This is a genomic window from Geodermatophilus sp. URMC 60 (genome assembly GCF_053502585.1).
The window spans coordinates 4,616,924-4,732,266 of sequence record NZ_CP199958.1; the positions used below are offsets into that span (position 1 = coordinate 4,616,924).

At 73.8% G+C, this 115,343-nt stretch carries 101 protein-coding genes and 2 pseudogenes (1 of these 103 cut by a window edge); 42 read left to right on the forward strand and 61 right to left on the reverse strand.

Annotated features, from left to right (window positions below; translation table 11 throughout):
• Positions 1-19 precede the first annotated feature (19 nt).
• The gene (locus ACWIX3_RS21770) at positions 20-2,236 is read left to right on the forward strand and encodes a DUF3427 domain-containing protein (protein ID WP_448609432.1); all 2,217 of its coding nucleotides are present in this window, start codon (positions 20-22) and stop codon (positions 2,234-2,236) included.
• A 154-nt stretch (positions 2,237-2,390) separates the two neighbouring features.
• Here ACWIX3_RS21770 and ACWIX3_RS21775 read toward each other — a convergent pair whose 3' ends face one another.
• The 6 genes from ACWIX3_RS21775 to ACWIX3_RS21800 all read right to left on the reverse strand — a co-directional run bounded on the left by ACWIX3_RS21775 (position 2,391) and on the right by ACWIX3_RS21800 (position 16,383).
• Positions 2,391-4,247: an AAA family ATPase gene (locus ACWIX3_RS21775; RefSeq protein WP_448609433.1), complete on the reverse strand. Its 1,857-nt coding sequence runs from the start codon at positions 4,245-4,247 to the stop codon at positions 2,391-2,393.
• Between the two features lie 137 nt (positions 4,248-4,384).
• Positions 4,385-7,744, reverse strand: a complete 3,360-nt coding sequence (locus tag ACWIX3_RS21780; protein WP_448609434.1) for a DEAD/DEAH box helicase — start codon at positions 7,742-7,744, stop codon at positions 4,385-4,387.
• Between the two features lie 320 nt (positions 7,745-8,064).
• Positions 8,065-10,275 (reverse strand): GmrSD restriction endonuclease domain-containing protein, encoded by a 2,211-nt coding sequence (locus tag ACWIX3_RS21785; RefSeq protein ID WP_448609435.1) that lies wholly within the window; start codon positions 10,273-10,275, stop codon positions 8,065-8,067.
• A gap of 33 nt (positions 10,276-10,308) precedes the next feature.
• Entirely contained in the window at positions 10,309-13,725 is a 3,417-nt protein-coding gene (locus tag ACWIX3_RS21790; protein WP_448609436.1) for a DEAD/DEAH box helicase family protein, read from the reverse strand.
• A gap of 34 nt (positions 13,726-13,759) precedes the next feature.
• Positions 13,760-14,920 carry a hypothetical protein gene (locus ACWIX3_RS21795; protein WP_448609437.1) on the reverse strand — a complete coding sequence of 387 codons (1,161 nt, stop codon included), beginning with the start codon at positions 14,918-14,920 and terminating at the stop codon, positions 13,760-13,762.
• On the reverse strand, positions 14,917-16,383 hold the full coding sequence (locus tag ACWIX3_RS21800; RefSeq protein ID WP_448609438.1) for a type I restriction-modification system subunit M: 1,467 nt from the start codon (positions 16,381-16,383) through the stop codon (positions 14,917-14,919). The genes ACWIX3_RS21795 and ACWIX3_RS21800 overlap by 4 nt, the downstream gene beginning before the upstream one ends.
• A gap of 214 nt (positions 16,384-16,597) precedes the next feature.
• Between ACWIX3_RS21800 and ACWIX3_RS21805 the strand changes: the two genes are divergently transcribed.
• Complete coding sequence (locus tag ACWIX3_RS21805; protein WP_448609439.1) at positions 16,598-17,227, forward strand: antibiotic biosynthesis monooxygenase; 630 nt, start codon at positions 16,598-16,600, stop codon at positions 17,225-17,227.
• Between the two features lie 192 nt (positions 17,228-17,419).
• Here ACWIX3_RS21805 and ACWIX3_RS21810 read toward each other — a convergent pair whose 3' ends face one another.
• Complete coding sequence (locus tag ACWIX3_RS21810; protein WP_448609440.1) at positions 17,420-18,682, reverse strand: hypothetical protein; 1,263 nt, start codon at positions 18,680-18,682, stop codon at positions 17,420-17,422.
• 616 nt (positions 18,683-19,298) lie between these two features.
• Between ACWIX3_RS21810 and ACWIX3_RS21815 the strand changes: the two genes are divergently transcribed.
• The 4 genes from ACWIX3_RS21815 (at position 19,299) to ACWIX3_RS21830 (ending at position 23,579) form a co-directional block, all read left to right on the forward strand.
• A complete protein-coding gene (locus tag ACWIX3_RS21815) occupies positions 19,299-19,922 on the forward strand; it encodes a hypothetical protein (RefSeq protein WP_448609441.1) in 624 nt (207 codons plus the stop codon).
• A 274-nt stretch (positions 19,923-20,196) separates the two neighbouring features.
• The gene (locus ACWIX3_RS21820) at positions 20,197-21,441 is read left to right on the forward strand and encodes a polyhydroxyalkanoate depolymerase (protein WP_448609442.1); all 1,245 of its coding nucleotides are present in this window, start codon (positions 20,197-20,199) and stop codon (positions 21,439-21,441) included.
• Between the two features lie 109 nt (positions 21,442-21,550).
• Positions 21,551-23,095, forward strand: a complete 1,545-nt coding sequence (locus ACWIX3_RS21825; RefSeq protein WP_448609443.1) for an acyl-CoA synthetase — start codon at positions 21,551-21,553, stop codon at positions 23,093-23,095.
• A gap of 76 nt (positions 23,096-23,171) precedes the next feature.
• Entirely contained in the window at positions 23,172-23,579 is a 408-nt protein-coding gene (locus tag ACWIX3_RS21830) for a hypothetical protein (protein WP_448609444.1), read from the forward strand.
• Positions 23,580-23,756: 177 nt separating this feature from the next.
• On the opposite strand, the gene ACWIX3_RS21835 is transcribed toward ACWIX3_RS21830, so the two are convergent.
• Positions 23,757-25,925, reverse strand: coding sequence for a putative bifunctional diguanylate cyclase/phosphodiesterase (locus ACWIX3_RS21835; protein WP_448609445.1), 2,169 nt, complete (start codon positions 25,923-25,925; stop codon positions 23,757-23,759).
• Positions 25,922-26,728: an SAM-dependent methyltransferase gene (locus ACWIX3_RS21840; protein WP_448609446.1), complete on the reverse strand. Its 807-nt coding sequence runs from the start codon at positions 26,726-26,728 to the stop codon at positions 25,922-25,924. Before ACWIX3_RS21840 ends, ACWIX3_RS21835 begins: the two co-directional genes overlap by 4 nt.
• A 290-nt stretch (positions 26,729-27,018) precedes the next feature.
• Between ACWIX3_RS21840 and ACWIX3_RS21845 the strand changes: the two genes are divergently transcribed.
• The gene (locus tag ACWIX3_RS21845; protein WP_448609447.1) at positions 27,019-27,276 is read left to right on the forward strand and encodes a type II toxin-antitoxin system Phd/YefM family antitoxin; all 258 of its coding nucleotides are present in this window, start codon (positions 27,019-27,021) and stop codon (positions 27,274-27,276) included.
• Positions 27,273-27,698, forward strand: a complete 426-nt coding sequence (locus ACWIX3_RS21850) for a type II toxin-antitoxin system VapC family toxin (RefSeq protein WP_448609448.1) — start codon at positions 27,273-27,275, stop codon at positions 27,696-27,698. The genes ACWIX3_RS21845 and ACWIX3_RS21850 overlap by 4 nt, the downstream gene beginning before the upstream one ends.
• 92 nt (positions 27,699-27,790) lie before the next feature.
• On the opposite strand, the gene ACWIX3_RS21855 is transcribed toward ACWIX3_RS21850, so the two are convergent.
• The gene (locus tag ACWIX3_RS21855) at positions 27,791-28,216 is read right to left on the reverse strand and encodes a nuclear transport factor 2 family protein (RefSeq protein ID WP_448609449.1); all 426 of its coding nucleotides are present in this window, start codon (positions 28,214-28,216) and stop codon (positions 27,791-27,793) included.
• A gap of 234 nt (positions 28,217-28,450) precedes the next feature.
• On the opposite strand from ACWIX3_RS21855, the gene ACWIX3_RS21860 reads away from it, so the two are divergent.
• The 3 genes from ACWIX3_RS21860 (at position 28,451) to ACWIX3_RS21870 (ending at position 31,010) form a co-directional block, all read left to right on the forward strand.
• Positions 28,451-29,794, forward strand: a complete 1,344-nt coding sequence (locus ACWIX3_RS21860; RefSeq protein ID WP_448609450.1) for an ABC1 kinase family protein — start codon at positions 28,451-28,453, stop codon at positions 29,792-29,794.
• Between the two features lie 77 nt (positions 29,795-29,871).
• Entirely contained in the window at positions 29,872-30,705 is an 834-nt protein-coding gene (locus ACWIX3_RS21865; protein WP_448609451.1) for a hypothetical protein, read from the forward strand.
• 8 nt (positions 30,706-30,713) lie between these two features.
• Positions 30,714-31,010 carry a hypothetical protein gene (locus tag ACWIX3_RS21870; protein ID WP_448609452.1) on the forward strand — a complete coding sequence of 99 codons (297 nt, stop codon included), beginning with the start codon at positions 30,714-30,716 and terminating at the stop codon, positions 31,008-31,010.
• 6 nt (positions 31,011-31,016) lie between these two features.
• Here the strand turns inward: ACWIX3_RS21870 and ACWIX3_RS21875 are convergent, their stop codons facing one another.
• Entirely contained in the window at positions 31,017-31,463 is a 447-nt protein-coding gene (locus ACWIX3_RS21875; RefSeq protein ID WP_448609453.1) for a hypothetical protein, read from the reverse strand.
• Between the two features lie 162 nt (positions 31,464-31,625).
• Positions 31,626-33,029, reverse strand: coding sequence for a DUF4407 domain-containing protein (locus ACWIX3_RS21880; RefSeq protein ID WP_448609454.1), 1,404 nt, complete (start codon positions 33,027-33,029; stop codon positions 31,626-31,628).
• Positions 33,030-33,269: 240 nt separating this feature from the next.
• On the opposite strand from ACWIX3_RS21880, the gene ACWIX3_RS21885 reads away from it, so the two are divergent.
• Complete coding sequence (locus ACWIX3_RS21885; protein WP_448609455.1) at positions 33,270-34,388, forward strand: hypothetical protein; 1,119 nt, start codon at positions 33,270-33,272, stop codon at positions 34,386-34,388.
• Between the two features lie 3 nt (positions 34,389-34,391).
• On the opposite strand, the gene ACWIX3_RS21890 is transcribed toward ACWIX3_RS21885, so the two are convergent.
• Positions 34,392-34,772 carry a hypothetical protein gene (locus ACWIX3_RS21890; RefSeq protein ID WP_448609456.1) on the reverse strand — a complete coding sequence of 127 codons (381 nt, stop codon included), beginning with the start codon at positions 34,770-34,772 and terminating at the stop codon, positions 34,392-34,394.
• A gap of 106 nt (positions 34,773-34,878) precedes the next feature.
• Between ACWIX3_RS21890 and ACWIX3_RS21895 the strand changes: the two genes are divergently transcribed.
• Positions 34,879-35,661: an alpha/beta fold hydrolase gene (locus ACWIX3_RS21895; RefSeq protein WP_448609457.1), complete on the forward strand. Its 783-nt coding sequence runs from the start codon at positions 34,879-34,881 to the stop codon at positions 35,659-35,661.
• Between the two features lie 42 nt (positions 35,662-35,703).
• Here ACWIX3_RS21895 and ACWIX3_RS21900 read toward each other — a convergent pair whose 3' ends face one another.
• Positions 35,704-36,381, reverse strand: coding sequence for a TIGR03086 family metal-binding protein (locus tag ACWIX3_RS21900; RefSeq protein ID WP_448609458.1), 678 nt, complete (start codon positions 36,379-36,381; stop codon positions 35,704-35,706).
• 80 nt (positions 36,382-36,461) lie between these two features.
• Here ACWIX3_RS21900 and ACWIX3_RS21905 point away from each other — a divergent pair, with 80 nt between their 5' ends.
• The 3 genes and pseudogenes from ACWIX3_RS21905 (at position 36,462) to ACWIX3_RS21915 (ending at position 38,381) form a co-directional block, all read left to right on the forward strand.
• Positions 36,462-37,553, forward strand: coding sequence for a transglycosylase domain-containing protein (locus tag ACWIX3_RS21905; protein WP_448609459.1), 1,092 nt, complete (start codon positions 36,462-36,464; stop codon positions 37,551-37,553).
• A gap of 341 nt (positions 37,554-37,894) precedes the next feature.
• A pseudogene (locus ACWIX3_RS21910) lies at positions 37,895-38,167 on the forward strand (maleylpyruvate isomerase family mycothiol-dependent enzyme); the annotation flags it as partial.
• A gap of 34 nt (positions 38,168-38,201) precedes the next feature.
• A complete protein-coding gene (locus tag ACWIX3_RS21915; protein ID WP_448612516.1) occupies positions 38,202-38,381 on the forward strand; it encodes a hypothetical protein in 180 nt (59 codons plus the stop codon).
• 6 nt (positions 38,382-38,387) lie between these two features.
• Here ACWIX3_RS21915 and ACWIX3_RS21920 read toward each other — a convergent pair whose 3' ends face one another.
• The 7 genes and pseudogenes from ACWIX3_RS21920 to ACWIX3_RS21950 form a co-directional block, all read right to left on the reverse strand.
• Positions 38,388-39,392, reverse strand: coding sequence for a hypothetical protein (locus ACWIX3_RS21920; protein WP_448609460.1), 1,005 nt, complete (start codon positions 39,390-39,392; stop codon positions 38,388-38,390).
• A 3-nt stretch (positions 39,393-39,395) separates the two neighbouring features.
• Entirely contained in the window at positions 39,396-40,448 is a 1,053-nt protein-coding gene (locus tag ACWIX3_RS21925) for a hypothetical protein (protein ID WP_448609461.1), read from the reverse strand.
• Positions 40,445-41,869 (reverse strand): annotated as a pseudogene (locus tag ACWIX3_RS21930) (UGSC family (seleno)protein). The gene ACWIX3_RS21925 and the pseudogene ACWIX3_RS21930 overlap by 4 nt, the downstream one beginning before the upstream one ends.
• Positions 41,866-42,963, reverse strand: a complete 1,098-nt coding sequence (locus ACWIX3_RS21935; RefSeq protein ID WP_448609462.1) for an acyl-CoA dehydrogenase family protein — start codon at positions 42,961-42,963, stop codon at positions 41,866-41,868. Before ACWIX3_RS21935 ends, ACWIX3_RS21930 begins: the two are co-directional and overlap by 4 nt.
• A complete protein-coding gene (locus tag ACWIX3_RS21940; protein WP_448609463.1) occupies positions 42,960-44,114 on the reverse strand; it encodes an acyl-CoA dehydrogenase family protein in 1,155 nt (384 codons plus the stop codon). Before ACWIX3_RS21940 ends, ACWIX3_RS21935 begins: the two co-directional genes overlap by 4 nt.
• Before the next feature lie 63 nt (positions 44,115-44,177).
• A complete protein-coding gene (locus ACWIX3_RS21945) occupies positions 44,178-44,915 on the reverse strand; it encodes an enoyl-CoA hydratase/isomerase family protein (RefSeq protein WP_448609464.1) in 738 nt (245 codons plus the stop codon).
• 51 nt (positions 44,916-44,966) lie between these two features.
• Positions 44,967-47,111: an acetate--CoA ligase family protein gene (locus ACWIX3_RS21950; RefSeq protein WP_448609465.1), complete on the reverse strand. Its 2,145-nt coding sequence runs from the start codon at positions 47,109-47,111 to the stop codon at positions 44,967-44,969.
• Positions 47,112-47,207: 96 nt separating this feature from the next.
• Here ACWIX3_RS21950 and ACWIX3_RS21955 point away from each other — a divergent pair, with 96 nt between their 5' ends.
• On the forward strand, positions 47,208-47,858 hold the full coding sequence (locus ACWIX3_RS21955) for a TetR/AcrR family transcriptional regulator (protein ID WP_448609466.1): 651 nt from the start codon (positions 47,208-47,210) through the stop codon (positions 47,856-47,858).
• A gap of 88 nt (positions 47,859-47,946) precedes the next feature.
• Complete coding sequence (locus ACWIX3_RS21960) at positions 47,947-49,263, forward strand: citrate synthase (RefSeq protein ID WP_448609467.1); 1,317 nt, start codon at positions 47,947-47,949, stop codon at positions 49,261-49,263.
• Between the two features lie 91 nt (positions 49,264-49,354).
• Here ACWIX3_RS21960 and ACWIX3_RS21965 read toward each other — a convergent pair whose 3' ends face one another.
• The 4 genes from ACWIX3_RS21965 to ACWIX3_RS21980 form a co-directional block, all read right to left on the reverse strand.
• Complete coding sequence (locus ACWIX3_RS21965) at positions 49,355-50,131, reverse strand: fumarylacetoacetate hydrolase family protein (RefSeq protein ID WP_448609468.1); 777 nt, start codon at positions 50,129-50,131, stop codon at positions 49,355-49,357.
• A complete protein-coding gene (locus ACWIX3_RS21970; RefSeq protein ID WP_448609469.1) occupies positions 50,131-50,919 on the reverse strand; it encodes an SDR family oxidoreductase in 789 nt (262 codons plus the stop codon). The genes ACWIX3_RS21965 and ACWIX3_RS21970 overlap by 1 nt, the downstream gene beginning before the upstream one ends.
• A gap of 42 nt (positions 50,920-50,961) precedes the next feature.
• Positions 50,962-51,816: a fumarylacetoacetate hydrolase family protein gene (locus tag ACWIX3_RS21975; RefSeq protein ID WP_448609470.1), complete on the reverse strand. Its 855-nt coding sequence runs from the start codon at positions 51,814-51,816 to the stop codon at positions 50,962-50,964.
• A 64-nt stretch (positions 51,817-51,880) separates the two neighbouring features.
• Entirely contained in the window at positions 51,881-52,768 is an 888-nt protein-coding gene (locus tag ACWIX3_RS21980; RefSeq protein WP_448609471.1) for a dihydrodipicolinate synthase family protein, read from the reverse strand.
• 141 nt (positions 52,769-52,909) lie between these two features.
• Between ACWIX3_RS21980 and lhgO the strand changes: the two genes are divergently transcribed.
• Together lhgO and ACWIX3_RS21990 are read left to right on the forward strand one after the other, a co-directional pair.
• Positions 52,910-54,121: an L-2-hydroxyglutarate oxidase gene (gene lhgO, locus ACWIX3_RS21985; RefSeq protein WP_448609472.1), complete on the forward strand. Its 1,212-nt coding sequence runs from the start codon at positions 52,910-52,912 to the stop codon at positions 54,119-54,121.
• 10 nt (positions 54,122-54,131) lie between these two features.
• On the forward strand, positions 54,132-55,358 hold the full coding sequence (locus ACWIX3_RS21990) for an MFS transporter (protein ID WP_448609473.1): 1,227 nt from the start codon (positions 54,132-54,134) through the stop codon (positions 55,356-55,358).
• Positions 55,359-55,408: 50 nt separating this feature from the next.
• On the opposite strand, the gene ACWIX3_RS21995 is transcribed toward ACWIX3_RS21990, so the two are convergent.
• The 12 genes from ACWIX3_RS21995 to ACWIX3_RS22050 all read right to left on the reverse strand — a co-directional run bounded on the left by ACWIX3_RS21995 (position 55,409) and on the right by ACWIX3_RS22050 (position 68,063).
• A complete protein-coding gene (locus ACWIX3_RS21995) occupies positions 55,409-55,780 on the reverse strand; it encodes a DoxX family protein (RefSeq protein ID WP_448609474.1) in 372 nt (123 codons plus the stop codon).
• Between the two features lie 51 nt (positions 55,781-55,831).
• Positions 55,832-56,707: a sigma-70 family RNA polymerase sigma factor gene (locus ACWIX3_RS22000; RefSeq protein WP_448609475.1), complete on the reverse strand. Its 876-nt coding sequence runs from the start codon at positions 56,705-56,707 to the stop codon at positions 55,832-55,834.
• A gap of 300 nt (positions 56,708-57,007) precedes the next feature.
• Entirely contained in the window at positions 57,008-57,703 is a 696-nt protein-coding gene (locus ACWIX3_RS22005; RefSeq protein ID WP_448609476.1) for an MBL fold metallo-hydrolase, read from the reverse strand.
• Between the two features lie 74 nt (positions 57,704-57,777).
• Positions 57,778-58,215 (reverse strand): hypothetical protein, encoded by a 438-nt coding sequence (locus ACWIX3_RS22010; protein ID WP_448609477.1) that lies wholly within the window; start codon positions 58,213-58,215, stop codon positions 57,778-57,780.
• A 79-nt stretch (positions 58,216-58,294) separates the two neighbouring features.
• Positions 58,295-59,176 (reverse strand): DUF1932 domain-containing protein, encoded by an 882-nt coding sequence (locus tag ACWIX3_RS22015; protein WP_448609478.1) that lies wholly within the window; start codon positions 59,174-59,176, stop codon positions 58,295-58,297.
• Positions 59,173-59,856 (reverse strand): RraA family protein, encoded by a 684-nt coding sequence (locus ACWIX3_RS22020; protein WP_448609479.1) that lies wholly within the window; start codon positions 59,854-59,856, stop codon positions 59,173-59,175. The genes ACWIX3_RS22015 and ACWIX3_RS22020 overlap by 4 nt, the downstream gene beginning before the upstream one ends.
• Positions 59,853-61,187 (reverse strand): MFS transporter, encoded by a 1,335-nt coding sequence (locus tag ACWIX3_RS22025; RefSeq protein ID WP_448609480.1) that lies wholly within the window; start codon positions 61,185-61,187, stop codon positions 59,853-59,855. Before ACWIX3_RS22025 ends, ACWIX3_RS22020 begins: the two co-directional genes overlap by 4 nt.
• Entirely contained in the window at positions 61,180-63,378 is a 2,199-nt protein-coding gene (locus ACWIX3_RS22030; protein WP_448609481.1) for an Ldh family oxidoreductase, read from the reverse strand. The genes ACWIX3_RS22025 and ACWIX3_RS22030 overlap by 8 nt, the downstream gene beginning before the upstream one ends.
• Positions 63,375-64,226, reverse strand: a complete 852-nt coding sequence (locus ACWIX3_RS22035; RefSeq protein ID WP_448609482.1) for a DUF6282 family protein — start codon at positions 64,224-64,226, stop codon at positions 63,375-63,377. Before ACWIX3_RS22035 ends, ACWIX3_RS22030 begins: the two co-directional genes overlap by 4 nt.
• The gene (locus ACWIX3_RS22040; RefSeq protein ID WP_448609483.1) at positions 64,223-66,475 is read right to left on the reverse strand and encodes a TRAP transporter permease; all 2,253 of its coding nucleotides are present in this window, start codon (positions 66,473-66,475) and stop codon (positions 64,223-64,225) included. The genes ACWIX3_RS22035 and ACWIX3_RS22040 overlap by 4 nt, the downstream gene beginning before the upstream one ends.
• On the reverse strand, positions 66,472-67,032 hold the full coding sequence (locus ACWIX3_RS22045) for a hypothetical protein (protein ID WP_448609484.1): 561 nt from the start codon (positions 67,030-67,032) through the stop codon (positions 66,472-66,474). The genes ACWIX3_RS22040 and ACWIX3_RS22045 overlap by 4 nt, the downstream gene beginning before the upstream one ends.
• 29 nt (positions 67,033-67,061) lie before the next feature.
• Entirely contained in the window at positions 67,062-68,063 is a 1,002-nt protein-coding gene (locus ACWIX3_RS22050) for a TAXI family TRAP transporter solute-binding subunit (RefSeq protein WP_448609485.1), read from the reverse strand.
• Between the two features lie 169 nt (positions 68,064-68,232).
• Between ACWIX3_RS22050 and ACWIX3_RS22055 the strand changes: the two genes are divergently transcribed.
• Genes ACWIX3_RS22055 through ACWIX3_RS22065 form a run of 3 tightly spaced genes read left to right on the forward strand, consistent with a single transcriptional unit; the run spans position 68,233 to position 71,079 of the window.
• Positions 68,233-68,994, forward strand: coding sequence for a GntR family transcriptional regulator (locus ACWIX3_RS22055; protein WP_448609486.1), 762 nt, complete (start codon positions 68,233-68,235; stop codon positions 68,992-68,994).
• A 38-nt stretch (positions 68,995-69,032) separates the two neighbouring features.
• Positions 69,033-69,791: an SDR family NAD(P)-dependent oxidoreductase gene (locus ACWIX3_RS22060; protein ID WP_448609487.1), complete on the forward strand. Its 759-nt coding sequence runs from the start codon at positions 69,033-69,035 to the stop codon at positions 69,789-69,791.
• A gap of 16 nt (positions 69,792-69,807) precedes the next feature.
• A complete protein-coding gene (locus ACWIX3_RS22065; RefSeq protein ID WP_448609488.1) occupies positions 69,808-71,079 on the forward strand; it encodes an MFS transporter in 1,272 nt (423 codons plus the stop codon).
• Here ACWIX3_RS22065 and ACWIX3_RS22070 read toward each other — a convergent pair.
• A complete protein-coding gene (locus tag ACWIX3_RS22070) occupies positions 71,051-72,265 on the reverse strand; it encodes a CaiB/BaiF CoA transferase family protein (protein ID WP_448609489.1) in 1,215 nt (404 codons plus the stop codon). The two genes, ACWIX3_RS22065 and ACWIX3_RS22070, sit on opposite strands and share 29 nt — an antisense overlap.
• A gap of 251 nt (positions 72,266-72,516) precedes the next feature.
• On the opposite strand from ACWIX3_RS22070, the gene ACWIX3_RS22075 reads away from it, so the two are divergent.
• Positions 72,517-72,651, forward strand: coding sequence for a hypothetical protein (locus ACWIX3_RS22075; RefSeq protein WP_448609490.1), 135 nt, complete (start codon positions 72,517-72,519; stop codon positions 72,649-72,651).
• A 26-nt stretch (positions 72,652-72,677) separates the two neighbouring features.
• Positions 72,678-74,555 carry a S9 family peptidase gene (locus ACWIX3_RS22080; protein ID WP_448609491.1) on the forward strand — a complete coding sequence of 626 codons (1,878 nt, stop codon included), beginning with the start codon at positions 72,678-72,680 and terminating at the stop codon, positions 74,553-74,555.
• A gap of 6 nt (positions 74,556-74,561) precedes the next feature.
• Here the strand turns inward: ACWIX3_RS22080 and ACWIX3_RS22085 are convergent, their stop codons facing one another.
• Both ACWIX3_RS22085 and ACWIX3_RS22090 read right to left on the reverse strand, forming a co-directional pair.
• Entirely contained in the window at positions 74,562-76,019 is a 1,458-nt protein-coding gene (locus ACWIX3_RS22085; protein WP_448609492.1) for an AAA family ATPase, read from the reverse strand.
• A 138-nt stretch (positions 76,020-76,157) separates the two neighbouring features.
• On the reverse strand, positions 76,158-77,237 hold the full coding sequence (locus ACWIX3_RS22090; protein ID WP_448609493.1) for a DUF3048 domain-containing protein: 1,080 nt from the start codon (positions 77,235-77,237) through the stop codon (positions 76,158-76,160).
• Positions 77,238-77,326: 89 nt separating this feature from the next.
• Here ACWIX3_RS22090 and ACWIX3_RS22095 point away from each other — a divergent pair, with 89 nt between their 5' ends.
• The 3 genes from ACWIX3_RS22095 to ACWIX3_RS22105 all read left to right on the forward strand — a co-directional run bounded on the left by ACWIX3_RS22095 (position 77,327) and on the right by ACWIX3_RS22105 (position 79,237).
• Complete coding sequence (locus ACWIX3_RS22095) at positions 77,327-77,749, forward strand: DUF1810 domain-containing protein (RefSeq protein WP_448609494.1); 423 nt, start codon at positions 77,327-77,329, stop codon at positions 77,747-77,749.
• A gap of 37 nt (positions 77,750-77,786) precedes the next feature.
• On the forward strand, positions 77,787-78,824 hold the full coding sequence (locus ACWIX3_RS22100; RefSeq protein ID WP_448609495.1) for a glutathione S-transferase family protein: 1,038 nt from the start codon (positions 77,787-77,789) through the stop codon (positions 78,822-78,824).
• 140 nt (positions 78,825-78,964) lie between these two features.
• A complete protein-coding gene (locus ACWIX3_RS22105; RefSeq protein ID WP_448609496.1) occupies positions 78,965-79,237 on the forward strand; it encodes a hypothetical protein in 273 nt (90 codons plus the stop codon).
• A gap of 44 nt (positions 79,238-79,281) precedes the next feature.
• Here ACWIX3_RS22105 and ACWIX3_RS22110 read toward each other — a convergent pair whose 3' ends face one another.
• The gene (locus ACWIX3_RS22110) at positions 79,282-79,896 is read right to left on the reverse strand and encodes an excalibur calcium-binding domain-containing protein (RefSeq protein ID WP_448609497.1); all 615 of its coding nucleotides are present in this window, start codon (positions 79,894-79,896) and stop codon (positions 79,282-79,284) included.
• Between the two features lie 252 nt (positions 79,897-80,148).
• Between ACWIX3_RS22110 and ACWIX3_RS22115 the strand changes: the two genes are divergently transcribed.
• From ACWIX3_RS22115 to sbnA, 3 genes are all read left to right on the forward strand, one after another.
• Complete coding sequence (locus ACWIX3_RS22115; protein WP_448609498.1) at positions 80,149-80,580, forward strand: hypothetical protein; 432 nt, start codon at positions 80,149-80,151, stop codon at positions 80,578-80,580.
• A gap of 388 nt (positions 80,581-80,968) precedes the next feature.
• Positions 80,969-81,736, forward strand: a complete 768-nt coding sequence (locus ACWIX3_RS22120) for a DUF6308 family protein (RefSeq protein ID WP_448609499.1) — start codon at positions 80,969-80,971, stop codon at positions 81,734-81,736.
• A gap of 314 nt (positions 81,737-82,050) precedes the next feature.
• Entirely contained in the window at positions 82,051-83,085 is a 1,035-nt protein-coding gene (gene sbnA / locus ACWIX3_RS22125) for a 2,3-diaminopropionate biosynthesis protein SbnA (RefSeq protein WP_448609500.1), read from the forward strand.
• Positions 83,086-83,157: 72 nt separating this feature from the next.
• Here the strand turns inward: sbnA and ACWIX3_RS22130 are convergent, their stop codons facing one another.
• Positions 83,158-83,898, reverse strand: a complete 741-nt coding sequence (locus ACWIX3_RS22130) for an alanyl-tRNA editing protein (protein WP_448609501.1) — start codon at positions 83,896-83,898, stop codon at positions 83,158-83,160.
• 93 nt (positions 83,899-83,991) lie between these two features.
• Complete coding sequence (locus tag ACWIX3_RS22135) at positions 83,992-85,329, reverse strand: hypothetical protein (protein WP_448609502.1); 1,338 nt, start codon at positions 85,327-85,329, stop codon at positions 83,992-83,994.
• A 213-nt stretch (positions 85,330-85,542) separates the two neighbouring features.
• On the opposite strand from ACWIX3_RS22135, the gene ACWIX3_RS22140 reads away from it, so the two are divergent.
• Positions 85,543-86,166: a hypothetical protein gene (locus tag ACWIX3_RS22140; protein ID WP_448609503.1), complete on the forward strand. Its 624-nt coding sequence runs from the start codon at positions 85,543-85,545 to the stop codon at positions 86,164-86,166.
• Positions 86,167-86,223: 57 nt separating this feature from the next.
• Complete coding sequence (locus ACWIX3_RS22145) at positions 86,224-86,844, forward strand: hypothetical protein (protein ID WP_448609504.1); 621 nt, start codon at positions 86,224-86,226, stop codon at positions 86,842-86,844.
• Positions 86,845-87,049: 205 nt separating this feature from the next.
• Here the strand turns inward: ACWIX3_RS22145 and ACWIX3_RS22150 are convergent, their stop codons facing one another.
• The 5 genes from ACWIX3_RS22150 to ACWIX3_RS22170 form a co-directional block, all read right to left on the reverse strand.
• Complete coding sequence (locus ACWIX3_RS22150) at positions 87,050-88,138, reverse strand: acyl-CoA dehydrogenase family protein (RefSeq protein WP_448609505.1); 1,089 nt, start codon at positions 88,136-88,138, stop codon at positions 87,050-87,052.
• Positions 88,139-88,286: 148 nt separating this feature from the next.
• Positions 88,287-89,453 carry an acyl-CoA dehydrogenase family protein gene (locus ACWIX3_RS22155; RefSeq protein ID WP_448609506.1) on the reverse strand — a complete coding sequence of 389 codons (1,167 nt, stop codon included), beginning with the start codon at positions 89,451-89,453 and terminating at the stop codon, positions 88,287-88,289.
• A 90-nt stretch (positions 89,454-89,543) separates the two neighbouring features.
• On the reverse strand, positions 89,544-89,897 hold the full coding sequence (locus tag ACWIX3_RS22160) for a hypothetical protein (protein ID WP_448609507.1): 354 nt from the start codon (positions 89,895-89,897) through the stop codon (positions 89,544-89,546).
• Between the two features lie 59 nt (positions 89,898-89,956).
• Positions 89,957-92,230 carry a SpoIIE family protein phosphatase gene (locus ACWIX3_RS22165; RefSeq protein WP_448609508.1) on the reverse strand — a complete coding sequence of 758 codons (2,274 nt, stop codon included), beginning with the start codon at positions 92,228-92,230 and terminating at the stop codon, positions 89,957-89,959.
• Positions 92,231-92,237: 7 nt separating this feature from the next.
• On the reverse strand, positions 92,238-93,032 hold the full coding sequence (locus ACWIX3_RS22170; protein WP_448609509.1) for an alpha/beta fold hydrolase: 795 nt from the start codon (positions 93,030-93,032) through the stop codon (positions 92,238-92,240).
• Positions 93,033-93,187: 155 nt separating this feature from the next.
• Between ACWIX3_RS22170 and ACWIX3_RS22175 the strand changes: the two genes are divergently transcribed.
• Positions 93,188-93,910 carry a hemerythrin domain-containing protein gene (locus tag ACWIX3_RS22175; RefSeq protein ID WP_448609510.1) on the forward strand — a complete coding sequence of 241 codons (723 nt, stop codon included), beginning with the start codon at positions 93,188-93,190 and terminating at the stop codon, positions 93,908-93,910.
• Positions 93,911-93,976: 66 nt separating this feature from the next.
• Here ACWIX3_RS22175 and ACWIX3_RS22180 read toward each other — a convergent pair whose 3' ends face one another.
• Positions 93,977-94,144 carry a hypothetical protein gene (locus ACWIX3_RS22180; protein ID WP_448609511.1) on the reverse strand — a complete coding sequence of 56 codons (168 nt, stop codon included), beginning with the start codon at positions 94,142-94,144 and terminating at the stop codon, positions 93,977-93,979.
• 178 nt (positions 94,145-94,322) lie between these two features.
• Here ACWIX3_RS22180 and ACWIX3_RS22185 point away from each other — a divergent pair, with 178 nt between their 5' ends.
• Both ACWIX3_RS22185 and ACWIX3_RS22190 read left to right on the forward strand, forming a co-directional pair.
• Complete coding sequence (locus tag ACWIX3_RS22185; protein WP_448609512.1) at positions 94,323-95,012, forward strand: alpha/beta fold hydrolase; 690 nt, start codon at positions 94,323-94,325, stop codon at positions 95,010-95,012.
• Positions 95,013-95,130: 118 nt separating this feature from the next.
• A complete protein-coding gene (locus tag ACWIX3_RS22190) occupies positions 95,131-97,443 on the forward strand; it encodes a HelD family protein (protein WP_448609513.1) in 2,313 nt (770 codons plus the stop codon).
• Between the two features lie 96 nt (positions 97,444-97,539).
• Here the strand turns inward: ACWIX3_RS22190 and ACWIX3_RS22195 are convergent, their stop codons facing one another.
• The 4 genes from ACWIX3_RS22195 to ACWIX3_RS22210 form a co-directional block, all read right to left on the reverse strand.
• Positions 97,540-97,737: a hypothetical protein gene (locus ACWIX3_RS22195; protein WP_448609514.1), complete on the reverse strand. Its 198-nt coding sequence runs from the start codon at positions 97,735-97,737 to the stop codon at positions 97,540-97,542.
• A gap of 100 nt (positions 97,738-97,837) precedes the next feature.
• On the reverse strand, positions 97,838-99,073 hold the full coding sequence (locus ACWIX3_RS22200; RefSeq protein ID WP_448609515.1) for a cytochrome P450: 1,236 nt from the start codon (positions 99,071-99,073) through the stop codon (positions 97,838-97,840).
• Positions 99,074-99,267: 194 nt separating this feature from the next.
• Complete coding sequence (locus ACWIX3_RS22205) at positions 99,268-100,890, reverse strand: SIR2 family protein (RefSeq protein WP_448609516.1); 1,623 nt, start codon at positions 100,888-100,890, stop codon at positions 99,268-99,270.
• A 74-nt stretch (positions 100,891-100,964) separates the two neighbouring features.
• The gene (locus ACWIX3_RS22210) at positions 100,965-101,591 is read right to left on the reverse strand and encodes a hypothetical protein (RefSeq protein WP_448609517.1); all 627 of its coding nucleotides are present in this window, start codon (positions 101,589-101,591) and stop codon (positions 100,965-100,967) included.
• Positions 101,592-102,140: 549 nt separating this feature from the next.
• On the opposite strand from ACWIX3_RS22210, the gene ACWIX3_RS22215 reads away from it, so the two are divergent.
• Positions 102,141-102,977 carry a DUF1206 domain-containing protein gene (locus ACWIX3_RS22215; protein WP_448609518.1) on the forward strand — a complete coding sequence of 279 codons (837 nt, stop codon included), beginning with the start codon at positions 102,141-102,143 and terminating at the stop codon, positions 102,975-102,977.
• The gene (locus ACWIX3_RS22220; RefSeq protein ID WP_448609519.1) at positions 102,977-103,918 is read left to right on the forward strand and encodes a DUF1206 domain-containing protein; all 942 of its coding nucleotides are present in this window, start codon (positions 102,977-102,979) and stop codon (positions 103,916-103,918) included. Before ACWIX3_RS22215 ends, ACWIX3_RS22220 begins: the two co-directional genes overlap by 1 nt.
• A gap of 53 nt (positions 103,919-103,971) precedes the next feature.
• Here the strand turns inward: ACWIX3_RS22220 and fabG are convergent, their stop codons facing one another.
• Together fabG and ACWIX3_RS22230 are read right to left on the reverse strand one after the other, a co-directional pair.
• Positions 103,972-104,739, reverse strand: a complete 768-nt coding sequence (fabG, locus tag ACWIX3_RS22225) for a 3-oxoacyl-ACP reductase FabG (RefSeq protein ID WP_448609520.1) — start codon at positions 104,737-104,739, stop codon at positions 103,972-103,974.
• 54 nt (positions 104,740-104,793) lie between these two features.
• A complete protein-coding gene (locus ACWIX3_RS22230; protein WP_448609521.1) occupies positions 104,794-106,005 on the reverse strand; it encodes an acetyl-CoA C-acetyltransferase in 1,212 nt (403 codons plus the stop codon).
• Positions 106,006-106,125: 120 nt separating this feature from the next.
• Between ACWIX3_RS22230 and ACWIX3_RS22235 the strand changes: the two genes are divergently transcribed.
• Positions 106,126-107,280 (forward strand): MFS transporter, encoded by a 1,155-nt coding sequence (locus tag ACWIX3_RS22235; RefSeq protein ID WP_448609522.1) that lies wholly within the window; start codon positions 106,126-106,128, stop codon positions 107,278-107,280.
• 387 nt (positions 107,281-107,667) lie between these two features.
• Positions 107,668-108,396 carry an ANTAR domain-containing protein gene (locus ACWIX3_RS22240; protein WP_448609523.1) on the forward strand — a complete coding sequence of 243 codons (729 nt, stop codon included), beginning with the start codon at positions 107,668-107,670 and terminating at the stop codon, positions 108,394-108,396.
• A gap of 302 nt (positions 108,397-108,698) precedes the next feature.
• Here ACWIX3_RS22240 and ACWIX3_RS22245 read toward each other — a convergent pair whose 3' ends face one another.
• The 6 genes from ACWIX3_RS22245 to ACWIX3_RS22270 form a co-directional block, all read right to left on the reverse strand.
• Positions 108,699-109,946, reverse strand: coding sequence for an ABC transporter substrate-binding protein (locus ACWIX3_RS22245; protein WP_448609524.1), 1,248 nt, complete (start codon positions 109,944-109,946; stop codon positions 108,699-108,701).
• Entirely contained in the window at positions 109,943-111,193 is a 1,251-nt protein-coding gene (locus ACWIX3_RS22250; RefSeq protein ID WP_448609525.1) for a branched-chain amino acid ABC transporter permease, read from the reverse strand. The genes ACWIX3_RS22245 and ACWIX3_RS22250 overlap by 4 nt, the downstream gene beginning before the upstream one ends.
• Entirely contained in the window at positions 111,186-112,076 is an 891-nt protein-coding gene (locus tag ACWIX3_RS22255) for a branched-chain amino acid ABC transporter permease (protein WP_448609526.1), read from the reverse strand. The genes ACWIX3_RS22250 and ACWIX3_RS22255 overlap by 8 nt, the downstream gene beginning before the upstream one ends.
• A complete protein-coding gene (locus ACWIX3_RS22260; protein WP_448609527.1) occupies positions 112,073-112,939 on the reverse strand; it encodes an ABC transporter ATP-binding protein in 867 nt (288 codons plus the stop codon). The genes ACWIX3_RS22255 and ACWIX3_RS22260 overlap by 4 nt, the downstream gene beginning before the upstream one ends.
• Positions 112,927-113,715 carry an ABC transporter ATP-binding protein gene (locus tag ACWIX3_RS22265; protein WP_448609528.1) on the reverse strand — a complete coding sequence of 263 codons (789 nt, stop codon included), beginning with the start codon at positions 113,713-113,715 and terminating at the stop codon, positions 112,927-112,929. The genes ACWIX3_RS22260 and ACWIX3_RS22265 overlap by 13 nt, the downstream gene beginning before the upstream one ends.
• Before the next feature lie 386 nt (positions 113,716-114,101).
• On the reverse strand, positions 114,102-114,467 hold the full coding sequence (locus ACWIX3_RS22270) for an STAS domain-containing protein (protein ID WP_448609529.1): 366 nt from the start codon (positions 114,465-114,467) through the stop codon (positions 114,102-114,104).
• Positions 114,468-114,703: 236 nt separating this feature from the next.
• On the opposite strand from ACWIX3_RS22270, the gene ACWIX3_RS22275 reads away from it, so the two are divergent.
• A complete protein-coding gene (locus tag ACWIX3_RS22275) occupies positions 114,704-114,997 on the forward strand; it encodes a hypothetical protein (protein ID WP_448609530.1) in 294 nt (97 codons plus the stop codon).
• Positions 114,998-115,180: 183 nt separating this feature from the next.
• Positions 115,181-115,343 carry the beginning of a hypothetical protein gene (locus tag ACWIX3_RS22280; RefSeq protein WP_448609531.1) on the forward strand. The gene runs 200 nt beyond the window's last position, so only the first 163 of its 363 coding nucleotides appear in the window; the start codon lies at positions 115,181-115,183; the stop codon falls past the right edge of the window.

The following is a 115,343-nucleotide window of genomic DNA, read 5'->3' on the forward strand; positions in this document are numbered from 1 at the left end:
GGCGACCGCCTCCGCGGCATTGGCTGCGGAGCGCGGCGGTCCGTCCGACCTCCCCATCGAGATCACTACGCTCGATGTCCGTCCCTTCGGCTACCAGCGGGAGATCCTCGAGGCGCTCGACGCCGAGCGGACCGTTCACAACCGGTGGCGCAACCTCGTCGTGATGGCGACCGGCACCGGCAAGACGGTGGTCTCTGCGCTGGACTACCGACGCCTGCGCGAGAGCGGCATGGTCGACCGGCTTCTGTTCGTCGCCCACCGCGAGGAGCTGCTGACCCAGAGCCTGTCGACGTTCCGGCACGTGCTGCGTCAGGGCGACTTCGGCGAGCTGTTCGTCGGCGGTCAGCGGCCCCGCGAGTGGCGACACGTGTTCGGTTCGGTCCAGTCGCTCAACCAGCTCGACCTCGACGACCTCGACCCCACGCACTTCGACGTCGTCATCGTCGACGAGTTCCACCACGCCGAGGCCGCCACGTACCGGCGACTGCTCGAGCACCTGAAGCCGACCGTCCTGCTCGGTCTGACGGCGACGCCGGAGCGGGCTGACGGCGCCGACGTGCGCACCTGGTTCGACGGACGCACCGCCGTCGAGCTGCGGCTGTGGGAGGCGCTCGACCAGGGCCTGCTCGCGCCGTTCCAGTACTTCGGCATCCACGACGACGTGGCGCTGAACCAGCTGCGGTGGCAGCGCGGCCGCGGATACGACACCGCCGAACTGACCAACGTCTACACCGGCGACGACCACCGCGTCCGGCTCGTCTTGCAGGCGGTGAAGGACAAGGTCGAGGACCCCGGCCGGATGCGGGCACTCGGCTTCTGCGTGAGCGTCCAGCACGCGCAGTACATGGCCGACCAATTCAGCAAGGCCGGCATCCCGAGCCGCGCAGTGACGTCGACGTCGACTCGCGAGGAGCCGGCCGCAGCACTGGCCGCGCTGCGCGACCGGACGGTCAACGTCCTGTTCGCCGTCGACCTGTTCAACGAGGGCCTCGACATCCCGACCGTCGACACGGTGCTGTTCCTCCGGCCAACGGAGAGCGCGACCGTGTTCCTCCAGCAGCTGGGTCGCGGCCTGCGCCTTGCCGAGGACAAGGCCTGCCTGACGGTCCTCGACTTCATCGGCGCACAGCACAAGGAGTTCCGTTTCGACCTGCGCTTCCGCGCGCTGACCGGCAGCTCGCGACGAGGTCTGCAGCGCGACGTCGAGCAGGGCTTCCCGACCCTGCCGGCCGGGTGCCACATCCAGCTCGACCGCGTGGCACAGCGGATCGTCCTCGACAACATCAAGCAGTCGCTGAGCGTGTCGTGGAAGGGGCTGGTCAGCGAGGCCAAGCGCGAACAGTCGCCGTCGCTGGCCGGCTTCCTCGCGGAGACCGGCGTCGAACTCGAGGACCTCTACCGCGGCAACGGCCGCAGCTGGCTGGACCTGCAGCGTGCCGCCGGCTGGGTCGACGACGCGCCGGGGCCGGACGACGCAGCCCTAGGTGCCGCGCTCGGCCGGATGCTGCATGTCGACGACCTCGAGCGGCTGCGGTTCTTCCAGTCAGCCGCGCGGCCTGACACCGCAGCGCAGACCAGCGCTCGACTCCGGCGGCTGGCCGCGATGCTGCACTTCTCGCTGTTCGGCTCTCGCACGCCGTTCAGCAGCGTCGAGGAGTCGCTCGCTCGACTCCTGGCTAATCGGGGCCGCGCTCAAGAGCTCGTCGAGCTGAGCGACGTCCTGCACGAGCGGATCCACCGGGTGGCTCGCCCGCTGAGCGAGGCCGGCGACCGTCCGCTGCACATCCATGCCCGCTACAGCCGCGACGAGGCGCTGGCGGCCTTCGGACTCGAGGACCTCAACGGCACGTGGGGCTCCGGTGTGCGCTGGATGCCGGGCGACAAGGCGGACGTCTTCTTCGTGACCCTGCAGAAGACGGAGGCGCACTTCTCCCCCACCACGATGTACGCCGACCACGCCATCACGCCGACGCTGTTCCAGTGGGAGTCGCAGAACGCGACGGCCGAGCGGTCACAGACTGGGCAGCGCTACATCAACCACCGGGAGATGGGCACGTCGGTGCACCTGTTCGTTCGCGAGTCCAAGACGGCGGACGGGACACTCGGCACGCCGCCCTACCTATACGCCGGGCCGATGTCCTACGTGTCCCACACCGGCGAGCGCCCCATGCGGATCCTCTGGCAACTCGATCACGCCCTGCCGGCCGACGTTTTCCACGCTGCAAAGGTGGCATGAAAGCAAGCCGACGTTGAAGGCTCCATGCGAATGGAGGGTTGAGCCTCAACTCCGACGGAAACGCTCCACCAATCATGCATGCCATCCGGTGCCATTGAATGACGCCTCAGCCACCTCCCTGTTCGAGGGCCGCCTGCTCGACGGCGTCGAGAGCTCAGTCGAGTCGATCCGCGGGAGCACGACGGAGCTCATCAGGGAGTCCCTTCGAGTGCACCACCGCAAGCGACCGATTGGCTCTCGTCAGGCTCGTGTACAGAAGCCCGTGCCTCCCCAGGTTCTTGGGAAACTCGGCCGGCTCGGCTACGACGACACCGTCGAACTCCAAACCGCGAGCGTCATTCGCTGAAAGCACCCGCACTGTGAACTCCCCATCGGAGTACTCATCGCTGCCTGACGCGCGTGCCTTCCATCCGTGTCTCACGAATGCCTCGCGCAGCGGATCGGGCATCACGCCGATGACCGCTACCGTGCCGCCCCGGTGTTCGCGTGCGAGCTTGGCCCCTGCCGTGACCAGCGCGGTGGGCATCTCGTCCGGACCTACCTTCCAGGTGATGGGACGGCGTCCTTCGTCTTGCACCGCCACCCCATGCCGCTCGTGTCTCGGCAAGAGCTGGCCAGCGAACTTGTGGATCGCCGTCGTCGATCGGAAAACGCTCCGGTAGTCCTCGATGTGCGTGTCCGCGGGCAGATCGAGGAAGTCCAGACTCTGCTGCCAGGACATGCTGCTGTGATCCGAGCGACGCTGGTTCATGTCGCCGACGAGCGTCCAGCCGGCGTCCGGACGCACCAGTAGGCACAGGATGCGCCATTCGATCGGACGCACATCCTGGGCCTCGTCAACGACGACGTGCCCTGGCGACTCGAAGCGGTGCAATCCAGAGGCAAGCGCGCAGTAGGCCACCAGTGGCGACAGTCGTTGACTGCGCAGAGCCGTGCTCCAGTCCGGTAGCGCGCGCAGATAGGCGATCCAGTCCGGCGGCGCGAAGCCCGCCTTGGCTTTCAGCTCCTGATAGATAACGCGCGCGGCCTCCGACCTCGACTCCGTCTCGCGAAGTCGACCTCGCCGACGCAGCATGTCCACTGCCGAATCGACCAAGGTGCAGAGTTCTCGATCGAAGTCCTGGTAGGTCTCGTCGTCCGCCTCACCGTGCTGATCGCCCAAGTCCGGAAGGATCTTGCGGAAGAGCTCGTCGAGACTGCGCACGATGACCCTGCCATCCGGCACGAGGTCACGAACCGCTCGCGTCGTGTGCTTCACGTAGTTGTTGGTAGGACCGAGCAGGAGCACCTTGCCCGCGACCGGGGCGCCCTCCCGAGCTGGGTGTACCAGGTAGGCGGCGCGGTGGACCGCAACGATGGTCTTCCCAGCGCCGGGGTGCCCCTGTATCACGAGCGGTGCTGTCGCATCCCACTTGACCAGAGCGTGCTGGCGAGGCTGAAGCGTCGCCAACACCTGGTGGAGCTCCGCCCGCCGAGGAGAGGTCAGAGCTCTGAGCAGGGCCTCCTTGTGGCGCAAGGTTGTAGCGTCAGCGACTAGAGGACTGATCGTCCGTGGAACCTCGCGGACCGGCCCTCGGGCTGGGACCGCTCGCCGAGCCGGCTCAGTGCCTACCGGCTTCTGATGTGGAGGACTTTCCGGGTGCCCGTGGGCAACGGGAACATCCGGAGACGGGCGGCGCGTCGGCGGCCGTGGCACCACCAACGCTGTCTTCCGATCGAAAGCCGTCGCACCAGTTCCCGAGTCTCGGCGCTCGTCGTCGTACCCCACAATGTCGTCCCCGCGCGGCGTGAAAGCCCGCGTGATCTGTACGTCGCCGAGTAGATCCGCACCGGGGCCGTGGCCGTAGAAGGCGTCCGCAGCGGGCGCGGCCCAGCTGATCACCACGAAGTCGCGTTCCCGGGCGTACCACTGCCCGATGTAGACGTCGTCCGTCTTCAGGAGTGCGTCTGGTGCAGTCAGTCCGATCCGTCCGACGAATGGTTGAGGAATCGGGCGTTCGAGCTGCGGCATCCCCTTCCTTCCTCTGGCGGGTTCAGAGACCCGCGGCTTAGCCGACCGAACCGCTCTTCTGGCCTTGTCGGTCAAGGTCTGCACATACCGCTTGTTCCGCGCCCGCTCGTCAGCGAGGACCGCTGGGTCCTGAGGGCTCACTCGCTCACCTCGAGAACACAGACAGCCAGCGGAGACACCGTCACGTCCGGCGCACCCGTCTTGTCGAGATCGCTCAACGTCTGGCGGTGAGCCTCCTCGCGGCGAGCCAACTGGCTGTCGAAGAGCTTCACGCCTCGACTCTTGCCGCGCTCGAGAGCTGTCCGTCGACGCGCCCGGATCGAGGCCCGCGCCCGCTCGTGCTGGTCCTCGAGAAGGACTCGTCGAGACTCGATGAGCGCAGAGATCTCGCTTCGCCGCCGCTCGTTCTCGCGGAGCATTCGATCGTCCATCAGCTCTTGGAGGAAGTCGACGCATCTCATGAGCGACGTTGGGACCGGTTGCTGCCCCTCCTGCAGCTCACCAGTGGCCAGTCGAGCTAGGAGGACATCCACGTACTCGTCGCCTACGAGCCGACCATCCGCCCGCACGGCCGTTCCCCAGATTTCCTGGCCAGCGCGCGGCGCCTCCCACCGCGCGACCGCCAGCTGCACGACGAAGGTTCCCAGTTCTAGTTCCCCGCGGGCAGCCACGCGAACGACTGCAAAGCGAGCACGACGATGCTCAGGCACATTGGCAGCAGCCAGGACGAGAGGATGCCGCGCCGACAGCAGGTCCATCGTCTGGCTCGTCCGCGCGGTCTCCTGGTCGAGCACGAGGTGCAGTTCCTCCTGATTTCGAAGAGCGCGTTCGTAAGGGCTCGCCTCGTCGCGACTCAGCCGTTCATCGATCACGAGGCGGTGGAGTCGGTCGGCCATGTCGCGGTTGCCCCGAAGGCGTAGGCCCGCGCCCCCGTCAGCAACCACAGGAGGGGGTGCCTGACACAGAGAAGCCCAGTCCTCGAGTACGCGTTGGAGTTCGGCAGAACCGACATACCGGCCCGAAGCAACGAGGTTCCGTTCCAAGCCGGCTACATCGTCGGTCGACGCCCCTAGCAGGAACGGTGTAGCCGTCGCGAGATCTTCGAGACTGCTGCGCTGCTCCTCGATCGCGGCCAGCGCATGGTCCGCCTTGGCCGCTCGCTGCTCGTCGCTGAGATCGAAGTCGAAGACGACATCCTGGAGTGCTCTCAAATGATCCGTCACGATCGGTTCCAGCGCCCCGATGCTGCCCTCGAAGACGCCGATCCGAGAGAGGAGCCGCTGCTTGATGCGGTCGTCCAGAGCCGCAGGGCACCAGACGTTGAGGATCGAAATCCTCTCCTCCGCCTGCCCGATTCGATCGATGCGCCCGATGCGCTGCTCGACCTCCATGGGGTTCCATGGCATGTCGTAGTTCACGATCACCGAGCAGAACTCAAAGTCCAAGCCCTCACTCGCCACCTTGTTGGCCAGCACGAGGTCGTACCGGCCAGCACGGAAGTCCGCCATGACCTGGTTTCTGCGGTCGCGGTCGACGCCTCCGTGGAGAACTGCCACCCGGCAGCGGTCCCGGAGGCGTGCTTCGAGGTAAGCGAGCGTCGGACGAGAGAAGGTGAAGAGCAACGCTCGACGTCCCGAGTTGATGACCTCCAGTAGCCCCGGAACGACGGCGTCGAACTTGCTGTCGACCTCACCGAGCGCATCCGCCGCCTTCAGGAGCTCAGCGTGCGGCCGGAGCATCGGGGGCTTCGTCGTTGCCAGGGGCCCGGTGATCGAGTCCTCATCCGCGACCTCGTCCTCGACACTCCAGCGCAGAACCGCGTCCCTCGCAGCAGGCAGACAAGCGGAAGCCAGGCGTAGAGGCATCTGCATCGCGAACCCTGCCGGCTGGCCAGCCGCCGCAGCACGGTTGCGGCACCAGGTGACGTACTCGTCGTAGAACCGTGACTCTGCTGGGGCCCACGCGACTCGCGTGTCCATGGCTTGCCGCAGTGCCTTCTTCTCGTCCACCTCCACCCGTCGAGTGCGGGTGAAGACGGAGGAGAGGACGTTGAGCTCCGAGAGGTAGCGCCGCGCCTGCACAATCTCTCGCACACTCAGGTCGTCACGTTCCACGATCTCGCGCAGTGAGGCGAACTCCCTTCGCCTGACTAGAGGGCGTCCCATAGAGAGGGAGCGCATCCCATCCAGTGCTCGCAGACGAGTCGCACCATCGACACCTGGTGCCGCAAGGAGCCCACCCACGCGGTTCAGGACGACGTTGGGCTCCAACTGCAGCTCCAAGGACCCGGCGTCTCCGAAGTCTCCTGGAGCTAACAGTTCCAGCAGGTTGTACAGGTCCTCGTTCCGCAGATTGATGGGGGTTGCCGTCAGCAGGACGAGCGCCTCAGCCCAGTCACTCAGCAACGCGCCAGCCTGGTGGGACGCCGTACTGGCGTTCCTCATGTTGTGCGCCTCGTCGACGATGGCGAGGCTCAATGGCCCCGCCAGATCGGCCAGCTCCTCCATCGATTCCCACATGCGAAAGCGTTCGAGGCTGACGATGTAGGAGAACCGGCGCGGTAAGCGGTTCTCGCGCGCCCGCTGTTCGAAATCGCTGGCCGCTGCTCCTGAAAGTTCGGTCAGGTGGAACCCAAAGCGGTCCTCCATCTCGCGTCGCCACTTCGCGACGAGCGATGCCGGACAGACGACGAGCACCCGATCGGCAGACTTGCGCGCCTCGAGCTCCGTCCACACGAGGCCCGCCTCGATCGTCTTACCAAGACCCACCTCGTCCGCGATGAGGATGCGGGACTTGCCCGACTCGAGCATGCGGATGACCGGACGAAACTGGTACGCGCGGAAGATGGTCCGCGTCGCACGGAATGAAAAGAGTGTGTCGGTGAAAGCGCCGGCGAGTTTCTCGCGCGTCAGCGTCGCACTGAGCCGACGTGCCGTGTCGGGAGACTGCGTGATCCAGTCGCGGACCGTGTCACTGGATTGCAGCCCCGTCAGCATGTCCTCGCCGAAGGTGACCTGCCGTCCGTCCACCCGGAGTTCGTAGATCCATCGGCCAGCAGCGAACCGGCGGGCTCGTACGGGATGGTCGCGGCCCGTGTTCACGACCACGACGTCGTCGTTGATCGCGAACCGCGGGGCGGGCACATCCGTCCCGATCGGCCACAGGTGGTCGAGCCACGCCTCCGCATCTCTCAGAGCGTGGTCGTTCGGGAGGGCCTCGACGTCAACGCGCTGGCTCGTGCCAGCCGGCGCGCCACGCGAGACGACCAGACCCCGAGTCTTGGTGGGCCCCGAGAACCAGTACAGCCCCTCGGGGAGTTCGACTTCGGGCTGGCCCAGGTGGCGAACCTCCCCGAAGAGTTCGCGATGATCCAAGCGAGGCGGCCCGAGGAAGAGTGTGTCCATACCGGGAACGACGGCGGCTAGATCCGCCGCGTCTTGAGCTTCGGGGTGGTACCCGACACTCGTTCTGACCTGCTCCGCCGTGTAGCCGAACATGCTTCTTCTCCCCCGCTGCGGACTGCCAACAGCGAATCACGATCAGCGACCAGAATCACTGATTTCAGGTAAGACTCATTCCGATGGGTAGGTCCGCCAGGGACGCGCCATTTCTCTGCCGTGAGCGCTCTAGACGGCGCGAGGCCAGTCGGAGCACCCGCAGCGATCCGCCCTCGGCTCGCTGCGGCTGACGCGACTCGGCATTCGGAAGACTGCAGACTGACCGCCGACAGAATCTCAAAGTCTCGACGCCGTCGTCCGCAGAAAGTCCAATTGGGCCCTCTCGCTATTGGTCTGCAGTCGAGGGACCCACCGGTGGGTTACTCCGTATTGGTCGTCGCCTCGGCCCGCGCCTCGCGTAGCTCATCCCGTAGCTCGTCGATGAGGACGCTGCCTCGGGAGGGCACCCTCCAACACTCCCAGCCGTCGTGACTTCCCCCGTCGGTCACCGTGGCGCAGGCTCCGGACGGAGTAGCACTGATCTGTCCACCGGTGTGGTGAAGCTGTCCATCAGCCAGGACGACGCACCGGTGCTCCTCGCCGGCCCGCGGACGAGTCCAGACCAGCTCGTCCCCGACCGACAGCTTGTCGGCCGCGACCAGGTCCGCGATTGAGACGTCGGAAAGCCCTCTGGATGCGCCGTCGGTTGCGAGGACATCCGAAACTTCATCCAACGACTCGCTTGATCCCCCGCTGGGACGCGGCCACGCGGCGATCGCGATGTCCGCCAGCCAGTGCCCGCGGGTCATGATGCGCGATTCGTCCCAGACGGCTGCCCAAGCGTCATCGGTCAGCCCTTGGTCGGCGTCGGGTGGGGCAGTAAGCACCGACGACAACGTCAGCCTCAGCAGGCTGTGCTTCTGGATCTCTGCACGCTTCGACGCCCACGCGCGGTTGCTCACCGCGGGATTCAGCTTCGCTGTCAGCAGCGTGAGGTTGCCCAGCCGGTGCACGGCCTCCTCACGTGCTGCCTCGGCCTTGGGGGTGGCCTCGTCGAGCGCCCAGTGCTCCTGCCACTTCTGCGGCAGGAGGTGCTCCACCGTCAGTCCCCCTTCGGAGGCCCGCCGGACGGCGTCGCTCTCGGACATGCCGGTGGTGAGCTTGTTGTCGAGTCCTACGAGGAGCGCTCGGAGCCGACCGCGGATGACGCGCTGGTACAAGCCGGGAGCCAGCAGGTCGCGCCGGAACCACTCATCGCCGGGCCAGACCCGGCTGGGTGCAGTTTCCTTGGCCAATTTCGCTTCGACCGCGACGCCCGCCTCCTCGGGCGGAGCGGACTGAAGATCGCTCAGGACGCTCCGCATCAGGTTGTTGTAGTCCTTCGACGTCATGCCGCAGATCGCTCTGCGCATGAGGAAGGAGTCGATCGCGGCAGCAGCGCGTTCACGCTCGGAGGCCGGGATGTCCGCACGGCCGTGCAGATACAGCAACACCGGCCAGGGCGTGTTGGTGTTCGTGGCCTGCATGCTGTCCACCAGCCGACCGGTGGCCGTGTCGGTGTGCAATTCGAGCAGCCGCAGATAGGTGGTACCGAACCTGCCCAGTTCCTCGATGACGTCGCCTGCGTTCGCCTCAGAGAACTGCAGCCACTTCTTGAAGTCGGCGAACAGGTGCTCGACGGAGACTTCAGAGCCGGAGCGCATCGTCAGCCAATGTGCGATGAACACATCGACTCGCGCTCGCGTGATGCGGCCCGAGGTCACGTCGTCCCGCCACGGCGAGGAGTCAAACACCAGCCAGTGCTTCATCAGCAGGTCGTCGGCGCGCGCTTGCTCACCCTGCTGATCAACCGTCTGGAACAGCAGGTTCTTGATCAGATCGGCAGGGTTCAGCCTGGTGCCTCGATGGTTCAACGCCTCGAAGATCACCTGCGCGTCGTCGCGAGCGTGCAGAGCGATGTGCACGAGTTGGACACGCTCCTCCAGCGCGAACTGCAGCGCGTCCAGCCGGTCCCCGGAGTTGATGCCCTCCGCAGCCCACGCTCCGATGGTCCGCTCGAACCAGATGCGCGCCTGGACGAGTCGGTGGTCGCCCAGGACGGTCTCTCCAGGCGCTCCTCGTTGCACCGCCCACGCGAAGCCGGCCTGGTCCTGCGGTAGGGGAACGAGTTTCTGCCGGTCCGACGGATGCTTCTCGTGCACCGCCTTCTCGGGGTTCTCCAACATCCCGTCCAGCCGGCCGGCGGTGGCGTCGTAGCCGCGAGCCAGCGCAACGGCGCGCGCTGCGGCCAGGAGAACCTGCAGCGTGGTGAGTCGCTGCTGACCGTCGATCACGTGCATCGACGGCAACCGCTGCGGCTGACGCCACCGGTCTTGCGTGACTATCGCACCGAGGAAATAGGTCCGCGGGTCCTGCTGCGCAGCGCCTTGGGCAAGTTCGACCTCCACCTCCTCGGCGGCCTGTCGGACGTCAGCCCACAATGGCTCCCAGTTCTCCTCCTGCTTCCACACGTATGGCCGCTGGAAGTGCGGGATGACGAACACCTGGTTGTTGGCCAGGATCTTGCCGAGCTGGACGTCAGCTGCCTGCACTGAGTTCTCCTCCGCGTCGAGGTAGACGATCGGTCACGCGACAGTGGCGTCGACGAGAGCGCGACGACGGACATCGGCGAGGACGGCGACGATCCCGTCTACCTGCTCGTCGCTGAACAGCGACTGGGGCCCCTGTGGGGCGTCGTCACTGAACGGTGACTCGAACAGCCGTCCCGGCTCCATCACGCCGTTCGCCGTGAGGTGATCGATGATCAACTGGATGAACCGCAGCTGGTTAGCGGTGTAGTCAGCGCCGCGCGTGAACTCGGCGAATGCGGCCACTGCCGCCTCCCGGTCCAGCCCCACCAGCGACCGCACGAACAGGCCGAGTCCTTCGGCCTCGGCGCGCGCCCGGTCGAGGTCCTCGCGGGTGCCGGCGCCCGATGCCAAAAGCATCTCCTCCAGCGCGGTCAGGTCGGCGTCCGTGAGTTGGAGGTTGCGCCGCAGCCGCTGCAGCGCGAGGTGATCCTCGTGCTCGTACAGGTAGGCCCGTGCCTTCTCACGGAAGCGCTCCAGGTTCGTCCCGGGGGTCGAGAAGGGCAGCTCCACCTCGACCACTGAGCCCTTCTCGTCGGCGAAGTCGGTGTAGACGACGGCCCGACGAGCCCGCGGTACGAAGCGCACGAGCCCGCGCACCCGCCGCCGAGCGGTCTCCAACATCGGCAGTGTGACGTCGACCCACCACTCGTCGTCGGCCAGCTCGGCGAGCAGCTGCTCGACCGCCTTCACCGACGGGATGGCGGTCTGCGAGAGCAGTGCGGCCGCGATCTCCTGGACTTGCTGCCGTGTCCGCTCGAAGGCCAACCTATCCTCGTCGAGCTTGGCCAGCTGAGCTCGCAGAAGCATGAGGTCGAAGCGCTTGGCTCCCTCGTCGTCCCGATTGCGGGACGACGGAAGCCCAGCCAGGTGCCGCCCGATCTCATCGGCCTTCCGCGGGCCGAGGCGCCGCCAGGCCGACCAGTCGGAGTAGGTCTCCACCCACTGGCGGGCCGGGCGCACGAGCACGTTGTGAACGTTCATGCCGAGGACGACGTCGTGCATCGCCCACGCCAGGTCGACGCGCAACCCGCGATCGGTCTGCTCGCCCTGCCCCACCTCGGGCAGATCGGCATCGGGACCGAGGCGGGCATCGAGCCCGGCGACCAGGCCCAGTCGCGCTTCGAACAACCGCTGGGTCAACGACTTCTGCACTGACCCGGTGGTCCCGGGCAGCCCGGCACCGAAGTACTCCAGGTTGCCGCAGACGTCGAGCACGAGAAACTCGGTCTTCGGGTCGCCCGGACCGTAGAGGTCCGGGCGCAGACGGGTGCCACGGCCGATCATCTGCCAGAACTTGCTCGACGAGCGGACGAGCTTGAAGAAGACCAGGTTCACGATCTCGGGTACGTCGACCCCGGTGTCGAGCATGTCAACTGAGATGGCCACGTGCGGTTCGTTCCCCGAGACGGCGAACTGGTCGATCAGGTGCGCGGCGGTGGTGGCCGCGTGGGTGATGACCGCCGCGTAGCCGCCGCCGTAGCCGGGGTACTGGACGTTAAACCGTTGCTTGATGAACTCGGCGTGGTCCTGGTTCTTGGCAAAAATGATCGTCTTGCCCAGCCGGTCGCCGCCGGCCACCTTGAGGCCGCGCTCCATGAGGGTGCCGAGCACCTTGTCGACAGTGTCGGCATTAAAGAGAAACCGGTTGAGCTCCTCGGGGTCGACCGCGTCCGGTGCCGTGCCGTCGTCGCTGCCCCAGTCGAGGGCGTCCCATTCGTCCTTCTCGTCCTCGGAGAGGTCGGCGTACCGGATGCCGGAGCGTACGAAGGTCGTCGGCGCGGACAGGGCGCGCGGCGGCACCAAGTAGCCGTCGGCAATCGCTTCGTCCAACGGATAGGCGTCGGTGGGAACACCGTCCTCGAGGTCGAACAGCGAGTAGGTGTTGCGGTCGATCTCGTCCTTTGGGGTGGCGGTAAGCCCGACCAGCAGTGCGTCGAACCAGCTGAACAGGGCCCGATACTTCTGGTAGACCGACCGGTGGGCCTCGTCGATGACGACGAGGTCGAAGTGGCCGGGGCCGAACAGCCGCCGCCCACCGTCCGTGGCGTTGACCAGATTGAGCATGGTCGGGTACGTCGACACGAAGACCCGGCCGTCGGCGGACTTCTCCTCGAGCAGGTTCACCGTGGCCACGTTCGGCAGGTGTGCCCGGAAGGCGTTGGCTGCCTGCTTCACCAGCACCTGCCGGTCGGCGAGGAACAGCACCCGCTTGACCCAGCCGGCGCGCATCAACTGGTCGACCAGCGCGATCACGGTGCGGGTCTTGCCGGAACCGGTGGCCATCACCAGGAGTGCAGCCCGCTGCTTGGCGGTAAACGCCTCACCGACCGAGCGGATGGCCCGCTGCTGGTAGGGGCGCTCGACGATGGTGTCGCTGATCGCGGTGTCGGCGAGCGGCTGCCGGGTGGTGCCCCGCTGCACCATCAGGTGAAGCTCGTCGGCGGTACGAAAGCCCTCGACCCGGCGGGGCGGGTAGCCGGAGACGTCGTCCCACAGCCAGGTCTCGTAGCCGTTGGTCCAATAGATGACCGGACGCCGCCCGTGCATCTGCTGCAGGCTGTCGGCGTAGAGCTTGGCCTGGTGCTGGCCGGTGTTGGGATCGGTGCTGGTGCGCTTGGCCTCGACGACGGCGAGCGGGAGTCCGTCAGCGGCCCAGAGCACGTAGTCGGCACGCCCATTGCCCGAGCCGATGGGCATACCGGTAAGCGGGTACTCGCGGTCGCGGGCTTCGGTGAGCTGCCAGCCGGCCTCGCGGAGCAGCTCGTCGATGAGCGCGGTTCGGGTGGTCGCCTCGTCGTAGTCGTGGGTGTCGGCGAGGGTGTGCTGGGCTTGGGCAGCAGCGATCTGCTGGCGGAGCTGCTCAATCTCGGCGGCCTGGGCGGCCGCAAGGTCGTCGCGCTCGCGCAGCTGACGAGCGTGCTCCTCGTCCTGCTGCTGGAACTTCTCCGCCAGCTTCTGGACGTCGGCGCGGCTGAGCGGGGCGGCTTGCTGGGCGAGCGCGGGGTCGAACCGGGCGGCGACCGGCACCCCGCCGGGCGCACGGGAGTACCGCTGCGCGGTCCAGACGACGACGTGGAACAGCTCGCGGACGGCGTCGAGCGCGGCCTGCGGCGGGATCGGCCGCTGGTCGTGTACGGCGGTGTTGCCGAGCTTGCGGATGAGAGTGAGCTTGTTCGTGATGCCCAGCGGAACCTTGCGGGCGAACGCGGGGTCGGCGATCCGCGCGGCGAGATCGTCGCGGTAGGGCGTCTGCAACCCGTCGACGGCATATATGTGGCCCACGAGCTGCTCGACGGCCCGGCGCGCGTAGAAGCAGGCCGAGCGTGGATCTGCGGCGAGGTAGGACTCAGCCCGTACGCAGTCTGCGGCGACGGCGGGCCATTCAGCACGCAGAAATCCGAAGTTGCTCACTTGCACCCGTTCCGCTTTCCTTTGAGGAAGCTAGCTAAAGCCTACCCGAAAACGCTCGCGTTTGCAGAGATGAACGCAAGCTTTTGGCCACTCGCAATTCTTCCGAGGCCGACGCGATAAGCTCGTTGATTCTCGCGGCCGCGGCCGCGAAGTCCGCCATTTCCTCGTCCGAAGGCACCGGTATCGGCGCCAGCCGAAGGTCTCCCAGGTTGATGCCCTTCACGGCTGCACCCTTCGTTCGCCTGTCCATCCACCGACCCATGGCATGCGACGAGAGCGCCGCGGCCACATACTCCCTCGCCAAGGTAGGGATGCGCAGGCGCGCGGAGTCCTGGGTAATATTGGCTCCATCAAGGGAGGCGGGGACGACACCGAGGCGACCAACGTGCCCACGAATGGAAATGACTAGGTCACCAGTCGCGATGCGCGAACGACCGTATGCCTGCGCAATTTCCGGCGTCGTGTGTCGGATGGTGTTAACGTTAATCTTTCCTGACTTGATGTCGGCGACGCGCACGTAGGGCACGCCACCAGGAGTATCGGGACCCGGTTTCAGGATGCCATAAGTGATCGGGGCATCCGCCGTGACCCAGTCAGCCAATACCCGCTCTGGCAGTTGTCGAGAGTTCTTCACTGGATCGCCGAAGCGGGACGTAAAGAGCGCCCCAGTCAGCGCAGTGAAACCACTCAGCGACCGCGTTCGCAATGCGACGATTTTGTCCGCCTGACTTAGCAGTGCACTGATGCGCCGCTGCTCCTCGAGTGAAGGAAGGTGGACCGGTAAGTCTAAGAACAGCTCCGCTGGCAGCGAACGGCGCCGCGCCGTCGTAGCCCGCAACTTCGACCGGTAAAAGGCGAGCGCCCCAGGTGACCTCAGGTAGCGCGACAGGTAGTCCCGGTCCACACGTCCCTCGTCCTGCACGTCCCAGATTCCGTAAGCCGGGCTGACCACGGCCTCGTCGTACCGGGACTGGAAGTCCAGCACACCTTCATCGATCGGAAAGCCAACGACCAGCTGTCCCCGGTCGACCACCTTGTAAGTCGACGTGTCCTCACTGGCGACGCGCTTCTTGAATTTAGACGACTGGTCGACCAGGCCCGCGTGCATGGTCATCGAGAGAATCGGCAACTTCTGGCTTCCAGCTCGGCGCGTCTTCGCGCTCGCGATGATCTGGCCGAGTGGCACAAGGGTCACGAGAGCATGTCCTTCAGTTCCGCAAGGCCCTGCTGGATCTCCTTCTCCATCTGCTCCAACTCGGCGATGATCTCCAGCGGGTCGCGGTGCTCCACCTCCTCGTGCACGACCTCCCTATATCGATTCAGAGAGAGGTCGTAGCCCTGGGCAACGATGTCGGACTTGGGCACGCAGAAGCTCTGCTCGGTCCGCTCCCGCCGCAACTCCTCGCCGTCCCGTTGCGCCCACCGGGCCAGCACGTCGGGTAGATCGTTCGCCTCCGTCGGCGCGCGCTTGTCGTCGAGCGTGAAGCCGTCGGCGCGCACGTCGTAGAACCACACGTTCTCCGTGCCACCGGAGTCGGTGCGGGTGAAGAACAGGATCGCCGTCGACACGCCGGCATACGGGCGGAAGACCCCGCTCGGCAGCTTCACCACCGCGTCGAGCTTCTGCTCCTCGACCAGCGCCTTCCGCAGCGCCTTGTGTGCCGTCGACGACCCGAAGAGCACGCCGTCCGGCACGATGACCGCCGCCCGGCCACCGGGCTGCAGCAGTCGGAGGAACAGCGCGAGGAACAGCAGCTCGGTCTTGCGGGTCTTGACCACCCGCTGCAGGTCCTTGGATACCGACTCGGCGTCCAGGCTGCCGGCGAAGGGGGGGTTGGCCAGGATCAGGGAGTACTTGCCCTCGTCGCCTGACGCCCCCTCGGAGAGGGAGTCGCGGTAGCGGATGTCGGGCTGCTCCACCCCGTGCAGCAGCATGTTCATGCTGCCGATGCGCAGCATGGTCGAGTCGAAGTCATAGCCGTGGAACATGCCGTGGTGGAAGTGTCGCGATTGCTGCGCGTCGTGCAGCGCACCGGGATGCTGGCGACGCAGGTGCTCCCCCGCGGCGACGAGGAAGCCAGCCGTGCCGCAGGCGGGGTCGCAAATGGTGTCGGTGGGGGCTGGCGCGGTCATCGCGACCATGAGCTCGATGATGTGTCGCGGCGTGCGGAACTGGCCGTTGTGCCCGGAGGTGGCGATCTTGCTGAGCATGTACTCGTAGAGGTCGCCATTGGTGTCGCGGTCGTCCATCGGCAGCTCATCGAGCATGTCGACCACTCGCGCAAGCAGCGCCGGCGTCGGGATGGTGAACCGGGCGTCGCGCATGTGGTGGGCGTAGGTGGAGTCGTCACCACCGAGTCGCTGCAGGAACGGGAAGACGCCCTGGGTGACCAGGGCGTGCATGACGCCGGGCTCCTCGTTCTTCAGGTGGCTCCAGCGCAGGTTCTGCTCGTCGGGCCCGAAGACCGGGTTCTCGATGGGCTTCCCGGTGAGCCGGGCCTTGTTCTCGGCGCGGGTGTGCAGGTCGTCGAGGCGGCGGATGAACAAGAGGTAGGTGATCTGCTCGATGACCTCCAACGGGTTGGAGATGCCGCCGGACCAGAACGCATCCCAGACCCGATCGACCGTCGACTTGACCCGCCCCTGCAATACCGTCACGCCTTGTACCGTAACTGTCTCGTCGAGTGACCGGTCCAGCACGACACGACCCCTGGGCCACCGAACCGGGGACTCGAGCGGCGCTCACGGGCGCCCGCTGACTGGCCGGCACAGAGGAGTGCGGGACTTCCGGCAGCGTCGTCCGCCGTCCCGGGGCGAGGACTCTCGCCCGTGCGGCAACACCACGGCCGCACGGCACGAGAGGAGCCGGCAGATGTACGCCCGTTCCACCACCCTGATGGTCTTCCCCGCGTCGATGGACGAGGCCATCGCCTACATGGGCGACGAGGTCTGGCCCGCGATGCGCGACATGGACGGATGCATCGGGCTGTCCATGATGTGCGACCGCGAGAGCGGCCAGTACATCGCCACCTCGGCCTGGGAGGACAAGCAGGCCATGCAGGCCAGCGACGAGCACGTCCACCCCATGCGCGAGGCGATGGTCGACCGCTTCGGGGCCGGCGTCGCCGAGCCGGAGGTCCGCGAGTGGGAGATCGCCGTCCTGCATCGCGATCACCAGGCCCCCGACGGCGCCTGTTGCCGGATCACCTGGGTCCGCACCGACCCGAGCCGGGTCGACGAGCTGCTCAACGTGTACCGCACCAGGCTGATGCCGCGTCTCCAGGACATGCGCGGCTTCTGCAGCCTCAGCATGCTGGTCGACCGCGACAGCGGCCGCGCCGTCGGCACGACGGTGTTCGAGAGCCGCGCCGCCCTCGAGGGGTCCCGGGAGCAGGCCCGCATGCTGCGGGAGGAGAGCGTCAATGTCATGGGCGTCGACATCCTCGACGTCGCGGAGATGGAGCTGGTCTTCGGCCACCTGCGGGTGCCCGAGACCGTCTGACCTGCAGGCCCTCGCACGACATCCCCCACCGAGGGATGTCGTGCCGCTCCGCTGCTCCCAGCCGCGATGTGCCACCTTGTAGCCGTCAAGGTCGCCTCCTCTGCCGGCCCCAGGGACAGCGGACGCCTCCGACCCGAATCGGCGGGTGCGAGCCCCCGGTAGCAGAAGCGTCAACCGGACAGACGACGTCGCTTACTCGGCCCCCTGCGCGGGCTCCTCGCCGTTCCCGCGCCAGCGCGCCGCGCGGCCGGCGATCCCGCTGGAGAGCTTGCCCGTGACAGACTTCGCCCGGCCGAAGGTCTCGTTCCCCAGGCGCCAGGACGCGTCGACGCCCTCCGCTCCCGTCTCCAGCACCTTGTCCCGGAACTCCGTGGCGGCCGACGTCCAGGCCCGCGCCTCCACCGACTGCCGCCCGTCCGACTCGAGCCCCAACCGCCCGTGGAAGTCGGTGACGGCGATCGCGACGTGCTCCCTCGCCCGCACGATGGTCGGCGACTGGAGGGGGTTCAGCAGCACCTTGGCGTTGGCCGTGCCCGCTGCCGCATCCATGCGGGCCAGCAGACCCTCGGTGGTCTGCGTGATGGTGTCGAGGCGCTTCTGCCGGACAGCCTTCAGCCCGAGGCGGTGCCCGTCGAGATCCTCGGGCGCCACGTCCAGCACCCGGTCGAGTTCGAGCACGGCGATCGCGTCCTGGAGCTGGAAGCAGCGAGCCAGGACGGCGAGCCAGTCCTGGGTCTTGGCCTCGGCCTTCTTGGCCGTCTCGGCGATGTCGCCAACGCTTGTGTGGCGCTCCAGCTTCTCGGCGAGCGCGTCGAGCTGGCGCAGTGCGTACGCCTGGGTGCGCGCGATCGTCGCCGACGACCCCTGCACCTTCGACCACGTGACCTCGTTGACCCGGCCGCCGTGCTCGCGCAGGGTCGTCGCCTCGTCGATGTCGAAGCCGACGCCGATCATGTCCGCGAGGACGGCGTCCTCCTGTGCGCGGAGCACGTCGTCGAGCTTGGCGTCGATCGTGGCGAGATAGTCGGTGATCTCGTCCATGGTCTGCTGCATCGCTAGCTGCGCCATGAGCACCGGCGCACCGGACAGAACCGCCGGGTTCTTGGATAGCTGAGACAGGGGCTCCTTCGCCAACTCGACGAACGCGCCGATCCGGCCGTTGTCCTTGCCGGCCTTCACCACACCGGTGCTCACTCCGGACGTCGAACTCTTCGTCAGGCCCTTGACCAGGTGCGCGGAGTCCTTGGTCAGCTCCACCCAGCGACCCGCCATGGTCGCGATCTCGGGATACACCTGTGCGACCTCGGCGCCAACCTTGAAGACGGCTCCGAGACGAGGCAGTCCGAGATCCTTCGATGCCAGTCGCTCAGCGGCGAGGAAGAGATCGACGGCAGTCGGATTCCCGATGACCGCCAGGCCGTCGCCGTCACTGATCAGCTGGATGTCGGCATCCACCGTGGGCTCCTCGAACGCGGGTAGGGGAACGCCCTGCGAAGGAGGCAGACGAGTCGGGCTCCTCACAGGCGCCGGCCAGGCACTCACTGGCGGCTTGCGCGCGTTGCGATGCATCCTGACCGAGCGGAACGCCACTGTGACGCAACCTGCGCGGAGCAGTCCTCCGGACCGGGCGCATGTGCCTCACAAGCCCCGAGCGCCGCTGCTGTGTCGACTCGCACGGGGAGATGGCGGCGGTCAGACGCGAGGTGAGCCGAGGCCTGCAGCGGCAGGGTGCTCTGCCCCTTCATCCGCTCGGCCAGCACAGCCGGGTCCGCGCCTCGAGGGGTGCATACGAGTTCCAGGCCGGCCGCTCCGCCCGCTTGGACAAGGACGCCGGTCGGCCTCGCTGACGACTCGTCCAGTGAGGCAGTGTGTGGCGCATCTGTCGCCGTCCGTCGCGCCTCCTACCGGGGCAAAGCCCAGCGGATGGAGGGACGGGATGCGGGTGCCCGTGGTCCTGCGATCCGCCGTCCCCCGCTCGAGCACCTCACCGAGGCCATTGCCTCGCAAGCCGGAGGCCGAGAGGGTGACCCGCGAGGCGATGCCGCCGGGGCGCCGCCCGAACGGAGGTGGCATGTACGCCCGATCCACCAGCATCCGCGGCAACCTCAGCAACCTCGACGCCGGCATCGCCTATGTGCGCGACGAGGTGATGCCGACGGTTCAGAAGACGGACGGCTGCGTCGGCCTGTCGATGCTCACCGACCGCGAGAGCGGCCGCTGCATCGTCGCGACCTCCTGGGTCGACGAGCAGGCCATGCGCGCCACCGCCGCGGAGGACCGCACCGTCCAGCACCGCCTCATGCACACCCTCGGCGGCGAGCACGCCGACGTCCAGGAGTGGGAGATCGCGGTCCTCCACCGGGAGCGCCCGGCCGGGGACGGCGCCGGCGCGCAGGTCACCTGGGCCCGCATCGCACCCAACCACCTCGACGACCTGCTCGACGCCTACCGGCAGAACCTCCTGCCCAAGCTCCAGGAGCTCCCCGGCTTCTGCAGCGTCAGCATGCTCGTCGACCGGCGCCTCGGCCGGACCGTCAGCGTCACCAGCTTCGAGAACCGCGATGCTGCAGGGCTGGTGCGCAAGCACGCCAGGACGCTCCGCAACCAGTTCGCGCAGGCCATGGGCGCCAAGATCGTGGACATCGCCGAGATGGACCTCGTCCTCGCCCACCTGCACGTCCCCGAGGCCGTGTAACAGCCCGCACGACGCAGAACGCCCCGGCGACCGTGGTCGCCGGGGCGCTCCTGCGAGGGGGGTCGGACCCCGGCCGCACCGGCGCCGAGCGACGCCCGGGATCGCACTGTGGCTGGTGTGACCACCGCTGCGCCCGGGACGACTGTGCCGCGACACGTGCCCGCCACGTCGCCGCGCCGGGGCCCCGACGCGCCACCGTCGTTCACAGGGGTTAACGTTCCGGACCGGTGACCTAGGTCACTTGACGAACTGCACCCCAGCGACAGGCAGGCCGATGCTCTACAGCGCTTACGAGATGAACCGCCGGATGGGGGCGCCCGTCGTCGCGGCGTCCGAGTGGACCGCCCGCGCGCTGCAGGGCCTTCCGGCCCCGCTGGGCCGGACCCCGGCCGTCCGTCACATGGTGGCTGCCTGCGACATCCTCGCCAACGCGCGTCCCACCCACCGCCGCCCCGCCTTCGGCATCACCACCGTGCCGGTCGGCGACCGCGAGGCGGACGTCTTCGAGCGCCCGGCGCTGAAGACGCCCTTCGGCACCCTGCTGCACTTCGCCAAGCCCTCGGTGACCGCCCAGCCCCGCGTGCTCGTCGTCGGCCCGATGTCCGGCCACTTCACCACGCTCATCCGGCCGACGATCAAGACGCTGCTGTCCGACCACGACGTCTACGTCATCGACTGGCACAACGCCCGAGACATCCCCGCCTCGCACGGGCCCTTCGGGCTCGACGAGTACATCGACCACGTCATGCAGGCGCTGCGCCACCTCGGCCCCGGCACCCACATGCTGGCCGTCTGCCAGCCCGCGCCGCTGGTGCTCGCCGCCGTCGCCCTGCTCGCGGAGACCAACGACCCGGCCGAGCCCGCGAGCGTCACGCTCATGGCCGGCCCGATCGACACCCGCATCAACCCCAACCGGGTCAACACGTCGGCTGCCGACAAGCCGCTCTCCTGGTTCGAGCGCCGGGTCGTCGACACCGTGCCGAGCCGCTACCCGGGCGCGGGACGGCGGGTCTACCCCGGCGTCGTCCAGCTGACCGCCTTCATGTCGATGAACCCGAGGCGGCACCTCACCGCGCACGCGCGGATGTACCGCGACCTGGTCACCGGCAACGCCGCCGCGGCCGCCACCACCCGCGCCTTCTACGACGAGTACGGCGCGGTCATGGACGTCCCCGCCGAGTTCTACCTGGAGACCGTCGGGCGCGTCTTCCAGCAGCACGAGCTCCCCCGCGGCCGCTTCACCTGGCGCGGCAAGCGCGTCGACCCCGGCGCCATCCGGAACGCCGCGCTGCTCACCGTCGAGGGCGCGAACGACGACATCTGCTCCCCCGGCCAGACCGAGGCGGCCCACCGGCTGTGCACCGGCATCCCCGAGGAGCGCAAGCGGCACCACTTGCAGGAGAAGGTCGGCCACTACGGCGTCTTCAGCGGGTCGCGCTGGGAGGCCGAGGTCTACCCCGTCGTCCGGGAGTTCATCGCCTCCGCCCGGGACCGCGAGCCGGCGACCTCCCTGGTCTGACGCACCGGGGCGGGCGGCCCAGGAGCCGAGAGCCCTGGGCCGTCCGCCCCTGGCGACGCGGGCTCCTCGGGAGCCACGATCCGGACCCCCACCGGATCGGGAGGTCGCCGTGTACCTCACCCAGGGGCTGCACCGCTCCGTCCAGCAACGCCCGGACGAGATCGCCACCGTCTGCGCCGGCCGCACCCGGACCCACGCCGAGTCCGTCGGCCGCATCGCCCGGCTCGCCGCCGCCCTCCACGAGCTCGGGATCCGGGACGGCGAGCGCGCGGCCATCCTGTCCCTGAACTCCGACCGCTACTCCGAGTTCCTCGCCGCGACGCTCTGGGCCGGCGGCGTTGTCGTCCCGGTCAACATCCGGTGGAGCGTCCCCGAGATTGCCGACTCGCTCGCCGAGGTCGACGCCCGGGTCCTCGTCGTGGACGACACCTTCGCCGGCTGCGTCGACGGCATCCGGGCGGGCCACCCGTGGCTCCGGCACGTCGTCCACGCGGGTGACGGCCATCCTCCCGACGGCATGCTCGCCTTCGAGGAGCTGGTGGAGACGCACGACCCGGTCGAGGACGCCCGCCGCGGGGGCGACCGGCCCGCCGGCGTCTTCTACACCGGCGGCACCACCGGCCGGTCCAAGGGCGTGGTGCTCAGCCACGACAACCTGCTGACGTCGGCCTTGGGCACGCTGGCCACCGTGCACGTTCCGCCCGGCCGGGTGCTCCTGCACGCCGCGCCGATGTTCCACCTCGCCGCCTTCTCCGGCTGGGTCGGCAGCGGCGTGGTCGGCCGCACGCAGGTGGCGATCCCGGTCTTCGACCCCGTTGCCGTGCTGACCGCCGTCCAGGAGCACGGCGTGACCGACGTGCTCCTGGTCCCCACGATGATCCAGCTGGTGGTCGACTCCCCCCGGGTCGACGAGTTCGACCTGACCAGCGTCCGCCTGGTGATGTACGGGGCCTCGCCCATGTCCGACGCCCTGCTCGGCCGGACCATGAAGGCGCTGCCCAACGCGCGCTTCCTGCAGGCCTACGGCATGACCGAGCTCGCCCCCGTGGCGACCCTCCTCACGCCCGACGACCACGAGGACCCGAGGCACCGGCGCTCCGTCGGCCGAGCCGCGCCGCACGCCGAGGTGCGCGTCGTCGGCCCGGACGACGTCGAGCTCCCCCGCGGCGAGGTCGGCGAGGTCGTCGTCCGCGGCGGCCAGGTGATGCTCGGCTACTGGAACCGGCCGGAGCCGACCGCCGAGGCGCTGCGCGGCGGCTGGATGCACACCGGCGACGCCGGCCGGATGGACGACGAGGGCTACCTGTACCTCACCGACCGCCTCAAGGACATGATCATCTCCGGCGGGGAGAACGTGTACTCGGTCGAGGTGGAGAACGTCCTCGCCCAGCACCCGGCGGTGGCCACCTGCGCGGTCATCGGCGTCCCCGACGACACCTGGGGCGAGCGGGTGCACGCCGTCGTCGTCCCGGCCGCCGGCGCCGCCGTGACCCTCGAGGAGCTGCGCGCCTTCTGCGCCGACCGGATCGCCGGCTACAAGGTGCCGAGGTCGATGGACGTCGTCGACGCGCTGCCGGTCTCCGCGGCCGGCAAGGTGCTCAAGCGCGAGCTGCGGAAGCCCTACTGGGCCGGGCAGGAGCGCGCCGTCCACTGATCCCAGTCGTAGCCGCACACTGCGGCATCACTCCACGCGGCTACCCGGTGACGCACCCGTCTCCTACTCTCGGGCCGTGTCCGTCGCCGAAGCACTCGACCGTCTGCGCGCCGCCGCGGACGACGGGCGGCTCGACGATGTGGCACGTCGGTACGGCGTCGCGCTGATCACCGTCTTCGGCAGCGCCGTTCGCACCCCCGAGCGGGCCCGCGACCTCGACGTCGCGGTGTCCCTCCCCGCTGGAACGCACGGGCTGCTGGGGCTGGTCGGGGAACTCGCCGACCTGACCGCCAGCGACGACGTCGACGTGCTGGTTCTCGACGATGCCTCCCCGACAGCGCGGTTCTCCGGACTGGTCGGCGCGCGACCGCTGTACGAGGCATCACCCGGCCTGTTCGCCCGGACCCAGATGGCCGCGGCCCTCGAGTTCTACGAGACAGCCTGGCTGCGCGACCTCGACCTGCAGCGCATGGCGGGTTCGTGACGCCCCGCCCCGTCGACGCCGCCTCGGTGCAGGCGAAGCTCCTGTCGCTCGACGAACTGCTGGGCGCGCTGCGCCTGGTCGGGGAGGTCGACGGCCGCCGACTGGGACAGGAGGTACTGCTTCGCCTGGCGGTGGAACGAGCCCTGCGCCGGGACGTCCGGTTCCCCAGCCGGCTCCTCAGACGGGGCCGAGGCGCCGACCGAGGTCGGCCGGATCGACGGGGCGACCGAGGTAGGTGCCCTGCCCGGCGTCGCAGTCCAGCTCCTGCAGGACGGTGACCTGGGCCTGCGTCTCCACGCCCTCGGCGGTGACCGTGAGGCCGAGCAGGTGGGCCAGCGACACGATCGACCCGACGAGCTGGACGTCGACGGGGTCGACCGCGTCGTCGGAGCGCAGTCCGCGGAGGAAGGAACCGTCGAGCTTGAGCTCGTCGAGCGGCAGCCGCCGCAGGTAGGCGAGGTTGGAGTAACCGGTGCCGAAGTCGTCGATGGCCAGGCGCACGCCCATCCCGGCGAGCGCGTCGAGGGTGTGACCGGTGAGCGGGTCGGTGCCGATGACGGCGCTCTCGGTGATCTCGAGCTGGAGCTGCTGCGGGTGCAGCCCGCTGTCGGAGAGGGCGGCGCGGACGTCGTCGACCAGGTGCTCGTCCCGGAGCTGCCGGCTGGCGAGGTTGACGCTGACGAACGGCCCGCTCCGACTGGCCCCGAACCAGGAGAACGCCTGCCGGCAGGCAGCCCGGAGCACGTGCCGGCCGAGGGGGACGATCATCCCCGACTCCTCCGCCAGGCCGACGAAGCTCTCGGGGCCGAGGAGCCCCATGCGCGGGTGCTCCCACCGGACCAGCGCCTCCACCCCGTGCAACCGGCCGTCGGCAAGGCGCCGCAGGGGCTGGTAGTGGACCAGGAGGTCCTCCCCCGCCAGCGCCGCGGGCAGCGCGGAGGAGAGCCGGTACCGGGTGATCTCCCGGGCGTCGCGCTCCGGCTCGAACAGCGCCCACTGGCTCCTGCCGTCGGCCTTGGCCCAGTAGAGCGTCATGTCGGCGGCACGCAGCAGCTCCGCCGGGTCGATGTCGGCGATCGACCGCTCCACCACACCGACGCTGGCGGTGATCTCGACCCGGCGACCGCCCAGCTGCACCGGCTGCGCCACCGCGGCGAGGACCTCCTCGGCGAGCGCGACCAGCTGCGCGCTGTCCGACGTCCCCGGGACGAGGACGACGAACTCGTCCCCGCCGAGCCGGGCGACCGACAACCCGCGGTCGCGCACCACGGACACGAGGCGTTGGGCGACCGCCACGAGCAGCTGGTCGCCGACCTCGTGCCCCAGGGTGTCGTTGACCGCCTTGAAACCGTCGAGGTCGAGGTAGCACAGCCCCGCCCGGGCACCCGGCGCCGCCCGGGCGAAGACTGCGTCCAGGTGGGCGAGGAACGTCCTGCGGTTGGGCAGCCCGGTCAGCGCGTCGTGCTGGGCCTCGAACTCGAGCCGGCGGCGCAGGTGGCGCAGCGCGGTGACGTCGTGGATCAGGGCCAGCTGGTACCGCGGCCGGCCGTCCCCGTCGCGGAGCAGCGACACCGTGAGGTCGGTCCACACCGACTCGCCGTCGGACTTGAGGAACTGCTTCTCCAGCCGGAAGGAGTCCCGTTCCCCGCGGGTCAGCTCCTCGTAGAGCCGCCACACCTGCTCGACGTCGGCAGGGTGCATGAACTCCTGCACGGAACGGCGGCGGAACTCCTCGACCGGGTAGCCCAGCAGCCGCACCAGGGCCGGGTTGACCTCCAGGATCCGGCCCTGCAGGTCGCCGATCCCGATCCCGATCGAGGCTCCCTCGAAGACCGCGCGGAAGCGCTCCTGGCTGACGTGCAGCGCCTCCCGCGCCTGCTCCCGAGCCGCCGCGGCCGCGGCCAGGATCTGCTCCTGCTCGCACAGCGCCCGCTCCTGCAGCGCCGCGCTGAAGCCCTCGGCGACCGCCGCCACGAGCGCGTGCCACCGGCGGTCGGGATGGGCACCCTCGCGGAACGGCGCCGCCCCGCCGTCCTGCTCGCCGTCCAGGAGCACGCACAGGGTCTGGGTGAGGGACTGCGGGTTGGTGAAGTGGGCGTCGACCAGGGCGGCCCCCACCTGCCTGCCGACCGCCCCCTGGCGGGCCGGCGGCCCGTCGAGCGCGGCGAGGAGCCGGTGCAGCAGCCCCCGCAGCAGCCCCTCCAGCTCGTCGGGCTGCAGCGGTACGTAGCTGGTCCCGGCGACGGCGTCGGCCCACCGCGCGGCGAGGGCACCCACGGGGTCCGGGGGGACGGCGGCGCCCACCTGGTCCCCGTCGTCCCGGGAGCCCGCCACCGCCGTGCTCACGTGCGACAGCCGACCCCGGCGAAGCCGGTGGTCCGCTCCGGGTGCCGGGCCGCCGCCTCCGGGTCGTCCGGCCGCCAGAGCGGCAACCACACCAGCCCGGGGTCGACGAGCTCGAAGCCGTCGAAGAACCGCGCGATCTCCCCGCGGCTGCGCATCGTCATCGGCGTCGGGGTGCGGCTGTAGAGCTCGCGGTGGGAGGCGGCCGCCTCCGGACGCCCGTCGGCGCTGGCGTGGGACAGGACGAGGTGGCTGCCCGGTGCCAGCTGGTCCCGGATCCGGGCCAGCGCCCCGAAGGGGTCGTCCTCGTCGCCCACGAAGTGCAGGACGGCCACCACGAGCACCGCGATCGGCTGGTCCAGGTCGAGCGTCGCCCGGACCGTCGGGTCCTCCAGGATGGTCTCCGGCGCGCGCAGGTCGGCGTGGACCACGGCGGTGTGCTCGTCGCCGGCGAGGAGCGCGTGGCTGTGGGCCACCGCCACCGGATCGCTGTCGACGTACACGACGCGGGCTCCCGGACGGGCCTGCTGGGCGGCCTCGTGCACGTTGCCCACGGTGGGGATGCCGGAGCCGATGTCGAGGAACTGGGTGATGCCCCGTCCCGCCAGGTAGTGCACCGCCCGGCGCAGGAACGCACGGTTGGCCTGCATGATCACGGGGAGTTCCGGCCACAGGGAGATGGCCTCCCGCGCCATGCGCCGGTCGACCTCCAGGTTGTGCGAACCCCCGAGGTAGTAGTCGTACACCCGGGCCGCACTCGGGCGACTCAGGTCGACCTCGGGCGGGACCCAGCTCGGACGGTGCATGTTCCGCACTCCTCCTCCAGTGACCACTGGCTCGCATCCAGCGGCCCCGACGGACGACGGCCTCGATTTCACCCGCATCTGTACCGGAGACAACGCTGTTCCGGTGCCCGATCGTGCCGGTGTCGGGCGACACGCCGGAGTGGCCTCCCCCATCGGACGCTGGGCCCGTCCGGTGGCCGCCCTGCGACGGATCGGTCGCCGACACCCAGCCGGGCAGCGGGCACGGCCAGGCGGCGGTCACGGGATGTGGCTAGAATTCCTCACACGATGTGGCCACAAAGGGGGTCCGAGTGAGCTCGGTCGGCATCCGCGAGCTGCGCGACGGGCTGAGCCGGTACCTGGCCGAGGTGCGCGCCGGGCGCACCCTCACCGTCACCGACCACGGCCGCCCGGTAGCCCGGATCGTCCCGGTCGACGAGTCGAGCCCGCTGGAGCGGCTGATCGCCGAGGGCCTCGTACAGCCGGCCCGCCGCCGCGAGCGGTCGGCGCCGCAGCCCGTCGAGGCCTCCGGGACGGTCAGCGACCTGGTCGCCGAGCAGCGCAGGTGATCGCCTACTTCGACACGTCGGCAGTGGTGCCGCTGCTCGTCGAGGAGCCGGGGACCGACGTCTCCCTCCGGGTCTTCCTCCAGGCCGAGAGCGTGGCGACCGTCCGGATGACGTTCGCCGAGACCTCCGCGGCGCTCGCCCGCGCGTCCCGGCTCCGTCGCCTGACGACCGACGCGCACGACAGGGCACTGGCCGGACTCGAGTCGGTCTGGGCCCAGATGGACGTCCTCGACGTGGACGACGACCTCGTCCGCGCGGCAGGGGCGCTGGCGCGCGAGCACGCCCTCCGCGGCCACGACGCCGTGCACTGCGCCGCGGCCCTGCGGGTCGTCAGCGCGACGACCGTCGCACTGGCCGGTGACCGGGACCTGCTCACGGCCTGGCAGCGGGAGGGTCTGCAGGTCCTCGACACGCAGTCCTGACCCGGCACCACTGCCGAGCGGGGACTCGTCAGCCGGTCGACTCCTGCGAATCGGGCGAGGACGGGTCCGACACCGGCTCCCGGCGAGCAGGTCTACGTCGCGCGGGGACCGTCCGGGGGCACGTTCTCCCAGAGCTCGTCGAACGCGATGCTGTCGAAGAAGGCGGTGCCGTCGATGACCTTGCCGTCGCGCAAGGTCATGAACCAGGCGTAGGTGTTGCGGTAGGTCGTCCCCGCCGTGGTGGTCCCTTCGCCGTCCCACATGACGATGACCGCGTCCCCGTCGGCGTAGATGCCGCGGATGTCGACCGGCCGGAACGGCGTGTCCGCTCCGAACCGCGCACCGAAGGGGTGCAGGACCTCGTCGCCGAACTGCTCGGCACTGCCGTACGTCCCCGAGACCCGCGACCGGCCGACGATCTCCCAGGTCATGCCGTCAGCGAAAATGCTGGCGACGTACCCCTCACCGCGTGACCACGCTCCGAAGGCGTCGGCCACGATCTCCCGGTTCGTCTTCACCCGTCAGGACCTCCTCGGACGGTGGCGCGCCACCCTCGGCGGCAGCCCGCACGGCCCCACCGTCGATGCCCGCGCAATCCTCGCCCGTCCGCACCCCGTGCGGGCCCGCCCCGACCACGCCGAGGGACCGGGCCGACAGTCGAATCGGTCCGGTGCCTCCCCGCCCCGCGCGCCCTCATGGGCCGGCAGAGCGCGCCGTCCACCGACGGCGCTGGTCGGCGCTACCGTCCGCCGGTGACCTCCGAGGACGGCGGGCCGCCGCGGGGCCGCCTGGCCCGGACGGCGCGGCTGGCCGCGCTGCCCGCGGCGTACGCCGGCCGCACCGCCCTCGGGATCGGCAAGCGGATCGGCGGCCGCCCGGCCGAGGTGGTCGCCGCGCAGGTCCAGCAGCGCACCGCCGAGCAGCTGTTCGCCGTCCTCGGGCAGCTCAAGGGCGGCGCGATGAAGGTCGGCCAGGCGATGTCGGCGATGGAGGCCGCGCTGCCCGAGCACCTGGTCGGCCCCTACCGCGAGGCATTGGTCCGGCTGCAGGAGGCGGCGCCGGCCATGCCGGCCGGCCTCGTGCACGGCCAGCTGGAGGCGTCCTTCGGACCCGACTGGCGGCGGCTGTTCGAGGGCTTCGACGACCGGCCGGTCGCGGCGGCCAGCGTGGGGCAGGTGCACCGCGCCACCTGGTCCGACGGCACCCCGGTCGCCGTGAAGGTCCAGTACCCGGGCGCCGGGGAGGCGCTCGTCGCCGACCTGCGGGTGCTGCAGAAGGCGGCACCGCTGATGCAGGCCGCCATGCCCGGCCTCGACGCCCGGCAGCTGCTCGCCGAGCTGCGCGACCGGCTCGTCGAGGAGGTCGACTACGTCCGGGAGGCCGACGCCCAGACGGCTTTCGCCGACGCCTACCGCGGTGACCCGGACGTCGCCGTCCCGGACGTGCTGGCCGTCGAGGGCCGGGTCCTGGTCACCCGCTGGGTCGACGGCACTCCGCTGTCGCGGGTCATCGCCGGCGGCACCCAGGACGACCGGGACCGCGCCGGCCGGCTGCTGGTCCGCCTGCTCGCGTCCGCTCCTGGGCGCGCCCGCCGGCTGCACGGCGACCCGCACCCGGGCAACTTCCGGCTGCTGCCCGACGGCCGGCTCGCCGTCCTGGACTTCGGGGCGACCGAGGCCCTGCCGCACGGCTGGCCGGCCCGGCTCGGCCCGCTGCTCGCCGCCGGGCGGGACGGCGACGCCGCGGCGCTGCACCGCATCGCCGCCTCCGCGGGACTGCTGCGGCCGGACCAGGTCAGCGGGGAGGCCCTGCTGGCGCTGCTCGACCCCTACCTGCAGCCGCTGCGCAGCCCCACGTACCGGTTCACCCGGACCTGGATGCAGGAGCAGACCCGGCTCGCCTCCGACCCGTTCAGCACCGCCGCCCGGACCCAGCGCCGGCTGACCATCCCGCCGCGCCACCTGCTGCTCCAGCGCGTGGCCGCCGGGCTGGCCGGCGTCCTCTGCTCACTGGGCGCCACCGTGGCCGTCGACGCCGAGCTCCGGCGGTGGCTGCCCGGCTACGACCCCTCCCGGGACGCGGGCACCCGGTCCTGACCGGACCGTCGAATCGGTCACGCAGGAGGACGGCGCCGTCACTCAACTGTCAGACCCTCGTGGACGATGTAACGGAGATGACCAGGACCGATTGCGTCGACATCACGCTCTGCACGAACGGCGTGCTGACGTACGACGAGATCGGCGGGCACCTGCGCCCTGCGGGCACCGGATCCGTCGAGATCGACCTGACCAGGCTCAAGTTCATCGACCCGGCGGGTCTGGTGAGCCTGGCTGTCATCGCCGAACGGGCGAGGCTCCTGCACCGCCCCGTCCGCTTCCGCAAGCCCGAGGGCGGCGACGTCGCCAACTACCTCACCCGGATGCGGCTCGGGGAGCAGCTCGCCGGACTCGACGTGGTGCACGACCTGCCCCAGGTGCGGGAGCGCCGGCTCGGCCACCGCCTGGTTGAGCTGCGCCGCTTCGACGGGGAGGCCGGGCTGGACACCGTCGCCGCCGCCCTGGTGCAGACCTACGTCGACGACCACCCCGAGCTCATCCAGCCGCTGTACGCGGCGCTCGACGAGATGGCCAGGAACGTGCTGGAGCACAGCACCCGGTCGCACGGCTACGTGGCGCTGCAGCGGTACGACAACCGGAGGGACATCTCGTTCGCCGTCGGTGACAGCGGCATCGGCCTGCGGAAGCGGCTCGCCGCCGCGTTCCCGGTGCCCGACGACCGGACGGCGATCGTGCGCGCCGCGCAGGTGCACGTCACCTCCATCGGCCGCCCGGGTCGCGGGCGCGGCATCAGCCGGGTCATCGGCATCACCGGCGAGCACCGCGGGAGTGTGACGCTGATCAGCGGAGCGGCCAGCGGCACCTTCCGACGCGGCCAGCCGGAGCCGGAGCTGACCGATCTGCCCGCGTCCTATCCCGGTACGCTCGCCCACGTGCGCCTGAGCCTGTGAGGAGGTCGATGACCGTGCCTGCTGTCCTCCCACCGATCGAGGTCCCCCAGCTGAGCGGCGGCCGCGAGCGCGCCCGTGCTCTGGTCGACGGCCTCGCCGACCGCATGGCCGGCGCGACCATCGTGGTCGACTTCCGCCGCATGGTCGCCGGGACGCCGTCCTTCGCCGACGAGCTCGTCACCCGCGTGCTGGTCGACGGTGGCGCCGCGGCGCTGCGCGCGGAGCACGTCACCCGTGAGTTCGGCGAGTACCTCCTCGAGGCCGCCCGGGACCACGGCGTCGCGGAGCGCCTGCAGACCGGCTGACGGCACTCAGTCGGCGGCGCGGACGGCCTCGCCCGTGACCCGCATCGCCGTCGCCCACGCCTCGGCCTCCGCCGAGGCGGTGCCGGAGTCGTCGCCCTGGAACCAGGGCAGTGCGGCCGCCTCCCACGCCAACGCGGTCTCCCGTGCGGCGGACGACGACACGCGGTGCACCAGCATCTGGTACCTCGCCCGGGCGGCCGAGAGCTGCTGCTCCGTGCTCCGCAGGGGCAGCAGCTGGCTCCGGTCCCGCACCAGCGCCGCCCGGTAGTCGGCCATCGCGGCCTGCAGCTCGATCAGGGTGTCGCGCTGGAACTCGCGCGAGGCGCGCTCCCGCTGCTCCTGCCGCGCCCGCGCCGCGGCGCGGGCCCTGAGGGACTCGGCGGTGGCCTGGGCGGCGACCGTGAGCAGCCCGCCGACCACCACGCCGATGAAGCCCCAGACGGCTGTGCTCACTGCGCTCCCCCTCGCCTACCCACGGTGAAGGCTAGGGCCGGGGTACGACAACCACCCGGCCCCGCACGAGCGGCCGGCCCCTCCGCCGCCCGACACCGAGGGCGTCAGGGGGCGGAGGGGCCGGCCGCGTCCAGGGGCTCGCCGCGAGGACGAGGCTCGTGCTCAGATCCCGGCGGGCACGCGGTCCGTCGGACGCCGGCGGGCGCCGAGCACGGTGCGGGCCAGGCGCATCGGGCCGGTGTCCCAGGGCCGCAGCGTCTCCGCCGACGGAACCGGCGCCTCGGCCGCCATGGCAGCCTGCTCCGCGGCCCGCACCGCAGCGGCCCGCTCGGCCCGGGCAACAGCCTCGGCGGCCTCCCGGCGGGCGACGATGGCGGCCTTCTGCCGGTCGATCCGCTCCTTCTCCGCCATCACGAGCATCTCCTCGCGCGCGGCGGCGACCGTCAGCCGCGACTCCTTCTGCATCTCCTCGACCTGGACGTCCCCCGAGTCGCGCAGCGCCGCGAGCTTGTCGTACGCCGACGGCGGGCCGAAATTCAGCAGCAGCTTCATCAGCACCGGCAGGATCTCGATGCTCATGAACAGCAGCGACAGCATCACCTGCGCGGCAGCCAGGGTGGCGTTGCGGTCACCCAGCCGGTCCAGCGCCTCCAGCCGCGCGAGGATCCCGTCGGAGTCCTCGACCGTCGCGTCGAACGCCGTCTGCAGCCGGGTCTGCTCCGCGGTCAACCGCTCCAGCTCCGCCCGGTCGGACTCCAGCGACGCCGACGCCAGCTCCGCAGCCCGCCCCTCGGCCGCCGAGGCGGCGTCCGTCGCCGCGTCCAGGGCGGACCGCGCCGAGGCCACCACCGCGGTCTGCGCGTCCGCGGCCGCCCGCGCCTCGACGTACGCCTGGCCCGTGCCGGCGTCCCCGGTGCCGCAGGTGCCGTCCAGCTCGCACTGCGCCTTCGCCTCGAGCTCCCGCTGGGTCGCCAGCGCCGCGTCGTAGGCCTGCTGGGCCGCCGTCGCGTCGCCGTGCACGGCCGCCAGCTGCGGGTCGGCGACGCCACCGGAGGCCACGATCGACTCCTGCAGCGCCACCTCCTCCCGCAACGCCGACAGCCCGGCAAAGCGCGCGTCGGTCTCCAGCGACTCCCGGTAGGCGTCGGCCGCCTCGGCCTGCATCGCCTTGACCTCGGTGTCGATCTCCGAGGAGAACACCTGCAGCGTCAACGGGGTCGCGATCACCGCGCCCAGGATCAGCGCCAGCCCCACCCGGGGGACGGCGAGCACCAGGTTCCGCTTCAGCGAGGCGTCGTGCGCCATCCCGACCAGCAGCATCCGGTCGAGGTTGACCACGACCGCGCCCCAGCCCAGGCCCACCAGCAGCGCCAGCGGCCACCACACACCCAACGCCATCGCCACGGCGAACGCCATCGAGACGACCGCCAGTCCACCGGTGCTCAGCAGGACGCCGCCCAGCGCCACGAACCGCGGCCGCGCACCGGGCGCGGCCTCCAGCACATCGGGGCGGGCGCCTCCCAGCACCGCCAGTCCGTTCCCCAGTCGTCCCTGCCATTCCGCCATACCGAGCCACTCCCGCGACGACGGGGGTAGAGATCAGTCCGTCGTCTCCCCCGCGCTATCGGCAGGGGACGGGCAAGGGGGCACACCGCGAGTCACAGCCGCCCCAGGAGGCATCAGCCCCGGACCGTGATCACCACCACGAGCCGGACCTGGGACGGCGCACCGCCCCTCGCCACCCGCTCGAGTTGCCGACCCCCCGCACCCACCGCAGGCTCGGCGTCTGCCCATCCCGGAGCCGCCATGCCCCCCGTCCGCCGCACCGCCGCGGTCCTCGCCGTCGTCCTGGCGGCCGCCGCGTGCACGAGCGACGGCGACGCGGGCCCGTCCCCGCGCACCGGGCCGGACGGCCGCCCCGCCCTGCTCGGCACCGTCGACCTCGACGCGGCCGTCGGCGGCGACGCCCGCCTCCTCGACCTCGCCGCCGATCCCGGCGGCGACCCGGTCGCGCTGCTCGGGGACGGCGGCACGCGGGCCTGGCTGGTCGAGGTCTCGCTCGGCGAGGACGGCCCGACGGCGACTCCGCTGCTGGAGCTGCCCGCTGTCGGCGACGACGCCGAGCTCGGCGTGCTGGCCGACGGCTCGTTCCTCGTCGCCAGCACGAGCCCGACCACCGGGTACCAGCTGCTCACCGTCCCGCCCGACGGTCGGGCCACGGTCACGGCCCTCGGCCTGCGTCCCGACCGGGCGGCCACCGCCCTCTCCGTCGACGGCAGCACCTTCTACGCCGCGCTCGCGCTCCCCGCGCCCGGCCCGGCGCAGCTGCTCGCCGTCGACCTGGCCGCCGGAGTGGTCACGATGACCGCGCCGGTCGTTCCCGGGGGCACGGTCGCCGCGCTCGGTCCCCGCCCGGACGGCGGCCTCGCCGTGCTGGTCGAGAGCGAGGAGGGACGGGCCGTGCTCACCACGTACGACGCCGACCTGCGGCCGGTGGGCGAGCCGGTCGACCTCGCGCCCGACGCCCCGGTCGGCGCGCCGGCCGACGTCGACGTGACCGCCGACGGCACCGTGGTCGCCACCGTGCACGTCAGCGACGGGCGGGAGCTCGGCCGGCTGGTCACCGTGGTGGACGGCGCGGTCGCCACCTCGGTGGAGCTGGACGGGGTCGGCGACTCCGCACTCGACCTCGTCGTCTCCCCCGACGGCGGCTCCGCGTGGGTGCCGCAGGCCGACCTCTCCTACCCCGCCGAGCTGGTCACCGTCGACCTGGCCAGCGGCGAGCGGGTCGCCACGGTGGCGCTGTGCGCCGGGGCGGCGGTGCTGGGCGACGTGGCCCCGCTCGGCGGGGACGCCGGGCTGGTCGCCACCGGCTCCTGCGTGGACGGCGACGGCCCGCAGGCCACCGCCTTCCTGGTCGGCTGAGGATCAGCCCTTCATCGAGCGGACGACCAGCGCGGCCGCGCCGTAGGCCAGCGAGCTGGCGACCGCCCGCAGCGTGGTCGCCCGGCCGGCCTGGGCCGCGGCCGCCAGCGCGGTCAGCGCGTCGATGGCGTTCATGCCGGCCACCACCGCCAGCCCGCGGTCGACCTCGTCGTCGGTGCGCGCGGTCAGCGCCAGGACCGAGATCGCCAGCGCCCGGCTACCGAACAGCCGCTGCAGCTGCAGGCCGGCCGCGGTGACCGGCACGCCGTAGGTCCCGGCGACCACCCTCGGCGCGACGACGCTGGTCAGCCCGAAGACCGCCCCCGTGGCGCCCAGCGCCCTCGCCAGCTGCTGCTTCGACATCCCCGCGACCGTCGACGCCATGACGAACCCCTCCCGAGCGGACCCGGACGGCTCGGCTCACCGTCTGCCGGGAGTCAACCAGCAACGCCGCCCCGTCGCAGCGGACGCCGGCGGCTACCGTCCCGACATGGCTGCCGACCCCGGCCAGGGTCCACACCGGCCTCCCGACGTCGAGCTCGCCCACCGCTCCACCGCCTGGGGCGTGATGCGCAGCCGCACGGTGGGCACGGTGCGCGACGGCGTCCCCGAGGTGGTCGTCGTCCCCGGCCTGGCCGTGGCGGACTACCTCCAGCCGGCGCTGCGCCAGCTCGGGACCTGGACCCGCGCGCACCTGGTCGAGCTGCCCGGCTTCTCCGGCAGCGGCGAACCGCCGCACCCGCTGGACGTCGCCCAGTTCACCGACGCCGTGGTGCAGTGGCTCGACGCCAGCGGCCTCGGCGGCGTGGTGCTCGCCGGGCACTCCAGCGGCACGCAGGTGGCGGCGCGGGTCGCGGTCCGCCGTCCACGGGACGTGCGGGCACTGGTCCTGGCCAGCCCCACGATCGACCCGCGCTACCGCAGCCTGCGCCGGGTGCTGCTGGCCTGGCGCCGCAACCACGCCCTGGAGCCGCCGAGCCTCGACGCGCAGCACGCCTCGGAGCGGCAGCGGGCCGGGCTGCGCCGGGTCCGGCACGCGCTGTCGGCGCACCTCGCCGACGCCCTCGAGGACGTCGTCCCGCAGGTGCCGGTGCCGGTGCTCGTGCTGCGCGGCGACCAGGACCGCCTGTGCACCGAGGAGTGGGCGCGCGAGCTCGCCGCGCTGGCCCCGGACGGCCGGTTCTGCGCCGTGCCCGGCGCGCACAGCTTCGTGTGGACGGCGCCGGATGCCTGGTCCGCCCCGATCGAGGACCTCGCGCGCCGGCCGGAGTGACCCGGCCGGGCCCTGCTCGCGGCCGGGACTCAGCGGTCGGGCTCAGCTGTCGGGTCGGCGCCAGGCGGGGTCGCGGCCGGTGAGGCCGAGCAGCCGGTCCAACGGCGGGGCGTCGTCGGGCACGGGCACCGGCGGGCCGAACAGCCCAGGCGTAGGCCCCTCGGCGGCGGCCTGTGCGGCGAACCCCGTGCACGCCGCCACCGACGCCGGGTCGGCCGCGTACTCCTGCCCGGTGGCGACGGCGAGGTCCCAGCCGTGCACCAGCACCTCGTCGAGCGCCACGATCCCGGCGACCGGCGCGGGCATCACCACGCCGCCGGCCTCCGCGGTCCCCTCCCACGCCGAGGGCTGCCGCCACGCGGCGACCAGCGCGTCGAGCTGTGCGGGGATCCGGGTGCGCCAGTCGGGCGGCAGGTCCTCCGGCGACGCCGATGCCTGGCCGGGCACCGGCGTCTTCTCGGCGGCCATCCGGAACGCGGTGGTCAGGCCCGCCAGGTGCGCGAGCAGTCCGGCCACGGACGTGCCGGCGCACGGGGTCGGGTCGCCGAGCTGGTCGTCGCGGATGCCGGCCACTACCCGGGCCACCTCGGCCGCCTGCGGGCCGAGGTCGAGCTGCGTCGTCTCCATGGAGGGCAGACCGGTCGGCGTCCCGGAAGTCACCGGCGTGTCGGCGGGTGTCGCGCCGCCGGCTCCCGGGACGACGTCGTCGTCTTCGCGCACCTCACAGGCTGAGCTCCCCGGTCCTCACACTGCGCCGCCGTACCATGACGGCTCGCGTCCACGAGGGAGAACACCGTCCCATGCCGCACGGCTCATCGGATCGCTGGCCCACCCTCCGCTTCCGCCGGGTCCGCGGGACCACGAGCGCCGACCGGCCCGCGGACGACTGGTCCGGCTACGACGGCGGCTCGGCGCCGGTCCCTCCGCGCCGCTCGCCGTGGGACGACGTCGACCGGTACGGCCCCCCGCCGGCGGAGCGTCCCGGACGACGGTCGCGCGGTCGGGACCACCGCGACGACGAGCCGCGCCCCGCCCGAGGGCGGTGGGACCGCGACGACCGCCCGGACCGGCCCCGCTCCCGCACACGCCGGCAGCTCGTCCGGCCGCTGACGGGGTTGCTCGTCGTCGTCCTCGTCGTCCAGCTCCTCGTGATGGTCTCCCTGCGCTGGATCGACCCGCCGACGACGGCGTTCATGGCGGCCAACCCGGATGACGTCGTGCAGGAGTCGGTGCCGGTCGAGTACGTGTCGCGCAACTTCCTCGCCGCGGTCATCGCGCACGAGGACGCCAAGCTCCCCTACCGCGCCGGCGCCTTCACCTGGGACGAGATGTGGGCCCGCGGGTACGCGCACCTCTCCGGCGAGGAGGACCCGTCGGGCTCGACCATCCCGCAGCAGGTCGCCAAGAACCTCTTCCTCAACCAGGAGATGAGCGCCTGGCGCAAGGCGGTCGAGGCCGGGCTGTCCGCGGAGCTGGCGCTGGTGGTCGACGACCGGCGGATGCTCGAGCTCTACGTCAACTACGCCCAGTTCGGTCCGGCGCTCTACGGCGTCTGCGCGGCCAGCTGGTACTACTTCGACCGCCCGCCGCAGGACCTCCCGGTCGAGCAGGCCGTGCAGCTGGTCGGGCTGCTGCCCTCGCCCGGGCACGTGCAGCGGGCGCCCGGCGGCGGCCTGGACTTCGACGTCGCCGACGGCCAGGGCTGGCTCTCCCGCTCGCACGTCATCAACGCGCAGAACCGGGTGCCCCGGCACATCGAGCGCCTCGGGTTCCGGCCGGTCGAGGACGCCGGGGTGACCGGCCTGGCGAGCGACCAGGCCCCCTCCGGCGACGACTGCTCGACCCGGCCGCGGGCGGTCGCCGACCTGATCGCCGCGGAGGGCACTGCCTGACGCAGCCTCTGCCCCTGCTCACAGTGCGAAGCAGGGGCCGAGGAGGCGGAGGCCTCACACCTCCTCCGCAGACCCTCCGCCCTTGCTCACAGTGCGAAGCAGGGGCCGAGGAGCCGAGCCCGACAACTGCTCCCCGGGACCTCTGCCGCTGCTCACAGGAGTAAGCAGGGGCCGAGGTTGCCGGAAGAGACATCTCGCGGCTCGGCCACAGCGCTCGGCGTCCGGGCGTCCGACCGAGCTGCCCGGCAGACCCAGGCCGTGCCGGGACGGCGACACTGGAGCGACGTCAGCGCCTACCGTCTGCCGACGCGATCCCGGACCACGGGGCACGCATGGACGTCATGGCACTGGCGCGCGCCGAGCGCGAGGACCTGCTCGACCTCCTCCTCACGCTCACCCCCGACCAGTGGCGGGCGCCGTCGCTGTGCGCGGGCTGGACCGTCCAGGACGTCGTCGCGCACGTGCTCGGCTACGAGGAGCTGGGCCCGCGGCAGCTGACCGCCGGGCTCGGCGGCGCGATCGCCCTCACCGACGGGCTGATCCACCACCAGGACATCCGGCGCCCGCTCGGCCTCCTCCGCGAGTTGCCGGCGGAACGCGTGGTGCCCAGCACTGCGCACGGCCCTGTTCGCCCCCACGCTGCGGGGCGTGCTGCGCGTCCGCGACGTCCGCCTGGTCGCCACCGACGTCGACTGGACCTTCGGGCGTGGCCCCGAGGTGCGGGGCACGGCCGAGGCGCTGCTCATGGCGGTCGCCGGGCGGCGCTCCGTCGCCGACGAGCTCACCGGGCCCGGGCGCGAGCGGCTCGCGCGACGGCTCGCGGCCTGAGCGGCGTCAGAGCGGACGGACGGCGGCGGTGACCGAACGGGTGCCACCCATCCACGTCGGCAGCACCGCCGCCTTCGCCCCGGGCCCGCCGGTGACCACGATCCGGACGTCGTCGGCCGAGGCCGCCACCCGCAGGTCGCCGGCCCCGTAGGCGGACGACACCCCGGCCACCCGCGCGGCCGCCGCGGCGAGCACCGCGTTGCCCTCCGCGAACAGGAACCCCGACACCTCGCCCGGGCCCCATCCGTGGCCGTGCAGGAACCCGGCCAGCTCCGGCGGCAAAAGCAGGAAGTGCTCGCCGTCGCGGAAACGGCCCGGGTCGCCGGCGGCGAGCGCGACCCCGGCCAGGGCCGCGGCGGCCGGTGCGAGGACCTCGGCCGGCGTGCGGTAACCCGAGGCCGGCAGCACCTCGAGCAGCCCGCTCGCGCCGACCACGGTCACCGCGTCGCCGTCCGCCGGAGGCGGGAAGGGCCCCGGGAGCGACGCGGTGCAGCACGTGTACTTCCCCGGCCAGCCGATCGTCGCCATGTCGGTCAGCCCGGCCCGCGCACCGCCGATCCCGGCCAGCGCCAGCGTCACCGCCCGCCCGACGCAGGCGTTGGCCCGCGATCCCGGCCCCAGCCCGCCGGCCGGCGTCAGCCCGAGGGACGACGCGACCTCCCCGTGCACCAGCACCGCCACCGTGGGCGACCCCGTCGTCGTCGCGATGCCCAGCAGGTTGAACCGCGGCTCCAGCGCCGCCCGCACGGCGGCCACCACCACCGGCAGCTCGGCCGGCCGGCACCCGGCCAGCACCGCGTACCAGGCCACCGCCCGCACGGTCAGCTCGCCGAACAGCGGCGGCACCTGCCCGAGGACGGCATCGGGCTCGGCGACGCCGTCCACCATCGCCGCGAGCCGGGCGGCGGTGGGCGGCAGCACCGGCAGGCCGTCCCCGTGCCCGGCGGCGAGCAGATCCGCGGACACCGACGCCGGGTCGGCGTCGGGACCGGACAGCGGCAGGTCAGGCACGGTTCACGGACGGGAGGGCACGGCGCGCGACACCGCCGCCGTCGCCCCGAACGACGGGATCCACGCCGAGTGCTTGCCCGCTCCCCCGGCGACCAGCACGTGCAGCATCTCCGGACCGGTGCTGATCGGGTAGGCGCCGCCGTCGGGCTCGACCCCCCAGTCGGCGAACTGCCGGCGGTTCTCCTCGGAGAACTGCGACACCGGGATGCGCGCCTGCTCCCACAACCGGTCGCGGATCGAGTCGACCGTCCACCCGTCGCGGTGCAGCGTCGCCGCGTGCTCCGGCCCGAGCACCAGGAAGTGCGGACCCTTCACGTACACGTTGTTCGCACCGGCGGCGGCCATCGTCCCGGCGATCGTCATCAGCAGCCCCGCGCCCGTCGTCGATCCGTGGTCGTTCACGTTGTGCGGCCCCTCGCACGCCGCCACCGTCACCACCGACTCCCCCGGCGCGAAGCCGCGGCGCACCGAGAACGGCTCGAACGGGCTCTCCTCCTCGTTCTCGCCGAAGCACCACGTGTACTTCGCCGGCGTGCCCTGCGTCGACCGGTCCATCACGCCCGGCCGCGCACCGCCGACGTGCGTCGTGACCAGCTGCACGGCCCGCCCGATGACGGCGTTGGCCCGTGTCCCCTGCCCGAAGCAGTTCCCGCCGCTGTTGATCCCCAGCTCCCCGCGCACGGGGCCGTTCACGACCACCAGCGGCGCGCACGGGTGCGTCGTCGCGAGCACGCCGTGCAGGTTGTACTCGGGTGCCTGCAGGGCGCGGACGGCGGCGAGCACCACCGGCAGGTCCGCCGGTCGGCAGCCGGCCATCACCGCGTTGGCAGCGAGGCTCTCCCGGGTCGGCACCAGCCCGGATGGCGGCAGCGGCCCCAGCTCCAGGTCGATGCCCTCGAGCGCGGCGAGGACGGCCGCCACCCGGGCCGGGGTCGGCGCCACCAGCGGCAGCCCGTCACCCCAACCGCGGCGGAACGCCTCCTCCTGCCAGCTCTCCTCGGTCACCCCGGGCAGGTCCAGCACACCCGCGCTGCTGTGCGACGTCGGTGAGCTCACGCACTCCCCCTCGCCTCGTCGGCCATCCGCAGCAGGTCGGCCGACGCGGACTCGATCCGCCCGTCCAGCTCCTCGTCGTTGAGCCCGCCCACCGGGTGCGGCACCACGAGGAACCGCGGCTGCACCCGCCGCGCCTGGGCCTGCGCCTGCACCAGCGGCAGGAAGGTCTCGGTCACCACCAGCGGTGCCACGACACCGCGCCTCTCCAGTTCCACCGAGTCGTGGAGACTCCACGACGAGCACGAGCCCTAGTCGCCGACCGCCACCAGCACCATCTTGAAGCGCTGCGACAGCCAGTCGATCTGGTCGGCCTCCGCCGGCACCGAGGCGTTCTCCTTGGCCGCGAAGCCCAGCTCCGGCAGCTCCCAGTGCGCCCGGAGCAGCTCGCCCAGACCGCGCAGCAGCTCGGTGGCGTTCGGCTTGGAGTTGGTGAACAGCGCGACGTCGGTCCACGTCGCCGTGCTCTGGGCAGGGGCGGCGTGCGCGGCGTCGTCCTCCGGCAGCACGCCGTACGTCGGGTCGACGACGCGCAGCGACCCCGCCGCGGCCGACGGGGCCACCACCGCCGCCACCGCCGCTTCGCCGGCTGCCCGACCGTCGGCCTCGGCCGCGGCCAGCGACTGCTCCGCCCCGGCCCGCGCGTCGCCGGCCACGAGAACGCCGTCCGCCGGCAGCAACCGGCCCTCCGCGTCGGCGGCCAGCCCGGACACCAGGCCCTCCGGACCGCGGCGGTTCACGAACGGGAACACCCCCGCGACCGCGAGTTCGCGCTCCCCGTCGGCGGTGCGGACGACGAGCCCCGACAGCACGCCCTCGCCGCGCAGGGCGGTCACGGTGGCGCCGGGGACCACCTCGACCCGCTCGTCGGCCGCCAGTCGCGCCGCCCGCGCGGCCGACCACCGCGGCGCCCCCGGCACCAGCACGGTGACCGCCGACGCGGAGCCGGCCAGCTCCAGCGCCTCCTCCGCCGTCCACTCGTCGTCGCCGACCACCGCGACCGCGCGGCCGCGGAACAGCGGGCCGTCGCAGCCCGCGCACGTGGAGATCCCGCGGCCGACCAGCGCCTCCTCCCCCGGCAGCCCGAGCCGCCCGGCGGACAGCCCGGCCGCGACGACGACCGCACCGGCGGTCACCTCGCCGTCCGTCGTCTCCAGCCGCACCGGCGCGCCGGGGTGCACCCGGGTGACCTCGGTGCAGGAGATCCGCACGCCGGCGCCCTCGGCCGCCGCGGTCAGCGCCGCCGTGAGCTCGGGACCGGTGCCGCCCGGGTGGTCGTGCAGCGTCGTCAGGTTGACCAGCTGCCCGCCGGGGCTCATCCGCTCACAGGCGACGACGCGCAGCCCGCGCTCGGCGGCGACCCGCGCGGCGACGAGGCCCGCGGTGCCGGCCCCGACGACGGCGACGTCCCAGTCGGTGCTCATGCGACCCTGCTCTCGGGCGAGCTCACGAGCTCGCTCCCCAGCCCGGTCGAGATCCGCGGCCACAGCTCGTCGGCGCCCTCGGCGGCCAGCTGCCGGCCCAGCTCCCGGCTCCAGTACCGCTCGCTGCCGAACTCGTCGCGCCACGACCACAGCCGGCGGGAGAGCTGGCCGAGTTCGTACTCCTTGGTCATCCCGATGGCGCCGTGCGCCTGGTGGGACGCGCGCGCCGCGATGGTCGCCGCCGCGCCGGCGGCCGCCTTCGCCGCCGCGACGTCGAGGAACGACGGGTCGGGCCGGGCGTTCAGCGCGGCCACCTCGACGGCGAGCCGGGCCAGCTCGGCCTCCTCGGCGATCGTCACCAGGTGCGCCTGGACCGCCTGGAAGCGGGCGACCGGCCGGCCGAACTGCTGCCGTTCGCCGGTGTAGCGGACGGTCAGCTCGACCACCCGCGCCAGCGCGCCGGCGATCTGCGCGGAGCGGGCCAGCGCGCCGCGCAGCCGCAGCGCCGCGGCATCCACCCCGGGCGGGGCCGGAGCCACCGCGTCGTCGGGCAGCTCGACGTCGTCCCACACGAGGGTGTCGCGCGGCTCGGCGGCGAGATCGCGGCCGGGCGTGACGCTCGCCGCGGCGGTGGGCGCCGAGACGACGAACCGCTGCCCGCCGTCCTCGGCGAACGCGACCACCCGGGCGCTGCGCCCGCCCCACGGCACGCGCGACAGCCGCGCGGAGAACCGGCGACCGCTGAGCCGGACGGTGTCCTCGGGCCGGCCGACCGCCACCGACAGCGGGCCCTCCGGCAGCTCCAGCCCGGCCGCGGCCAGCGCCCAGCCGCCGAGCAGCCCGGCCTCGGCCAGCGGCACCGGGGCGGCGAACCGGCCGGCGACGCTCAGCAACGCGCAGGCGTCGGCGACGTCCCCGCCGGAGCCACCGGCCTCCTCGGGCACCGACACCGCGGGGAAGCCCGACTCGGTGAGCGCCGTCCAGAGCCCCTCGCTCCACCCGGTCGCCTCCGCGGCGACGACGTCGTCGGGCGTGCACAGGTCGCGGAAGAGGTCGGTCGCGACCTCGGTCAGCATCGTGCGGTCGTCGCTCATGCGGCCACCCCCTTGGCGGCGACGGAACGGAGGATCTCGGTGGTGCCGCCGCGCAGCGTGTACGACGGCGAGGTCAGCACCGCCTCGGCGAGCAGCGACCGGAACAGCGAGCCCGACCCCTGGTCCAGCTCGGTCTCGGCGACGTCCCGCAGCGCCTCGACGAGGTCCTGCTCGAAGCGGGTGCCGACCTCCTTGACCAGCGCCGCCTCGACCGCCGGTGCCTCCCCGGCGTCGAGCGAGCGGGCGACCGACAGCGACAGGTGCCGGATCGCCCGGGCCCGGGCCGCCAGCCGGCCGAGGACGACGGCCTCCTCGTCGGAGACGGCCGTCACGTCACGGCTCACGCCGGCGCGCTCGCGCAGCCACTCGCGCAGCACCGGGAAGGTCGACAGCCAGCGGTCGGGGCCGCTGCGCTCGTAGGCCAGCTCGCTGGTCACCTGCCGCCAGCCGGAGCCCAGCTCGCCGAGCACCATGTCGTCGGGCACGAAGACGTCCTCCAGCGCCACCTCGTCGAAGTGGTGGCTGCCGTCGAGGTACGGGATCGGCGAGACGGTGACCCCGGGCGCGGACAGGTCGACGATCAGCTGGGAGAGGCCGGCGTGCTTGCGGCCCTCCTCGACGGGCGAGGTCCGGCAGAGCACGGCGAAGAAGTGGTTGTTGTGGGCCTCGCTGGTCCACACCTTGGTGCCGGTGACCGTCCAGCCGCCGTCGGTCCGGGTGGCGCGGGTGCGCACCGAGGCGAGGTCGGAGCCCGAGTCGGGTTCGCTCATGCCGAGCGAGAAGTACAGCTCGCCGGCCGCGATGCCGGGCAGGAACCGCTGTTGCTGCTCCTCGGTGCCGAAGCGCAGCAGGGCCGGCGCGGTCTGCCGGTCGGCGACGAAGTGCGCGCCGATGGGCGCGCCGGCGGCGAGCAGTTCCTCGGCGACGAGGAACCGGTCGACGGCGCTGCGCCCGTGCCCGCCGTACCGGGGCGGGATCGCCATGCCGACCCAGCCGCGCTTCGCCAGCGTGCGGGAGAACTCCGGGTCGTGGCGGCCGGCGAAGCCGAGCGCCGGCCGGGAACCGGCGGGCAGCTCGGCGGCGAGGAACGCGCGCACCTCGGCGCGCAGGGCCTCCTCGGCCGGGGTGAGCGCGGTCGGCGCGAACTGCACGGTGTCCTCCTCGGGCGGAGCCCCGCCGGGCCGGCGACGGCGCCGGCCCGGCGGGGGTTCGGGTCAGGCGGTCTCGCGCCGTCGCTGCGACCACATCTGGGTGGCGCGCTCGAAGTGCAGCGCGGCCTCCCAGCCGATCCCGGGCGGGCCGGCCTCGGTGCGGAACGAGCGGACCGCCTCGCGGGCCAGCTCCGGGTCCTTGGCCGCGCGGCCGGCGAGCTCCAGGGCGAGGTCCTCGACCTGGTCGTCGGGAACGGCCTTCCACGCCAGGCCGATCTCGGCGGCGCGCACACCGTCGATCTCCTCGCTGAACAGCCCCATAGCGGCGGTGGCCTCGCGGCCCGCCGTCCGGCTGCTGATCGTGAAGTAGCCGCCGCCCGGGTGCAGGCCGATGCGCAGGAAGCCGGCGAGCAGCCGGGCGCTCTCGGAGACGATGCGCAGGTCGGTGGACAGCGCCAGGTTGATGCCGGCGCCGACCGCGGCGCCGCGCACCGCGGCGATGGTGGGCACCTGCAGGGTGCCCACCCGCCGGAAGGCGGTGTAGACGGCGCCGAGCTCCTTGTAGGTCTTGTCCTCGGCCTGGTCGCTGCCCGGCGTCCAGCGCCGGCGGTCGGCGCCGGAGCAGAAGGTGCCGCCCGCGCCCCGGACGACGGCCGCGCCGATCGCGGGGTCGGCGTCCACCTCGTCGCACAGCTCCGAGAGCTGCAGCCCCATCTCCGGGGTGAGCCCGTTCCTGACCTCGGGCGAGTCGACCGTGAACACGGCGACGCCGCCGTGCCGCTCCAACTGGATCTGTCCCACGGGGGGTGTCCTACCTCTCTGCTGGGGGTGGTCTGCGGAGCCAGAGCTTGCCTACTCGCCCACCGGCTCCCGCGAACCGGTGGTGCGCACCAGGACGTCGACGGCGGTGGCACCCCGGCCGCGCGGCGCCACGATGAGCGGGTTCACCTCGAACTCGGCCAGCCGGTCGCCGGCGGCCACCGCGGCCTGCGACAGCCGCACCACCGCGTCGACCGCGGCCGGCACGTCGGCGGGCTCGGCGCCGCGGAAGCCGGCCAGCAGCGGCCAGGCCCGCAGGCTGCGCAGCATCGCCCACGCCTCCTCCGGCGAGACCGGGGCCAGCGCGGACGCGAGGTCGCGGTACAGCTCGGTGGTCACCCCGCCGAGCCCGACGGTCACCACCGGCGGGAACCCGTCGCGCCCGGCGGTCACGGCGAGGATCAGCTCGGTGCCCGGCGGCACGAGCTCCTGCACGTGCACGCCCTCGACGACGGGGACGTGGTGGCGGCGTGCCGAGTCCAGCAGCTCCGTGAAGACGGCCTCCGCCTCGTCGGGGCCGACGCCCACCCGCACCCCGCCGACCTCGCTCTTGTGCGCCAGGTCCGCGGCGGCGAGCTTGAGCACGCCCGGGCCGGGCAGCGCCGCGACCGCCTCCCGCGCCGCCTCCGGCGTGGTCGCCAGCGTGGACGACGGCTGCGCGATGCCGATCGTCCGCAGCAGCGCGGCGCCGTCCACCACCGGGGCCGCGAGCAGCGCGCGCACCTCCGCGGCCGGGACCTCGGGCACCGGCGGCAGCGGCGGAGGGGTACCGCGGTGTCGCGGCGGTGCCAGCCGCGCGGCGACCCGGGTCAGGTCGCCGACCGAGCCGAACACCGGGACGCCGGCCTCGCGGAACACCCGGCGGCCCTCGACGGTCAGCTCCTGCCCGGCGATCCAGCCGACCAGCAGCGGGCAGGACAGCTTGGCGGCGGTTACCACGAGGTCCTCGGCCAACCGGGCGCCGTCATCGCCGACGACCATGGTCACGAGGACGGCGACGACGTCCACCGCGTCGTCCTCGGCGATGATCCGGCAGACGTCGCCGAAGGCGTGCGCGCCCCGGTTGAACAGCTGCGCGGTGACGTCCACCGGGTTGGCGAGCGCGCCGAAGGGCGGGATCAGCGGGCGCAGCCGAGCCTGGGTCGCCGCCGACAGCTCGGGCAGCTGCAGGCCGACGTCCTCGCTCTGGTCGGCGGCCAGGCTGCCGGCCCCGCCGGAGGTGGTGACGACGGCGACCCGCGACCCCTCCGCCGGCTTGCCGGCGGCCAGCACCGCGGCGACGGCGAGCAGCTCGTCGATGTCGTCGACCAGCACCACGCCGTACCGCCGCGAGGTGAGCACGAAGGCGACGTCGTCGCCGAGCATCGAGCCGGTGTGGCTGGCCACCGCGCGACGCCCGGCGCTGGAGCGCCCCGAGCGCAGCACGACCAGGTGCTTGCCGGCCTCGTGCGCGCGGCGGGCCAGCTCGGCGTAGGCCGCGCCGTCGCCGGTGGCCTCGACGTAGAGCATCAGCACCCGCACCGTCGGGTCGGCCAGCAGGTGCAGCGAGACCTCGGTCAGGTCGAGGTCGGCCTGGTTGCCGGTGCTGAACCACGCTGCCAGACCCAGCCCCATGTCGGTGGCGAGGTCGAGCACCGAGCCGCCGACCGCACCGCTCTGCCCGACGTAGGCGACGCCGCTGCCGGAGGTCAGCGGCCGGTCGGCGGCGGCGGTGAAGGTGGCCACCACGCCGGTGGGCGCGTAGAGGAAGCCCTGGCAGTTCGGCCCGAGGACGCGGACGCCGGTCTCCCGCGCCACCGCGGCCAGCCGCTGCTGCAGCGCCACCCCCTCGGGGCCGACCTCGGCGAACCCGGAGGCGTAGACGACCGCCGCCTTCGCGCCGACCGAGGCGGACTGCCGGATCGCGTCCTCGACCCGGTCGGCGGCGACCAGCACGAGCACCAGGTCGACCGGGCCCGGGACGTCGGCCAGCGTCGGGTAGCAGCGCCGGCCCACGAGCTCGGAGTAGTTCGGGTTGACCGGGTGGATCTCGCCCTCGTAGCCGTGCTCGACCAGGTAGCGCAGCGGCCGGGACATGTTGTTCTCCGACCGGCCCGAGATGCCGAGCAGCGCGATCCCCCGCGGTCGCAGCAGCGCCTGCAGGCCGTCGTCCTGCGGGTGCGGCGTCGGCACGGCCATCGGGCGGCACGCCTCCTCGGGGGGACGACAGCGGGACTGTCCAGCAGCTAAGTTGACATCGACGTCAATGTCAACGATGACGGTAGGAGGTGGTCCGTGGACCCCGGGACGACTGCCCCGCCGACCCTGCCGACGACCGAGCGCGGCCGCCGGATGCGGGCCCGGCTGCTGGCCGCCGCCCGCGAGGTGTTCGAGCGCGACGGGTTCCTCGAGGCCCGGGTCACCGACATCTCCGCGGCGGCCGGCGTCGCGCACGGCAGCTTCTACACGTACTTCGGCTCCAAGACCGCCGTCTTCCGGGCGCTGATGGCCGAGACGATGGACGACCTCTACGCCTCGATGGGCACCGGCCGCGAGCCCGGTCCGCCGGACGGCTCACCGGAGGAGGTCGCGGTGCACCGCATCGACCGGGCCAACCGCCGGTTCGTCGACACCTACCGGCAGAACACCGCGCTGATGGCGCTGTTCGAGCAGGTGACCACGTTCGACCCCGAGGTCCGGGCGCTGCGCCAGGCCGCCCGGGAGCGCAACGTCGGCCGCGTCCGGCACAGCATCGAGCAACTGCAGCGCGACGGCCTGGTCGCTGCCGACCTCGACGCCGAGTACAGCGCGCACGCGCTCGTGGCGATGGTCAACGGGCTGGTGCACTACTGGCTGGTGCTCGACGGCGAGTTCGAGCGCGAGCGCCTGGTGGCCGCGCTGACGCGGCTGTGGGCGCAGGCCCTCGGTCTGCCCGTGCGCGGCTGACGCTGCGGGGCCGCCCGGCCCGCGTGGTGACGACGGCCGTGCGGCGCGATCGAGGAGTGCCGCTCAGAGGGTCTACCGTGCTTCCTCCATGAGCGAGACTGCGAGCGCAGCGGCGGTCGGCAACCCCGACGTGTCCCTGCGCTATCCCGGTGGAGAACTGCCCCTGCGCGTGGTCGCGGCCACGGAGGGCGCCGATGGCCTGGACACCGGCAAGCTGCTGGCCACGACCGGACAGGTGGCGCTGGACATCGGCTTCGTCAACACCGCGGCGTGCACCTCGGCGATCACCTACATCGACGGTGACGCCGGGATCCTGCGCTACCGCGGCTATCCGATCGACCAGCTGGCCGAGCAGGCGAGCTTCGTGGAGGTCAGCTATCTGCTGATCTACGGCGAGCTGCCCACCGCCGACCAGCTGGCCGACTTCGACTCCCGGCTGCGCCGGCACACCCTGCTGCACGAGGACCTCAAGCAGTTCTTCCGGGGGTTTCCGCGCGATGCCCACCCGATGCCGGTGCTGTCCTCGGCGGTGAGCGCGCTGTCGACGTTCTACCAGGACTCGCTGGATCCCTTCGACGCCCGGCAGGTGGAGATCTCCACGCTGCGGCTGCTGGCCAAGCTGCCCACGATCGCGGCCTACGCGTACAAGAAGTCCGCCGGGCAGCCGTTTCTGTATCCGGACAACTCGCTGGGGTTGACCGAGAACTTCCTGCGGATGACCTTCGGGTTTCCCGCCGAGCCCTACGAGGTCGATCCCGACATGGCCGCGGCGCTGGACATGCTGTTCGTGCTGCACGCCGATCACGAGCAGAACTGCTCGACCTCCACGGTGCGCCTGGTCGGGTCCAGCCAGGCCAATCTGTTCGCCTCGGTGTCGGCCGGGATCAACGCGTTGTTCGGTCCGCTGCACGGCGGGGCCAACCAGTCGGTGCTGGAGATGCTGGAGTCCATCCAGCGCGAGGGCGGGGACATTCCGGCGTTCGTGGCGCGGGTGAAGAACCGGGAGCCCGGGGTCAAGCTGATGGGCTTCGGGCACCGGGTGTACAAGAACTACGATCCCCGCGCGGCGATCGTGAAGAAGACGGCCGACCAGGTGCTGGCCAAGCTCGGTGGCAACAACGAGCTGCTGGACCTGGCTCGGCAGCTGGAGGAGATCGCGCTGTCGGATGACTACTTCGTCGAGCGCAAGCTCTATCCGAACGTGGACTTCTACACCGGGTTGATCTATCGGGCGATGGGCTTTCCGACGCCGATGTTCACCGTGCTGTTCGCGCTGGGCCGGCTGCCCGGCTGGATCGCCCAGTGGCGGGAGATGATCAACGATCCGGCCACCAAGATCGGCCGCCCCCGGCAGGTCTACACCGGCGCCACCGAACGCGCCTTCGTCCCCCTCGACCAACGCTGACAGAACACCCCCGTCCACCCCGCGCTTCGCGAGCTCAGCGCGGGGTGGGCGGGGGTCCTTCCACTGCACCGGCCGGCCTGGGTCGGACGGCTCAGCCGCCGACGATCCGCGTCGACAGCGAGCCGATGCCCTCGATGCTCACGGTGACCTCGTCGCCGGCCTGCAGCGGCCCGACGCCGGCCGGGGTGCCGGTCAGCACGACGTCCCCGGGCAGCAGCGTCATCGTCTGGCTGACCCACGACACGCACGCGGCGACGTCGAGCAGCATGTCCGCGGTGGTGCCGTCCTGCTTCACGTCCCCGTTGACCGTGGTCCGCAGGGACAGCGCCGACGGGTCGACGTCGGTCTCCACCCACGGGCCGAGCGGGCAGGACCGGTCGAAGCCCTTGGCGCGGGTCCACTGCTTCTCGGCGCGCTGCAGGTCCCGCAGCGTCAGGTCGTTGGCGACCGTGTAGCCGAGCACGACGTCGGCCACCCGCTCGGCCGGGACCCGCGTGCACTCCTGCCCGATGACGACCGCCAGCTCGCCCTCGAAGTGGAGGTTCTGGGTGTCCGGCGGGTAGGGCACCTCGGCGTCCGGGCCGACGACCGACGTCGAGAACTTGGCGAACACGACCGGGATCTCCGGCACCTCGTTGCCCAGCTCCTTGGCGTGCTCGGCGTAGTTGCGGCCGAGGCAGAGCACCTTGCTCGGCTCGACGGGGGCGAGGAGCCGCACGTCCGACAGCGGGGTCCGCTCCCCGGTCGTCCGGACCCCGTCGAAGGGCGAGCCGTCGAGCCGGACGACGACGGCCTGATCCCCCTCCCCCTCGACCAGGCCGTACGACGCGGGGCCACCGGCGGCCGGGGTGTAGCGGGCGATGCGCATCAGATGGCCCGGACCATGCCGCCGTCGACCAGGAAGTTCTGGCCGGTCGTGTAGGTGTTGGCGCCGGAGGCGAGGAAGGTGACGACCTTCGCGAACTCCGCGGCGGTGCCGTAGCGCCCCAGCGGGATCCCCTTCTCCGACTGGGCGCGCACCTCCTCCACGGGGATCCCGGCCTGCTTCGCCCGGTTGGCGTCGAGGGTGGCGACGCGGTCGGTGGCGATCCGGCCGGGGCCGACGGTGTTGATCAGCACGCCCTCGGGCGCGAACTCGACCGCGAGCGACTTCGCCAGCCCCAGCAGGGCCACCCGGTAGGTGTTCGACAGCAGCAGGTTCTCGATCGGCTGCTTGATCGACGACGACGCGATCGTGACGATCCGTCCCCACCTCTGCTCGCGCATGTGCGGCAGCACCGCCCGGAACAGCCGCACCGTGCTCATCAGGTTCAGGTCGTGCGCCAGGTACCACGTGTCGTCGTCCAGCGCGTCGAACCCGCCGGGCGGCGGGCCGCCGGCGTTGTTCACGAGCACGTCCACGGCACCGAGGCGCTGCTGCGTCTCCTGCACCAGGCGGGCCAGGTCGGCGGCGTCGGCGACGTCCGCGGCGCAGTGCTCGACCTGCGCGCCGGTGGCGCCCGAGATCTCGGCCGCGGTCTTCGCCAGCTGCTCCTCACCGCGGCTGGAGATCATCACCTTCGCGCCCTCGGTGGCGAGCTGGGTCGCGGTGGCGCGTCCCAGGCCCTTGGAGGCGGCGGTGACCAGGGCGACCCGGCCGGTCAGTTCGAGGTCCATCGGATGTCCTCCGTCGTCGTTCGGGGAGTCGGCGCGCGGCGCTCAGGCCACGGGGTTGGTGAGCTCGCGGAAGCCGGTGATCTGCACACCTGCGGTGTCGCCCGAGCGGATGTGCACCGCCCCCGGCGTGCCGGTGGAGATGACGTCGCCGGGCAGCAGGGTCATCACCCGCGAGTGGAAGGCGACCAGCCACCAGGGCCGGAAGGTCATGTTGGAGACGACGTTGCGCCGGTGCACCTGCCCGTTGTGGATCGTGGCGACCTCCAGCGCGTCGACGTCGTCCACCTCGTCGACGGTGACCAGCTCGGGGCCGAAGCTGAAGAAGGTGTCGAAGCTCTTGGACCGGGTGAGGTAGCGCGGGTTCTTCTCGAGGATGTCCTCGGCGGTCATGTCGACGACCGTGGTGAAGCCGGCGACCACCGAGGGGGCGTCGGCCTCGTCGACGTCCTTGCACTCCCGGCCGATGACCACGCCCAGCTCGCCCTCGGCCGTGGTGCGCTGCGACTGCGGCGGGATCCGGATCGGGTCGCCGGGGCCGATGATCGCGGTGTCGGGCTTCAGGAAGCTGGCCGGCTCGGTCGAGGGCGCCTTCTCCGAGAGGTCCGCGGCGTGCTCGACGTAGTTCAGCCCGATGCCCCAGATCTTGCGCGGGCGCCGGTAGAGCGGCGCGTAGGCCAGCTGCTCCTGCGGCACGACGAGCTCGTCGAGCCGGGCGGCGTCCTGGCCGGCGACCCAGTCGCGCAGCTCCTCGACCCGGCCGCGCTCGAGCAGCTCCTGCACCGTCCCCGGCCAGTCGGTGCCCAGGGCGTCGTTGAGCGCCGGCAGCGGCACCGCGCCGCCCGGGCGCACCAGCGCCCCCGGCTCCGCGCCGTCCAGCCGCAGCGTCGTCAGTCGCACGGAGGTGTCCTCTCGCAGGCGGGCCACGGGCGCGCAGCAGCGCGACCCGCGGTGGGGATGGGGGCTACAGGCCGACGGCGGCGATGAGGTCGTCGAGCTCGGCCAGGGTGAGCTCGTCGACCGGCGGCGCCGGGAAGCGGGCGTGCGGCGAGGCGATGGCCCCGCGCCGGGCGAACACCTGCTTGCGGATGGTCACCCCGCCGACACCGAGCTGGGCCTCGTAGCGGATCAGCGGGAGGTAGCGGAAGAAGAACTCCTGGGCGCCGGCGCGGTCGCCGGCGACGAACCGCTCGTAGGTGCCGACCAGCACCTGGGGGAAGCCGAAGCCGGTCATGATGCCGTCGGCCCCGCGGAGCAGCTCTTCGTAGAGGTAGAGCCCGCCGAGGCCGCCGAAGACCCCGACCGGCCCCTTGGCCTTCTGCCGCACCGCGGTGATCTTCGGCAGCGTCGGGGTCTCCTCGAGCTTGAGGTAGCGGCAGCCCTCGATCTCGTCGAGCAGCCGCACGAGGAAGGGCGCCGGCATGACGACGCCGGTGTTCACCGGCTCGTCCTGCACCACGACCGGCACCGACACCGCCTCGGCGACCAGCCGGAAGTGCTCGAAGACCAGGTCGAGGTTCCGGGTGTTGTCCGGCGGGGCGAGCATGACCGCCGCCGCGCCGGCGTCCTCGGCCCGGCGGGCGTACTCCAGCGCCATGCGGGTGGCCCGCGCGGAGACGCCGGCGACGACCGGCACCCGGCCGGCGGTGGCCTGCAGGTAGCGCCGCAGGACGCGCTCGCGCTCGTCGTCGAGCAGGCGGGCCGCCTCGCCCATGATCCCGAGGATGGTCAGCCCGTGCGCCCCGGCGCCGAGGTAGTCCTCGACGAGGCTGTCGATGCTGCCCTCGTCGACGTCGCCGTCGTCGGTGAACGGGGTGAGTGTGATGGGCAGCACACCCGTGAGGGCGGTCACCGGGAACTACCCTGCCGGTGGGAGCAGGACCGGGGAGTTCGGCGCGCGACGGAGATCACATCGGCACCGTAGCCGCCCGCCGACGACCGCCACCACACCCGCCCACCGCAGCGCCGCGGGCGGCCGAGAGGACGGAGAGCGATGCCGCTCCAGCGATACGCCGTGGTCGGGGGCGGGATCATCGGGACGGCGGTGGCGCGGCGGCTGCTCGCCCGCCACCCGGACGCCGTGGTGACCGTCCTCGAGAAGGAGCACCGGCTCGCCGCCCACCAGACCGGCCGCAACAGCGGCGTGGTGCACGCCGGCCTCTACTACGAGCCCGGCTCCCTCAAGGCCACGCTGTGCCGCCGCGGGGTGTCCCTCCTCCGCGAGTTCTGCGCCGAGAAGGGCCTGCCCTACGAAGAGATCGGCAAGGTCCTCGTCGCCCTGGACGGGGCCGAGGAGGAGCGGCTCGGCGCGATCGCGGAGCGGGCCCGCGCCAACGGCGTCCCCGGCGTCCGGGTGATCGACCGGGCGGAGCTGCACGAGCTCGAGCCGCACGTCGCGGGCATCGCCGCGCTGCACTCGCCGACCACCGCGATCGTCGACTACGTCGCCGTCACCGAGCAGCTCGCCGAGGAGGCCCGCAAGGCCGGGGCCACCGTCCGCACCGGCTTCGAGGTCGCCGGTCTGCAGTCCGCCGGCGGGGAGGTCGTCGTCGCCGGCACCTCCGGCGAGGAGGTCGTCGTCGACCGGGTGGTGCTCTGCGCCGGACTGCAGGTCGACCGGCTGGCGCGCCTGGCCGGGGACGACGACGCCCCGCGGATCGTGCCGTTCCGCGGTGAGTACTACGCGCTGCGCCCGGAGAAGCGGGCCCTGGTGAACGGCCTGGTCTACCCGGTGCCCGACCCGCGGTACCCCTTCCTGGGCGTGCACCTGACCCCGCGCGTGGACGGCGAGGTGCTGGTCGGCCCCAACGCCGTCCTGGCGCTGGCCCGCGAGGGCTACCGCTGGCGGGACGTCTCCCCCGCCGAGCTGGCCGCGATCGCCCGCTTCCCCGGCTTCCGGCGCTTCGCCCGGCGGCACTGGCGCACCGGTCTGGCGGAGATGCGCGGCTCGCTGTCCAAGCGGGCGTACACCGCCGCGGCCCGCCGCTACGTGCCCGAGCTGACCGTCGAGGACATGGTCCCGGCCACCGCGGGGATCCGGGCCCAGGCGCTGGACGCCGACGGAGGCCTGGTCGACGACTTCCGCATCACCCGGCGGGGCGCGGTGGTGGCCGTGCGGAACGCCCCCTCCCCCGCGGCGACGTCGTCCCTCGCGATCGCCGAGCACCTGGTCGACCTGCTGCTGACGGAGGACACGTCACTGTGAGCAGGGCGGCGTGAGCGCGCGCCGGGAGCGCCCCGCGGGCTCGGTCCGTGCGGCGACCGCCGCGGTCACGGTGACGACCGCGGGCGTGCTCCCGGCCTACCTGGTCGGCGTGCTGTGGGTGCAGGTGAGCGCCGACCTCGACGTCGGCCCGTCGCTGCTCGGCCTGCTGGTCGCGGCGTTCTTCGGCACCTCGGCGGTGTCGGCGCTGTCCGCCGGTGCGCTGGTGCGGCGGCTGGGCACCGTGCCGGTCGTGCGCCTGTCCGGGCTCACCGCGGCGCTCGCGATGCTGGTGGTCGCGGTCGCCGCCCGCGACACCGCCGTCCTCGTCGCCGCGCTCGTCGTCGCCGGGTGGGGCAACGGCGTCGGGCAGCCGGCCAGCAACGACCTCATCGCCCGCTCGGTGTCGGCCGACCGGCAGGGCCTGGCCTACGGCCTGAAGCAGGCGGCGATCCCGCTGTCGACGCTGCTCGCGGGCGCGGCGATCCCGCTGGTGGCCATCCCGCTGGGCTGGCGGACGGCGTTCGGCCTGGGCGCCGTCCTGGCGCTGCTGGTGGTGCTCTCCGTGCCCGGCCAGCGGCGGCTGGGCTCGGCCGGTGCGTCGTCGGCGCCCTCGGAGGCGGCGGGGCCGTTCCACCGCGGGCCGCTGTACGTGCTGGCCGCCGGGCTGATGCTGGGCGCTGCCACCGGCAACGCGCTGGGCTCGTTCTCCGTCAGCACCGCCGTCGCCGGCGGCATCGCCCCCGCGACCGCCGGCGTGCTCGCCGCGGTGGCCAGCGGGGTGGGCGCCCTGGCCCGGGTGGTGGCCGGCTGGCTGGCCGACCGGGTGCGCACCCGCTGGCTGCTCGTCGTCGCCGCGCAGATGTCGCTGGGCGGGCTGTCCTACGCGCTGCTGGGCACCGGCGTCGAGTCGCTCATCGCGGTCGGCGTGGTGGTCGGGTACTGCACCGGCTGGGCGTGGGCGGGCCTGTCGACCTACGCGGTCACCCGCATGCACCACGGCATGGCCGCCCAGGCGACGTCGATCACCCAGGGCGGCATGGGCCTGGGCGCGGCACTCGGGCCGCTGGCCTTCGGCGCGGTCGTCTCGGTGAGGTCCTACGCCGTCGCCTGGACCGCGACCGCGGCCCTCGCCGTCGTGGGCGGGCTGGTGATCGTCCTCGGCCGGCACCTGCTGCTGCGCGACCGTCCCGCGCTGGTGGCCGCGCACCGCCGGCGCCGGGCCGCCGCCCGGGCCTGAGCGCGCTCACCGTTCCGGCAACGCCGACGGTTCCCGCTGCTCGTGCGCGGCTACGTCAGGAGCGCCTGGTCGGCGTTCGCGAGAGCCAGGGCGAGTGAGGCGACGGCCAGGGCGAGGTAGGCGCCCGGGAACGCGAGGTTGTGGAAGACACGGGCCCGGACGTGCGTGGCGACGGCGCCGATGTAGAAGGCGACCAGGCCGACGGCCGCAGCCACACCGAGCGGTGGCGCGGCCACGAGGCCGACGACGAGCCCTCCGGCCCCGGCCAGCTTCGCCGTGGCCAGGAACGGCAGCCACGACCGTGGCACGCCGACCTCGGCCATGTTCGCGAGGACGAAGTCCGCTCTCGCGTAGTCCGCGATCGCGACGCCGACGTTGAGCAGGGCCGTGATGACGACGACCACGAGGTAGGCGCTGGACACGTCGATGCTCCTCAGGGGATCCGGCGGGGCGAGGTGGTGCGCCGCGTGGGCTCAGGCGACCTGCAGCAGCGCGAGTCGCCGCGGGTGAGCGATCACGTCGTAGCCGGCGATCCGTCCTCCGACCAGGTGGAAGACCAGCACCGCCTGCAGTTCCTGGTCCGTGCGCACGGCGATGGCCGGCCGGCCGTCGACGGAGGCGAGGCGGGCGTGCCGTGCGTTGGCCTGCAGGGCGCGGGTCTCCGCGACGACTGCCCGGGCACCCGCGATCCGCAGTGCCACGCCGGCAGGGACGGCCTGTGCGTCGGCCGTCCGGACCACGCCGGGAGCGAGGAGCCGGAGCAGCCCGTCGGTGTCCCCCTGCTGTGCCGCTACGAGGAACGCCTCCACCACACGACGCGCCTCCGCGGTGTCACCGGGAGTCGGCCCGACCCGTCCCCGGACGCGTTGCCGTGCTCCGCTGGCCAGCTTCTTGGCGTACCCCTCGCTCGTGCCGAGGACGTGGGCCACCTCCTCGAACGGATACCCGAAGACGTCGTGCAGGGTGAGCGCGACGCGTTGCGGCGGGCTGAGCTCCTCCAGGACCACCGTGAAGGCCGTCGCGAGTTCGCCGGCGAGCAGGGCAACGGCCTCGGGCTCCTCGTGCGTGGGAGTGGAGCCGCCGAGGAAGTCGGCCGGTTCGTGCGGCACTTCCCGATGGCGGCGGAGGTGGTCGATGCACAACCTGCTCACCACGGTCGTCAGCCAGGCCGGCACGTTGCCGACGTCGGAGGTGTCCGTGCGCTGGTACCTGATCCAGGTCTCCTGGACCGCGTCCTCGGCGTCGGAGTCGGAGCCGAGGAGACGGAAGGCCACAGAACGCAGGTGCGCACGCTCGCGCTCGAAGACGGCCGTTCGATCCCCGTGCTCCGACGCGCGATCACGATCCATGGGGACCGGACGTCCTGTCGGGCAGGTGACGCAGGGAGTCATGGGCATCGACCTGCTCGACGACCGTCGGGCGGGGGCACCCGCCGAGGCCACGGTCGCCACCCTCGTCCGTCGACGTCTCGAACAGGGTCATCCGTCGTGTCGTCACCGTCGGCACTCCTGTCTCCCGGTCGGGGACCACCGCTCCTTCGACGCGTCCGGGGACGAAAAGGTGACCCTGTTCCCGCGAGGCGGCTCACCCGGGAGGAGCGCTACCCGGTGGCCTCGGGGCCGGATCGACGCGACCGCTCCGTCGGGTGGTCACGCGAAGGGGTCGGTGGCCCGGCGCAGGGCGGCGCCGGCGTCCGTGGCGACCGGTTCCCCGTGGCCGAAGCAGGCGACCTCGACGTCCATCGACGCGAGTCGCTGCAGGGACGCCCAGGCGCGGGCACGGTCGGTGTTGAACGGGCCGAGCACGACCTGCCCCTGGTGCTCGGCGACGGTGTCGCCGGTGATCAGCACCCCGTGCTGCGGCAGGTGCAGGGCGATGCTGCCCGGGGTGTGACCGGGCACGCCGAGGAGCACCGCGCCCCCGGCGAGGTCCAGGACGTGCCCGTCGTCGACCTCCTGGTCCACCCGGCAGGCCGGCGCCGGCTCCAGGTCGGCGGCGACGGCGGCGTGCAGCGCCTGCTCGGTCGCGGTGAAGGACGGCGGCGGTCCGGCGACGTCCCGGCGGACGAACGGGGCGTCAGCACGCCCCACGACCACCTGCGCGCCCGCCCACGAGGCGATCTCCGCCGCCGAGCCGGCGTGGTCGTCGTGGAAGTGGGTCAGCACGATGCGGCGCAGGTCCTGCCGGTCCAGCCCGAGGGTCCGCAGCGCCGCGGCGACCGCGGGGCTGCTGCCGGGCGGGCCGGTGTCGACCAGGGTGACGCCGTCAGCGTCGTGCCACAGGTAGGCGTTGGCGATGCCCAGCCGCAGCAGGTGCAGGCCCGGGACGACCTCGAGCACGTCCATGTCCGGACGCTAGAGGGCCGCGACGGCGTCCCGCTCGCGTGTTCGCCGAGGGGAGACAGCCGACCGGGGCGGCCTCAGCCGCGCACGGGCCAGGCGACCAGCGGCGGCAGTTCCCCGCCGTGGCTGCCGCCGGCGTGGGCGACGGCGGCCAGCAGGAGCGCCAGGCCGTCGCGGTCGAGGCCGGCGGCGAGGTCACCGAGGTCGACCGGCTGCCCGTCGGCGAGGGAGGCCGCCGCCCGGAGCAGCCGCAGCTGACCGCTGCTGCCGCCGATGCGCCCGGCGCGCAGTGCGGCGTCGAGGTCGGGCCAGGCGACCTGCGCCCACAGCCCGCCGCCGTCGACGTCGCCGAGCAGGCAGATCAGGCCGGCGCGCCGCAGCTCGGGCAGCCAGTGCCCGGCGTTGGCGAGCAGCAGCACCGCGGCCTCGGCGGAGTAGTCGCCGACCGCGGCGCGCAGCAGGGCGTTCTCGACCTCGACGAGGTCCAGGTCGGTCGCCCTGGGCTCGAGGATCACCGCGTTCCCTCCCCGGAGTCCGTGTCGTCCGTCGCCGACACCCTGCCGGAGGGGTACGACGGTTCCGGGCCGTCCCGGCTCAGCCGGGCAGGGAGCGCAGCACCTCGAGCGCGTCGGCGAGCGTCGGTGGCACCTCCCCCGCCCGCCGTCCGGCCCGCTCGAGCCCGCGGGCGGTGTGCTCCTGCCGGGCCACCAGTCCCGCCGACATGAACGGCGCCACGCCGGTGCCGGCGACCGTGTCGCGCACCATCCGGGCCTCTCCCTGGCGGCGTCCGGCGTGCGCGACGTGGGTGGTGACGAGCATGGTGGCGAAGTCGCGGGTGGACCAGCGGTCGAGCGTCTCCTCGACCATCGCGAGCAGCGGCTCGACGACGTCCAGCTCGCGGGCGGCCAGCAGCGCCTCGGTCCAGAGCCCCTCCAGGCCCTTGACCACGACGCTGCGGAGCATCTTCAGCGCCGCCGCGGCCCCCACCTGCTCGCCGACGACGGCGGCGGTGAAGCCGGCCGCCGACAGCAGCCGGGCCGCCTCCGGGGCGTCCGGCCCGGCCAGCGAGATCGGGATGCGGCTGCCGTCGAGCCGGATGCCGCCGCCGGTCATCACGCCGTCGACCACGCGGGCGGTGGGCAGGGCGGCCGCCACGGCCTGCTTGACCTGCGGCGCGGTGGAGTTGAGGTCGACGTAGAGGACGCCGTCGCCGGCGACGGCCGCGTACCCCTCGGCCGCCGCGAGCGCGGTGGCCGGGGTGACCAGCGAGAGGACGACGTCGCGGTCGGCGAGCCCTGCGACGTCTGCGACCGGCTGCGCGCCCGCCGTCCGCACCGCCTCCGCCAGCCCGGGGCCGCGTTCCGGGTCGAGGAGGACCCGGTCGTGCACCGCCAGGTCGGCGCCCGAGGCGGCCAGCGCGGCGCCGATGACCCGGCCGGCCTCGCCGAAGCCGACCAGCCCCCACCGGGCGCTCACGGGGCCACCTCGGTGCCCACCCGCACCTCGGTCAGCGCGGCCGACACCCACGAGCGGTCCCACGTACCGGCCGCGATGGAGGCGAACACCGCCTCCTCGGCGCGGGCCTGCTCCTCGCCGGCCGCGACGACCTCCGCGATCCGCTCGTGCGGCACGACCACGACGCCGTCGGCGTCGCCGACCACGACGTCGCCCGCGCGCACCACCGTGCCGCCGGCGTGCACCGCGCCGCCGATCTCGCCCGGGCCGTCCTTGTACGGGCCGAGGTGGTTCACGCCCCGCGCGAAGACCGGCACGGCGCCCGCGGCCAGCCCCTCCACGTCGCGCACGGCGCCGTCGACCACGAGCGCGGCCAGCCCCCGGGCCGCGGCGTAGCGGGCCATGATCTCGCCGAGCACCGCCCGGTCCAGCGCGCCGCCGCCGTCGACGACGAGCACGTCGCCGGGTCCGGCCAGGTCGAGGGCGCGGTGGACGACGAGGTTGTCCCCGGGTCTCGTGCGCACGGTCAGCGCGGGCCCGGCCACCCGCGGCCAGCCGGCGCCGGGCACCCGGTGCACACCGCAGACCCCGCCGGTGCGGGCCATCGCGTCGGACAGGGTGCTCGTCGGGATCGCCCGGCAGCGCTCCAGCAGCGCCGGGTCCGGACGGGGGCCGGGCGGGTGCAGCCGGCAGGTGCTCATCGGACGGTCCTCCTCGGGATCGGTCGGGTCGGGTCGGGGACGGCCGCGGCGCGACGCCGGCGTCCGCGCAGCCGGGTCACCGGCAGGCCGCGGGCGCGGCGGACCATCCGGCGGCTGACCCGGACGGTGACCGCACCGGCCAGGCTCAGCGCCGCGGCCGTGAGCCAGGCCGCGGAGTAGGACCAGGTCTGCGCGACGACGCCGAACAGCAGCGGACCGGAGGCGGCGCCCAGCGACAGACCGGTCTGCACGAAGCCGGTGACAGACGCCGCGGCGCCGCGGTTGTCACGGATGACCGCGAAGTGGAACAGCCCGGTCCACGCCCAGCCGGCGCCGTAGGCCAGCACGCTGCCGACGACGAAGGCCGGTACCGGGCCGGCGGCCAGCAGGGCGTAGCCGAGCGTCCCGGCGGTGAGCAGGTTGGCGATGAACAGGTAGGCGCTGCGCCCGGGGTGCCGGTCGGCCCACCACCCGAAGCCGATCCGGACGACCAGCCCCAGCACCGAGCAGGCCGCGAACAGCAGCCCGGCCGCGCCCGCGTCGATGCCGGTGGCGACCGCGGAGTCGACGAGGAAGACCCCGGTCGGGGTGGCCGCGGCCGAGCCGAGGAACCCACCCACGGTGAGCACCACCAGGCCGCCGCGGGGCAGTCCCCTGTCCGGCGCACGGGGGGCGGGGGCCGCGCCGGCCCGAGGCCCGGCGTCCCGATCGCCGGCGAGGGAGGCCAGCAGCAGGACGACGGCGAGTCCGACGGCGCCGGCGACCGCCCACCGCCAGCCGAAGACCAGCGCCACCCCCGGGACGGCGAGGCCGCCGAGCAGCGTCGCCGCGGGGATCGAGGACTGCTTGATGCCGAAGGCGACGCCGAGCCGGTGCTCGGTGACCAGCTCGGAGACGACCGCGTTGGCCGACGGCTGCGCGACGGCGTTGCCCAGGCCGCCGATGGCCAGCCCGGCCATCAGCGCGGCCGGCGAGCCGGCCAGGGCGATGACGGTGAGCGAGGTCGTGGCGAGGGCCGCGGCCAGGGCGGCCCCGCGGCGCGACCCGAGCCGCTGCACCAGCCGGCCGCCGGGGCGGGCGAGGCTGCCGGAGACGGTGAACAGCGTCGCCGCGGCCAGGCCGAACAGGCCGAGGCCCACCTCCAGGTCGGCGCGGATCTGCACGGCCAGTGCGCCCACGAGGAAGGCGGGCAGCACGCCGAGCACGGAGACGGCCACCGCTCGGAGCACGGCGCCCACCGCCGCCGGGGACCGGGCGCGCCGGTTGCGGACAGCGGTGCGCCGGCCGGGATCGTCGGGGTCGGCGTCCACCCCTCCGGCCGGGTCAGCCACGCGCCCCGACCGCGAGCGGCCGGCCCACCTGCCCGCCCAGCGCCTCCAGCGCGCGGTGCGTCCCGGCGTCCAGCGGAACGCCGTGCCGGCGGCGCAGCGCGCGCTCGGCGGCCGACCGCTGTCCCGGCGTCCGGACCGGCAGCTCCGGGTCGACCGGAGCCAGCGCCCGCAGCCCGGCCAGCAGGCGCGCGGCTCCGCTGCCGATGGCCTCCGGGTCGCCCAGCCGCGCCGGGTCGAGCACGACGACGAGGTGGCTGGTGTCCGGCGGCCGGGCGCCGGACCTGAATGTCAGGTTGCCGACCCCCGGGCCGGTCGGCCCACCGGCCAGGACCGCGGTCAGGAGCTCGACCAGCAGACCCAGCCCGTAGCCCTTGTGACTGGACCGCTCGCGGTCGCTGCCCAGCGGCAGCAGCGCACCCTTGCCCGGATAGACCGCGCCGGGGTCGGTGGTGTCCTGCCCGTCCGGCGTGAGCCCCCAGCCCAGCGGCACCGGCTTGCCCAGGCGCAGCGCGATCTCGAACTTGCCGCCGGCGACCGCGGAGGTCGCCATGTCGAAGACCATCGGCTCCTCGCCGGCGACCGGCACCCCCAGCGCCAGCGGGTTGGTGCCGAGGTAGGGCCGCATCGCCCCGGTGGGCGCGACGATCGGGCCGGTGTTGGTCGCCGCCAGCCCGACCAGCCCGAGCCTCGCCGCGTCGTGCACGTAGCAGCCGCTGGCGCCGTGGTGACTGCTCCTGCGCACGTTGACCCAGCCGACGCCGTACCGCCGGGCCCGCTGGACCGCCTCGTCGAACGCGAGGGTGGTGACCGGGTGGCCCAGCAGGTTGCCGCCGTCGACCAGCGCCACCGCGCTCCCGTCGGAGTGCACGCTCGGCTCGCCGTCGACGGCGATCACACCGTTGGCTATCGCGCCCACGTAGGCGGGCAGCCGGGCGACACCGTGCGAGTCGATGCCCGACAGGTCGGCGTAGGCGAGCACCCGCGCGGCGTCGCGGGCGTGGGACGGTCGGACCCCGACGGCCTCGAGCACCTCGACCGTCCACGTCTCCAGGACGTCGGCCGGCACGCGCACCGCCGGCTCCCCGAGCACCTCCACCGCCTCCGCCCCGGCCGGCTCGGCGGACGGGGAGGCGGGGGCCGGCGACTCCCCCGACCCGAACGCGGCGAGGACGGCGTCGGCCACCTCTCCGGTCGACGCCGCCGCTCCGCCCTCCGGCACCAGGTCGTAGGTCCACGGGCCCGAGCGCAGCACCACATCGACCGCGGCCCGCACCCGGTCGCCGGCCTCCCGGGTCGCGGGGAAGTGCCGCAGCAGGGCGGCCAGCGCGAGGAAGCCGCCGAGCGGGTCGACCTGGTTCCGCAGCGCCCGCCGCGGCGCCGAGCCGTGCGCCGGCTCGAACAGTCCGACGCACCGGCCGCGGGCCGGCTCGCCGGGGTGCAGCGAGGCCGAGCCGCACAGCGCCGGGGAGCCCGCCCGGCCGGCGGCGAGGTCGGAGAGGATGTCGCCGAGTAGGCCCTCGGTGACGAGGACGTCGGGCACCGGGGCGCCCGAGCCCAGCTCGAACGCCGCGCGGTCGACGTACCGGTGCTCGACCTCGACGCCGCGCTCGCGGGCGACGTCGCCGGCGACCTGCCGCCAGAGCCGGCCGGTCGCGTAGAGGTTGGCCTTGTCCACCGAGACCAGCCGCCCCCCGCCCCGCCGTCCCAGCACGTCGCAGGCGGTGTGCACCACCTCGGCGACCCGCTCCCGGGTCAGCCGCAGCACGTCGGCGGCCTCGCTGCCGTCCTCCCGCAGCACCCGGTCATCCGCGCCGCCGTACGAGCCGCCGATCAGGTTGCGGACCACGGTGAGCTCGCCGCCGTCGCCGAACGGGATCTCGCGCACCGAGATGCGCAGGTCGTAGCGCTCGCGGAGCCGGTGCAGGGCGACCTCCGGGCGCGGGCAGACCTCGGCCGGCACGCGCGGGTCCTCCCCCACCGCGCCGAGCAGGACGGCGTCGGCGGCGTCGCAGGCGGCCAGCGTCCCGGCCGGCAGCACGTCTCCGGTCGCCGCCGCGGCGCGGGCGCCCACCGGCCAGGGCCCGGTGACCTCGACCATCCCGCGGTCGGCCAGCCGCTGCAGCAGCCGCGTGGGCCCGTCGAGCACCTCCTCGCCGACGCCGTCCCCCGGCAGGAGCGCGACCCGGATCACCGGAGCACCAGCTCGCGGCCGACGGTGGTGAGCGCCCGCTCGGTGCCGGACTCGCCCAGGCACGCCTCCAGCCGGGCCAGCCAGCCGGGCAGCGCCTGCGCCATCGTGGGGTGGTCGGCGTGACCGAGGTCGCCGCCGAAGGCCAGCTGGTCGTGCGGGTAGACCTCGCCGAGCGTGGTCGACGGCGGCCCGTCGGTCGTGAGGATGTCGGGCAGGATGCCCAGCTCCAGCACCACGCCGAGCCGGGCCAGCTCGGGCGCGGCGGCGTCGTCCCACCCCAGGAACGGCATGCGCGGGTGGTTGAACAGCATCCGGCGCACCCCGGCGGCCGACGCCGCGCGGAAGAGCACCAGCGCCTCCGCGCAGGTGAGGTGGCCCGAGGCCAGCACCAGGTCGGCTGCTGCGACGACGTCGAGCACGTCCTGCCACGCGGGCAGCAGCGCACCGGCGTCGTCCAGCACGTCGACCTGCCGGAAGGACAGCGTCCGGTGCACCGAGAGCTCGGGCGCGGCCGCCGACGCGACGTGCGCAGGTGCGGAGACCGTCGGCATCCAGACCACGCGCCCGCCGAGCCGGGCGGCCACCTCCACCGCGTCGGGGTTGGCCCCGCCGACCGGCGAGTTCAGCACGATCCCGCCGACCACCTGGACGCCGTCGGTCTCCGACCGGCCCGCGGCCAGTGCCGCGCGTTCCACCGTCGACCCCTCGTGCGCCTTGAGGACGGCGAGGTCGACCCCGACCCGGGCGTGCGCGCCGACCACCTCGTGGTCGAGGCCGTGCCGGGCGACGAGGCTGGGCGCCCCGTGCACGTGCAGGTCGGCGACGCCGGAGATGAGCCGTGAACTCACCGCTCCGTCCGCGGACGGTCGGCAGCCGTGGCCCCGGCTACGGGGGACGTCGGTGGCGCGGCCGGTCGTCCGTCCGCCGAGCCGCTCGGCACGTCCGGCGTCCCGGCCCCGGGCTCCGCACTCCCCGGGTCGTCGTCCGGCGTGGCCCGGCGGCGGGTGACCAGGTGCACGACCACGCCGGCGGCGATGAAGCCCGCACCGACGGCGATGAACATCGGGGTCATGACCAGCAGCGCGATGGCCGCGATGAGGAACAGCAGCCGCTCGGGGAGGCGCGCCGGGCCGAGGAGCCAGGCGCCGGTGACGACCGCCAGCGAGGCGACGGCGAAGACGGAGGTGACGAAGGCGATCAGCACCGTGGTCGTGCCGCCCTCGAAGAGCAGCCCGACGCCGCGCGGGGAGAGCACGAAGATGAACGGCACGAGGAACGCCGGCAGCGTGTACTTCCACGTCAGCCACATGGTCTTGACCGGCTTTCCGCCGGTGATGGCCGCGGCGGCGAAGGGCGAGAGCGCCGTCGGCGGCGAGACCTCGCTGAGCACCGCGTAGTAGAAGATGAACATCGCCGCGGCGAACGGCTCGACGCCGACCTGCTGCAGCGCCGGCGAGATGACGACGAACGAGATGATGAAGCTCGCCGTCACCGGGACGGCCAGGCCCAGCAGGACGACGACCACCGCGGAGAAGATCGCGGTGAGCACCACGTTGCCGTTCGAGAAGTCGACGATGATCCCGGCCAGCCGCAGCGCCAGCCCGGTCAGGGTCATGACGCCGACGATGATGCCGGCGACGGCCATCACGGGGATGACCGACAGGGCACCGGTCGCACCCTGTGCCAGCGCCTCCCACAACCGCCGCGGCGTGATCCACGACCGGCGCTCGAGGAAGCTCAGCAGGAACGCCAGCACGGTGGCGTAGACGACCGCGCGGAACGGCGTGAACCCCAGCACCAGGAAGAAGACGATCGAGGCCAACGACGAGAAGTGGTAGCCGAAGCGCAGCAGCAGCTTCCAGGGCGACTGCGTCTCGATCGCCACGGTGTGCGTCTTGTGCCGCCGGGCGTCCATCTCGATCGCCAGGATGATCCCGAGGTAGTACAGGATCGTCGGGATCGTCGCCCAGATCAGGACCTCCAGGTAGGAGACCTGCAGCAGCTCGGCGATGATGAACGCCGCCGCGCCCAGGGTCGGCGGCGACATGATCGCGCCGATGCCGGCGGCCGCCAGCACGCCGCCGCCGGCCTCCTTCGGGTAGCCGGCCCGCTTCAGCAGCGGCCAGGAGATGCCACCGAGGGTGACGGTCGTGGCGACACCGGAGCCCGACACCGTGCCGAGCAGGAAGCCCGACAGCGTCACGGTGCGGCCGGGGCCGGCCGGGGACTGCCCGAAGGCGGCGAAGGACAGGTCGATGAAGAACCGGGTGGCACCCGACGCGGCCAGGACGGCGCCGTAGATGGTGAACAGGATGATGTAGGTGGCGGCGACCTCCAGCGGCGTGCCGAAGATGCCCTGCAGGCCCATGACGTTGTGCCCGACCAGCCGTGGCCAGCCGAAGTTCGCCGTGGTGAACGGCGCCGGCATGAACGAGCCCCAGTACGCCGAGGCGATGAAGAGCAGGACGACGACCGGGACCAGGACGCCGACGGTGCGCCGTGCGGCCTCCAGGCACAGCAGGATGAGCAGCGTGCCGATGATCAGGTCGGTGTCGGTCGGCAGGATCGCGCGCCGGAAGAAGCCCTGCCAGTCCGACACCATGTAGAGGCCGGGCACGAGCGAGAGGAGCGCCAGCAGCCAGTCGACGACGTTCGGGTGGTCCTGCTTGCCGGCCTCCTTGGCCTTGGCCGACCGCGGCCAGCCGCGGTAGGTGAGGAAGGTCAGGAACAGGCCGATGGAGAGGAACATCGGCAGGTACACCTGCCGCGGGATCGGGTTGAAGACCCAGTAGAGGGCGAAGAGGGACAGCCCGACGCCGATCACCGCGGTGACCCAGCTGGGCCAGCCGGTCAGGTGGCGCGCCGGCTTCTCGGCCTCGAACTCCGCGATGAGCGCCTCCTCGTCGATCCGGTCGGGATCGTCGAGCGGCTCGGCGTCGGGGCGCCTGTCCAGGGTGGCGACGTCCACGATGCCGCCCTGCCGGTGCGCGGCGTGGTGGGCGGCCTTGTGGACGGTGTCGTGCCGCAGGTGCTCGGCGCGGGCCTGCTCGTCCTCGGCCGTACGCGGCTGTGCGCGGCCTGGCAGCTTGATCTTCATCGCTCGATCTCCAGTAGCACGGTGGGGTCCTCCCCGGTCACGAGCCGCCAGATCGGGACGGGATCGGCGCCCGGGGTGTACAGGGTGCGCTCGCCCAGGTCGGTCGCGGCGATGTTCAGGACGTCGAAGACGGCGAGCCGGGCCGGGTCGGGCTCGGCCACGTGCGCACGGCGGTCGCCGGACGGTGCCGGCCGGGGGGCACCCGGGACGGCGTAGTACTCCTCGAGCACGGCCACCTGGTCGGCGGCCAGCTCGACGAGCTCGAAGCGGCCGTCGGGGCGGACGCGGTACCGCTCCTCGGCCAGGGTGGTGTACACGCTGTTGCGGTAGCCGACGGCGAAGCGGTCCCCGGTCAGCGGGACGCTGGCGAGCACCTCGCCGTCCGGCGTCCGGACGACGACCGCCCGGCCGTCGGACCCCGCCGGCGCGGCCGTGGTCGCGGTGACCACGGCGGCCACCACCAGCGCGACGGCGGCCGCCCACCGGAGCGTGCGCCGGCGGGCCGACGTGCCGCCGGGGCCCGCGGCACGAACCCCGGACCCCGACAGCACGACCACGACCGGCTCCTCCTGCGCCCGCTCCCCGGTCAGCCCACGGAGTCGAAGTAGGCCTGGGCGCCGGGGCAGGTCTCGATGAACGCGACCTCGTCGGCCGTCGCCGGGTCCAGCTCCTCGGCCGCCGGGTGGACGGTCAGCAGCTGCTCCTTGTTCTCGAAGATCGTCCGGGTGATGTCCTGCTGCAGCTGCTCGTCCATGTCCGTGCGGGCGACGAGGATGTTCGGCGAGACGACCTGCGGCGAGGCCTGGTCCTGCCCCTCGTACGTGCCGGCCGGGATCTCGTCGGCGAAGTAGTAGTCGCCGTACTGCTCGGCCATCGCGTCGGTGTACTCCGCGGTCGGGATGAGGACCAGGTCGGCGTTGTTGGCCAGCTCGACGATCGCGCCGGTGGGCAGGCCGCCGGACCAGAAGCCGGCGTCGACCGTGCCGTCCTGGATCGCCGCGACGGTCTCCGCGACCCCCAGCTGGGCGCGCTCGATGTCGGCCTGCGGGTCGAGGCCGGCCGCCTGCATGATCCGGTCGGCGGTGACCTCCGAGGCCGAGCCGACCGCCCCGGGCGACACCCGCTTGCCGCGGAGGTCCTCGATCGAGGTGATCCCGGTGTTCGCAGTCGTGAACACGTGCGTGAAGTTGTTGTAGATGTTGCCGAGCGAGCAGAGCGGCAGCGCCTCGGAGAACGTGTTCTCGCCGTTGGCCGCGTCGGAGACGACGTCGCCGAGGCCGAAGGCCAGCTGCGCCTGACCGGAGGCCAGCAGCTGCATGTTGTCGACCGAGGCGTTGGTCTCCTGGACGGTGACCGTCGTCCCCTCCAGCTGCGAGCTGAGCAGGTTGGCGATGCCGCCGCCGTAGGGGTAGTAGACGCCGCCCGTGCCACCCGTCGCGAAGGTCAGGGGGCCGCCGGGCTGGGCGCCCTCACCACCCCCCGAGCCGCCGGAGTCGCCCCCACCGCAGGCGGTGAGCAGGAGGGCTGCTGCCATCGCCGTGCCGAGGAGGCGCGGGGCCGGCCGGGCGGGGATCGGGCTGGAGGTCATCGTTGGCCTTCCTGGTGGGGTGCGGTCGGGACCCTGGGGCCGGTGTCCTCCCTGGTCCAGAGCCCGAGGAGCAGGAGCAGTCCGGGCCGAGTGAAGCAGGTCACAATAATCCTTGTCTACTGTTTACGATTCGTGCAACGCTTCCGACGCGCACTGAGGCGGGAGGTCGATGACGCAGGTGTCCGACGCTGACCGCATCCACGCTCTCCCCCTGCGCGAGCACGTCTACGGCAAGCTCCAGGAGCTGCTCATCTCCCGCACGCTCGCGCCCGGTGACCACCTCGTCGAGGAACGCCTCGCCGCCGACCTCGGGGTGAGCCGCGGGCCGGTGCGCGAGGCGCTGCAGCGGCTGCACCGCGACGGCTGGATCACCCTGCGGCCGCGCCACGGGGCCTTCGTCAACCAGCCGACCCGGCAGCAGGTCGAGGAGTTCTTCGAGGCCCGCGTGCTGGTCGAGCGATCGGCCGCCGAGCTGGCCGCCCAGCGCTGCACGCCGGAGGACGCCGCGGCCCTGCTGAGCGTCTGCGACGAGGCCGATGCCGACTGGGCGCGCGGTGTCCCCACCCAGCAGATGGCCGGGCACACCGCGCGGTTCCACCGCACCGTGCTGCTCTGCGCGCGCAACCACATCCTGCTGGAGTTCGGCGAGCAGCTCTCCCAGCGCAGCCGCTGGTTCTTCGCGCCGCTGGTGGGCACCATCGCGCCGCGCGCGTGGGCCGAGCACCGCGAGGTCGCCGAGCTCATCGCCGCCGGCCGCGCCGAGGAGGCCGCGGCCGCGATGCGCGCGCACGTCGAGGAGTCCCGCGACTCCTACCTGCGCACCCAGCTCGTCGGCGACGCCGATCCCGAGCCGGTGGCCTTCCGCCGCACCCGGGCGTCGTCGGGATCCCGGGCCGGCAGCGTCCTGCGCGCCCCGGACGACGACGCGTGACGCCGTCCCCCGTCCCCACCCCGAGCATCGGAGACCCCGTGAGTGCTGGACGCGTCGTACTGGTGACCGGAGCCTCGAGCGGCATCGGCCGGGCCTGTGCCGAGGCCTTCCTCGCCGGTGGCGACCGGGTGGTCGCCGCCGCCCGCCGCACCGAGCGCCTGGAGGACCTCAGCGCACGGCACGGGGACGCCGTCCTGCCGCTGCCCCTCGACGTCCGGGACCGCGCCCAGGTGTCGGCCGCCCTGACCTCGCTGCCCGAGGAGTGGCTGCCGATCGACGTGCTGGTCAACAACGCCGGCCTGGCCGCCGGCCGCGGGCCGATCCAGACCGACGACCCGGACGACTGGGACCGGATGCTCGACACCAACGTCCGGGGCCTGCTCAACGTCTCGGCCTGCGTGCTGCCCGGGATGGTCGAACGCGGCTCCGGGCACGTCGTCAACATCGGCTCCAACGCCGGGCGCGAGGTCTACCCCGGCGGCACCGTGTACTGCGCGACCAAGGCCGCGGTGGAGCGGATCACCCGCGGCATGCGGATGGACGTCCTCGGCAGCGGGGTGCGGGTCAGCCAGGTCGACCCCGGCATGGTGGAGACCGAGTTCTCCCTGGTCCGCTTCGCCGGCGACGAGGCGCCGGCGAAGGAGGTCTACGAGGGGATGACGCCGCTGTCCCCCGAGGACGTCGCCGACGTCGTCACCTGGATCGCCGACCGGCCGCCGCACGTCGTCGTCGCCGACGTCCTCGTCTACCCGGTCGACCAGGCCGGCTCCGGCAGGGTCGCCCGCCGCAGCTCGTGAGGTCCCGCTGACCTCGATGTCCACGGGCGGGGTGCCGGCGCGGCGGCGCCGGGACTTCCCCGGCTGGCGGATGGTGTGGGCGCTGGCGGCCACCGAGACCGTCGCCTACGGGGTGCTCTTCTACTCCTTCGCGGTCTTCCTCGTGCCGATGCAGCGCGACCTCGGCGCCAGCACCGCGCAGCTGTCGGGTGCGCTGACCCTGGCGATGGCCGTCACCGGGGCGGCCGCCGTCGGCGTGGGCCGCTGGCTGGACCGGCACGGGGCGCGCTGGCTGATGACCGCCGGCAGCCTGCTCGGCGCGGCGTGCGTCGTCGGCTGGTCGCAGGTGCGCAGCCTGCCGCAGCTGTACCTGGTGTTCACCGGCATCGGGCTGGCCTGCGCGGCCGTGCTCTACGAGCCGGCCTACGCGGTCATCAACACGTGGTTCCGCCACGACCGGCGGGCCGCGCTGCTGACGCTCACCGTGGTCGCCGGCTTCGCCTCCACCGTCTTCCTGCCGACGTCGCAGGCGCTCATCGACGCACTCGGGTGGCGCGGCGCCCTGCTGGTGCTCGCCGGGCCGGTCGCGCTGTGCGCGGTGCCGCAGGCGCTGCTGCTGCGGCGCTCACCGGCCGACCTCGGTCTCGCCCCGGACGGCGCCGCCCCGACCGACGGGGCCGCGCCGGACGCCCCTGCTGCTGCCGCACCGGCTCCCGCGGTCGGCAGCGCGTGGCGGCACCCGGCCGTGCGCCGGCTGACGCTGGCCACGGCGCTGGAGATGCTGGCCACCACCGCCGTCGCCGTGCACCTGGTCGCCCACCTGCTCGACCGGGGCGCGTCCTCGGCGCTGGCCGCGGCGGCGGCCGGGTCGCTCGGCGCGATGTCGGTGGCCGGGCGGGTGGCGCTCACGGCGCTGGCGGGGCGGTTCGGCACCGGTCCGGTCAGCGCCGCGCTGATCGCCGGCCAGGCCGTCGGGGTCGCGCTGCTGTTCGCGCTGCCACAGCCGGTCTCGACGGTGCTGTTCGTGGTCCTCTTCGGAGCGGGCTTCGGCACCATCCACATCGCCCGCCCGGCGCTGCTGGGCACCTACGTGCCCGCCACGGTCTTCGCGTCGGTCTCCGGCGGCCAGGCCGTCGCCGGACAGGCCGGCCGGGTGGTCGCGCCGGTGGCGGCCGGCGCGCTGATCGGCACCGCCGGGTACGGAGTGGCGTTCGGGGTGGTGGCGGCCTGCGCCCTCGCCGCGGCCGCGCTGATCCTCTCGGCCGAGCGGGCCGCCGCCCTCACGCCGGAGCGGGTCGCTCCCCGGTGACCGGCCGGGCGGTCCCGGCGGCGCGCACGGCGTCGTCGTCGAGACCGAGACGGCGCAGCGTCTCCTCCGTGTGCTGGCCCAGTGCCGGGGCGCCCGGGAGCACAGGGGCACCGCTGCGCCCGAAGGTCCACGGCAACCGGGCGTGCAGCAGCGTGCCCTCCGTCGGGTGCTCGACCTGCTCGAAGAAGCCGACCGCGGCCAGGTGCTCGTCGTCGAAGAGGTCGTCGACGGTGTTCACCGGCATCGCCGGGACGTGCCGCTCCCGCAGGACCTGCAGCCAGTGGGCGGTGGGACGGCGGGCGAGCTCGTCGTCGACCAGCCGGTAGAGCTCGTCGATGCGGCGGGTGCGCCCGCGGATGGTGGCCAGCTCCGGGTCGTCGGCGAGGTCGGGCCGGTCGACCAGCCGGAAGAAGTCGCGCCAGTGCGCGTCGGTGTAGAGCAGCACCGCGATCACGCCGTCGGCGGTGCGGTGCGGCCGCCGGTAGGGCGAGGCCGTGCGCGCGTAGCCGGTGCCGTCGGTGCGATCGGCGTGCACGCGGGCACCCTGCTGCTCCATGAGCAGGAAGCCCGCCATCGACTCGAACATCGGCACCTCGACGGCCTGCCCACGGCCGGAGATCGACCGCTCGTGGAGGGCGGCCAGGACGGCGGCCAGCGCCATGACCCCGACGGTCTTGTCGACCACCTGGGTGCGCACGTACTGCGGCTGACCCGTCCCGCCCTGCACGGCGGCCAGCCCGGACACGCCCTGGACGACGTCGTCGTAGGCGGGCTCGTCGCGGTACGGGCCGGCGGAGCCGTAGCCGACGGCGGCGCAGTGCACGACCCGGGGATTGCGGGCCAGCACCGTCTCCGCGTCGATGCCGAGCCGGGCCGCCGCCCGCGGCCGCATGTTGTGCAGGACGACGTCGGCCTCGTCGACCAGCCGGTCGAGGGCCGCGCGCCCGGCCTCCGTCGTCAGGTCGAGGACGACGGACTCCTTGCCCCGGTTGAAGGTGAGGAACGCGGGCCCGAGCCCGCTGCCGTGCTCGTCGCCGACGCCACGGATGATGTCGCCGGCCGGTGGCTCGACCTTGATCACGCGGGCACCCATCTGCGCCATGAGCACCGAGCAGTAGGGTCCGAGGAACGTCGACGTCAGTTCCACGACGGTCAGCCCCGCGAGCGGGCCGGGCGACGGCTGCACGGCGTCTCCTCCTCGGGTCGGGCACGCGAGTCGCAGCCTGGCAGAGGCCGGAGCCCCGGTCGCACCGGGGGCGGGCGGTGTGCCGGCCGACGCCGGGCGCTGTGCGGCCCGGCGGCGCCCTGTGCGGCCCCGGGCTCCTCCTGCTCCGCTCCCCGGGACAGCAGTGCACGGGTGTGCCGGGAGGGACACCCGTGCGCCCGCCGACGGGGCCGGCAGCCGGGCGGGCCGTACCGTGGTCCGGGACGGAGGCGGTGAGCGATCCGGCGGCCGGACGGCGCAGACCGTCCCGACCCGAGACGGCGCAGGGCATGCTGCGCGGGCCGGATGCCACCCGCACGACGCTCGGGTCGACCATGCCGTGGCAGCCGGCGCTGCTGGAGGCGTGACTGCAGAAGGTGGAGGACCTGTCACGGTGACGACGGAGCTGGCCGCGGTCTCGGCACACGTGGAGACGGCGGCCGCGCTGAGCGACGCGCTCGTCGACGCGTGGGGCAGTTGGGGCCCCAACATGACCCCCGACGCCGCGCGGGTCGCCTTCATCAGCGACCGCTCCGGCGTCCCGCAGGTCTACATGCAGGACATCGTGCTCGACGGGCAGCAGCCCGCGGCGCGGCACATCGAGCTCTCCGACGACCCGGTCACCGCGGTGCGGTGGGCGGCCGACAGCGGCTGGCTGACCGTCGAGGTGGCCACCCACGGTGGCGTCCGGACCGCCGTGTGGGTGGTGCGGCCGGACGGCTCCGACGCCCGGCGGGTCGCCGGCGACGCCGAGACCCACGCCGAGCTGGGGCCCTGGACGCGCAGCGGACACCGCTTCGTCGTCAGCTTCCCCGGTACGACGCACGGCGCCCCGACGTGCTCCTACCTGGCCGACCCGGCGACCGGCCGGCTCGACCCGCTGGCCGAGGGCGACCTGATCCACGTGCTCGACATCTCGCTGGAGGAGCGCTTCATCGTCATCCGCGACGGCGAGCGCGGGCAGCAGTTCGTCGTCGTCGTCGACCGGCTCACCGACGAGGCCCTCAGCGTGCTGCCGCCCGGCGCGACCGGCTCCACCGACGTCGCGCTGATCCGGCCGGCGCCCGAGGACCACTCCGGGCCGGTCTACGTCTACCTCGCCTCCGACGTGGGGCTGCCCCGCCGGCAGCTGATCGGCGTCCCGTTCGGCCCCAACGGCTGGCGCGGCGAGCCGCGGACCCTCGCCGCCCGTGACGACGCCGAGCTGGAGTTCGTCGACGCCGACGACGCCGGCCGGCTGCTGCTGCTGGTGTGGAACGTCGCCGGCCGCAGCGAGCTGGAGCTGATGGACACCGCCACGGGCGGGCGCACCCCGATCACCGGGTTGCCCGGGCTGGTCGCTGCCGACCCCGTGCTCAGCCGCGACGGCTCCAGCGTCGTGCTCGGCGTGCAGGGGCCCACCCGCCCACGGGAGCTGTGGCACCTGGACACCACGACCCACGCCTGGACGCGGGTCACCTCCGCCCCGCCCCTGCCCCGGCACCGGCTCGTCGTCCCCCGGCTGGAGACCTTCCAGGGGCGCGACGGACTGCCGTTGACCGGCTGGCTGTACCGGGCGCCGGGCCACCTCAAGGAGCCCGGGCCGGTGGCGATCTACCTGCACGGCGGCCCGGAGGCGCAGGAGCGGCCCACCTTCGCGCCCCAGCACCAGGCCCTGGCCGCCGCCGGCATCACGGTGTTCGCGCCGAACATCCGCGGCTCGTCCGGCTTCGGGCGGGAGTTCGTGCACGCCGACGACCTCACCGGGCGCTACGCCGCGTTCGCCGACGTCCTCGCCGCGGCCGACCACCTCGTCGCCGCCGGGGTCGCCGACCCGGACCGCATCGCGGTGTCCGGCCGCTCCTACGGCGGCTACCTGACGCTGGCCTCCCTGGCCTTCTCGCCAGGGGTGTTCGCCGCCGGCGTGAACATCTGCGGCATGTCGGACCTGGTGACCTTCTACCGGGACAGCGAGCCGTGGATCGCGGCGGCGGCGGTGAGCAAGTACGGCCACCCCGAGCGCGACCGCGCGCTGCTCGAGGACATCTCGCCACTGGCCTCGGCGAACATGATCGACGTCCCGCTGCTCGTGGTGCACGGGGAGCACGACACCAACGTGCCGATCGGCGAGGCGCACCAGATCGTCGCCGCGCTGCGGGCGCTCGACCGGCCGGTGGAGTACCTGGAGCTGCCCGGTGAGGGCCACGACTACCGCCGGACGGACTCCCGCAAGCGACTGAACCGCACGTTGCTGGGCTTCCTCACCGCCGCGCTGTGCGCCGTCAGGCCATAGCCCGGGTCAGCCGCGGTCCCCGGCGCCCAGCAGGGTGCGGGTCATCGCGTTGCGGGTGTCGAGCAGCTCGTCCAGCGCCGCGGTCAGGTCGTCGGCCGAGACGTGCAGGGCGCCGTCGGCGGTGCGCTCGGCGGCGAACAGTGCCGCCCGGCGGATGAGCTCCTTGAGGAACGACGCGGTGACACCGTCGGTCCGGTCGAGCACCTCGTCCAGCGCCGAGAGGTCCATCCCGAGGTCGCCCCGGTAGAGGTCGAACAACGCCCGGCGGGCGTCGCGGTCGGGCAGCGTCAGCTCGACCGCCTGGTCCACCCGGCCGGGGCGCGCGGCCAGCGCCGGCTCGAGCAGGTCGGCGCGGTTGGTGGTCAGCAGGAAGACGACGTCGGCGTCCTCGGCGAGGCCGTCCATCTCGTTGAGCAGCTGGAACAGCAGCGGGTGGTGGCCGGGGTGCATGCCGCGGTCCTCGGCGATCAGGTCGACGTCCTCCACCACGACCATCGCCGGCTGCAGCGCCCGGGCCACCGAGCAGGCCTCCGCGATCAGGTGCAGCGCCCCGCCGGTCAGCTGGACGACCGTGGTGCCGGGCAGCCGGCCCACCAGGAAGCGGACCGTGTGCGTCTTGCCGACCCCGGGCGGCCCGTACAGCAGCAGCCCGCGCTTGAGGTGCTGCCCGGCGGCGAGCAGCCGCTCCTTGTGCCGGGCGACGTCCACCACCTGCCGCTCGATCCCGGCGAGCGTCTCCGCGGCCAGCACCAGCTGGCCGTCCTCGAGGTGCGGTCGGCGGTGGAACTGCAGCAGCGTCTGCCCGTGGCCGAACACCTCCTGGTCGAAGGAGAGCACCTGGCCGCGGAAGACGTTCTCGCGGTCGGCGGCGGCGCGGATGTCCCGGACCGCGGCCCGCGCGGCCCCGTCGTCGGTCGACAGGGCCTGCACCGAGATCCGCGTGAGCCCGGACTCGGGCTCGGCGCCGCGCACCAGCAGCGCCGTCCGCACGTCGCCGTCGGTCGTCAGCACCAGGGCGCAGCGCAGGCAGGCCCGGGTGGCGCCGTCGGGGCCGCTGGGCAGGTTGACCGTCGCGGCGTTGCCCGGCCGGAGGCCGAAGGTGTGCGGCCGGTCGCCCGTGGTGAGCAGCTCGGCCAGGCCGAAGTGCTGGTGGCGGAAGTTGAGTACGCCGACGGTCTCGCTGCTGCGCCCGCCGGCGGCCAGCCAGGCGTCGAGGCCGGCCTGCACGTTGACGTGCTCGTAGCCGGGCCAGGTCTCCTCCACCACGTCGCCGCCCGCGGCCGCGCCGAGGTGCCCCCGCAGGAGCGAGGAGAAGGTGACCTGGTCACCGGCCCGGGCGGCCTTCGTCACCGCGCGCAGGCCACGACGGGCGAGCTTGCCGAGGTCGGCCAGCTCGGGACCGCGGTCCTCGCCCGCCGTCGAGCCGTCGGGGACGGGCCCGTACGCCACGAAGCTCCCCTGCACCTGGACCTCCCCGTCCGCCTCGACCGGCGCGGGCGCCCGCCCGTGCCTCGTGGTCCCGCGCAGCCTGGCAGCTCGGCGGCTCCCCGACCAGCGACTTCCCGGCCCAGCCGGCGTCCCCCGCACCGGCTCCCGCGGCCGTCAGCCGACGGTCACGGAGCCGGTGGCGTTCGGCACGAGCTCCACCCACGTGTTGCCCGCGGCGAGGCGGACCGGCTGGCCGTCCGCGCCGGTCAGCACGACCGGGTCGGTGACCGACGCCTTGCTCCAGGTCACCGGGACCGTGCGCCCGCCGGTGGCGACCAGCGCCTCCCCGCTGCCGACCATCACCGTCTCCGGGACCGGGTTACCGGCACTGTCCACGAACCTCGTGTCCACCACGTCGACGCGCAGGACGACGACGTTGGTGGCGCGCAGGGGGGCGCCGTCGGCCTCGACGGCCGGGGCGCTGCCCTCGGCCCGCAGCCAGACGCCGTCCGGCTGGCTCCAGGTCCAGCGCGGTGTGGCGATCCGCGACAGCCGCAGGTCCAGGACCCCGGCCGGCGTGCCGGCGACGGCGGCGGTGGGCTGCTCCCCCGGGCCGGCGACGACGAACTGCGCGGGCGGTGCCGCCGCGTGACCGGGATCGGCCTGCGCCAGGAGTGCGGCCGGGTCGACGTAGGTGTTGTGCGGCGCCACGCGCTGGGCGATCCGGGAGAAGCCGGGGCCGGTGCCCGGGTCGACGACCTGCAGGCCCGCCTCACGCGTGGCCGTGACGAAGGGCTTCTGGCCACCGGAGAAGGCGAGCAGGCCGCGCAGCGGCGCGGCGATCGCCGGGTCCATCGGGCGCACCGACCGCACCGGCCCCACCGTCGGCGGCAGGGTTGAGTGGTAGACGGCGACGTAGCGGCTGATGCCGCCCTCGACCACCTCCTCCCACACCGTGTCGGCGGCGTCGAGACCGGTCTGCGGCCGGGCGTCGACGGAGTTCTCGACCTTGACCGCGAGGGCGGGCCGGTCCACGTCCGCGCCCGCGCTGTCGACCCCGGTCAGCGGCCACAGCACCGGCGGTGGCGGTGGCGGGGTGGTGGCGTCGGGGGTCTCGGTCCCCGCCGTGGCAGCGGTGGTGTCCGGCCCGCAGGCGGTCGTGACGCCCAGCGCGAGGCCCACCAGGAGGGCGGCGCCGAGACGGCGCCGCGCCCGGCCCGGTGAGCGCCGGCGACGGTCCCGATCGGTGGTCATGGACAGAACATCGGCACACCGGACCTCGGCCCGTACCGGCTCGTACCGGCTCGCGGTTGGGTCCGGTCCCGCCAGGACATGCACGGGTGGTGAGCGACCCCTTCGACCTCGAGCGGTTCGTCCGGGCCCAGGACGGCGGCGTGCACGAGCAGGCGCTGCGCGAGCTGCGGGCCGGGGCCAAGCGCGGCCACTGGATGTGGTTCGTCTTCCCGCAGGTGGCCGGGCTGGGGCACAGCCCGATGGCGCAGCGGTACGCGGTCGGCGGGCTGGAGGAGGCGCGCGCGTACCTGGCGCACCCGGTGCTGGGCCCGCGGCTGGTGCGGTGCGCACGTGCGCTGCTGGCGTTGCCCGGCGACGACCCGGTGCGGGTGCTCGGGTCCGTGGACGCGCTCAAGCTGCGCTCGTCGATGACCCTGTTCGAGGCGGCCGCGCCCGACGAGCCGGTCTTCGGCGAGGTGCTCGAGCGCTTCTACTCCGGTCGGCGGGACGAGGCGACCACCACGCGGCTCTGACGAGCGGGCCGGCGCGGAGTCGATCACGCTGGAGGGCGTGAGCGAAGAGAACAGCGGCTCGGGCTACGTGACCTCCGGGGAGTTCACGCGCGACACCAACTACATCCCGGACCGGATCACCGCGGACGGGTCGGGCGGGTGGCCGGTGGAGGCCGGGCGATACCGGCTCGTCGTCGCGCGGGCCTGCCCGTGGGCGAACCGCGCGGTCATCGTGCGCCGGCTCCTCGGCCTGGAGGACGCCATCTCCATGGGCATGTGCGGGCCGACCCACGACGAGCGGTCCTGGACCTTCGACCTCGACCCGGGCGGGCGCGACCCGGTGCTGGGCTACGAGCGGCTGCAGGAGGCCTTCCTCGCCCGGTTCCCCGACTACGACCGCGGCATCACGGTCCCGGCGCTGGTCGACGTCCCCAGCAAGCAGGTGGTCACCAACGACTTCCTCCAGATGACGCTGGACCTCTCCACCGAGTGGACGGCGTTGCACCGCGAGGGCGCGCCCGACCTCTACCCCGAGAAGCTGCGGGACGAGATGGGCGAGGTCATGCAGCGGGTCTACACCGAGGTCAACAACGGCGTGTACCGGTGCGGCTTCGCCGGCTCGCAGCCGGCGTACGACAAGGCGTACGAGCGGCTGTGGACGGCGCTGGACTGGCTGGAGGAGCGGCTGTCCGGCCAGCGGTACCTGATGGGCGAGTCGATCACCGAGGCCGACATCCGGCTGTTCACCACGCTGGCCCGCTTCGACCCCGTCTACCACGGCCACTTCAAGGCCAACCGGCAGAAGCTGACCGAGATGCCGGCGCTGTGGGCCTACGCGCGCGACCTGTTCCAGACCCCCGGGTTCGGCGACACGATCGACTTCCCGCAGATCAAGGAGCACTACTACGTCGTCCACGCCGACATCAACCCGACCCGGATCATCCCGCAGGGGCCGGACACGTCGAACTGGCTCACCCCGCACGGCCGCGAGGAGCTGGGCGGCCGGCCCTTCGGCGACGGGACGCCGCCCGGTCCGCCGCCGGGGGCCGAGCGGGTCCCGGACGACCACGGCCCGGGCGGCCTCGGCCACCGGTGACGCTGTTCGAGCTGACCCCCGACCGCGCCTTCGCCGACGTCCCGGCGACGACGTTCGCGGCCGAGGGCGTGTGAGAGCGCGCGGACCTGCAGGCGGCGCTCCGCGACCGCATCGACGTCCTCGGCGACGACCTGCTCGTGGTGGCCGAGGAGTTCGGCGACCTCGACGTCGAGCGGCGGATCGACCTGCTCTGCGTCGACCGCACCGGCCAGCTCGTCGTCGTCGAGCTCAAGCGCACCGAGGACGGCGGGCACATGGAGCTGCAGGCGCTCCGGTACGCCGCGATGGTCTCGCCGATGACGTTCGACCAGCTCGCGGCGACGCTCGGCCTCGAGGTCATGGCCGCTCTCGTCGCCCTGGCGCCGGACTCGGGCATCGAGGTCCTACCCGACGACGGCGGGTCCGAGGACTGACGCACGGGGCCGGTCCGGACATCGTCAGGACCGGCCCCGTGCGGTCACTCGCAGCCGACCCCGTCACCTTCCCGATCGAGGTGCCGCCCGTAGCCCGGTTCGCCGACGTGCACCGGGGCGGCGCCGGCGGCACGCGCCTCCGAGCAGTTGCGGTAGGACACGCTGGTCGACACCTCCGGCTCGGTCTCGGCCACCGGCGCGCTGCCCGCGCCGGACGGGACGGAGCCGGACGACGAGGACGACGGGCTGCTGGTGCCGGTCCGGCTGGTGGACGCCTGCTCGGTCGCCCGGAGTGCGCTCTCTCGTGCGACGAGGTCCTGCTCCCGCCGGTCGAGCGCCGTGGCGCGCTGGCTGATCGCGGCGGCGCTCTGCTCGACCTGGGCCTGCGCCGCCGCGGCCGCCGCCCGGACCTGTTCCTCTGCCGCGGCCACCTCGTCGCTGAGCGCGCCTGCCTCGTCCTGCGCGGTGTCCAGCTGTGCCTGCAGCGACCGGTACTGCGACGTGGTCGTCACGTCGGTCCCGTTGCCCGCCCCGCCGACACCGATGCCGAGCAGGAACGCCAGCAGCGGGATCGCCCACCGCAGCCATCTGCGCTGCTTCTCCGCAGGTTCCGCTGCGGGCAGCTGCGCGGGGAGCTGCATCGTCTGCGTGGTGTGCACGGACGGCGTGCTGCCCGGGCGCCCGGGTCGGTCGGCGTCATCGTTGGTCCCCCGTTCCGAGTGGTGCAGCGGCACCGTACGTGCGCGCAGGACCCGCGGTGTACCGGCTGATCGGAGCTGCGACGGCTGGTGCGGGTGGTCTGGATGAGCCGCTAGCAGAGACGGGCGGACGGCGTCGTCGGCCGTGTGGACGGGCTGCTCCGTTGTGGACGGCCGGCCGCGGCGACGCACCCCGCGGCGAGGGTTCCGGGCATGACGACTCCCCCGCTCGCCGAGGTGCCCGTCCGCTCGGCTGCCGAGCTGACCCAGCGCTGGGCCGACCTGCTCGACCCGCCCGTCTTCGCCACCCGCAGCCTCTGGCTGATGTGGCTCACCGCCGACGGGCGCTCCCTGCCGGTCGTCGTGCCGATCGAGGACCTGCCGGCGGCCCCCGACCCGCTGACGCTGCGCGGCCTCGTCGACGTCCACGAGACGCTCACCGAGGGCCTGGACGTCCCCCACCTGGCGATGGTGCTGTGTCGACCCGGACACGCCGTGATCACCGCTGACGACGACGAGTGGGCCGAGGGGCTGTGGCTCCTCCTCGACGACGTGGTGGAGGGCGGTTGGAGCCTCCACCTCGCCGCGGGCGGCCGGGTGGTGCCGGTCGTCGGGCCACCGGCGGGGCGGTTGCCGGCGGGGTGACCCTCGTCCGCCGGGAGCGGGACACCAGCGACCGGCCCCACAGGGCCGGCCCGCCGCGGGCGTGGGCGCGCGAGCCCATCGCCGGCTGGCAGCGCTCGCATGCGGCGAGGTCCCGCTCGTCGACCCGGTGGAAGAGCTCCACCGACCGGGAGAGGTCCAGCCCCGCGGCCACCTCTGGCGCGTACCGCCAGTCGCACTCCACCACCGTGCGAGCCGTCCGGGCCGTAGGCCCACGCGTGGTACGGGCAATGGAGGTGCGTGCACAGCAGCCGTCGTCCGCACCGTTGCGCATGACGCCGCGCCGGCCCCGGCGTCGACCGGTGCCGGGGGCGGGGCCGTTGCCTCACCCGACGCAGCGGTACCGCCCGCCGTCCACCAGGCTGGGCGGATGGCTGCCGGCCCTCCGCTGTCGCTGCCCAGCGCGGGGCCGGACCCCGTCCCGTGGGACACCGCGGTCGCGGCGGTGCTCGGGTACGCGCGGGGACGACGGCCGCTGTGGTTCCGCTCCCCCGGCCGTCCGGAGGGCCGGTGGGTGCAGATCCCGGCCTTCGGCTACGAGCGCTTCGACTGCCGGCAGCGGGTCGCGGGACCGCTCGGCGACGACGACGTGCTGGTCGCCGAGGGGCTGCACGGCCGCCTCGACCCGGCGGGCTGGGCCGCGGCCCGCTCCGCGCTGGACGACGCCGGCTCGCTTGCCGACGGCGCGGCGGCGCGGGCCGGCGGCCGGGCCTTCTGGGAGCTCCCGCCCGAGGAGGTGTCGCTGCTGGAGGAGCCGGGCACGGTCGGCGCCGCCCTCCGGGCCATCGGGCGACGCGGTGCCGGCCGGCAGCGCGACCACCTCTCGGCGGCGCTGCACCACCGACGTCCGGACCTCGTCCCGCTGCTCGGCACCACCACCCGTCGTCAGTTGGCGCCCCACCTCGAGGAGGGCGACAGCGGGGTGGAGGCGGTAGTGCACCGGGAGCTGCTGGCCAACGGCGAGGCGTTCGACGCGCTCGAGACCGTGGCGTCCGGACTGCTGACCGCGACCGGGGGCGTCCCGCTCACCCGGTTGCGGCTGCACGACGTCCTGGTCTGGCTCAGCGGCAGCCTGCGCCTGACCCACGCCGTCGCCCTCGGGAGGCACACCCCGGAGTGGGCGGCGCTCCAGGGCTGACCCCCATCAGCCAGCCGGCCGACGGTGCGTCGCGGACCCCACCCCGCTCCTCTGCCGGGCATCAGGTGTCCGTGTCGCGCTGGTCCGACGTCCGACGTCCGTCGCCCGGCGGATCGCGACGATGCGCCCACACGGCCAGGCGTGCTCGCTGCGGGGTGGGGATGACCCCACCTCCGACCGTGGGGGATGCCGCGTCGATCGGGGCCCGCCCGGTCGTATCAAGCGGCGCCCCACCGGACTCTTCTCCTCGGATCCCTCCACCCACGAGCCGCGACGACACCGCAGTCCCGCGCCGACGAGACGAGGAACGGATCGTGACCGTCATCTCCCAGCCGCACGAGTACAACCAGCACGACCTCTTCATCGACTTGCGGTCGGTGGTCGGGCACTCGCTGTTCCTCAAGGTGGAGGGGCTCAACTTCGCCGGATCGGTCAAGCTCAAGGCGGCGAGCGGGATGGTGGCAGCCGCGGAGCGCGAGGGACGGCTGCGGCCGGGATCGGTCATCGTGGAGTCCTCGTCGGGCAACCTCGGCGTCGCGCTGAGCATGATCGCGGCGAGCAAGGGCTACGGGTTCCTGTGCGTGACCGACCCGCGCTGCAACCTGCAGACCCGGCTGCTGATGGAGGCGCTGGGCGCCGAGGTGCACGTGGTCACCGAGGTGGCCGACCCGACCCGCGGCCTGCTCGGTGCGCGGATGGACCACGTGAAGGCCCGGTGCGCCGCCGACCCCCGGTACGTGTGGCTCAACCAGTACGAGAACCAGAACAACTGGCAGGCGCACCACCGCCAGACCGCGCCCGCGATCGACCGGCAGTTCCCGGACCTGGACGTGCTCTTCGTCGGAGCCGGCACCACGGGGACCCTGATGGGCTGCGCCCGGTGGTTCCGCGAGCACCGCCCATCCGTCCGCATCGTCGCCGTCGACGTCGTCGGCTCGGTGTCCTTCGGCGGTCCCTCGAGCAACCGGGCGATCCCCGGTCTCGGCATGGCCGTCCGTCCGCCGCTGCTGGACGAGTCCTACATCGACGAGGTGGTGATGGTGCAGGAGGCGGACACCGTGCGCGCCTGCCACCGGCTGGCCCGGCGCGGCTTCCTGTTCGGCGGCTCGACCGGCACCGTGGTCAGCGGGGCCACGAGCTGGCTGGCCCGGAACGGCCGGGACGGCCTGACCGCCGTCACCATCGCCCCGGACCTCGGCGAGCGCTACCTCGACACCGTCTACCAGACCAACTGGGTGCAGGACATCTACGGCGACGACGTGCTGAGCTCGCTCGAGGAGGGCGCAGCGCGCCGGAGCGCGCCGCTGCGGCAGATCCCCGTGCCCCGGTCCCCGTGGACGCCCCGGTGACGTCCGAGGTCGCCTGGGCGCCACCCGGTGCCGGGCCGGGAGCTGATCGGCTCCGGCCCCGGGACCGGCACGTCAGACGATGCGGATGCGCAGCCGCCGGAAGCCGCGGCCCTTGTTCTCCATCTTGGTCACCTCGACCCGGCCCACCATCGACGTCGAGGCCACGTGCGTGCCGCCGTCGGCCTGGGTGTCCAGGCCGACGATGTCGACGATCCGCACGACCTCGATGTCGGGCGGGAGCAGGTTGGTCGCCGTCCGGATGATGTCCGGGATCGCGAACGCCTCCTCGCGCGGCAGCGTCGTGACCTCGATGCGGCGGTCGGCGGCGATCTCGGCGTTGACCGCCTCGGCGACCCGCTCCTTGAAGTCCGGCGGCACCTCGGCCAGGTCGAAGTCCATCCGCGCGGTCAGCGGCTCCATGTTGCCGCCGGTGACCAGCGCGCCGAAGTCGCGGAAGACCACGCCGGTGAGCACGTGCAGCCCGGAGTGGGTGCGCATCAGCCGGGTGCGCCGCTCGTCGTCGAGCGCGCCGCGGACGGCCGTGCCCGGCGGTGGCAGCGGGTCCCCCTCGACCGGGACGAGGTAGAGCTCGTCACCCTTCCGCGTGCCGGCGATCCGGGTGCGGACACCGCCCCACAGCAGCACGCCCTCGTCCGGTGGCTGCCCACCGCCGCCCGGGTAGAAGGCGCTGCGATCGAGCACGATGCCCTGCTCCGGGTGGGACGCGACGACCGTCGCGTCCCACTCCCGCACGGTGGCGTCGGCCAGGTCGAGGCGGTGGGTGTGCCCGTGGGGCTCGCCGGCGGTGGTCACCCCGGCATGCTGCCCGGTCCGGGTGGACGGCGGCCACCGTCAGCCCTCGGGGACCCGGGCGGCCGGAGCTGCGCCGTCCGGGCGATCCCGGGCTCAGGCGGCCGCGCCGGCCGCTGCGACCAGGGCGATCGTCTGGTCGACGACGGCCCTGCGGTCGGCCTCGAACCCCGGATCGGTCAGCACCGCGGGGTCCTCGGGGTACTGGAGCGCCGAGATGTGCAGGTGCCCGCCAGGGACGTCCCAGGCCTGCAGACCGATCCGCAGCCGGTTGGAGCGGTACATGCTCTCGTTGGACAGGTAGCTGCCGCCCGGCCCGGACGCCGCGGTCGAGCCCTCCGAGGGGTCGTCCTGGCAGCGCACCGCCGACGGTCGCGGGAAGGTGCCCGCGGGCCACTCGCAGATCCCGTCGTTGAGCACGACCGGCCAGGGGCCGGTCCCGGCGGCGATCATCGCCTCGTACGGGAGGGTCGTCTCGATCCACTGCGGTGAGTCGAACGGCTGCGGCCAGTGCGACGGGCGGGAGATCGGCCCGAAGAGCACGTTGCGGTTGTTGTCGGGGGACCCGCCACGGGCGTTGGCCGCCCACTGCTCGACGTCCATCCGCCCGCGCGACGTCTGGCTGATCGTCATGATCAGGTCGGCGCGGTCCTCACCGGTGACCAGGACCTGGCCGAAAGCGTCCTCGACGACGCCCTGGTCGAAGTCGGTCCAGTTGACCGGGAACACGACGGCCTGCACGACGACGGGGCCGGCGTCGGTCTCCAGCGTCCGGCCGTCGAGCTGCAGCGCGGTGGCTCCCGACGGGTTGGAGTTCCGCAGGCTCTGGTCGAGGCTGTAGGTGTCGAACCCGCTGATCATCACGCGCCGCGCGTCGCCGGGCTGCTCCGGCCAGTCGATGGTGGTGATCCCGCGTGAGGCGCGGTCGAGGACGTGCACCAGCGCGTTGCGCTGGATGCCGCTCAGCTCGAAGGGCGCCTCCAGCGAACGCACCGCCCGGGTCATGTGCAGCCGGGCCCAGTAGAGCGGCCGGTCGTCGTACGGGTCGATGGTGCCGATCCGTGCCTCGCCCTGGGCCCGGGCCACGGCCAGCTCCCACAGCGACTCACCGTGGCGGACGGCGAGCTCCTCGACCTCGACCAGGCTCTGCGCCGCGCACAGGTCCGAGGTGAACCGCGCGACGGCCTCCTCGAAACCGGCAGCGCGGAGGAACTGCTCGTCGGCCGGCTCGCCGCCCTCGACCAGGGGCAGGCCGATGCGCTGCTCCTCCACCGTGAGCACCGCGTCCCCACCGAGGCACGGCGCGGCCGGGGCGCCGTCCTCGCCGGTCGCGTTCCCCGACGGGACGCCCCAGAACGCGACCGCCGCGAAGGCGACGGCGGTGCCGATCCCGATGGCTGTGGTGCGACGCCCGAGCGACCTGTGCTGCGCCATGCGGACCCCCTGCAGGAGTCGGCGGCCGGGGCGCCGCTGCTCACGCCGGGCCGGACCCGGCCACCATCCCACCGGACCCGGCAGGCTGCAGGACGTGGTCGGACGCACCGGGCCGTTGCCACCGGCTGCCGGCGCGAGGACGCTGGGCGGCGCGGCGATGCCGCGCGAGCACCGCCGTCCGGGAACTCCAGCGCAACGGAGAGGAGCGGTGCCGTGTACGCACGCTCGACCACCATCCGCGGCAACCCCCAGTCGATCGACGCGGGGACCGACTACGTGCGCGACGAGGTGATGCCCGCCGTCCGCGGCATGGACGGCTGCGTCGGCCTGTCCATGCTCGCCGACCGGGAGTCCGGGATGTGCATCGTCACGACGTCCTGGCACGACCGGGAGTCGATGCAGGCCAGCGCCGAGGGGGTGCGACCGATGCGGGACCGCGCGGTGCAGGCCTTCGGCGCCGACGAGTACGAGGTGCACGAGTGGGAGGTGTCGGCCATGCACCGCCGCCACGAGGCCCACCACGGCGCCTGCGCGCGGGTGGCGTGGCTGCGCGGCGAGCCCGACGCCATGGACCGCGCCATCGACGCCTTCCGGATGAGCCTGATGCCGCGGCTGGACGACCTCGCCGGCTTCTGCAGCGTCAGCCTCATGACACACGCTGCCGAGGGCATGGCCGTCTCGGCGGTCACCTACGACAGCCGGGCGGACATGGTCGAGAACCGCGAGCCCGCCCGCGCGCTGCGCGACGAGTTCGGCACGAGGATGGGCCTGGCCGTCACCGACGTCCGGGAGTTCGATGTCGTCCTCGCCCACCTGCGGGTCCCCGAGACCGCGTGACCCCGCAGGGCCGGCCGGGCGCGGCCCGGCCGGCCCGGCCGGATGAGGAGGCACCACGTGTTCGCACGCACCACCACCGTCCACGGCGACCCGAAGGCCATCGACGACGGCGTCGCCTTCCTGCGGGACCGCGTCATGCCCGCCGTCGAGGGGCTGCCCGGCTACGTCGGCCTGTCGATGCTGGCCGACCGCGACACCGGGCGCTGCATCGCCACCACGTCCTGGAAGGACGAGGCCGCCATGGCCGGCACCGGCGAGCAGCTGCGGCCGCTGCGGGCGCGCTTCGCCGAGGTCCTCGGCGGGTCGGTGGAGCTGCACACGTGGGAGATCGCCGTCGTGCACCGCGTGCACGAGGCGCCCGACGGAGCCTGCACCCGGGTCACCTGGACCCGGACCGACCCGAGCCGGGTGGCGCAGGCCCTCGACGCCTACCGGACGGGCCTGCTGCCGCGACTCGAGGAGCTCGACGGCTTCTGCAGCGCCAGTCTGCTCGTCGACCGCCGGGAGGGCCGGGCCGCCGGCTCGGTCACCTACGCGGACCGCCTGACGCTGGAGCGCTCCCGGACCGACGCCACGGCCGTCCGCGAGGAGTTCGCCGCCGCCGTGGACAGCGAGATCACGGAGGTCGCCGAGTTCGAGCTCGTCCTCGCCCACCTGCGGGTCCCCGAGACCACGTGAGCACGGCCGGGCCGCCCGGGTCGAGGACCGGCCGGCCCGGCGACGGAGCACGGCCACTCCGCAGGGGCCGCCGCGAGCGTGGTGACGCACGGGAACGGCCACCGTCCAGGGCCCGCCGGCCCCGTCCCGGGTCCCGCCCTCAGCCTGCGGGGGGCGGGGAGGACGGGTCCGTCGACGAGGGACGGGAGGCGGGGAGGTCCTTCCCCTAGACCACCCGGGTCAGCGCCGGCCAGAGCCCGTCGCCGCCCTCGGCGAGCAGCCCGACGCCGAGCACCTGCGACCAGGTGAGCTCGGAGCCGGCCTCGTCGCGCCACGACCACAGCCGCCGGGTCAGGTGGTGCAGCCGGTACTCCTGGGTGAACCCGATCGCGCCGTGCACCTGGTGCGCGAGCCGGGCCACGACCTCCACCGCCGCACCGGCGCGCACCTTCGCCGCCGCCGTGGCCAGGACGACGTCCTGGGTGGTCGGGTCAGCGCCGCGGTCGAGCGCCTGGACGGCGGCGTCGACCAGCGCGGTCACCGCGGTGACCTCGCCGGCCATCTGTGCCAGCTCCATCTGCACCGCCTGGAACCTGCCCAGCGGCCGGCCGAACTGCTGCCGTTCCCCGGCGTACTGCACCGTCCAGGCGAGCACCTGCTCCAGCGCCGCCGCCATCTGCACCGCCCGCGCCAGCGCGTACCGGGCCCGCACCTCGCCGGCCTGCGCCGGCGTCAGCAGCGCGCCGGACGCCGCGGTACCCCCGAGCACCAGCGACCCCCGCGGCTCCCCGGCCAGGTTGCGCGCGTCGCTGGTCGCCAGTCCCTCGGCGTCCACCAGGGCGAGTACCGCACCCTCGATGCCCTCGGGCGGCTGCGCCAGGACGGCGACGTGCTCGGCGACCCCCGCCCACGCGACGTCCGTCGCGGTGCCGGTCAGCGTCCAGCGCCCCGGCCCGTCGCCGTCGTCGGACGGCTCGCCGTGCACCGCCCCGGCGACCGCCAGCGTAAGCGGCTCGGCCGGGTCGGGCAGGTCGAGGTCGGCGGCCAGCAGCGCGGGACCGGCGGCGAGCAGCTGCTCGGCCACCGGCACCGCCCCGGCACCGGCGGCCAGCGTGCGGACGACGGCCACCGCGTCGGCCAGCTCGCCGCCGGAACCGCCGGCCTCCTCGGGCAGCCCCACCCCGGTCAGCCCGGCCTCGGCCAGGTCGGCCCACAGCCCGGCGTCCCACGCGGTGTCCGCGGTGAGGGAGAACGGCTCGTGGCCGGCGAGGATGTCGCGGACGGTCTCGATCACCAGGTCCTGGTCGGATGCCATCAGCGCCATGCCCCCGTCTCGACCCCGTTCTCGTTCCGCTCCTCGGTCCATGCGCCAGTCGCCCCAGCGGTCGCTCGCTGGCGCTCGCTGCGATGCTCACCGCCTGACGGGCTCGAGGCAGCTCCCTGCGATGCTCGCTCGGCCGTCGTCATCGCAGCCCCAGCCCGCGAGCGACGATGCCTCTCAAGATCTCGTTCGTCCCGCCGCGCAGCGTGTAGCCCGGCGCGTGCAGCTGCGCCTCGGCCAGCGCCCGCCCCAGCGGGTCCGGCGAGTCCAGCGACGGGATCACCTCGACGACCCGGCGGATCTCGTCGACCACATCGGCCTCGAACGTCGTCCCCACGTCCTTGACCAGCGCCGCCGGGATGTCGGGCAGCTCGCCGCGGTCCAGCGCCGCCGCGATCCGCAGCGAGAGCTGGCGCAGCGCCAGCAGCCGCGCCGAGAGCCGGCCCAGCGTGGCCAGCTGTGCGCGGTCGCCGGTGTCGCAGGCGCGCCGGCCGAACTCCGCCAGCAGCGGGTAGGTCGACAGGAACCGCTCCGGCCCCGACCGCTCGAAGGCCAGCTCCGCGGTCACCTGGTGCCAGCCGGCGCCCTCCTCCCCCAGCAGCATGTCGCCGGGGACGACGACGTCGTCGAACACGACCTCGTTGAAGTGGTGGCCGCCGTCGAGGATGCGGATCGGGTTGATGCCGATCCCCGGCAACGACAGGTCGACCAGCAGCTGGGTCAGACCCTGGTGCTTGCCGCGCGGGCCCTCCCCGGGCGGGCCGGTGCGCACCAGCACGATCCCGTAGTGCGAGTGGTGCGCGTTCGACGTCCACACCTTGGCGCCGTTGACCACCCAGTCGCCGTCGGCGTTGCGCGCCGCGCGGGTGCGGATCGAGGCGAGGTCGGAGCCGGAGTCCGGCTCGCTCATGCCGATGACGAAGTAGCACTCCCCCGCGGCGATGCGCGGCAGGATCGCCTGCCGCTGCGCCTCGGTGCCGTAGCGGAGCAGGTTCGGTCCCGACTGCCGGTCGGCGATCCAGTGCGCCGCCACCGGGGCGCCGGCGGCCAGCAGCTCCTCGGTCACCGCGTAGCGCTCCATCGCCGAGCGCTCGTGCCCGCCGTACTGCTTCGGCCAGGTCATCCCCAGCCAGCCGCGCTCGCCCAGCTTGCGGGAGAACGCCGGGTCGACACCGGAGAGCCACGTGTCGACGTGCGTGGTGAAGGTGCCCGCGGCCAGCTCCTCGGCCAGGAACGCCCGCACCTGGGTGCGGACCTCCTCGGCGGCCTCGGACGGCGGCGCGGGCGCCAGGGTCAGCGGACTGCTCATGCGGTGCGACTCCCCACGTCGGTGTGGCTGTGCCCCCCTGGTTGTACAGGGCGGCGGCGTGGCGAGCGCGGCGGCGTCCGCGGACCCCGGTCAGCCGGGGGGCGACGTCGGCGGGGTGCCGGGCGGGGCGCCGTCGTCCTCCCGGCCCTCGTCCTCCTCCGGCGCGCGGGTGAGCTGGCGCAGCTCGGCGACGACGTCCCCGGCGACGGTCGCCAGCGAGGTCACCGCGCCGGACACCAGCCGCCGCACCCCCGGGCCGTCGAGGCCGAGCAGCGCACCGAAGCCGGCGGCGACGTCCACCCCGGGGAGTGCACCTGGTACCCCGACCGCCCGCGCCTGCCCGTCGGCCAGCTCCGGCGACCAGCGCATGGCGTCGCCGGACATCGTGATGTCGCCGGTGGCCCCGTCGATCGACTCGGTCACCGGGTTGGGTCGACGCTCCATGGCCGCCTCCCGCGCCGCACGTGCCTGTCCCTGATGGTGACCCGCGGAGGCAGCAGGCGCTAGGGGCGTCGGCTGATCGCCAGCAGCGCCACGTCGTCGGCGCGCACCCCGCTCGCCAGTTTGGCCAGCAGCCGGTCGCACAGCTCGTCGGGGTCGGTGGTGCCGGCCCGCACCGCCGCGTCCCGCAACGCGGCCAGGCCCTGGTCGATGTCGGAGTCCCGGCTCTCCACCAGGCCGTCGGTGTAGAGCAGCAGCGTCGCCCCCGGCGCGAGCACGCCCGCCCACTCCACCGCGGGGCCCGGCGCCGGAGGGGCACCGAGCATCCGGCTGGGCCGCACGTCGAGCAGCTCCGCCGTCCCGCACTCGATCAGCAGCGGCGGCAGGTGCCCGGCGGAGGCGATGCGCAGCCGGCCGCTGCCCGGGTCGAGCACCGCGAACAAGGCGGTGGCCATGAGCCGCAGGCCCAGCAGCGACCAGCCGGCCTGCAGCCGGTCGATGACCGCGCTCGGCGGCGGCCGGTCGGCCAGCAGCGCCCGGTAGACGCTGCGCAGCTGGCCCATCACCGCCGCCGCGGTGATGTCGTGCCCGACGACGTCCCCCACGGCCAGCGCCACCTGCCCGTCCGGCAGCGGGACGACGTCGTAGAAGTCGCCGCCCACGTCGGCACCACGGCTGGCCGGCAGGTACCGGACGGCGGCCGCCAGCCCCGGTACCGGCGGCGGTGCCGGCGGCAGCAGGTTGCCCTGCAACGTGTGCGACGTGCGGGTCTCCAGCTCCAGGCGCTGCGCCTTGTCCACCACCTGCGACACCTGCAGCGCCAGCTGCTCGGCCACCTCGACGTCGGCCGGGGTGAACGGCCCGCGCCGCCGGTCGCTGCCCAGGCTCAGGACGCCGAGCGCGCGTCCGTCGGCCAGCAGCGGCACGCAGACGAGGTTGACCAGCTCGAGGGCGCGGGCGACCCGGAGGTGCTCCTCGTCGGCGGTGACCTGCGCGAGCCACCGGTCGGTCACCTCCCGGATCCACACCGTCCGGCCCATGTCCACGGCCTGCACGGCCGGGTGCGGCGACCCGTGGTGCGGCAGGTGGCGTTCGGCCAGCTCGGCGGCGAGGTGCCGTCGTGCCGGGTCGCCGTGCCGGGCGGCCGCGCGCACCAGCCCGTGGTCGCCGACCAGGTCGATGACGCAGACGTCGGCCAGCCGCGGCACCGCGAGCTCGGCCAACCGCTCCGCTGTCTCGGGGACGTCTCCGGCCGAGGCCATGAGCCGGGCCGCGTCGAGCAGGAACGCCGAGCGCTCGGCCTGCCGCGTGGTCTCCTCGAACAGCCGCACCCGCTCGATCGCCTGACCCGCCTGGCGGCCGACGGTGGCGAGCAGGTCGGCGTCGGCCTGGACCAGCTGCCCCCGCTCGCCGGGCGCGGTCAGGTCGATCAGTCCGCTGTCGCCCGTCAGGCCGAGCAGCAGCACGAGGGCGCCCAGGTGCCGGGAGTCGGCGTCCACCGGGACGACGACGAGCGCCTCCTGCCCGGCGTCCTCCATGGCGGTGGCCAGCCCCGGCCACACCGAACGCAGCCCTGCACCCTGCGGCACCGTGTGCACCCCGCCGTCGCGGACCAGCTCCGCGCCGCCCAGGGCCGCGGCCTCCATCGCCTCCAGCAGCTCGGGCGCGATGCCGTCGGCGGCGACCAGCTCCAGCGGCGGCACCGACAGCTCGGCCCGCGGGCTCGCCCGCCGCTCACCGGCCAGCCACAGCGCGGCGCCGCTGGCCCCGACCGCCTCCCGGCTGCGGCGCACGATCACCTCGGCCACGTCGCGCGCCGAGGAGGCCGCCGACACCTCCGACACCACCTGCTGCAGCGTGTGCGCCCGGCGCTCGGACTCCGCCGCGGCGCGCTGCGCGGCCAGCAGCGCCCGCTCGTACCGGCGCCGGGACGTCGCCTCGAACACCGTCGCCCGGACCAGCAGCGGCGCGCCCGCCTCGTCGCGCACCTCGACCGCGTTGAGCAGGCACGGCAGCAGCGACCCGTCGGCGCGGACGACGTCGAGCGCGACCTCCCGCACCATGCCCTGCATCCGCAGCAGCGGCGCCAGGTGGGTCTCGTAGAACACCCGGCTGCCGATGTTCAGCAGGTCCTGGAAACGCAGCCCGGTCAGCTCGCCGACCGCCCGCCCGGTCCACTCGCAGAAGGTGCGGTTGGCCTTGACGACCTGCCCGTCGGGGAGTGCGGAGAAGTAGCCGCACGGGGCGTTCTCGTACAGGTCGGCCGGGTCGTCCTCGAGCAGCCGGCGCAGCCCGGCAGGCCCCTCCCGGGGGTCGGTCCGCCGCGGCTCGTCCATGACCGCGCTACCCGAGGAAGGCGCGGATCGCGGCGGTCGTCTCCTCCGGCGCCGACAGGTGCGGGCAGTGCCCGGTGGCGGCCAGCTGGGTGAAGACGCTGCCGGGCACCTGGTCGTGGACGTACCGGCCGACCACCTCGGGGGCGATGGCGTCGTCGGTGCACTGCAGCACGAGCGTCGGCACCCGGACGCCGGGCAGGTCGGCGCGGTTGTCGGAGAGGAAGGTGACGCGGGCGAACTGCCGGGCGATGTCGGGGTCGGTGCGGCAGAAGCTGTTGGTCAGCTCGGCGGTGAGCTCGGGCCGGTCGGGGTTGCCCATGATCACCGGGGCCATCGCGGCCGACCAGCCCAGGTGGTTGCTGTCGAGGGACTCCAGCAGCGCGGCGATGTCCTGCCGCGAGAAGCCGCCGCTGTAGTCGCCGTCGTCGACGTAGCGCGGGTTGGGCCCGACCATGACCAGCGCGCCGAACCGCCCCGGGGCCCGCGCGGCGGCCAGGACGCCGATCATCGCGCTCACCGAGTGCCCGACGAAGACGACGTCGTCGAGCTCGAGCTCGCGGCAGATGTCCACGACGTCGGCGGCGTAGCCGTGCAGCGACCCGTACTTCTCGGGGTCGTAGGCCGCCAGGTCCGACCGGCCCGACCCGACGTGGTCGAAGAGGACGACACGGTGGTCGACCGCGAAGTCCGGGGCGACGAAACGCCACATCTCCTGATCGCAGCCGAAGCCGTGCGCGAAGACCATCGGCCGCGCGCCGTCGACCCCGCTCACGCGGACCCGGTTCCGGGCGATCACGCTCACTGCCGAAACGTAACCGTCCGGGGCGCCTCCTGTCCCTCCCCCGTCCGCGAGTCGTGATCCGCTGCTGGACCGGACAGGGACCGAGAGCCCTGTCGGGCCGGCACCCACCGTCCCTACGCTCGCGGAGTCCCGGCCCCGCTCCTCCGAGGTGCTCCATGCCCGCCGCGGCGCTCTCCCGCTCCCCCGTCCGGACGGCCCGCGGCGGTCCCCCGGACGACGTCCCGACCTCCCGCGCGGTCGCCGCCGAGCTGGTGCTCCACCGCCTGGTGCGCCGCGAGCTGCGACTGCTGGCCGAGCTGTCCGCGCGGGCTCCCGCCGGTGACGCCGACCGCACCCGCGACCTGACCCGGCACGCCGACCTGCTCGGCCGCCTGCTGCTGCACCACCACGCCGTCGAGCGGGAGCTGCTCTGGCCGGCCCTGCTGCGCGCGGCGCCGTCCGCGCGGCCGCAGGTGGAGCGGTGGACCGCCCGCGTCGCCGGCCTCGACGCCCGGCTGCGCGACCTGTCCACCGCCGCTCGGCAGTGGGCTGTGGCCGCCTCGGGCAAGGCGCGCGACGCCTTCACGCTGGCCTGCCTGGACCTCGCCGACGCGGTCGACGCGCAGACCGCCGAGGAGGAGCGAGACCTGCTGCCACTGCTCGCCGTGCACCTGTCCCCCGGAGCGTGGGCGGAGGTCAGGCAGGCGGCACGCTGCCCGCTGTCCCGGCGCGAGCGCCTGCTGGTCCTCGGCCTGGCGCTCGAGGACGCGTCCGCCGCCGAACGGGCGCGGTTGCTCGCCGGGCTGCCGGTGTCGACACGGCTGGCCTGGCGGTTGATCGGCCGGGGCCGCCACCGCGCCGCCGTCGTCCGGCTGCGCGGGGAGCCACCGGCCAGGTGAGCAGTACCGGCCCCGTCCAGAGGCTCGCCGCGAGCCTGCGAGTGGTGAGGAGGACGGGGTCCTTCTTCAGTAGCGGGACGTGCCGCAGTCCCCGCAGCGCTTGCGCGGCGGGAGGGTCTCGCGCTGGCAGTTGGGGCAGGTCCAGGCGCTGCGGTCCACGTGCGGCCGGGTGCGCGGACGCGGACTGCGCCGGGGCCGGGGGTCGGTCCGGGTCTGGGTGGGGGTCGGGCTCATGGGCACCTCCTGGGTCGCACCGCCGACGGTAGGCAGCCGACGTGACGCGGAGGTGACCTCCGCGTTGCCGTTCGGGACCCGCCCGCGCGCCGCTGTCCCGCGCGCCCCGGGAGACCCGCCACTCGACGAGCGCAGCGGGCCGGCGATGAGTTGCGTCCCCACCGCCGGTCATGAGGACGTGCGCGCGACGTTCGTCCTCGTCCCCGGAGCCGGCGGCCGGGCCTGGTACTGGCACCGGCTGGTGCCCGAGCTGGAGCGGCGCGGCTCCACCGCGGTCGCCGTCGACCTGCCCGCCGACGACGACACCGCCGGCCTCGAGCGCTACACGCAGACCGTGCTGGCCGCGGCGGCCCGGTGCTCCGGCGGGCCGTTGGTCGTCGTCGGCCAGTCGATGGGCGGGCTCACCGCGCCGCTGGTCTGCGCCCGGAGGGAGGTCGACCTCCTGGTCCTGCTGAACGCCATGGTCCCGCGCCCGGGCGAGACCGGAGGCGAGTGGTGGACGGCCACCGGCCACGAACGGGCCCGGGCGGAGGCAGCGCAGGCGCACGGCTGGCCGTCGGACGACGACGACGCGTTCCTGCACGACGTCCCGCCCCCGGTCGCGGCCACCGCGCCCGTGCCGTTCGCCCAGTCGGGCACGCCGTTCACCGAACCGTGGCCGCTGCCCGCCTGGCCGGACGTGCCGACCCGGGTGCTGGCCGCTCGGGACGACCGGTTCTTCCCCGTGGGCTTCCAGCGGCGGGTGGCCGCCGAGCGACTGGGCCTGCCGGTCGACGAGCTGCCCGGCGGCCACCTCGTGGCGCTCAGCCGCCCGGAGGAGCTCGCCGACCGGCTGGTCGACCACCAGGCCGCGCTGCCCGTTCCCTGACGGCCGCGCCGGGTCCGTGGCCGACCGCACGGCGGCGCCTGGCTCCGGCGCCGGGAATGCGCGGGCACCATGGACGTTCGTCTGTTCCTGCAGCCCAGTACCGACAGAGAGACGCGCAGTGCCGACGACGCAGCCCGAGGTCGTACCCCACCCCGAGATCGACGCCGAACAGCAGTACGTCAAGGAGCTCTACGGCCGCCTGGACGCCGCCCGGGACCTGGCCGAGCGGCGGCTGAAGCAGGCGATCGCCTGGCCGGCGGTCGACCCGCAGGCGCTGCAGGAGCGTGACGCCACGGTGCGCTTCCAGACCGAGCGGGTCACCGCCCTGGACGCCGCCGAGGCCGGCCTGTGCGTCGGCCGGATCGACCGGACCGACGACGGCCCCCTCTACATCGGCCGGATCGGGCTGGCCGCCGACGACGCCGGCGGGGACCCCGCGCTGGTCGACTGGCGGGCGCCCGCCGCGCGGCCGTTCTACACCGCCACCCCGGTGCACCCGCTGGGCGTGGCCCGCCGCCGGCACATCCGCACGCGGGGGCGCACCGTCGTCCGGCTGGACGACGAGGTGCTCACCGACGGGCTGGCCACCTCCGGCCTGACCGGCGAGGCCGCGCTCATGGCCGCGCTGGACACCGCGCGCACCGGCCGGATGACCGACATCGTCCGCACGATCCAGGCCGAGCAGGACCGCATCATCCGCGCCGACGACCGCGGCGTGCTCGTCGTCCAGGGCGGGCCGGGCACCGGCAAGACCGCCGTCGCCCTGCACCGCGCGGCCTACCTGCTCTACACGTACCGCGAGCGGCTGGCCCGCCGCGGCCTGCTCGTCGTCGGCCCCACGCCGACCTTCCTGCGCTACATCGCCGACGTGCTGCCCTCCCTCGGCGAGACGGGCGTGCTGCTGGCCGGGCTGGGCCAGCTGCGCCCCGGCCTCGACGCCCGCGGCGCCGAGTCGCCGGAGACGGCCGCGGTCAAGGGCCGGCTGGAGATGGTGCAGGTGCTCGAGCGCGCCGTCGCCGATCGGCAGGTGGTGCCCGACTCCCCCGTCGAGGTGACCGTCGACGGGTTCGCGCTGCGGCTGCGGCCCATCGACGTCAGGCGCGCGCAGAACGCCGCCCGCAGGGCCGAGCGGCTGCACAACCTGGCCCGGCCGGTGTTCGCCCGCCGCGTCGTCGAGCTGCTCACCCGGCGCTACGCCGAGCGCATCGGGGTGGGCATCGACGGCGGGGCCGACCTGCTCGACCGCGAGGACACCGGCGCGCTGCGCCGCGAGGTCGCCGAGGAGCCCGCCGTCCGGCTGCTGGTCGACGACCTGTGGCCGGTGCTCACCCCCGAGCGGCTGCTCACCGAGCTGTTCGCCGACCCGGCCCGCGTCGCCGCCGCCACGCCGGGGTGGGACGACGAGACCCGAGCCCTGCTGCACCGCCCGCGGGGGTCGGCCATGTCACCCGAGCAGTGGACGCCGGCCGACGTCCCGCTGCTGGAGGAGGCCGAGGAGCTGCTCGGCTTCGACGACAGCGCGCAGCGGGCCCGCGCCGAGCGGGACCGCCGGCGCCGGCTGGCCGAGGCGCAGGAGACCCTCGACGTGCTGCACGGCTCACGTTCCATCGACCTCGAGGACGAGCACCTGGAGGCCGAGGTGCTCAGCGCCGGCGACCTCATCGGCGCCGAGGAGCTGGCCGAGCGGCAGCGCACCCTCGACACCCGCACCACCGCCGAGCGCGCCGCCGCCGACCGCACCTGGACCTTCGGGCACGTCGTCGTCGACGAGGCCCAGGAGCTCTCCCCCATGGCCTGGCGGCTGCTGGTGCGCCGCTGCCCGACCCGGTCGATGACCGCCGTCGGGGACCTGGCCCAGACCGGCACGCTCGCCGGCGCCGCCGCCTGGGACGAGACGCTGCGCCCGCACGTCGGGGACGCCTGGCGGCTGGAGGAGCTGACCGTCAACTACCGGACGCCGGCCGAGATCATGGCCGTCGCCGCGGACGTCCTCGCCGCGGGCGGCACGGGGGCGAGCGCGCCGCGCTCGGTGCGCCCGGGCACCGCGCAGCCGTGGGCGGAGGTCACCGGCGAGGCGGCGCTGGCCGCCCGGGCGGCCGAGGTCGTCGAGGAGTGGGCGGCGCAGGAGGGGACCACCGCGGTGGTCGTCCCCGCCAGCCGGGTCGCCGAGGTCGCCGCGGCGGTCGCCGCCCGGGTGGACGGCGTGACCTCCGGGCCCGAGGCCGACTCGTCGCAGGGGCCGGTGGTGCTCACCCCGGGGGAGGCCAAGGGCCTGGAGTTCGACGCGGTGCTCGTCGTGGACCCGCGGCGGGTGCTCGACGAGGGGGTGCGCGGCCACAACGACCTCTACGTGGCGCTCACCCGGGCCACCCAGCGGCTCGGCGTCCTCTCCCCCGGCGACCTCCCCGCGGAGCTCGCCCGCCTGACCTGAGAAAGGGACCCCCGCCCCGTCCCGAGGCTCGGCCCGGGCTCGCGAGTGGTGAGCAGGGGTCCTCCTGCCTGCAGGGGCCGCTCGCCGGTCAGGGGCTCAGTGCTGCGGGTGCCGGCGGCGGGTCGTGCCCTCCACGGCGGCGGCCAGCACGGCCGCGGCCAGGAGCAGGACGCAGCCGGCGCCGACGAGGGGCAGGCCGCCCATGGTGTACATGTCGAGCTCGGCCCAGACCACGCCGGCGACGAGCGCCAGCAGCCCCACCACGCCGAGCAGCGGCGCCAGCCACCTGCCCATGTCGCCCCCTCGTCCGTACGAGCCCGGCGATCAGACCACGCGGCGACGACACACCGCCGCCGAGTGCGGCGTGCCCGCCACGGAGCGCGACCGGCCGGGTTCAGTCGGTCCCGCGGACCCGCAGCACCACGCCGCTGGCCGGCTTCGCCGGGATGCGCCGCAGCGAGATCGACAGGTCCTGCTCCGGGACGTCGGCCGGCAGCCGGGCCAGCCGCACGGCCAGCGCCGACAGGACGGCGACGGTTACCTGCTCGCCCGGGCAGCGGTGGTTGGTGCGTGGGTCACCGCCGCCCTGGGCCACCAGCTCGAAGGCACCGATCTCCCGGCCGAGGAAGCGCTCGGGCCGGAAGGTGTACGGGTCGCCCCACAGGTCCGGGTCGTGGTTCTGCCCGTAGAGGTCGAGCAGCACCATCGAGTGCTCGGGCACCCGCTCGCCGTCCCACTCGACCTCGCGCGGTGCGCGCCCGCCGATGAACGGCGCGAACGGGTAGAAGCGGCGCACCTCGTGCGCCCAGGCCGCCGCGACGGCGGGGTCACCGGAGGCCAGCCGCCCGCAGTACTGCGGCCACCGGGCCAGCGCGTGCCCGGAGAAGGCGAGGAACCAGCTGATGGCCACGGTCGGCCGGATGACGTTGAGCAGCTCGACCGCGGCGGTGTGCGGGTCCAGCCGCTCCCCGTCGGCGTCCCGGTGCCGGGCGACGACGTCGACCACCGAGCCGTCGGGGACCGTCGCCGCGCCGCTGCGCACGTCCCCCACCAGGCTGGACAGCCAGGCCTCGCGGCGGCCGCGCGCCCGGCGGGCCCGCCAGTGCCGGGGCCCGGCGGTGGCGAAGCCGTCGACCATCGCGGTCAGGTCCCGGGCCACCGAGGGCACCTCGTCGTCGGCCAGCGGGACCCCGGCCCAGTCGCACCCGGCGCGGGTGAGCACCTCGGCGGCCTCGTCGAAGAGCACGACTTCCCCGCGGCGCGTCCAGCCGGGCACCGCGGCGTCCCAGGCGGCGGTGGCGCAGTCGACGAGCGGGGCGATCCGGTCGTCGTCCATGAGCAGCGACACGAACATCGCCTTGCGGGTGCGGTGCGCCTCACCGTCGAGGGTGTGCACCGCGCCCTTGCCGAACAGCGTGCCCTGCACCGGCTCGGGGATGGCGTGCGCGCGGTGCACGTGGTCCTCGTCGTAGAGGAAGCGGGCGGCGTCCGGACCCTCGATGCCCAGCGCCGGGAGGCCGCCGAGCCGGACGGCGACGGTCCGGCCGTCGCGTGCCCGCCGGGCGTCGGGCAGCCAGCCGTAGCCCTTGGCGAACAAGAGGGGGCTGTTCTCGAGTCGGGGTCGGCGCACGGGGGTCCCGGTGCCCAACCCGGACCCGGCTCACACGAAGGACCCCGCCCTCCTCACCGCTCGCACGCTCGCGGCGAGCCTCTGGACGGGGCCAGGGAGGGGCCGCGGCGGACCCCTCCGGCGAGAGGTGCTGGAACGGCCACCCTCCAGGGGTCCGCGCCGAGCCTGCGAGGCGTGGGGAGGGTGGTCCTTCGTCAGCCGGGGCGCTGCTGCTGCAGGCGGTCGTCGCGCGGGGCGCTGGCCTCGTCCGGCGGCGGTCCGCCGGCGGCGCCTCGCGAGCCCAGCCGGCGCAGCAGCGCGGTGACCTCCCCGACCGCCGATGACGACGCCCCCTCCGGCACGGCGCGCTCCACCTGCTGCAGCGCCTCGGCCAGGGCCCGTTCCTCGTCGGAGAGCATCCCGCGGTAGGCCGGGTCGAGCAGGTAGCCGGTCGGCGGGGTGGACAGGCAGCCGATGCAGTCCAGCAGGAGCTCCAGCAGGCGGGCGGCCTCGACCGGCGGGGTGTCGGCCGGCGCGATCGCCACCGTCTGCACGTCCTGCTCCCACAGCCGGGCGCGGGCCGGGTCGTCCAGCAGCGCCAGCACCGTGCCGCTGCGCTGCCGCGGGCCCGCGCCGGGGGCCCGGGTGGCGCTGCGCACCTGGTGGGCGATGCGGATCAGGTCGTCGTCCTGCATCGAGGTGCCGACGAACAGCACGTGCCGGGTGAGCAGCAGCGAGTGCAGCACCCCGGCCAGGGCCGCGCGGGTGTCGCCGAACTGCAGGTACTCCTCGCGGGTCAGCACGACGCTCTCGGGGTGCGCGGCGTCCCCGTGGAGCTTGAGCAGCCAGGGCCGGCCGGGGACGGCGTCGTCGAAGGGCAGCACCGAGAGGTCGCGGCCGATGTCAGCGGCGGCGAGCTCGACCAGGGGGTCGTAGTTGGTGGTGACGAACTCCTGCACCGGCAGGTCGGCGAGCAGAGCGTGCGCCAGCGCGTAGTGCCCGGGCCCGAACCGCTCCTTGACGAAGCCCTCCAGCTGCTCGCGGCCGAGCTCGCGGGCGAGCAGCGCCGCGGCGTCCTGGGCCGGCAGCCGGGACAGCCCGGCGCGCAGTGCGTCGTCCAGCCCGGAGCGCTCGGCCAGCTCGTCGAGCAGCTGCTCCCAGGTGGGCAGCCCCGCCGCGGCGCTCACCCCCGCGCCGACGAAGGCGGCCAGCTGCCCGCGGCGGGCCCGCTCCCCGAGGTCCTCGGCCAGCTCCCGCAGGTGCTCGGGCAGGTCCCAGCTGCCCGCCTCGGCCCGACGTACCCGCTGCGCCGCGGCCAGGTCGCTGGGCCCGCGCAGCACCAGAGCGACGTCGAAACCGTGCTCGGCGGCGCCCTCGCGCAGCACGGGGAGCAGGCGCTGCAGCAGGGTGCCGCGCTGTCCGGCGGCCCCGCCCCAGCCGGTGCCGAGGGCCGGCAGGGCGACCAGCCGGCGGGCCCGGCCGTGCACGGGCGCGGGGACCTCGCGCCGGGCGACGGCGGCCAGCGCCTCCCGCGCGCCGTCGACCAGCCAGCGCAGCGCGTCCTCGGGGTCGCGCTCCCGGTCGTCGACGGTGTCGACCAGCCACAGCTGCCGGCCGGGGTCGCCCGCCCGGCCGGCGGGCACCTCCAGCACCCGCTCGTCGCCGCCCCAGCCGAGGTCGAGGCAGACGCCACCGCGGTCCTCGCTCGTCACGACGTCGTCGGGCAGCAGGCCGCGCCACTCGGGGGTGACCCGCAGCGACCGGTCGGTGGGCACCAGGACGTCGTCGCAGACCAGCCGGCGCAGGTCGGCGCCGACGACGAAGACGTGTCCGGTCACGGTTCCAGGGGTGCCCCGCCGGGCCGGTGGTGAACCGGCACGCAACCGGGTGTTGCCCGGCCGGGGTCACCCGCTCAGCGCGGGATGCCGCAGCCGCCTGCGCCGCACGCGCAGCCGGCGCAGGCCGCGGGCCGGACCGGTGCCGGCTGGGCGGCGATGGCCCGCAGGCTCGAGGAGCCCACGAGCAGGACGACGCCGAGCACGCCCAGTCCCAGCGCCCCGACGACGGTGGCGCCACCGGCCGCGCGCTCCCAGCCGGTGGCCAGCCCGGTGACGACCAGCAGGCCGGTGACCAGTGCCCACCAGACGAGCGCCGCCTGGCCGCTCCGGCGGACCGCCCCGCCGCGGCCGAGCAGCGTGAGCGCCCCCACGAGCAGCCCCGCCGGGACGGCGACCAGCACCGCCCAGCTCGCCAGGCCCGCCGGGACGGAGGCGAGCCCGAGGGCCAGCACTCCGGCGGCGGCGACCGCGGAGCCCCGCGCCCGGCGCCGGCCGCCCTCGGCCGCCAGCTGCCCACCGCGCCAGGCGAGCAGCGCGCCGGCCACACCCAGCAGCAGCCGGGCGCCACCGTCGGCCCAGGAGACGGCGACCGCCGCGACGACCAGCAGCGCGACCCCGCCGGCCAGCCACCGGGGCCACGCCCGCCGGGCCTGCTCGGGACTCGTCCGCTCCACCGCCGTCATCGCTGCGCCGCTCGCCACGGGACAGAGTGTCCCCCACCGTGCCCGGTGTGCCGGCGCGAGCCGTGCCACCCTGCGGGGATGGGCCGCAGCAGCGCGGCCGGCGGAGCGGGGAGCGCAGTGGCGGCCAGGCGGTGGTCGTCGCCGTCGGCCTGGTCGTCGTCGCCATCGGCGTCCACCACGTGCGCAAAGGCCTGCGGTCGGATTCCTCGACGAGATCGACCTCTCCACCGTCTCCCCCGCGCTGTGCGCCGTGGCGCACCGGTCAGCCAGGCCGGCTTCGTGCTCAAGGGCGTGGCGTTCGTGCTGGTCGGCGCGGTCGTGGCCTGGGCGGCGAGACCTTCGACCCGGCCCGGGCCACCGGGCTGGACGGCGCGCTGCCGGCGGTGGCCGCCGAGCCCCACGGCGCCTGGTCGTGGTCGTGGTCGCGGTCGGGCTGGCCGCCTTCGCGGTGTACTGCCTGGCCCGCGCCCGTCATCCCGTGGGCTGAGACAGAGCGGCCGGCCCCTCGCTGTGCCACGCTGATCAGTCCGCGGGCGACGGTGCAGCGGGTTCTGGGAGGAGCCGGCCATGGGCGGGACGACGAGACGGGCTGCGGGCGCCGCGGGCCGGGCGGGCGACAGCGACGCCCTCGAGAACCTGGCGCGCATCGGCCTGGTCGCCTACGGCGTGGTGCACCTGCTGCTCGCCTGGCTGGCGCTGCAGTTGGCCTGGGGCGGGGGCAGCGGCCAGTCCGCCGACCAGGCCGGCGCACTGGCCACGCTGGCCGAGCAGCCGCTGGGCCGGCCGCTGCTGTGGCTGCTCGCGGTCGGGCTGGTCGCGCTCGCGGCCTGGCAGGCGGCGGAGGTGCTGCGCTGGCGGAGCCGGCTCTCCTCGTCCGGGGACGCCCGGAAGAAGGCCCTCGAGAAGACCGTCAAGGCGGTCGCCAAGGCCGTCCTCTACGCGGTGCTCGCCGTCCTGGCCATCCGCACCGCGACCAGCGGCGGCTCGGGCGGGGGTCAGCAGCCGGCGGCCGGGGTCTTCGGCTGGCCGGCCGGGCGCTGGCTCGTGGCGCTGGTCGGCCTCGTCGTCATCGGGGTCGGGGTCTATCTGGTGCACAAGGGTGTCTCGAAGCGGTTCCTCGAGGAGGTGGAGCTGGGCTCGGCCTCCCCCCAGACCACCCGGCTGGTCACCCGGCTGGGACAGGCCGGTTTCCCCGCCAAGGGTGTCGCGCTCGGCGTGGTGGGTGGGCTCCTCGTCTACGCCGCCGTCACCTTCGACCCGGCCCGGGCCACCGGGCTGGACGGCGCGCTGCGAACGATCCTCGACGCTCCCTTCGGCCAGGTGCTGCTGACGCTGGTCGCCGTGGGCATCGCCGCGTTCGGCGCGTACTGCTTCGTCCGCGCCCGCTACCCCGAGCGCACCTGATGGAGGGCCCCCCTGCCCCCCGCGCCTCCCGGCCCCGTCCAGAGGCTCGCCGTGAGCCTGCGAACGGCGAGGAGGACGGGGTCCTTCTTCTGCAGGGGGGCCGGATCCACCGGCTGGTCGAGTCCGCCCGCGAGGTCACCGACCACCCGGTGCTCGAGGCGGTCGCCCGGCTGGGGCTGGTCGCCTACGGCGTCCTGCACCTTCTCATCGGCTGGCTGGCGGTGCAGCTGGCCCGCGGCAGCCGCCGCACCGACGCCGACCAGACCGGCGCCCTGCAGGCCGTCTCCGGCACCCCCGGCGGCACGGTGCTGCTCTGGCTGATCGGGCTGGGCATGCTGGCCCTGGCGCTCTGGCAGGCCGGCGAGGTGCTGCTGTGGTGGCGCGGGCTGCTCGGCCGCGAGCACCGGCTGCGGACGGCGGTCGTCTGCGCCAAGTGCCTGGCCAAGGCCGCCGTCTACGCCGTCCTCGGCGTGACCGGGTTGCTGTTCGCCCTCGGCCTGGAGTACCAGGCGGATGACCGGCTGCGCGAGCTCACCGGCGAGACCCTCGAGGTACCCGGCGGCGCGGCGGTGGTCCTGGCCGTCGCCGCCGGGGTGGTGGCCGTCGGGCTCTACACGCTGGTGCGCGGGCTGACCGGCGGCTTCATGCGGGACATCGACCTGCCCACCGCACCCGACCGATGGGAGCCGGTGATCGAGGCGGTCGGGCGGGTCGGCTACGTCGCCAAGGGCGTCGCGTTCGGCCTGGTGGGAGTGCTGCTGTGGCGGGCAGCCACCACCGCAGACGTCTCCACGGCCACCGGCCTGGACGGCGCGATGACCGCCATCGCCTCGGTCGGCGCCGGGCCGTGGCTGCTGGGTGCGGTCGCCGCCGGGTTCGCCGCCTTCGGCGTGTACGCCCTGGCCCGCGCCCGCTACCCCGACCGCGACCCGTCGTCCTGAGGCCCTCTGCCGGGCCCCGCCGCGCGCCTGCGAGCGGTGGGGGCAGAGGGTCCTCAGGTGCGAGGACCGCCGGCCACGTAGACGACCTGCCCGGAGACGAACCCGGCGCCCTCGCTGACGAGGAACGAGACGGTGTGCGCGATGTCCGCTGGGACGCCGGCGCGCTGCACCGGGATCGCCGCGGCCCGCTCGGCCACGTACTCCTCCCAGTTGCGGCCGATCCGCTCCGCGGTCGCCTTGGTCATCTCGGTCTGGATGAAGCCGGGCGCGACCGCGTTCGCGGTGACGCCGAACTTGCCGAGCTCGAGGGCGAGGGTCTTGGTGAAGCCCTGCAGCCCGGACTTGGCGGCGGCGTAGTTGGCCTGGCCGCGGTTGCCCAGCGCCGAGGTGCTCGACAGGTTGACCACCCGGCCCCAGCCGGCCGCGACCATGTGCTGCTGCACCGCGCGGGTCATGAGGAACGAGCCGCGCAGGTGCACGTGCATGACGAGGTCCCAGTCGGCATCGGTCATCTTGAACAGCAGGTTGTCGCGGGTGACACCGGCGTTGTTGACCAGCACGACCGGCGGGCCCAGCTCGGCGACGACCCGGTCGACGGCGGCCTGCACCTGGTCGGCGTCGCCCACGTCGGCGCCCACCCCCAGGCCGCGCCCGCCGGCGGCCTCGATCACCTGCACCGTGTCGGCGGTCGAGGACTCGTCGAGGTCGACCACCGCCACCGCGAAGCCGTCCTCGGCCAGCCGCCGGGCGGTGGCGGCGCCGATGCCGCGGGCCGCGCCGGTGACGATCGCGACGCGCTGCTGCTCGGTGGAGGTGGACATGCGGCAGCTCCTCTACTCGTTAAGGGAAGGCCTGGCCTGCAGCGGGGTCCTCTCTCAGACGCGCTCGAACAGTGCGGCGAGGCCCTGGCCGCCGCCGATGCACATCGTCTCCAACCCGTAGCGGGCGTCGCGGCGGGCCATCTCCCGGGTGAGGGTGGCCAGGATCCGCCCGCCGGTGGCCCCCACCGGGTGGCCCAGGGAGATGCCCGAGCCGTTGACGTTCGTGCGCTCGAAGTCGGCGTCGCTGAAGCCCCACTCGCGGGTCACCGCGAGTACCTGGCTGGCGAACGCCTCGTTGAGCTCGATCAGGTCCACCTCGGCGAGCTTGACGTCGGCGAGCGCGAGCGCCTTGGCGGTGGCCGGCACCGGCCCGATGCCCATGGTCTTGGGCGGCACCCCGGCCACGGCCCAGGAGACCAGCCGTGCCAGCGGGCGCAGGCCCAGCTCGGCGGCCTTCTCCGGGGAGGTGACGACGCAGACCGCGGCGCCGTCGTTCTGCCCGCTGGCGTTGCCCGCGGTCACCGTGGCCTCCGGGTCGTCCTTGCCCATGATGGGGCGCAGCTTGGCGAGGGTCTCGACGGTGGAGTCGGGGCGGATGTGCTCGTCGCGGTCGACGACGGTCTCGCTCTTCCGCTGCTTCACCGTCACCGGCACGATCTCCTCGGCGAACCGGCCGGCCTCGGCGGCGGCGGCGGCGCGCTGGTGGCTGCGGACGGCGTACTCGTCCTGCTCCTCGCGGGGGATCTGGTACTCGCGACGCAGGTTCTCCGCGGTCTCCAGCATCCCGCCGGGCACCGGGTGGTTCCGGCCGCCGGCGGTCACCCGGCCGCGGGCCAGCCCGTCCTGCAGCAGCACGCCCGGTCCGGCCTTGACCCCCCAGCGCATGGCCGTGGAGTAGAACGGCGCGTTGCTCATCGACTCCGCGCCACCGGCCAGCACGACCTCCGACGCACCGGTCTGCACCGCCATCGCCGCGTACAGCACCGCCTGCAGGCCCGAGCCGCAGCGCCGGTCGAGCTGGATGCCCGACGCGGTGACCGGCAGGCCGGCGTCCAGCGCCGCGACGCGGCCGAGCGCGGGGGCGTCCATCGTCGGATAGCAGTGCCCGAGCAGCACGTCGTCCACCGACTCCGGTGGCAGCCCGGTGCGCTCCATCACCGCCCGGATGACCGTCGAGGCGAGGTCCTGCACCGGGACGTCGCGCAGGGAGCCGCCGAAGCCGCCCACCGGGGTCCGCAGGGGCTCGCAGATGACTGCATCGCGCACGGGGTCCTCCTCGTTCGTCGCCGTAGGCACCCGTGAGTCTGCCCCGGGGCGGCGGCGCTGTCGCGGCGGCCTTCCCGCACGTCGCGCGCGCAGTCGGCGCGGTCTCCGTAGGGTGCCGCGGTGGCCTGGAGGCGAGCGGTGTTCACGTTGTTCGCGGTCGCGGCCGGCACCAACGTCCCGACGCCCCTCCTGCTGGTCTACCAGGATCGGCTCGACCTCTCGCCCGAGGTGCTGACCGCGCTGTTCGGCTGCTACGCCGCGGGCCTGGTGCCGGCGCTGTTCCTGGCCGGCCCGCTCTCGGACCGGCTGGGCCGCCGCCGGGTCGCCCTCCCCGGCGTCGTCCTCGCCGGGCTGGCGTCGCTGGCCTTCGCCGCGGCCGGCGGGTCGCTCGTGCTGCTGTTCACCGCCCGGTTCCTCCAGGGGGTGGTCAGCGGCGTGGTGTTCAGCGTCGCGAGCGCCTGGGTCGCCGAGCTGTCGGCCGCCTCCGGGGACGGCGCGGGCGGACGGCGGGCCGCGGTCGCGATGACCGCGGGCTTCTCGCTGGGCCCGCTGACCAGTGGCCTGCTGGGCCAGTTCGCGCCGGCGCCCACGGTGCTGCCCTACCTGCTGCACACCGTGCTGGTGGGCGTGGGGCTGGCGCTGGCGGTGCGGCTGCCGGAGACCGTCGTGCTGCGGGCCGGTGGCCGGCGCAGGGTCGGCGACCCCGCCGTCCCGCTGCTGCCGCCGGGCAACCTCGGCCTCGCGGCCACCGTGCTGGCCCCGGTCGCGGTCTGCGTCTACGCCTTCCCGTCGTCGGTCATCTCCGCCGTCCCGCTGCTCGGGGACCTGCCGGCCGGCGGCGTCGCCGTCACCGGCGTCCTCGCCGGCGTCACCCTCGGCGCCGGGACGCTCGTGGCCGGCCTGCAGCGCCGGCTGGGGCCGTGGACCGCCGTCACCGGCGCCGCCCTCGGCGCGGCCGGGTACGCCGCCGCGGCGCTGTTCGTGGCCACCGACGCCTGGCCGTGGCTGCTGGCCGCCGCTCCGTTGCTCGGCGCCGGCGGCGGGCTGTGCCTGGCGGCCGGGCTCACCGTCACCGGCCGGCTGGCTGCGCCCACCCGCCGGGGCGAGCTGACGTCGGTGTTCCTGGCCTGCGCCTACCTGGGCTTCGCCGTCCCGTTCCTCATGGCCACCGCGACCCGATCGGCGCCGGCCTGGGTGCCGATGCAGGTGGCCGCGGTCCTGACCGCCCTGCTCGCGCTGCGACTGGTCCCCGTCGCCCGCCGCGGCCGGATCTGACGCACTCGTCGCTCCCCGGCTGGGTGGCCGCGGCACCCTCGTGGCCGACGGACGGGTCGCTCCCCCTCCCCGAGTGCCACCCTGCCGGAGTGCCACCCTGCCGGAGTGCCACCCTGCCGGAGTGCTGGGACTCCGGGAGGGCACGGCCGGTACGCCAGGTGCGCGGTGCGGCGTGCACAGGGGTCCCGGCACGCGTTCCTGAGCGACCCGCTCGGGGACGCCACCCGGGCCCCGCGGGGCCGCCGTCGCGAGTAGCGTCCGGTGGGACGTCGAGATGGTCGGCGTCGACGGCGCGTCACACAGTCGGCGTTCCCACGCACGGCCCCCAGATCGGGGTCCGCGGCCGAGGTCACCAGCCCCGGGTTTCAGCAGACCGGAGATCCCGACGTGGCCAGGAGCCAGAGCTCGCACCCCGCGAACGCCGCCGAGGCGCTGGAGCGCCTGGGCCGGTTGTCCCTGCGCGACCTGTCGATGGAGGACCTGCTGCAGACGGTGGCCGACCTGACCAGGACGGTGATGCCGGGGCACCCCGAGGCGTCGGTGTCGTTGCTGGTGAGGGGGAGCCCGAGCACGGTGGCCTCCACCGGTCGACTGGCCACCGACCTCGACGAGACGCAGTACGACCGCGACCACGGCCCCTGCCTGCACGCCGCCCGCACCGGCGAGCTGACCGAGATCACCGACACCCGCACCGATCCCCGCTGGCCGGATTACATGCCCCGGGCGGCCGAGCACGGTGCCCTCAGCTCCCTGTCCGTCCCGCTGGCCATCGACGAGGACGAGCAGGTCTCCGGCGCGCTGAACATCTACGCCCGCGAGCCGCACGCCTTCGACGAGGACAGCCGCTCGGCGGCCACGCGGTTCGCGCCCTACGCCGCGGTCGCCGCCGGCAACCTGCACGCCTACCGGAGGGCCCGGGACATGGCCGCCAACCTGCAGGCCGCCCTGGAGACGCGAGGGGTCATCGACCAGGCCAAAGGGATCCTGATAGAGCGCCACGAGCTCACGGCGGACCAGGCGTTCCAGGTCCTGGTCCAGATGTCGATGAAGACCAACCGCAAGCTGCGCGCGGTCGCCGACGACCTGGTCCGCACCGGCGAGGTACCTCACCGATGAGCCCGCCGGGACCGGGGAGCGGACCCGGCCCGGAGTCACCGGGTCGCCCCGAAGCCAGGGCACTCGGAGACTGACGAGCAGCCGCGACGGCTTCCGCGGGGGCTGTCGCGGTCAGGCCCCGTCGCTCCAACACAGGGGCGGCGGGGCCGCCCCTCGTCCCTGGAGCCGCCCTCGGGGTCGCGGCCGTCCACCCTCGTCGCGGTCCTCGGCCCTCTCCCACCCGAAGCGGCCCCCGCGGGGCGCCACAGCGCGACGGCGCCCCCTCCCGGAGGAGGGGGCGCCGCCGGGGCGTCACCGCAGGGTCAGCGCAGGCCCTCCGCGAACTCACCCTCGAACGCGTCCTGGACGACGGTGGCGCCGCCCGGGACGTCGGCCGGCCGCAGGATGAAGCTCTGCGTGCTGGGCGAGCGGCCGGTCTCGAAGCCGTCGATCGGGACGACGAGGCCGCCGGTGTCCACGTTCTGCAGCTCGTTGAACGCGGTGACGACGCCCTCGCGGGTCAGGTCGCCGTTCTCGCACGCCGCGTCGAGCACCTGCTTCATGATCGCGCTCATGCCGTAGCCGACGAGCACGCCGAGGCTCGGCTGCACGTTCGGGTAGGCCTCCTGGTACTGCGCGAGCAGCTCGGGCTGGGCGTCGAAGGCCGACACCGGGCTGGAGACGTACAGGTTGTCCTTCAGCGCCTGGGCGGCCGGCCCCTGCAGCAGGCCCGGCGCGAACACCGGGTTGCTGCCGATGATCGGCACGTTCAGCCCCTGGGCAGCTGCCACGCCGGCCGCCGACGCGGTCTGCGTGGGCGCGACGGTGAGGGCGATGGCGTCGACCCCGGCCGCGGCGAACTGGGTGATCTGCGCGGTCATGTCCTGGTCGGACGACTTGATCTGCGCGGGGATGATCGTCAGCCCGCGCTCCTCGGCCACCGCCTCGCTGCCGGCCAGGCCGTTCTCGCCGTACTCGCCCTCGAAGTAGATGTGCCCGACGGTGTCGCCGTCGGCCAGCAGGCCCTGGTCGAACATGTAGGCGTAGCCGTTGGCCAGCTCGACGTCGTAGGTGGCGCCCACGACCCCGGTGCCGGGGATCTCGGTGAGGGTGCGCGCCCACGCCGAGGGGAAGTTGACGATCTGGTCGGCCTCGTACTCCGGGGCCAGCGCGGTGTTGATCGGCGACCCGATCGTCTGCTGCATCGCCAGGATGTTCGGCTCCATGCCGCTGTAGAGCTGCACACCCGTCTGCGGCACGTAGTTGGTGTCCTGGACGTCGAGCTCGACGGAGTAGGTGTCGCAGACCTGGTTGTCCTGCCAGAACAGCTGGTTGGCGTTGGTGATGTCCTGGCCGAGCGCGGCGAACACGCCGGTCAGGTCGGTGAGGACGCCGAGGGTGATCGTCGTCCCCTCGACGCCGACGTCGGTCGCGACCTCGCCGGCCGAGCCGCCCTCTCCTCCTCCTCCTCCGCCGCCGGACTCCGGTGCCCGGGTGCTGCATCCGGCGGTCGCCACGACGACGACCGCGGCGACCGCGGTCGTCGCGCGCAGTGCCTTGCCTGTTCTCATCTGGTGTCGCTCCCTTGTGCTGGTCGGTCGGAGGGGGTCGGTGCGGAGCCGGGTTGCTCCGGGGGTGGTGTGACCACTCCACCGCGGGCGGGCGCACGGCCCCGGCGGAAGCGTTGGGTGAGGCGTTGTGCGATGCCCGCCAGCCCGGCGGGCTCGAACAGGACGACGAGGATGATCGCGGCGCCGTAGAGGAACCGGGCGGCGAAACCGGCGGAGATGCCGCCCTGGCCCGGTGCGCTCACCAGGGGCAGGACGTCGGCGTACTGCTGGAACAGCAGCGGTAGCGCCGTGACGAACAGCGCGCCCAGCGCCGCGCCGCCCACCGACCCCAGCCCGCCCAGCACGATCATCGCCAGGTACTGGATGGAGACGACGAGCGTGAAGGACTCCGGGGCGATGCTGCCGATGGACAGCGCGTAGAGGACCCCGGACAGGCCCGCGTACATGGAGCTGACCAGGAAGACGCGCGCCTTGTAGGCCTGCACGTTGACGCCCATGACCGACGCGGCGACCTCGCTGTCGCGGAGCGTCTGCAGCGCCCGGCCGGGCCGGCTGCGCAGCAGGTTCCGGGCGAAGACGTAGGCGGCCAGCGCCAGGACCAGCCCGAGGTACCACAGCCGCTCGGCCTCCCGGAACGGCACGCCCAGCACCCACAGCTGCGGGTCGCTGTTGCCGAACGTGAAGCCGAACAGCGAGAACTCCGGCGCCGCGCGGCCGTTGAAGCCACCGGTCACCGGCGTCCAGGTGTTGATCACGTGCACGCCGATGAAGACCAGGCCCAGCGAGGCGACGCCGAGGTAGATGCCCCGCAGCCGCGCCGCGATCGGGCTGAACACCAGCCCGGCGACCCCGGCGAGCAGGACACCGACGACCATCCCGACGATCGGCGGCAACCCCAGCCCCTCCAGCGCGGCCCGGGTGCCGAGCCCGCCGGGCTCCCCAGAGATGTAGGTGTAGCTGACCGCCCCGACGGCGAGGAAGAAGGCGTGCGCCAGGGACAGCTGTCCGGTGGTGCCGACGAGCAGGTTGAGCCCGATGGCGCCGATGGCGGCGCCGAACACCGCGAACCCGGTGCGCAGCCAGAACTCGTCGAAGTACAGCGGGAAGACCAGCAGGAAGCCCAGCAGCGCGGCGACGAGCACCCACTTGACCACGGCGCCGCGGCCGCGGCCGGATGCCGGCCGGGCGGGACCGGACGACGCCGCACGGGAGGCCCCCGCCGGGCGCGAGACGGTCTGCTCAGACACGGGTCAGCTCCTTGGTGCCGAAGAGCCCCGAGGGCCGGACGAGCAGGACGGCGATCATGACGACGTAGGGGACGACCTCGCCGAAGCCGCGGCCGAGGAACAGCAGCTGTTCCTGGTAGCCGGCGGCGAGGGACTCGGCCACCCCGATGAGCAGGCCGCCCACCAGGGCACCCCCCGTGCTGTCCAGGCCGCCGAGGATGGCTGCGGGGAAGGCCCGCAGCGCCGTGGCGTACACGGCCGAGCTGACGCCAGGCGTCGGGCTGCCGACCAGGAACAGTGCGGCCACCCCGGCGAGGACACCGGCGACGACCCAGGCGAGCGCGGAGACCCGGCCCTGCCGGATGCCCATCAGCGCCGCCGTCTCGCCGTCCTCCGCCGACGCGCGCATGGCCACGCCCCAGCTCGAGTACTTGAACGCGACGAAGAACAGCACGATGAGGACGCCGGCGACGATCATGGCGACCAGCCGGTTCTGGGTGATCCCGATGCCGCCGATGCGGACCGACTCGCCACCCCACGGGTGCGGCACGTTGAGGATGTCCGGGCCGATCCGCCGGATCAGCTCGGTCAGCAGGATGATGTCCACACCGATCGTGACGATCGCCAGGCTGATGACGGGTGCACCGCGGAGCCGGTTGATGATGAAGCGCTCGATCAGGAAGGCGGCCAGCGCGGTGATCACCAGGCCGACGAGCACCGCGCCGAGGAAGCCCAGGGACTCGGACAGCCGCGCGATCGAGTACGCGCCGAGCAGCAGCAGCGAGCCGTGGGTGAAGCTCACGACCTCGCTGGCCTTGAAGATGATCACGAAGCCGAGCGCGATCAGCGCGTAGATGGCGCCGAGCGACAACCCGTTGAGCAGGAGCGAGAGGAACTGGGTCACGAGGCCGTCCCTGGCGTGTCGGTGGTGTGGTGGGCGACGGCCTCGGCGGGCGTCTCGTCGTCCCCGGAGCCCAGGTAGGCGCGGATGACCTCGGGGTCGGCCTGCACCTGGGCCGGCGTCCCGTCGGCGATCCGGCGTCCGAAGTCCAGGACGGTGACCCGGTCGGCGAGGGACATGACCATCCCCATGTCGTGCTCGACGAGGACGATGGAGATGCCGAGCGCCGAACGGATCTCCCGGATGGCCTCGGCCATCCGGCCGGTCTCCTCGGCGTTCATCCCGGCGACCGGCTCGTCGAGCAGCAGCAGCCGCGGCTCGGTGCAGAGCGCGCGGGCCACCTCGACGCGCTTCTGGTCGCCGTAGGACAGCACGCCGACCGGGGTGTGCAGCTTGTCGCCGAGGTCGAGGAACTCGGCGATCTCCCGGATCCGCTCGCCGTGCACCTTCCCCTCCCGGGTGGCGCGGGGCAGCCGCAGCCCGGAGGACAGGAACCCGGCCTTCGTGAGGTGGTGGCGGCCGAGCATGAGGTTCTCGGCGACCGACTGGGCGCCGGAGAGGGCGATGTTCTGGAACGCCCGGGCCACGCCGACCCCGGCGATCTGGAACGGACGCATCTGGTCGAGCCGGACGTCGCCGAACCGGACCTCCCCCGAGGCGGCCTTGTAGACGCCCGAGAGGACGTTGAACATCGTCGACTTGCCGGCGCCGTTGGGCCCGATGACCGCGTGGATGGTCCCCGGCGCGACGGTGAAGGACACGTCGTTGAGCGCCTGGATCGCGCCGAAGCGGACGCTGACGTGCTCGACCTCGACCGGCGGGACGTCGGACCGGGTGTCGGTCACGGCCGCGGTCACGCGGTCCACCGCGAGAGGGTGCGGCGGGTGTGGCGGCCGACCGGCCCGGAGGCCGCCGGGTCGCCGTGGCCCAGGTAGAGCCGCTGCACCTCGTCGGTGCGCGCGAGCTCCTCGGCCGGCCCCGACAGGGACACCTTGCCGACGTCGAGGACGTAGGCGAGGTCGGCCACGCCCAGCGCCATGGTGGCGTTCTGCTCGACCAGGAGCACCGAGGTGCCCTGCCGGTTGATCTCGGCGACCACCTCGCCGATCTGGCCGATCACCCGCGGGGCCAGGCCCAGCGAGGGCTCGTCGAGCAGCAGCAGCTTGGGGCTGGCCATGAGCGCCCGGCCGATGGCCAGCATCTGCTGCTCACCGCCGGAGAGCAGCCCCGCCCGCTGGCCGCTGCGCTCGGCCAGCACGGGGAACAGGTCGTGCACGCGGGCGTGCGCGGCGGCCTTGGCGGCGCGGTCCCGGTTGCCCATCCCCCCGGCGCGCAGGTTCTCCTCGACGGTGAGCCGGCCGAAGATCCGCCGGCCCTCCGGCACCTGGACGATGCCCCGCCGGACGATCTGGCCGGGGTCGCGGCCGGTGAGGGCCTCGCCGTCGAAGTGCACCGCGCCCTCGTCGACGCGGCCCCGGTGCAGCCGCAGCGTTCCCGAGATCGTCCGGAGGAGAGTGGACTTGCCGGCCCCGTTGCTGCCGAGGACGGCGACGACCTTGCCGTCGGGGACCTCCATGGTCACGCCGCGCACGGCCTCCACGGCACCGCCGTAGGTCACCCGCAGCGAGTCGACGCTCAGCATGCGGGCCGCTCCGCGGTCGTCCCCGGCGGATGGACCGGTGGCCTCCGGTCAGCGCGCCGCGGAACGGCATCGGTCTGTGATGCAGGGCACATGGCCGGACACTGTAAAGGCACGGCGCGCCGATCCGTGCACTGTCCACGCACATCGTGATCAGCAGGTGACCTGGGCGACCGACTGGTCCACTACCTGCGCATATGGGTTGCGGAGACCAACTTCTCGACGACGCGACGGGCCCGCTGTCGAGCGGGTCCGTCGAGGGGGACGGGCGGCGGGGAGGTCGCGGCGGCCCCGTCCTGGCCCTGCCCCGAGCGTGCGAGGGCGGACGGCCCCGTCCAGAGGCTCGTCGCGAGCGATGAGGAGTACGGGGTCCTTCCAGGGGTCCTTGCTCAGGCCGCGCCGGTTCCGTCGCCGGATGCGACGTGCTCGACGGCGAGCAGGTCGTAGAGGCCGGTGATCTGCAGCGGCCGGACGACCGCGCGGCTGGAGGCGACCACTCGGAGGACCACGCCCTCCTGGACGGCGCGGCGGTGAGCGCCGGCCAGCACGCACAGGCCGGCGGAGTCGAGGAAGGTCACGCGGTCGAGGTCGACGGTGAGCGCCGGGACGCCGTCGGCGAAGGCCGTGTCGACGGCTGCGCGCAGCGCGGGGGCGGTGGAGGAGTCGACCTCACCGGTGACGGTGAGCAGGACGCCGGCGGGTGCGGAACCGGTCACGTGGATGGAGACCAGGTCGTTCGCGGGGGCAGCGGTCACGGTGCGCCTCTCAAGAGGAAGCGAACCCGTGCGGAGGACCACGGCGGCAGCCGTGGCACGACGCGGAGTCCGGCATCTGTGCCGCGGCTGACTGTTGAACCGCTCCACTGACCGTAGGGACCCCGGTCCGCGGAATCAAGAGCAACGGGGGGCGTCGGGGCCGTCGGGTGGGTGTTCCCGCGGCCCCGGCCTGGGTGCGGCGACCGGCCCGCCGGCGCGCGGGGATACTGGGCGGCGTGTCGCGGCGACTGATCGGGTGGGGTGGGGTCTGGCTGGCCGGCTCGGTCGCGGCCTTCCTGCTGCTCGACCCGATCCTCGCCTCCTTCCTCGCCATCTTCGGCCTCTGCCTCTGGGGTGTCGCGGCGCTGGCCAGCGGGTGGGAACAGCACTCCTCCTTCGAGCAGCGCGAGCTCGCCCGCGCCCGCCGTCGTGCCGCGCGCCGCGAGAGGACGAAGGACGCCCGGGCCCGCGACCGCGCCCGCTGGGAGGCCCACCAGCAGCGCAAGGCCGACCGCTCCGCCGGTCGGTAATCCGCTCGACGGGTCCGCGGCGGGCCCGTAGCGTCGTCCGCATGCGGTCCTGATCGATCCTCCACGACGTCCGCGGGTCGAGCCCTGCTCCCCGCCGTCCGCGCCCCGCTCATGCGCCGGCGCCTCCGCCCGCTCTCCCGACCGGCTGCGGTCGCGCAGCCCTGCCCTCCTCCGGAGGTCTCCTTGTCACGCCCGCACCGCACCCTCGACGGCGCCCCCGCCACCGCCCGCGCCGCCCTCCCCGATACGGAGGCGGCCGACCTCGACCGTCTGGCGCACGCCGTCCTCGCCCGGCCCGGCGCCGCCCTCGGCGCCGCGCTGCGCGCCGTCCTGCCCGGCACGGCCG

Excerpts from the sequence above, each read along its gene's own strand:
- ACWIX3_RS22120 (WP_448609499.1), top strand. The coding sequence starts at position 80,969 with ATGGCTGCCGGCCCTCCGCTGTCGCTGCCCAGCGCGGGGCCGGACCCC.
- ACWIX3_RS22265 (WP_448609528.1), bottom strand. The coding sequence starts at position 113,715 with ATGCTGAGCGTCGACTCGCTGCGGGTGACCTACGGCGGTGCCGTGGAG.
- ACWIX3_RS21890 (WP_448609456.1), bottom strand. The coding sequence starts at position 34,772 with ATGGCGTCGACGGTCGCGGGGATGTCGAAGCAGCAGCTGGCGAGGGCG.
- ACWIX3_RS22215 (WP_448609518.1), top strand. The coding sequence starts at position 102,141 with ATGGGCGGGACGACGAGACGGGCTGCGGGCGCCGCGGGCCGGGCGGGC.
- fabG (WP_448609520.1), bottom strand. The coding sequence starts at position 104,739 with ATGTCCACCTCCACCGAGCAGCAGCGCGTCGCGATCGTCACCGGCGCG.
- ACWIX3_RS21885 (WP_448609455.1), top strand. The coding sequence starts at position 33,270 with ATGCCCCCCGTCCGCCGCACCGCCGCGGTCCTCGCCGTCGTCCTGGCG.
- ACWIX3_RS21905 (WP_448609459.1), top strand. The coding sequence starts at position 36,462 with ATGCCGCACGGCTCATCGGATCGCTGGCCCACCCTCCGCTTCCGCCGG.
- lhgO (WP_448609472.1), top strand. The coding sequence starts at position 52,910 with ATGCCGCTCCAGCGATACGCCGTGGTCGGGGGCGGGATCATCGGGACG.
- ACWIX3_RS22090 (WP_448609493.1), bottom strand. The coding sequence starts at position 77,237 with ATGACCACCGATCGGGACCGTCGCCGGCGCTCACCGGGCCGGGCGCGG.
- ACWIX3_RS21960 (WP_448609467.1), top strand. The coding sequence starts at position 47,947 with ATGAGCGAGACTGCGAGCGCAGCGGCGGTCGGCAACCCCGACGTGTCC.
- ACWIX3_RS21935 (WP_448609462.1), bottom strand. The coding sequence starts at position 42,963 with ATGAGCGACGACCGCACGATGCTGACCGAGGTCGCGACCGACCTCTTC.
- ACWIX3_RS21970 (WP_448609469.1), bottom strand. The coding sequence starts at position 50,919 with ATGGACCTCGAACTGACCGGCCGGGTCGCCCTGGTCACCGCCGCCTCC.
- ACWIX3_RS21880 (WP_448609454.1), bottom strand. The coding sequence starts at position 33,029 with ATGGCGGAATGGCAGGGACGACTGGGGAACGGACTGGCGGTGCTGGGA.
- ACWIX3_RS21865 (WP_448609451.1), top strand. The coding sequence starts at position 29,872 with ATGACCAGGACCGATTGCGTCGACATCACGCTCTGCACGAACGGCGTG.
- ACWIX3_RS22065 (WP_448609488.1), top strand. The coding sequence starts at position 69,808 with ATGTCCACGGGCGGGGTGCCGGCGCGGCGGCGCCGGGACTTCCCCGGC.
- ACWIX3_RS22165 (WP_448609508.1), bottom strand. The coding sequence starts at position 92,230 with ATGGACGAGCCGCGGCGGACCGACCCCCGGGAGGGGCCTGCCGGGCTG.
- ACWIX3_RS22040 (WP_448609483.1), bottom strand. The coding sequence starts at position 66,475 with ATGAAGATCAAGCTGCCAGGCCGCGCACAGCCGCGTACGGCCGAGGAC.
- ACWIX3_RS22150 (WP_448609505.1), bottom strand. The coding sequence starts at position 88,138 with ATGGCATCCGACCAGGACCTGGTGATCGAGACCGTCCGCGACATCCTC.
- ACWIX3_RS22245 (WP_448609524.1), bottom strand. The coding sequence starts at position 109,946 with ATGAGAACAGGCAAGGCACTGCGCGCGACGACCGCGGTCGCCGCGGTC.
- ACWIX3_RS22055 (WP_448609486.1), top strand. The coding sequence starts at position 68,233 with ATGACGCAGGTGTCCGACGCTGACCGCATCCACGCTCTCCCCCTGCGC.
- ACWIX3_RS22005 (WP_448609476.1), bottom strand. The coding sequence starts at position 57,703 with ATGGACGTGCTCGAGGTCGTCCCGGGCCTGCACCTGCTGCGGCTGGGC.
- ACWIX3_RS21895 (WP_448609457.1), top strand. The coding sequence starts at position 34,879 with ATGGCTGCCGACCCCGGCCAGGGTCCACACCGGCCTCCCGACGTCGAG.
- ACWIX3_RS22180 (WP_448609511.1), bottom strand. The coding sequence starts at position 94,144 with ATGAGCCCGACCCCCACCCAGACCCGGACCGACCCCCGGCCCCGGCGC.
- ACWIX3_RS21815 (WP_448609441.1), top strand. The coding sequence starts at position 19,299 with ATGTACGCCCGATCCACCAGCATCCGCGGCAACCTCAGCAACCTCGAC.
- ACWIX3_RS22000 (WP_448609475.1), bottom strand. The coding sequence starts at position 56,707 with ATGGATCGTGATCGCGCGTCGGAGCACGGGGATCGAACGGCCGTCTTC.
- ACWIX3_RS21870 (WP_448609452.1), top strand. The coding sequence starts at position 30,714 with ATGACCGTGCCTGCTGTCCTCCCACCGATCGAGGTCCCCCAGCTGAGC.
- ACWIX3_RS21840 (WP_448609446.1), bottom strand. The coding sequence starts at position 26,728 with ATGCACCGTCCGAGCTGGGTCCCGCCCGAGGTCGACCTGAGTCGCCCG.
- ACWIX3_RS22020 (WP_448609479.1), bottom strand. The coding sequence starts at position 59,856 with ATGAGCACCTGCCGGCTGCACCCGCCCGGCCCCCGTCCGGACCCGGCG.
- ACWIX3_RS22115 (WP_448609498.1), top strand. The coding sequence starts at position 80,149 with ATGACGACTCCCCCGCTCGCCGAGGTGCCCGTCCGCTCGGCTGCCGAG.
- ACWIX3_RS21965 (WP_448609468.1), bottom strand. The coding sequence starts at position 50,131 with ATGCGCATCGCCCGCTACACCCCGGCCGCCGGTGGCCCCGCGTCGTAC.
- ACWIX3_RS22050 (WP_448609485.1), bottom strand. The coding sequence starts at position 68,063 with ATGACCTCCAGCCCGATCCCCGCCCGGCCGGCCCCGCGCCTCCTCGGC.
- ACWIX3_RS22160 (WP_448609507.1), bottom strand. The coding sequence starts at position 89,897 with ATGGAGCGTCGACCCAACCCGGTGACCGAGTCGATCGACGGGGCCACC.
- ACWIX3_RS22135 (WP_448609502.1), bottom strand. The coding sequence starts at position 85,329 with ATGGCGCAGCACAGGTCGCTCGGGCGTCGCACCACAGCCATCGGGATC.
- ACWIX3_RS21780 (WP_448609434.1), bottom strand. The coding sequence starts at position 7,744 with ATGTTCGGCTACACGGCGGAGCAGGTCAGAACGAGTGTCGGGTACCAC.
- ACWIX3_RS22155 (WP_448609506.1), bottom strand. The coding sequence starts at position 89,453 with ATGAGCAGTCCGCTGACCCTGGCGCCCGCGCCGCCGTCCGAGGCCGCC.
- ACWIX3_RS22175 (WP_448609510.1), top strand. The coding sequence starts at position 93,188 with ATGCCCGCCGCGGCGCTCTCCCGCTCCCCCGTCCGGACGGCCCGCGGC.
- ACWIX3_RS21950 (WP_448609465.1), bottom strand. The coding sequence starts at position 47,111 with ATGGCCGTGCCGACGCCGCACCCGCAGGACGACGGCCTGCAGGCGCTG.
- ACWIX3_RS22195 (WP_448609514.1), bottom strand. The coding sequence starts at position 97,737 with ATGGGCAGGTGGCTGGCGCCGCTGCTCGGCGTGGTGGGGCTGCTGGCG.
- ACWIX3_RS21820 (WP_448609442.1), top strand. The coding sequence starts at position 20,197 with ATGCTCTACAGCGCTTACGAGATGAACCGCCGGATGGGGGCGCCCGTC.
- ACWIX3_RS22220 (WP_448609519.1), top strand. The coding sequence starts at position 102,977 with ATGGAGGGCCCCCCTGCCCCCCGCGCCTCCCGGCCCCGTCCAGAGGCT.
- ACWIX3_RS21805 (WP_448609439.1), top strand. The coding sequence starts at position 16,598 with ATGTACGCCCGTTCCACCACCCTGATGGTCTTCCCCGCGTCGATGGAC.
- ACWIX3_RS21775 (WP_448609433.1), bottom strand. The coding sequence starts at position 4,247 with ATGCCGCAGCTCGAACGCCCGATTCCTCAACCATTCGTCGGACGGATC.